Annotated in this window: 114 protein-coding genes, 2 rRNA genes, 1 other RNA gene, 3 pseudogenes and 2 other annotated features (1 of these 122 cut by a window edge); of the genes and pseudogenes, 10 read left to right on the top strand and 110 right to left on the bottom strand. The window is 45.6% G+C overall.

What is annotated here, in order from left to right; translation table 11 throughout:
* Window positions 1–4 precede the first annotated feature (4 nt).
* The 28 genes from BR63_RS03060 to BR63_RS02925 form a co-directional block, all read right to left on the bottom strand.
* A complete protein-coding gene (locus BR63_RS03060) occupies window positions 5–874 on the bottom strand; it encodes a type II secretion system F family protein (protein WP_153802204.1) in 870 nt (289 codons plus the stop codon).
* Window positions 810–1085: an aspartyl-phosphate phosphatase Spo0E family protein gene (locus tag BR63_RS03055; protein WP_034426037.1), complete on the bottom strand. Its 276-nt coding sequence runs from the start codon at window positions 1083–1085 to the stop codon at window positions 810–812. Before BR63_RS03055 ends, BR63_RS03060 begins: the two co-directional genes overlap by 65 nt.
* On the bottom strand, window positions 1043–1942 hold the full coding sequence (locus BR63_RS03050) for a type II secretion system F family protein (protein WP_034426039.1): 900 nt from the start codon (window positions 1940–1942) through the stop codon (window positions 1043–1045). Before BR63_RS03050 ends, BR63_RS03055 begins: the two co-directional genes overlap by 43 nt.
* Entirely contained in the window at window positions 1939–3261 is a 1323-nt protein-coding gene (locus tag BR63_RS03045; protein WP_051966316.1) for a TadA family conjugal transfer-associated ATPase, read from the bottom strand. The genes BR63_RS03050 and BR63_RS03045 overlap by 4 nt, the downstream gene beginning before the upstream one ends.
* Window positions 3237–4031: a hypothetical protein gene (locus BR63_RS03040; RefSeq protein ID WP_034426045.1), complete on the bottom strand. Its 795-nt coding sequence runs from the start codon at window positions 4029–4031 to the stop codon at window positions 3237–3239. Before BR63_RS03040 ends, BR63_RS03045 begins: the two co-directional genes overlap by 25 nt.
* A 25-nt stretch (window positions 4032–4056) precedes the next feature.
* The gene (locus BR63_RS03035; RefSeq protein ID WP_187142879.1) at window positions 4057–4833 is read right to left on the bottom strand and encodes a DNA adenine methylase; all 777 of its coding nucleotides are present in this window, start codon (window positions 4831–4833) and stop codon (window positions 4057–4059) included.
* A gap of 18 nt (window positions 4834–4851) precedes the next feature.
* Entirely contained in the window at window positions 4852–6201 is a 1350-nt protein-coding gene (locus BR63_RS03030; protein WP_034426101.1) for a CpaE/TadZ family protein, read from the bottom strand.
* A 17-nt stretch (window positions 6202–6218) separates the two neighbouring features.
* The gene (gene cpaB, locus BR63_RS03025; protein WP_034426098.1) at window positions 6219–6911 is read right to left on the bottom strand and encodes a Flp pilus assembly protein CpaB; all 693 of its coding nucleotides are present in this window, start codon (window positions 6909–6911) and stop codon (window positions 6219–6221) included.
* Window positions 6901–7110, bottom strand: coding sequence for a hypothetical protein (locus tag BR63_RS03020; protein ID WP_034426096.1), 210 nt, complete (start codon window positions 7108–7110; stop codon window positions 6901–6903). The genes cpaB and BR63_RS03020 overlap by 11 nt, the downstream gene beginning before the upstream one ends.
* Window positions 7111–7125: 15 nt before the next feature.
* On the bottom strand, window positions 7126–9123 hold the full coding sequence (locus BR63_RS03015; RefSeq protein ID WP_187142812.1) for a GGDEF domain-containing protein: 1998 nt from the start codon (window positions 9121–9123) through the stop codon (window positions 7126–7128).
* Window positions 9124–9138: 15 nt separating this feature from the next.
* The gene (locus tag BR63_RS03010; RefSeq protein ID WP_034425853.1) at window positions 9139–9543 is read right to left on the bottom strand and encodes a hypothetical protein; all 405 of its coding nucleotides are present in this window, start codon (window positions 9541–9543) and stop codon (window positions 9139–9141) included.
* A complete protein-coding gene (locus tag BR63_RS03005; RefSeq protein WP_051966289.1) occupies window positions 9530–10879 on the bottom strand; it encodes a M23 family metallopeptidase in 1350 nt (449 codons plus the stop codon). Before BR63_RS03005 ends, BR63_RS03010 begins: the two co-directional genes overlap by 14 nt.
* Before the next feature lie 6 nt (window positions 10880–10885).
* Window positions 10886–12709 carry a TrbL/VirB6 family protein gene (locus tag BR63_RS03000; RefSeq protein WP_034425855.1) on the bottom strand — a complete coding sequence of 608 codons (1824 nt, stop codon included), beginning with the start codon at window positions 12707–12709 and terminating at the stop codon, window positions 10886–10888.
* A complete protein-coding gene (locus BR63_RS02995; protein WP_051966290.1) occupies window positions 12699–14711 on the bottom strand; it encodes a VirB4 family type IV secretion system protein in 2013 nt (670 codons plus the stop codon). Before BR63_RS02995 ends, BR63_RS03000 begins: the two co-directional genes overlap by 11 nt.
* Before the next feature lie 3 nt (window positions 14712–14714).
* On the bottom strand, window positions 14715–15326 hold the full coding sequence (locus BR63_RS02990) for a hypothetical protein (RefSeq protein ID WP_153802194.1): 612 nt from the start codon (window positions 15324–15326) through the stop codon (window positions 14715–14717).
* Window positions 15327–15838: 512 nt separating this feature from the next.
* Window positions 15839–16165 carry a hypothetical protein gene (locus tag BR63_RS02985; RefSeq protein WP_034425859.1) on the bottom strand — a complete coding sequence of 109 codons (327 nt, stop codon included), beginning with the start codon at window positions 16163–16165 and terminating at the stop codon, window positions 15839–15841.
* A 564-nt stretch (window positions 16166–16729) separates the two neighbouring features.
* On the bottom strand, window positions 16730–17995 hold the full coding sequence (gene iscB, locus BR63_RS02980) for an RNA-guided endonuclease IscB (RefSeq protein ID WP_034425665.1): 1266 nt from the start codon (window positions 17993–17995) through the stop codon (window positions 16730–16732).
* Between the two features lie 192 nt (window positions 17996–18187).
* Window positions 18188–19207 (bottom strand): RNA-guided endonuclease IscB, encoded by a 1020-nt coding sequence (gene iscB, locus BR63_RS02975; protein ID WP_243270055.1) that lies wholly within the window; start codon window positions 19205–19207, stop codon window positions 18188–18190.
* Window positions 19208–19493: 286 nt separating this feature from the next.
* The gene (locus BR63_RS02970; RefSeq protein WP_034425662.1) at window positions 19494–19886 is read right to left on the bottom strand and encodes a TrbC/VirB2 family protein; all 393 of its coding nucleotides are present in this window, start codon (window positions 19884–19886) and stop codon (window positions 19494–19496) included.
* 37 nt (window positions 19887–19923) lie between these two features.
* Window positions 19924–20163, bottom strand: a complete 240-nt coding sequence (locus BR63_RS02965) for a hypothetical protein (protein WP_034425659.1) — start codon at window positions 20161–20163, stop codon at window positions 19924–19926.
* Window positions 20164–20189: 26 nt separating this feature from the next.
* Window positions 20190–20678: a metal-dependent hydrolase gene (locus tag BR63_RS02960; RefSeq protein WP_051966249.1), complete on the bottom strand. Its 489-nt coding sequence runs from the start codon at window positions 20676–20678 to the stop codon at window positions 20190–20192.
* The gene (locus BR63_RS02955) at window positions 20675–21277 is read right to left on the bottom strand and encodes a reverse transcriptase-like protein (protein WP_276568976.1); all 603 of its coding nucleotides are present in this window, start codon (window positions 21275–21277) and stop codon (window positions 20675–20677) included. Before BR63_RS02955 ends, BR63_RS02960 begins: the two co-directional genes overlap by 4 nt.
* A gap of 45 nt (window positions 21278–21322) precedes the next feature.
* Window positions 21323–22324 carry a hypothetical protein gene (locus BR63_RS02950; protein WP_051966247.1) on the bottom strand — a complete coding sequence of 334 codons (1002 nt, stop codon included), beginning with the start codon at window positions 22322–22324 and terminating at the stop codon, window positions 21323–21325.
* A 14-nt stretch (window positions 22325–22338) separates the two neighbouring features.
* Window positions 22339–22632, bottom strand: a complete 294-nt coding sequence (locus BR63_RS02945; protein WP_207724754.1) for a helix-turn-helix domain-containing protein — start codon at window positions 22630–22632, stop codon at window positions 22339–22341.
* A gap of 234 nt (window positions 22633–22866) precedes the next feature.
* Entirely contained in the window at window positions 22867–25131 is a 2265-nt protein-coding gene (gene recD2, locus BR63_RS02940) for an SF1B family DNA helicase RecD2 (protein WP_034425650.1), read from the bottom strand.
* Window positions 25121–25789 (bottom strand): hypothetical protein, encoded by a 669-nt coding sequence (locus BR63_RS02935; RefSeq protein ID WP_034425641.1) that lies wholly within the window; start codon window positions 25787–25789, stop codon window positions 25121–25123. The genes recD2 and BR63_RS02935 overlap by 11 nt, the downstream gene beginning before the upstream one ends.
* A gap of 47 nt (window positions 25790–25836) precedes the next feature.
* A complete protein-coding gene (locus BR63_RS02930) occupies window positions 25837–26043 on the bottom strand; it encodes a hypothetical protein (protein WP_051966245.1) in 207 nt (68 codons plus the stop codon).
* Window positions 26044–26240: 197 nt separating this feature from the next.
* The gene (locus tag BR63_RS02925) at window positions 26241–26507 is read right to left on the bottom strand and encodes a helix-turn-helix transcriptional regulator (RefSeq protein ID WP_051966243.1); all 267 of its coding nucleotides are present in this window, start codon (window positions 26505–26507) and stop codon (window positions 26241–26243) included.
* Window positions 26508–26656: 149 nt separating this feature from the next.
* On the opposite strand from BR63_RS02925, the gene BR63_RS02920 reads away from it, so the two are divergent.
* Genes BR63_RS02920 through BR63_RS02910 form a run of 3 tightly spaced genes read left to right on the top strand, consistent with a single transcriptional unit; the run spans window position 26657 to window position 28386 of the window.
* Complete coding sequence (locus BR63_RS02920) at window positions 26657–27061, top strand: helix-turn-helix domain-containing protein (protein ID WP_051966241.1); 405 nt, start codon at window positions 26657–26659, stop codon at window positions 27059–27061.
* Between the two features lie 41 nt (window positions 27062–27102).
* A complete protein-coding gene (locus BR63_RS02915; protein ID WP_034425640.1) occupies window positions 27103–27606 on the top strand; it encodes an ImmA/IrrE family metallo-endopeptidase in 504 nt (167 codons plus the stop codon).
* Between the two features lie 3 nt (window positions 27607–27609).
* Entirely contained in the window at window positions 27610–28386 is a 777-nt protein-coding gene (locus tag BR63_RS02910) for a recombinase family protein (protein WP_187142810.1), read from the top strand.
* Here BR63_RS02910 and BR63_RS02905 read toward each other — a convergent pair.
* On the bottom strand, window positions 28346–29803 hold the full coding sequence (locus tag BR63_RS02905; RefSeq protein ID WP_243269998.1) for a transposase: 1458 nt from the start codon (window positions 29801–29803) through the stop codon (window positions 28346–28348). The genes BR63_RS02910 and BR63_RS02905 overlap by 41 nt on opposite strands.
* 25 nt (window positions 29804–29828) lie before the next feature.
* Here BR63_RS02905 and BR63_RS02900 point away from each other — a divergent pair, with 25 nt between their 5' ends.
* Entirely contained in the window at window positions 29829–30830 is a 1002-nt protein-coding gene (locus tag BR63_RS02900; protein WP_081908112.1) for a recombinase family protein, read from the top strand.
* Between the two features lie 5 nt (window positions 30831–30835).
* On the opposite strand, the pseudogene BR63_RS02895 reads toward BR63_RS02900, so the two are convergent.
* Window positions 30836–31276 (bottom strand): annotated as a pseudogene (locus tag BR63_RS02895) (sigma-70 family RNA polymerase sigma factor); the annotation flags it as partial.
* A gap of 195 nt (window positions 31277–31471) precedes the next feature.
* Here BR63_RS02895 and BR63_RS02890 point away from each other — a divergent pair.
* A complete protein-coding gene (locus BR63_RS02890) occupies window positions 31472–31687 on the top strand; it encodes an alpha/beta-type small acid-soluble spore protein (RefSeq protein WP_034421673.1) in 216 nt (71 codons plus the stop codon).
* Window positions 31688–31847: 160 nt separating this feature from the next.
* Here BR63_RS02890 and BR63_RS02885 read toward each other — a convergent pair whose 3' ends face one another.
* The 5 genes from BR63_RS02885 to BR63_RS02865 all read right to left on the bottom strand — a co-directional run bounded on the left by BR63_RS02885 (window position 31848) and on the right by BR63_RS02865 (window position 36476).
* Window positions 31848–32870: a sugar kinase gene (locus tag BR63_RS02885; RefSeq protein WP_034421674.1), complete on the bottom strand. Its 1023-nt coding sequence runs from the start codon at window positions 32868–32870 to the stop codon at window positions 31848–31850.
* A 25-nt stretch (window positions 32871–32895) separates the two neighbouring features.
* Window positions 32896–33549, bottom strand: a complete 654-nt coding sequence (locus BR63_RS02880) for a bifunctional 2-keto-4-hydroxyglutarate aldolase/2-keto-3-deoxy-6-phosphogluconate aldolase (protein WP_034421675.1) — start codon at window positions 33547–33549, stop codon at window positions 32896–32898.
* 29 nt (window positions 33550–33578) lie between these two features.
* Window positions 33579–35237 (bottom strand): dihydroxy-acid dehydratase, encoded by a 1659-nt coding sequence (gene ilvD / locus BR63_RS02875; RefSeq protein ID WP_207724792.1) that lies wholly within the window; start codon window positions 35235–35237, stop codon window positions 33579–33581.
* A gap of 78 nt (window positions 35238–35315) precedes the next feature.
* Window positions 35316–36095 carry an IclR family transcriptional regulator gene (locus BR63_RS02870; RefSeq protein ID WP_051965648.1) on the bottom strand — a complete coding sequence of 260 codons (780 nt, stop codon included), beginning with the start codon at window positions 36093–36095 and terminating at the stop codon, window positions 35316–35318.
* A gap of 153 nt (window positions 36096–36248) precedes the next feature.
* Complete coding sequence (locus tag BR63_RS02865) at window positions 36249–36476, bottom strand: FmdB family zinc ribbon protein (RefSeq protein ID WP_034421678.1); 228 nt, start codon at window positions 36474–36476, stop codon at window positions 36249–36251.
* A 244-nt stretch (window positions 36477–36720) separates the two neighbouring features.
* On the opposite strand from BR63_RS02865, the gene BR63_RS19320 reads away from it, so the two are divergent.
* Window positions 36721–36831, top strand: a complete 111-nt coding sequence (locus BR63_RS19320) for an RCKP-type rubredoxin-like domain-containing protein (RefSeq protein WP_207724753.1) — start codon at window positions 36721–36723, stop codon at window positions 36829–36831.
* A gap of 45 nt (window positions 36832–36876) precedes the next feature.
* Here BR63_RS19320 and BR63_RS02860 read toward each other — a convergent pair whose 3' ends face one another.
* The 6 genes from BR63_RS02860 to BR63_RS02835 form a co-directional block, all read right to left on the bottom strand.
* Window positions 36877–37653, bottom strand: coding sequence for an enoyl-CoA hydratase-related protein (locus BR63_RS02860; protein ID WP_034421679.1), 777 nt, complete (start codon window positions 37651–37653; stop codon window positions 36877–36879).
* 64 nt (window positions 37654–37717) lie between these two features.
* Complete coding sequence (locus tag BR63_RS02855; protein WP_034421681.1) at window positions 37718–38893, bottom strand: acetyl-CoA C-acetyltransferase; 1176 nt, start codon at window positions 38891–38893, stop codon at window positions 37718–37720.
* 151 nt (window positions 38894–39044) lie between these two features.
* Window positions 39045–39455 (bottom strand): MaoC family dehydratase, encoded by a 411-nt coding sequence (locus tag BR63_RS02850; protein ID WP_034421683.1) that lies wholly within the window; start codon window positions 39453–39455, stop codon window positions 39045–39047.
* Between the two features lie 17 nt (window positions 39456–39472).
* On the bottom strand, window positions 39473–41020 hold the full coding sequence (locus BR63_RS02845) for an acyl CoA:acetate/3-ketoacid CoA transferase (RefSeq protein ID WP_034421685.1): 1548 nt from the start codon (window positions 41018–41020) through the stop codon (window positions 39473–39475).
* A 129-nt stretch (window positions 41021–41149) separates the two neighbouring features.
* On the bottom strand, window positions 41150–42526 hold the full coding sequence (locus tag BR63_RS02840; protein WP_034421687.1) for a GntP family permease: 1377 nt from the start codon (window positions 42524–42526) through the stop codon (window positions 41150–41152).
* A gap of 295 nt (window positions 42527–42821) precedes the next feature.
* Window positions 42822–44885 (bottom strand): sigma-54-dependent Fis family transcriptional regulator, encoded by a 2064-nt coding sequence (locus tag BR63_RS02835; protein ID WP_153802061.1) that lies wholly within the window; start codon window positions 44883–44885, stop codon window positions 42822–42824.
* A 175-nt stretch (window positions 44886–45060) separates the two neighbouring features.
* On the opposite strand from BR63_RS02835, the gene BR63_RS02830 reads away from it, so the two are divergent.
* Window positions 45061–45576 (top strand): DUF1850 domain-containing protein, encoded by a 516-nt coding sequence (locus tag BR63_RS02830; RefSeq protein WP_051965649.1) that lies wholly within the window; start codon window positions 45061–45063, stop codon window positions 45574–45576.
* 37 nt (window positions 45577–45613) lie between these two features.
* Here the strand turns inward: BR63_RS02830 and BR63_RS02825 are convergent, their stop codons facing one another.
* The 11 genes from BR63_RS02825 to BR63_RS02775 form a co-directional block, all read right to left on the bottom strand.
* On the bottom strand, window positions 45614–47569 hold the full coding sequence (locus BR63_RS02825; RefSeq protein WP_034421688.1) for a TRAP transporter permease: 1956 nt from the start codon (window positions 47567–47569) through the stop codon (window positions 45614–45616).
* Window positions 47570–47670: 101 nt separating this feature from the next.
* Window positions 47671–48657 carry a TAXI family TRAP transporter solute-binding subunit gene (locus tag BR63_RS02820; protein ID WP_034421690.1) on the bottom strand — a complete coding sequence of 329 codons (987 nt, stop codon included), beginning with the start codon at window positions 48655–48657 and terminating at the stop codon, window positions 47671–47673.
* A 138-nt stretch (window positions 48658–48795) separates the two neighbouring features.
* The gene (locus tag BR63_RS02815; RefSeq protein ID WP_051965650.1) at window positions 48796–49554 is read right to left on the bottom strand and encodes a LytR/AlgR family response regulator transcription factor; all 759 of its coding nucleotides are present in this window, start codon (window positions 49552–49554) and stop codon (window positions 48796–48798) included.
* Window positions 49555–49571: 17 nt separating this feature from the next.
* The gene (locus BR63_RS02810) at window positions 49572–51230 is read right to left on the bottom strand and encodes a LytS/YhcK type 5TM receptor domain-containing protein (RefSeq protein ID WP_161781867.1); all 1659 of its coding nucleotides are present in this window, start codon (window positions 51228–51230) and stop codon (window positions 49572–49574) included.
* A gap of 142 nt (window positions 51231–51372) precedes the next feature.
* A complete protein-coding gene (locus tag BR63_RS02805; RefSeq protein ID WP_034421694.1) occupies window positions 51373–52212 on the bottom strand; it encodes an FAD/NAD(P)-binding protein in 840 nt (279 codons plus the stop codon).
* Window positions 52213–53208 (bottom strand): 4Fe-4S dicluster domain-containing protein, encoded by a 996-nt coding sequence (locus BR63_RS02800; protein WP_034421695.1) that lies wholly within the window; start codon window positions 53206–53208, stop codon window positions 52213–52215. It abuts the gene before it with no gap.
* Window positions 53209–53220: 12 nt separating this feature from the next.
* Entirely contained in the window at window positions 53221–54108 is an 888-nt protein-coding gene (locus tag BR63_RS02795) for a 4Fe-4S dicluster domain-containing protein (protein WP_034421697.1), read from the bottom strand.
* Window positions 54105–54563, bottom strand: a complete 459-nt coding sequence (locus tag BR63_RS02790) for a hydrogenase iron-sulfur subunit (RefSeq protein WP_034421698.1) — start codon at window positions 54561–54563, stop codon at window positions 54105–54107. Before BR63_RS02790 ends, BR63_RS02795 begins: the two co-directional genes overlap by 4 nt.
* Window positions 54554–56533 carry a CoB--CoM heterodisulfide reductase iron-sulfur subunit A family protein gene (locus tag BR63_RS02785; protein WP_034421700.1) on the bottom strand — a complete coding sequence of 660 codons (1980 nt, stop codon included), beginning with the start codon at window positions 56531–56533 and terminating at the stop codon, window positions 54554–54556. The genes BR63_RS02790 and BR63_RS02785 overlap by 10 nt, the downstream gene beginning before the upstream one ends.
* A complete protein-coding gene (locus BR63_RS02780; protein WP_034421702.1) occupies window positions 56530–57429 on the bottom strand; it encodes a CoB--CoM heterodisulfide reductase iron-sulfur subunit B family protein in 900 nt (299 codons plus the stop codon). Before BR63_RS02780 ends, BR63_RS02785 begins: the two co-directional genes overlap by 4 nt.
* Window positions 57426–58031 carry a 4Fe-4S dicluster domain-containing protein gene (locus tag BR63_RS02775; protein ID WP_243270054.1) on the bottom strand — a complete coding sequence of 202 codons (606 nt, stop codon included), beginning with the start codon at window positions 58029–58031 and terminating at the stop codon, window positions 57426–57428. Before BR63_RS02775 ends, BR63_RS02780 begins: the two co-directional genes overlap by 4 nt.
* Window positions 58032–58247: 216 nt before the next feature.
* Here BR63_RS02775 and BR63_RS02770 point away from each other — a divergent pair, with 216 nt between their 5' ends.
* A complete protein-coding gene (locus BR63_RS02770; RefSeq protein ID WP_051965652.1) occupies window positions 58248–59168 on the top strand; it encodes a Na/Pi cotransporter family protein in 921 nt (306 codons plus the stop codon).
* Between the two features lie 71 nt (window positions 59169–59239).
* Here the strand turns inward: BR63_RS02770 and BR63_RS02765 are convergent, their stop codons facing one another.
* From BR63_RS02765 to BR63_RS02505, 53 genes and pseudogenes are all read right to left on the bottom strand, one after another.
* Window positions 59240–60178: a DMT family transporter gene (locus BR63_RS02765; RefSeq protein ID WP_051965654.1), complete on the bottom strand. Its 939-nt coding sequence runs from the start codon at window positions 60176–60178 to the stop codon at window positions 59240–59242.
* Between the two features lie 143 nt (window positions 60179–60321).
* Window positions 60322–62052: a peptidoglycan D,D-transpeptidase FtsI family protein gene (locus tag BR63_RS02760; protein ID WP_034421703.1), complete on the bottom strand. Its 1731-nt coding sequence runs from the start codon at window positions 62050–62052 to the stop codon at window positions 60322–60324.
* Between the two features lie 79 nt (window positions 62053–62131).
* On the bottom strand, window positions 62132–62338 hold the full coding sequence (locus BR63_RS02755) for a DUF4911 domain-containing protein (RefSeq protein ID WP_034421705.1): 207 nt from the start codon (window positions 62336–62338) through the stop codon (window positions 62132–62134).
* Window positions 62307–63554 (bottom strand): peptidase U32 family protein, encoded by a 1248-nt coding sequence (locus BR63_RS02750; protein WP_034421707.1) that lies wholly within the window; start codon window positions 63552–63554, stop codon window positions 62307–62309. The genes BR63_RS02755 and BR63_RS02750 overlap by 32 nt, the downstream gene beginning before the upstream one ends.
* Window positions 63541–64206, bottom strand: a complete 666-nt coding sequence (locus tag BR63_RS02745) for an O-methyltransferase (RefSeq protein ID WP_034421708.1) — start codon at window positions 64204–64206, stop codon at window positions 63541–63543. The genes BR63_RS02750 and BR63_RS02745 overlap by 14 nt, the downstream gene beginning before the upstream one ends.
* A gap of 12 nt (window positions 64207–64218) precedes the next feature.
* Window positions 64219–65250, bottom strand: a complete 1032-nt coding sequence (gene mltG / locus BR63_RS02740) for an endolytic transglycosylase MltG (RefSeq protein WP_161781868.1) — start codon at window positions 65248–65250, stop codon at window positions 64219–64221.
* Between the two features lie 33 nt (window positions 65251–65283).
* Window positions 65284–66708, bottom strand: a complete 1425-nt coding sequence (locus tag BR63_RS02735) for a VanW family protein (RefSeq protein WP_051965656.1) — start codon at window positions 66706–66708, stop codon at window positions 65284–65286.
* Window positions 66709–66840: 132 nt separating this feature from the next.
* Entirely contained in the window at window positions 66841–67113 is a 273-nt protein-coding gene (locus BR63_RS02730) for a DUF1292 domain-containing protein (protein ID WP_034421710.1), read from the bottom strand.
* Window positions 67114–67503: 390 nt separating this feature from the next.
* Window positions 67504–68238: pseudogene (locus tag BR63_RS19935) on the bottom strand (acyltransferase); the annotation flags it as partial.
* Between the two features lie 90 nt (window positions 68239–68328).
* Entirely contained in the window at window positions 68329–68751 is a 423-nt protein-coding gene (gene ruvX / locus BR63_RS02720) for a Holliday junction resolvase RuvX (protein ID WP_034421713.1), read from the bottom strand.
* A 17-nt stretch (window positions 68752–68768) separates the two neighbouring features.
* Window positions 68769–69716, bottom strand: a complete 948-nt coding sequence (locus BR63_RS02715) for an aldo/keto reductase (RefSeq protein ID WP_034421714.1) — start codon at window positions 69714–69716, stop codon at window positions 68769–68771.
* Window positions 69717–69811: 95 nt separating this feature from the next.
* Window positions 69812–70069 (bottom strand): IreB family regulatory phosphoprotein, encoded by a 258-nt coding sequence (locus BR63_RS02710; protein ID WP_034421716.1) that lies wholly within the window; start codon window positions 70067–70069, stop codon window positions 69812–69814.
* An 81-nt stretch (window positions 70070–70150) separates the two neighbouring features.
* Complete coding sequence (gene alaS / locus BR63_RS02705) at window positions 70151–72793, bottom strand: alanine--tRNA ligase (protein ID WP_034421718.1); 2643 nt, start codon at window positions 72791–72793, stop codon at window positions 70151–70153.
* A 61-nt stretch (window positions 72794–72854) separates the two neighbouring features.
* Window positions 72855–73073: a binding site (T-box leader), on the bottom strand.
* Window positions 73074–73127: 54 nt separating this feature from the next.
* A complete protein-coding gene (locus tag BR63_RS02700) occupies window positions 73128–74147 on the bottom strand; it encodes an AI-2E family transporter (RefSeq protein WP_051965659.1) in 1020 nt (339 codons plus the stop codon).
* Between the two features lie 97 nt (window positions 74148–74244).
* On the bottom strand, window positions 74245–74436 hold the full coding sequence (locus tag BR63_RS02695) for a YtxH domain-containing protein (protein WP_034421719.1): 192 nt from the start codon (window positions 74434–74436) through the stop codon (window positions 74245–74247).
* 17 nt (window positions 74437–74453) lie between these two features.
* Window positions 74454–74624: a hypothetical protein gene (locus BR63_RS02690; RefSeq protein WP_187142809.1), complete on the bottom strand. Its 171-nt coding sequence runs from the start codon at window positions 74622–74624 to the stop codon at window positions 74454–74456.
* A 25-nt stretch (window positions 74625–74649) separates the two neighbouring features.
* Window positions 74650–75099, bottom strand: coding sequence for a PRC-barrel domain-containing protein (locus tag BR63_RS02685; protein ID WP_034421720.1), 450 nt, complete (start codon window positions 75097–75099; stop codon window positions 74650–74652).
* A 120-nt stretch (window positions 75100–75219) separates the two neighbouring features.
* Complete coding sequence (gene mnmA / locus BR63_RS02680) at window positions 75220–76320, bottom strand: tRNA 2-thiouridine(34) synthase MnmA (protein WP_034421722.1); 1101 nt, start codon at window positions 76318–76320, stop codon at window positions 75220–75222.
* Between the two features lie 61 nt (window positions 76321–76381).
* Window positions 76382–76753, bottom strand: coding sequence for a Fe-S cluster assembly scaffold protein NifU (nifU, locus tag BR63_RS02675; protein WP_034421723.1), 372 nt, complete (start codon window positions 76751–76753; stop codon window positions 76382–76384).
* On the bottom strand, window positions 76735–77931 hold the full coding sequence (gene nifS, locus BR63_RS02670; RefSeq protein ID WP_034421725.1) for a cysteine desulfurase NifS: 1197 nt from the start codon (window positions 77929–77931) through the stop codon (window positions 76735–76737). Before nifS ends, nifU begins: the two co-directional genes overlap by 19 nt.
* A 20-nt stretch (window positions 77932–77951) precedes the next feature.
* Window positions 77952–78401 carry an RrF2 family transcriptional regulator gene (locus BR63_RS02665; RefSeq protein ID WP_034421726.1) on the bottom strand — a complete coding sequence of 150 codons (450 nt, stop codon included), beginning with the start codon at window positions 78399–78401 and terminating at the stop codon, window positions 77952–77954.
* Window positions 78402–78528: 127 nt separating this feature from the next.
* On the bottom strand, window positions 78529–79845 hold the full coding sequence (locus tag BR63_RS02660) for a replication-associated recombination protein A (RefSeq protein ID WP_034421728.1): 1317 nt from the start codon (window positions 79843–79845) through the stop codon (window positions 78529–78531).
* The gene (ltaE, locus tag BR63_RS02655) at window positions 79845–80888 is read right to left on the bottom strand and encodes a low-specificity L-threonine aldolase (protein WP_034421730.1); all 1044 of its coding nucleotides are present in this window, start codon (window positions 80886–80888) and stop codon (window positions 79845–79847) included. Before ltaE ends, BR63_RS02660 begins: the two co-directional genes overlap by 1 nt.
* 124 nt (window positions 80889–81012) lie before the next feature.
* On the bottom strand, window positions 81013–81342 hold the full coding sequence (gene trxA, locus BR63_RS02650; protein WP_034421732.1) for a thioredoxin: 330 nt from the start codon (window positions 81340–81342) through the stop codon (window positions 81013–81015).
* An 11-nt stretch (window positions 81343–81353) separates the two neighbouring features.
* The gene (locus tag BR63_RS02645; RefSeq protein WP_034421733.1) at window positions 81354–81626 is read right to left on the bottom strand and encodes a metal-sensitive transcriptional regulator; all 273 of its coding nucleotides are present in this window, start codon (window positions 81624–81626) and stop codon (window positions 81354–81356) included.
* Between the two features lie 111 nt (window positions 81627–81737).
* Window positions 81738–82496 carry a tRNA threonylcarbamoyladenosine dehydratase gene (locus BR63_RS02640; RefSeq protein WP_034421735.1) on the bottom strand — a complete coding sequence of 253 codons (759 nt, stop codon included), beginning with the start codon at window positions 82494–82496 and terminating at the stop codon, window positions 81738–81740.
* Window positions 82497–82563: 67 nt separating this feature from the next.
* Window positions 82564–82746, bottom strand: a non-coding RNA gene (ssrS, locus tag BR63_RS02635) — 6S RNA.
* Between the two features lie 104 nt (window positions 82747–82850).
* Window positions 82851–84656 (bottom strand): aspartate--tRNA ligase, encoded by a 1806-nt coding sequence (gene aspS, locus BR63_RS02630; RefSeq protein ID WP_034421736.1) that lies wholly within the window; start codon window positions 84654–84656, stop codon window positions 82851–82853.
* The gene (gene hisS / locus BR63_RS02625; protein ID WP_034421738.1) at window positions 84653–85930 is read right to left on the bottom strand and encodes a histidine--tRNA ligase; all 1278 of its coding nucleotides are present in this window, start codon (window positions 85928–85930) and stop codon (window positions 84653–84655) included. The genes aspS and hisS overlap by 4 nt, the downstream gene beginning before the upstream one ends.
* Window positions 85931–86116: 186 nt before the next feature.
* Window positions 86117–86326, bottom strand: a binding site (T-box leader).
* A gap of 3 nt (window positions 86327–86329) precedes the next feature.
* Entirely contained in the window at window positions 86330–87826 is a 1497-nt protein-coding gene (gene hemZ, locus BR63_RS02620; protein ID WP_081908120.1) for a coproporphyrinogen dehydrogenase HemZ, read from the bottom strand.
* Window positions 87826–88443, bottom strand: coding sequence for an MBL fold metallo-hydrolase (locus BR63_RS02615; protein WP_034421740.1), 618 nt, complete (start codon window positions 88441–88443; stop codon window positions 87826–87828). The genes hemZ and BR63_RS02615 overlap by 1 nt, the downstream gene beginning before the upstream one ends.
* Before the next feature lie 13 nt (window positions 88444–88456).
* The gene (gene dtd, locus BR63_RS02610) at window positions 88457–88906 is read right to left on the bottom strand and encodes a D-aminoacyl-tRNA deacylase (RefSeq protein WP_034421742.1); all 450 of its coding nucleotides are present in this window, start codon (window positions 88904–88906) and stop codon (window positions 88457–88459) included.
* An 11-nt stretch (window positions 88907–88917) separates the two neighbouring features.
* Window positions 88918–91096: pseudogene (locus BR63_RS02605) on the bottom strand (RelA/SpoT family protein).
* Between the two features lie 30 nt (window positions 91097–91126).
* On the bottom strand, window positions 91127–91639 hold the full coding sequence (locus tag BR63_RS02600) for an adenine phosphoribosyltransferase (protein WP_034421743.1): 513 nt from the start codon (window positions 91637–91639) through the stop codon (window positions 91127–91129).
* Between the two features lie 2 nt (window positions 91640–91641).
* Window positions 91642–95259 (bottom strand): single-stranded-DNA-specific exonuclease RecJ, encoded by a 3618-nt coding sequence (gene recJ / locus BR63_RS02595; RefSeq protein WP_034421745.1) that lies wholly within the window; start codon window positions 95257–95259, stop codon window positions 91642–91644.
* A 90-nt stretch (window positions 95260–95349) separates the two neighbouring features.
* Window positions 95350–95742 carry a LapA family protein gene (locus tag BR63_RS02590; RefSeq protein ID WP_051965663.1) on the bottom strand — a complete coding sequence of 131 codons (393 nt, stop codon included), beginning with the start codon at window positions 95740–95742 and terminating at the stop codon, window positions 95350–95352.
* A 155-nt stretch (window positions 95743–95897) separates the two neighbouring features.
* Window positions 95898–96770 (bottom strand): protein translocase subunit SecF, encoded by an 873-nt coding sequence (secF, locus tag BR63_RS02585; RefSeq protein ID WP_034421747.1) that lies wholly within the window; start codon window positions 96768–96770, stop codon window positions 95898–95900.
* Window positions 96771–96782: 12 nt separating this feature from the next.
* Window positions 96783–98015 carry a protein translocase subunit SecD gene (secD, locus tag BR63_RS02580; protein WP_034421748.1) on the bottom strand — a complete coding sequence of 411 codons (1233 nt, stop codon included), beginning with the start codon at window positions 98013–98015 and terminating at the stop codon, window positions 96783–96785.
* A gap of 114 nt (window positions 98016–98129) precedes the next feature.
* The gene (locus BR63_RS02575) at window positions 98130–98789 is read right to left on the bottom strand and encodes an HD domain-containing protein (RefSeq protein ID WP_034421750.1); all 660 of its coding nucleotides are present in this window, start codon (window positions 98787–98789) and stop codon (window positions 98130–98132) included.
* A 121-nt stretch (window positions 98790–98910) separates the two neighbouring features.
* Window positions 98911–99204 (bottom strand): preprotein translocase subunit YajC, encoded by a 294-nt coding sequence (gene yajC / locus BR63_RS02570; RefSeq protein ID WP_034421751.1) that lies wholly within the window; start codon window positions 99202–99204, stop codon window positions 98911–98913.
* A gap of 81 nt (window positions 99205–99285) precedes the next feature.
* Complete coding sequence (gene tgt, locus BR63_RS02565; RefSeq protein WP_034421753.1) at window positions 99286–100422, bottom strand: tRNA guanosine(34) transglycosylase Tgt; 1137 nt, start codon at window positions 100420–100422, stop codon at window positions 99286–99288.
* A 16-nt stretch (window positions 100423–100438) separates the two neighbouring features.
* On the bottom strand, window positions 100439–101461 hold the full coding sequence (gene queA, locus BR63_RS02560) for a tRNA preQ1(34) S-adenosylmethionine ribosyltransferase-isomerase QueA (RefSeq protein WP_034421754.1): 1023 nt from the start codon (window positions 101459–101461) through the stop codon (window positions 100439–100441).
* An 18-nt stretch (window positions 101462–101479) separates the two neighbouring features.
* On the bottom strand, window positions 101480–102958 hold the full coding sequence (locus BR63_RS02555; RefSeq protein ID WP_034421757.1) for a SpoIID/LytB domain-containing protein: 1479 nt from the start codon (window positions 102956–102958) through the stop codon (window positions 101480–101482).
* Window positions 102959–103107: 149 nt separating this feature from the next.
* Window positions 103108–104289: an anti-sigma-I factor RsgI family protein gene (locus BR63_RS02550; protein ID WP_034421758.1), complete on the bottom strand. Its 1182-nt coding sequence runs from the start codon at window positions 104287–104289 to the stop codon at window positions 103108–103110.
* Window positions 104290–104291: 2 nt separating this feature from the next.
* Entirely contained in the window at window positions 104292–105017 is a 726-nt protein-coding gene (gene sigI / locus BR63_RS02545) for an RNA polymerase sigma-I factor (RefSeq protein WP_051965664.1), read from the bottom strand.
* 52 nt (window positions 105018–105069) lie between these two features.
* Window positions 105070–105294 carry a DUF2905 domain-containing protein gene (locus BR63_RS02540; protein WP_034421760.1) on the bottom strand — a complete coding sequence of 75 codons (225 nt, stop codon included), beginning with the start codon at window positions 105292–105294 and terminating at the stop codon, window positions 105070–105072.
* Window positions 105295–105310: 16 nt separating this feature from the next.
* On the bottom strand, window positions 105311–105856 hold the full coding sequence (locus tag BR63_RS02535; protein ID WP_420825488.1) for an epoxyqueuosine reductase QueH: 546 nt from the start codon (window positions 105854–105856) through the stop codon (window positions 105311–105313).
* An 11-nt stretch (window positions 105857–105867) separates the two neighbouring features.
* The gene (gene ruvB, locus BR63_RS02530; protein ID WP_034421764.1) at window positions 105868–106893 is read right to left on the bottom strand and encodes a Holliday junction branch migration DNA helicase RuvB; all 1026 of its coding nucleotides are present in this window, start codon (window positions 106891–106893) and stop codon (window positions 105868–105870) included.
* Between the two features lie 14 nt (window positions 106894–106907).
* Window positions 106908–107507, bottom strand: a complete 600-nt coding sequence (ruvA, locus tag BR63_RS02525; RefSeq protein ID WP_034421766.1) for a Holliday junction branch migration protein RuvA — start codon at window positions 107505–107507, stop codon at window positions 106908–106910.
* Entirely contained in the window at window positions 107504–108001 is a 498-nt protein-coding gene (ruvC, locus tag BR63_RS02520; RefSeq protein ID WP_034421797.1) for a crossover junction endodeoxyribonuclease RuvC, read from the bottom strand. Before ruvC ends, ruvA begins: the two co-directional genes overlap by 4 nt.
* Before the next feature lie 124 nt (window positions 108002–108125).
* Window positions 108126–108734 (bottom strand): hypothetical protein, encoded by a 609-nt coding sequence (locus BR63_RS02515; protein ID WP_034421767.1) that lies wholly within the window; start codon window positions 108732–108734, stop codon window positions 108126–108128.
* Between the two features lie 171 nt (window positions 108735–108905).
* Window positions 108906–109661: a YebC/PmpR family DNA-binding transcriptional regulator gene (locus BR63_RS02510; RefSeq protein ID WP_034421769.1), complete on the bottom strand. Its 756-nt coding sequence runs from the start codon at window positions 109659–109661 to the stop codon at window positions 108906–108908.
* Between the two features lie 119 nt (window positions 109662–109780).
* A complete protein-coding gene (locus BR63_RS02505) occupies window positions 109781–110734 on the bottom strand; it encodes a 3D domain-containing protein (protein ID WP_051965665.1) in 954 nt (317 codons plus the stop codon).
* A gap of 221 nt (window positions 110735–110955) precedes the next feature.
* Between BR63_RS02505 and BR63_RS02500 the strand changes: the two genes are divergently transcribed.
* Window positions 110956–111273 carry a YbjQ family protein gene (locus BR63_RS02500; protein WP_034421770.1) on the top strand — a complete coding sequence of 106 codons (318 nt, stop codon included), beginning with the start codon at window positions 110956–110958 and terminating at the stop codon, window positions 111271–111273.
* A 106-nt stretch (window positions 111274–111379) separates the two neighbouring features.
* Here BR63_RS02500 and BR63_RS02495 read toward each other — a convergent pair whose 3' ends face one another.
* On the bottom strand, window positions 111380–111763 hold the full coding sequence (locus BR63_RS02495; RefSeq protein WP_034421772.1) for a hypothetical protein: 384 nt from the start codon (window positions 111761–111763) through the stop codon (window positions 111380–111382).
* 180 nt (window positions 111764–111943) lie between these two features.
* Window positions 111944–112228, bottom strand: a complete 285-nt coding sequence (locus BR63_RS02490; protein ID WP_034421774.1) for an ATP-binding protein — start codon at window positions 112226–112228, stop codon at window positions 111944–111946.
* Between the two features lie 25 nt (window positions 112229–112253).
* Here BR63_RS02490 and BR63_RS02485 point away from each other — a divergent pair, with 25 nt between their 5' ends.
* Window positions 112254–113711 (top strand): transposase, encoded by a 1458-nt coding sequence (locus BR63_RS02485; protein ID WP_243269998.1) that lies wholly within the window; start codon window positions 112254–112256, stop codon window positions 113709–113711.
* On the opposite strand, the gene BR63_RS02480 is transcribed toward BR63_RS02485, so the two are convergent.
* The 3 genes from BR63_RS02480 to BR63_RS02470 form a co-directional block, all read right to left on the bottom strand.
* Window positions 113712–114797 (bottom strand): sensor histidine kinase, encoded by a 1086-nt coding sequence (locus BR63_RS02480; RefSeq protein WP_034426160.1) that lies wholly within the window; start codon window positions 114795–114797, stop codon window positions 113712–113714.
* A gap of 246 nt (window positions 114798–115043) precedes the next feature.
* A 5S ribosomal RNA gene (gene rrf / locus BR63_RS02475) occupies window positions 115044–115158 on the bottom strand.
* A 154-nt stretch (window positions 115159–115312) separates the two neighbouring features.
* Window positions 115313–115343, bottom strand: a 23S ribosomal RNA gene (locus BR63_RS02470) (it continues 3436 nt past the right edge of the window).

The raw sequence follows: 115343 nt of genomic DNA, 5'->3' as shown, positions 1-115343 counted from the left end.
TCTATTACAATGTCTTAATCAAACTTATCCCGATAGGAACCAGCAAAAGCAAAACCAAAGGCACGAATATACACAGCATCAAGGGCAACAGCATCTTTGTCGGTATCTTTTTGGCTTCCTCCTGCATCTTTCTCCGCTGGGAGTCGGAAAGCTCCCTCCTGAAATCGTCAATGGTTGCGGATACGTTCGTACCACCCCTTTCCTCCGCTACTACTATGGACTCAAAAAACCTGGAAACAGCACTCACCCCCGTCCTTTTCCCTATATCCCTCAACGCTGCCGACCGTGCCCGGCCTGTTGCCATCTCACGCCAGGCAAGCCTCAGCTCGTCCCCCAAGGGAGGCGGGTAACGTCGGGCTATGGTTTCAAAGGCCGTGCTTATCTCCAAGCCGGCATTTACCGCCATCCCCAAAAGCCCGATCATGTTGGGCAAGGAGTTGTATATGGCCTTTTTTCTTTTCTCCATTTTGCTGTGAAGCAAAGCGTCAGGCAGAAAATAAAGCAAAACGGTCAACATAAGCCCTAGTATCAAAGGGATTCCCAGCATGGCGGCGGTTATGGCGAACAAAAGACCCGTAATACCAAGACATATTTTTATGCCCACAAAGCCCGCCTCCGTCAATCCGTAAGGATTACCGGCCCACACGAGTTTTTGTTTAATCTTTTCCAGGTTGAACACAGGAACAAGGGAGGTTACGACAGGCCCGATCCTTTCGGATACGTCCTTCCAATCGATGTCTTTAAGCCCGGTCCTCTCCTTTTCAAAGGGTTTCAAATACACTTCAAGAATCGAATCGTTTTTACGCAGTTCAAGCCCGAAGAATAAAAACAATGTCCCTAAAAAGGCCAACCATGCCGCAAAGTACGCACTCAAAAACCAATGCCCCCCTTTCGGATTTCAATTTTTTTTGCACAAGCACTACGAGCCGGTCCAGTTCCTGGCTCAGCAAAACCGTTTGCGGGGCCAAAAGCCCGTACTTTTCCCCGGATTCGAGAAGCCTGGCCCGCAACAAGGCTATTTTTTTGTGAATCGCAAAGATGTTTACAGCAGCTCCTTCTCTACGTCCGCTATATTCAACGCCCATGCCACACCTCCGATGATGGTTGTAAACATAAGAAAAGAAAAGACTATCCCCAAAGCATTTTCAAAAAGCGTTTCCCGGAAGCCGGGCATAAGGTTTCGCATTATGGCAATCAGCACAAAGGGTATAATGGATACTATCCAAACGGCCAGGCGGTTCTCGGTGGTCATTACCCGCACTTCTTCGGTGTAAGCCTGTCTTTCCCGTATGCTGTGCTGAATACTGCTCATAACGTTGGTGGTGTTTATTACCAAACCCTCTTTTTTCAACATCGTTGCAATAGATAACATCTCCAGTTCGGGAACAGGGGTTTTGGCAGCCATCTCCTGAAAAACTTCCACCTCTGGCTTGCCCAACCGCAGTTCGTCAACAGCTTTAAGCAATACGGCCCGGAACGGCTCCCCCACTTCTTTGGCTGCACGTTCCATGCCTTCGGTTATGTCGCCGCCCGATCTGATGACCATTGATATGGTCTCCATCGCCTGCTCAACCTGAGAGGAATACAGCCTCTCTTTGGACTTTATGATTCTCTTTTCCCGCAACAAGGGCATCAAAAAACCGCCCAGAGCAGAGATAGTTGTAATTACACCGCTCCCCGTGACGGCAAAAGCCACAAAGCCCAGAAAAAAACCGCCGCTCAATATCAAACCCACTCTTTGAGACAGCGACATTTTAAGCCGTTCTTTCTTCTTGGTGTGAACCTTTTTGGCTTTTTGCAGGTGCTCGTCTTTTTGAGGGTCATATCTTTGCAAACCGAACCGGGTTGCGGAATAACCTTTTTCCGTTACTATCTTGATGCCTAAAAACAACAATACCACCATAAACATTACGGCTATGGCGGATATTACGCCTCCTATCAATCCTGCCCACCTCCCAGCCAGCCCGGCCACTCCACTTTCGCCTCTTTGAATCTGTGCAGCCTTGTAAATCGGTTGCCGGTTTCTTCCCAGCGACCTACGACTTTGCCTTTTTCGTCATATCCGTCTACAACATACTTGACCAACGGGTTTATGACCACTTCTCCGTTTTCTTCGCCTACGACTTCCGCCACTTCCAGGAGCTTTCGGCTGCCGTCCGGCATCCTCGACAACTGCACGACCATATCAATCCCCGATGCCACATATGCGGGAATAAGGGCTGGAGATAACTGCCCTGCGGAGGCTACCATCGAGACCAGCCTTTTCATGGCATCCACGGTATTGTTGGCGTGGGCGGTGGTCATGCTGCCGGAGTGACCCGTATTAAGGGCCTGCAATAAAGCAAAGGCTTCAGGACCCCTTACCTCGCCTACGATGATTATGTCCGGCCTGGCCCGTAATGCGTTTATAACCAAGGCCAACTGGTTTATTTCGCCTTTCCCCTCGATATTGGGCGGCTTGGCCTCCCAGGACCGCACCCTGGGATGGTTTAGCCTGAGTTCCACGGGGTTTTCAATGGTTATAATCGAAAGATGACGAGGGATGAATTCCGCCAGGGCGTTCAGAAAAGTGGATTTTCCGCTGCCGGTGCCGCCGCTGATGACAAAAGACATTCTTGCCTGCACGCAAGCCTTGAGTGCTTCGGCCAGTTCCCGGCTTACGGCCCCGTATTCGATCAGGTTTTCCATGCTCAAGTTGGGCTTGAATTTCCTTACGGCAACCTGTAAGCCGTGTACGGCCACAGGCGGAGCCACGGCATTGATCCGGGACCCGTCCGGAAGTCTTGCGTCCACCATCGGCGACGAATAGTCCAGCCTCCGGCCTAACGGCGTTATCATCCTCTCGACAATGAGGGCCAGGTGTTCCTCAGAGTCGAATTTTATATCGGTTTCCTGCAAAATCCCGTCTTTTTCTATAACCACCTTGTCCCACCTTTCTATGAGAATTTCCGTTATTTCCTTGTCGTCCAGGAGTTTTTCCAAAGGCCCGTAGCCCGATATTTCATTGGTCAATCTTTCCGCTAGTGTTTGCCTGACGTTTATATCCAAGCCCGGCTTATATTCTTCGATAACTTCAAGTACCTGGTATTTCACCAGTTTTTTGGCTTCCGGGTCCCGGTACTTGCCCAGGTATTCCCTGGGGACTTTCTGCATGGCCCTTTCCTGGGCTTTTTTACGCAGGATGTCCCAGTCCGTTTTGGATAACTCATCCAAGGCGGACCGCATCGCCGCCAGTTCTATAAATCGTTTTGGAACGTCCAATCCAATCTCTCCCCCTTCTCCACCAATTCGCTTTTTTGGATCAGGATGAAGTTATGATAATCTCTTACGGTTTCTTTGAATTTTTCGGTTTCTACAAAATTGAACCCATTCTCCTCGAAATCTTTTACCAGTTTTTTCTTACCATTGCTGTCCAGACTGATGGAGAAAACCCCGACCTTGGGGCTTTCAAAGAAACATTCGGCCAAATCCAACAAATCCTCATCGCTCAAGGCGTCATTTTTTGCTTCTTTTTCTTCTTCCTTTTTGAGCAGTTTGAATCTGGTTTGAACATCGTTCATATCGATCCCTTCTTCTTCGGCCCACCACCACTCGTAACCAAAAAGGGTTATATGTATGCTGACGGGATTTTTTGTCTCAAGTGTGTGTTTCAAGGCAAGTGTCTTTGCTTCGGGAATATTTACGACCCAGACCTCATTATTCCCAAAAAACGTAAATATTTTTGGAAACGGTTTTCCTTCAAATTTTTTACACAACATTTTTCTTCTTTTCCTGTCTTTGTATAACGTGTATTCGGAAAACAACAAAAACAACAAGTAAATTCCCAAGATCATAAACGACGGCAAATATGACCAAATGTCAACAGGCTTTCCGAGCCAGGCCCGATATGTCAGTCCTGTTTGGAAAGTCAAACCGACAATGTGCAAGGCACCAAAGACATGAAACAAGTCAAAATGAACAATAAAGAAAAGAATAATAAAATAAACTATTGTGAGCATAAGCGAAAAGCCAAATTCAGACAAACCTAGCATCTTTTTCCCCTCCTCAAAATCACCCCTAAAAATTGAAAATAGTTTGTCGGGTGTAAGAAAAATTGGTCCAAATTACTTCCTCCTTTTTTTGCCCTTTCTCAGCAACAGTTGTTATTTTTTTTTTGAACCAACCTACCAGTTTTTGGTTGTAAAGCTCGTTTTCATAAGAACTCAACATAACCGGACCTTTATGCCGGAGCAGCACGTCAAGCAGTTTTTCGTGGCCCTTTAAGTCCATATCGTGGGCATACAGCAGCTTGTTCCTGGTGTCCAAAGTATACGGCGGATCGGCATATATCAGTACGGATTGGTGATTGTGTTTTTCGATGAGATCGACAGCGTCCATGTTCTCGATCTGGACAGTTTTTAGTCGCCTGGCAACTTGTATTATTCTTTCCGGTATCGAGGCCCACAGATCGGGCATGTATGAAGATTTTCCATAGGATGTGTGCCTCCATCCGGTTTTGTATTTTGTTCTCGTCGCATATGCCTGCCAGCACCTCACGAGGAATCTTCTGGCATCCTCCAAACTGTCCCCCGTTTTAAAATAACTGTTTTCGTACTCATCACGGGCCCATGGCGTTAATTCAACCAACATGGCAAGCTCCCGGGGCTTTTCCCGCATAACCCTGAACAAATTAACCACATCCCCGTCAATGTCGTTAATAATCTCAACCCCTTGCGGCTCCTTGTTGAAAAGAACCGCCCCGCTTCCAAAATATGGCTCAAGGTAAACTTTATGCGAGGGCATCTGTTCAATAATCCACCGGGCCAACCGCCATTTGGCTCCAGGGTATCGCATGATCGGCCGCAAATTCCATCATCTCCCCAAAAGCCTGCTGAAAAGCCCCTTAGAGGGTTTTTTCTCGTCATCCTCTCCCCTGATCCCGTCCGGATAGGCTCCGCAAATATCGTTGGACAACTTCTTTATGGCAAGAGAGAAGTCGGAACCAGGATCAAGTTCCACCGCCACTTTTTCATATGGTCCGTGCAAGGCTTTCCTCACGGTTTTGTCATACGGAATTTCGGCAATCAACGGTCTGCCCACGACGCTCGCTATATCGGCTTTCTTCAAGTCGTATTCCGTAGGAGCCTGGGCGTAGTTGACGACCAAGAACATTTTATTCAAGATGTGGCTCATGTCGGGTTTTTCGGGAAAATCAGGCTCAGGGGAAAACAGGGCCACCGTTTTGGCCAACTGCCTTACACTTTGCCCTTCCGCATTGGCCACAAGCAAAATATGGGTTGCGTGGAGCATGGCGGAATCTATGGGGGCTGAAAGGTTGGGTGCCCCGTCTATCACTATCACCGTAAAGTAGTTTTTGAGTATTTTCAGTATCTTGTCCGCCAGGTCATAGCTTATCTTCTCCGCATGGGCCAGGTTGATGGGTGCCGCCGCAATCATTATGCCCTGGGGACCTTTTATGAGCATCTCCTCCACCTCTCTTGCGGATACGTCCGGAGAAACGCTCAGCCAGTTATAGATGTTTCTGTTATATGTGGCGTTATCGTTTATGTGGCAATAGGTGGCTACATTGGCCCCGCCGCAGTCAAAGTCCACCAGACAAACTCTTTGGCCGGAGTAGTAAGGGCTCATTTTGATGGCTGCCGCCAAGTTGACGGCTATAGTGGATTTCCCTACCCCGCCCTTGATGTTGTGGGTCAGCACCACCACCTGTTTTAGGGTACGGGTTACATATTCCTTCTGGATTTTCACCCCGATAGGGCCTGTGCCTTTTTCGATCCGCCCGTGTTTTTGGGCGGCCAGACTCAGTTCCCTCCGGAAGGCGTCAACTTCGGCCACTATGCGGTTCCCGGCTTCGGCAGGTGAGAAGTTGGGCTTGAAAAAGACTTCCTTGACCCCGGCACTTTTAGCCGTCCGCAAAAGCTGTTCGGTCAAGGAGTTAGTGACGGCAAAAATTAGTGTCCCTGGAGAATCTTCCGCCAGTTTTTTTACAACCTCTACCGCCGTCATGTCCGGCATTGAATATTCCATCAGCACGGCATCGACATCCATTGAGGCAACTCTTTCCACCAGGTCCCGGCCCGTATTGGCAAACACCGTAACTTTTATCTGCTTGTGGCTGTTCAAGCCCTGAAGGGCCTGCATCATCCATTCCATGTCATGGTCGGCAATCGCCAGGTGAACTGTGCTTCCTTCTGTTTTCATTTCTTTTCCCCTCCTGCTCACTGGTTGTATGGTCTCAACGAGGCATAAATCCGGCCCTTTTCCCTATACAATGCGTAAGTTTCCACCTGCTCCTTCTTCATGGCCGCTATCAGGGCCCCGGCTTGCCCGCCGCCTGAAGCACTGCCGGAATCTTCCGATCTAAGCCCCAAGACGGGAACAGCCTCCATGATGGTTTGGGAGATCAATTTTTTTACGGGACCGGATGCTGTTTCATCAACGTAAACGGCCACTATGTCAACCCGGTCTCCGGATTTCATGCCTCCCAGCATGTTTTTCACACTCTCTACGGGTATTTCCACAGCCCGCAGTTCCGGATCGTTCAGGGCCCTCAGCCGGGCACTCAGAAGCGAGGGGCTAACCCCCTTTTCCAGGTCTATGGTCACGAGATGGCGAAGTATATCACCCGGCACCATCGTCCGGGCTGCTATCTTCCCTTTTAAATCGGTGTTCGGATGTATTATCTCGGACGGCAGCCCCGCTTCAGGCAGTTTTATCTCCCTGAACTGGCTCCTGTCCAACGGAGTCCCCGCCGCAATCTCCACCACAGCCTCCAATGCCGGTACTTTCGGCGACATTTTCACGGCCAGGCCCAAAACAAAACCTGCGGCCACAACGCCGCAAAGCAGGGCTATAAGGATAAACACAACTCCTTTTCTTTTTTCTTTGTCAATACTGAACTTAACAGGCATTGTCCCATCTCCTTCTTTTCACTACATCGTTAATCTTGTTAATGGAATCCTCCAGGTCGTGCAGTGCGGCCTGGAGCTCCCTGGTCTCCTCGTTTCTGAAAAACCCGGCTGCCGCATCCGTGGCACATGCCTTGCGGTAGGCCAGAGCAACTTTTTTGGCGTTTGCAAGAACATTCAGGACAAGATCAAATTCGCTCAAAGCCAATACCTCCCGTTAAATGTGGGCTTTTAATATTCTACTTACGCTTTTTATCTCAGGAAATGTCCCCCTTTTTTCGGCTTCCCTGATTCCTTCCTCATGCTTGATTTCCAAAAGAACCGGCAAACCCCAGGTCTGGCCGAGTTTTTTTATGTCATTTACGCACCTGTTGCCGACAAGCCAGGCCGGGCCCTTGACAAGATTTTTTATATAAACGGCCTTTTTGGACATATCCGTTACGACAAAGGTCGTTTCGACGAAAGGCTTCAGCTCGTCATGCACCCCGGTTCCTGCGTCTATTATCGTCACAACGCCGGGCGTAATGCTGTACGGCGGTGCTTTTCTCACGTTTATGTTCTTTGCCCCACGCCCTCCCAGCCAGTCATAAGCACCGCCTCCCGCATCCAGGATTTCCACGGGATATTTCAAGGCAAACTCTTTGGCCAGCATCAAGGCAAAACTGGTAGCCCCCACTCTCGGAGCAGCCCCGGCCACAGCATAAACGCTCGTTTGAAAACCGCCTCCCGGCGTGCACCGCAAATCTGCAGGCGGGCTTATGCTTTCATCTTCTTCAACGTATATCACCCTGTTTCTGCCTGCGTTCTTCGCCATATAGAGGGCTTCGTCCAGTTTCCGCAAAAACAACTCTTTCCCTTCGCCCAGGTAATCGGCCAACGCCCCGCTGAAAGTGGACCCGTACAGGTCTTTTTCCTGCCAGGCAAGACGCATGTTGTCAATCTTGCAAGCCATCTCTTTGGCTGTTGTTGCGGAAAACAGGAGCAAAAATTCTTCGCCGCCATATCTTGTTACAAAGTCTCCGCTCCTTGTGTTTTCGTTCAGGAAAGACACAAAGGCTTTAAGGACATCGTCTCCAACCTGGTGCCCATATGTGTCGTTAAGCCTCTTGAAATAGTCCAGGTCGCAAAACAAACCGCAAAAAGGCACCCCGTGCATGTTGTATTCCCGAATTGACTTATCAAGGAGTTCTTCCATGAAAAGCCGGTTATAAGCTCCTGTCAAGGGGTCTTTCAGTGCCTCGCTTTTGCTCATCTCTTTAATCAATCTCAAACTGTCCAGTTTGGGTGCCAATAACCCGAAGCTGTCATCATTCCACTCCGGCAAACATTCATCGGCCCCTGCCTTAAAAAGCTCGTGGCTGATGTTTCCAACCACCACCACGGGAAGGTCCCACAGTTTTTTATGCCTCTTTATTTCCCTGATTTTTTCGGCCACTTCTTCTTTATGGCCCGGCATCAGGATAAAGTCCGGCCTTACCATTTCGGCCAGGGCAAACAACTGTCCAATATCCTTGAAAGCCGTTACACCCTCGTATTCCATGTCCCATGAGTAAACCACAGGCTTTTTTTGCTTTTTTTTCGCTGTTGCATAGACATTTCTATCTTGAGGAGGGACAAAAAAATCAGAGGCGAAAGCCCCCGTTTTTGTCTCATGCGTATCTTCTTTCTCAGACGATTCTTTTTTAGCAAATTTCTCTTTAAGGTTTATCTTCAAGAGAGTATCAATTCCTTTTTTCAGAAGCCCGCCCCGCTCCTCCTGTTTTTTTGACGCTTGAACAGGCTCTCTTTGCGGCAATGTCCCTGCTATGTCGTCCGTCTGTATGTCATAATTTCCGTAGGTTTTGGGATTTCCAAACCAATGCTCCAAGTCGTCAATATCGTACTCGTCCCGGAAATACATGTCATACAAGGAGTACGACAACAGCTTTTCTTTGAATTTCTCGTCTTTTTCCAAAACGGTAGGAAATATGACGACCAGCCTCAATTCCGGCAGGTTTTTACGAATTCTGCCCAGGGCCTCCATGATCTCCCTTTTTTCCGTCACCCCTGCCTGCCCGTCAATCAAGGCCAGGTCAGCATCAACCGTTTTTTTCTCAGAAAAGTCGGCGAACAACGGCAGGGAATAGTCCCAGCCTGCTATTTCATGGCCCGCCTCCCCTAACATTTCTTTTAACTGTTCAAGGTAATCGACTTCATAAACCAGGTGGATTCTCAAGTTTTCGCCCCCCTACTACTTAAAAAAGCCAATGACCGTTTGTTTTATGGTCATTACCGTCTCCGGCATGTAGTTTATCAGGTAGTATACGGCAAAAGATATGACTATGCCCCATATTCCGGTCTTTATGGCTTTGCCGACGAAGATTCCAATGAATAAACTGACTACGGCAATCCCCATCCCGATTGCCAGCAAGGGAACACTTCCTTTTTGCAAGAATTCAAATATTTTATCGCCCAAGCTCATAACCTTGTCGCCCAGCTTGTCAAAATCCAAAGGCTTTATTTCTCCTATCCCGTCTTTCTTTGAAAGGATTTCCGAGAATTTCTTGTTTTGCTGTTCATTTGCCCAAACAGGAGCTGAAAGAGTAAATATCAACATAATCACAAGCAACAAGACGGCTTTTTTATTCAACCTCAACACCAACACTCCTTTCAGAGAAAATTTGCGGAAAATAAAACCTGGGGTCAAGGGGTCTTTTCCCTTGTCTTATTTCAAAATGCAAATGAACGCCCGTTGAAAAACCGGTTGAGCCCATAGTGCCAATCAGATCACCTTTTTTGATTTTTTGATATTCCTTGACTTTCCTTTGGTCCAAGTGAGCGTAGCATGTAAATACGTCTTTTGCATGTTTCACTATGACGTACCGCCCGTAGATAACCGAAAAACCTGCTTCCAACACTTCTCCGTCATCAATGCAGTAAACCGGGTCTCCGCTCACCCCTCTGTTTACGGCTCCTATGTCGATCCCGTGATGAAAGCCCGGCCTGGGGTATGCCCTGGGCCCAAAGGGACTGGTTATTCTCGTGGACGGTGTGGGCCATATCCATCCGTTAGAACCTTCTATCACCGGATAAGTGCTGTAATCCAAACCCACCGTCAACGCATGGCTGAACTGATAGTCCTCGTCATAAAGGATGGCGAGCTCCTGCAAGTGGTCTATGGTTAGCTGGTCCTCGATTCCTCTTGTTTTTGACAAGTACTGCTTCCAGGGTATGTAGTATTCTGCGGGAGGTTTTACTTCCTTAAGCACTTCTTTTTTGACCGACACATACCCGCTGCTGCTTCTTTCTACGATTTCCGTCTGCCATTCGTATACATAATCGAAATGACCTTCAAAAGTGTCTGCCTCGGTTACAAGGGTTACTTTGCGTGTGCTTGTTGAAGTTACCGTCCCTTTATCCGTATATGTAACAGTTGTTGTTATCACTTCCGATTCTTTCCACTTGAACCTGGGCCGCAGTGCCTCGAACACCTGCAAGGGCTGGAGGGTTACGTTCTCCTTGCCTTCCCAGACGGCGGCGTCGTTGACCACCCTGTCGGTCGCCAGCAAAACGGACCAGGGCAAGGCATGGGCCACGACTTGTTCCTTTTGCTCTTTGCTCAAACCCTGGCTCCATTTGGCGGCCAGCTTTTTGTATTCGTCAAACAAACGCTCGTTGGCTTCGGTGACTTCATCTTCCAAGACACCGAAAAAGGCCGCAATAACCGTCTTTTTGTCCGGCGGGCCGCCGTCTGTTGCTTCTTTGGCGAATCCGTAAAGGAGCATGTGGGTGCCAAAGGCCAGCACCAGGATCAAAACAAGGGGCACCCACACGGGAGCTGTCATCTTGAGGATCAGAAAAAGAACTTTCAGGGTCTTTAATGCAACTTTTTTGGCAACTTTTCCAAGGATTTTCTTGCCGTACCTTGCGGCTGTGCCCGTTATCCTCCGGGCTTCCTCGTCAGCCTGCCTGTAAAGTTCGTCGCTTTGCATCAGTCTTTACACCCGCCCCCTTCGCTCCGAATAAGAGGCGTTGCTGCTATTCAAAGGGGCGGCTTTTTCCTTGATGTAACCCATGGTGGTCAGCCTTGTGCGGGCCAGAAGTTCGTCCGCCTGGTTTTTTTTGTATTGGGTACGGATTTCGTCATACTTTTTGTATGCCTCGTTTATCTCCGGGGACCCCTTGCTATGGTACGCCTCGGCATGTTTCCATTGGGCATATGCCAGGTCCAACTGTGGTTTCGTCTTGTTCATGTTTTCCTGGGCCATGTCCATAATTTTCTTGTTCTCCCGGTATTCCGGCAGATTGGTTGATGGTCCTTTCATCTTGTCCAGTATTGTTGATACCTTTCCGCCCACCCAGCCCAGACCGTTCATTGCCGACTGGCTCAAGTTTTTTCCCGCTCTGGCCCCGGAAGCGAAATCGCCCGTCAACATGCCCGACAAAACGCCGCCGGCAACGGCTGCCGTTGCTCCCACGCCCATCCTGGCGGCAGTCCTTGCCGCATTGCTGGACATCACCCTGCCCGCCATGTTGTAGGCTCCTTGCAGCACTTTGCCGACAGTCGTCTGAGCCCCGGTTTTGGGTTTAAAGCCGCCTCCGGAAGATGTCTGCCCCTTTTCGTCCAACACAGGGCCAGGCATCTTGTCTTTCGGGCCGCCTGCCTTGCCTGACTTGCCGCCTATGCCGCCGAGCATCCCTCCGATACCGGCCACCCCTCCCATTATGCCGCCAAAACCCGCTTTAAGACCCAGCATGGACCTTACCAGGCCAGCTATGGCAGGCAAGCCCATGAAATACACCAGCATCAGCCAGAATATGCCGCCCTTTCCGATCCCGGGCGTGTAAAGAATGATGAAAAACCCGCCCAAAGCCACGGCATGAGCCAGTTGGATGATGGTGTTGGCGAAAAATTCCTGGAACCAGGACTCCAGCGATCCCCGGAAGGAAGGAAAGACAGAAAGTGCCGCAACCAAAGGGAAGATGGCGATTAAAAGGCCCAGGATAATGGCACGCATGACGTACTGGAAATTCAGGGCCAGGATCATCATGGCGGCCATGAACAAGAGTATGGCCACGGAAATGGTGTTCATGGAAGCCGCACCTTCAAAACCGGTTTTTCCGCCCCAGATTATGTCCATCAGGGCACCCGGCTTTACGCCGCTGTCCAGCATGTAGGCCCAGATAAGGTCAATCAGAAAGTTGTTTATTTCTATAAGCCAACTCCAGATATAGTGCCCGAAACGCAAGAGAATCAGGGCTATAAAAATGGCTGCCACGTTGTCTTTGACCCGGGTTCTGCCTTGTATGGTGCCTGCCCCCATCATTAATAGGACAGCCAGTAGAATTACGGCAATCGCCAAAGGGAAGGGCAGCAGTTTTTCAAAGATTGTGTAAAGCACTGATATGCCTTTAAAGAAAGGTTCCGGGAAAATGCCCAGTATCAGATCGTCTTTGTTCCCGCTGCCCAGAAAGCCCGACAGGGTGGCTTGCTCATCCTCCGTTCCCAGGTTTTTGCCAAAAATTAAAACCACCGGGTCTGCCACATGGAAGGTGTTCATAATCCACTTTATCACGGAGATTATGAAGGAAGCCACAGCCCTCTCCATGTAGCCGGGCTTGTTTTTTTGGTAATATTCCCTGGTCTCCGAGTTGTAGATCAGGGATTCGATGTTGTCTTTGTCTGTTTCTGTCTGTTTGTCCTTTATTTCAAATACTCCGGCTTCATAGTCGTAGTAGTCTATAGCTTTTGTCGGTATTATAACGCTCGTTAGAAGATAGCAGGCAAGGAGCAGAATAAATAAGGTTTTTTTACCGCTCATTTCCCCCTTCCTCTCCTTTCTCGCCGTATTTCTTTTTCAACAGTTCCTTGCGTTTGTAATAAGCCGGATCGTTGGGGTTGGTGGTAAACATCATGTGCTCATAGTCCGAGGCTTTTGTCAGGACTATGTCCGATTCGTCCTCCACTTTCAGGATGAGTTGGCCCGTCTTGGCCCCCAGCAAAAAGGCGGCCTCGCCTTCGGAAAGGTTGAGCTTGCCCTGGATGGCTTCAATATCGAAAGATTCCTGTTTGCCGATGATTTTTATAGGCGAGTTTTTTACTGCCGCAATCCCCGCATTGGTGCGGCTTAAAACCTCCAGGCCCTGGGTTACGGCACACACGCCGGTGTTGGTGGCCCGGTACTCCCGGTAGGCCGTTTCCGCAAAGGGACCGCCTACGTCCGGGTCGTCAAAGATGTTCTGGCACTCCTCAATCACGATTATTTTTTCCTGACTGACATCGGACTTGGCAAAGTTTTCGTTGAGCCAGATGGCTATAGCTGAAAGCCCGATGGGACGCATCACGTCCTTGTCCAGCCGGTTCAACGCAAAACCATAACCCGGATACCCCTTCAGTTCCACCGTGCTTTGGCCGTCAAAGATAGCGTAGGAAGGGCTGGAGCCGTGTCTGGTAAAAGGTTTCAGCATCTCTGCGGCTTTCCTTACTTCTTCGTGTTCGCTTGCGGCCATCTTGAGATACAAACCGCCCAGTTCGGGCATGGGCTTCTTTTTGTTTGTGGAAATTTTGCCGTCCGTGACGGTACGCAGGTAAATGCTCCGAGGGTCTTTGGTTATCCCCGCTTCCTCGTATTGCTGCCTTATGGCCTCCCCGATGAAAACCTTCACCCGTCCGGTCAGGATTTCCCTGTCATATGTGCTTATCATCTTGAACACGAGGGCCTGGACGTTGTTGGCCACGCTTTCAATGTCAATAAACCGGATTCCGTCCACATCCTGGGTAACTTCCACGTCGTAGGGGTTTATTCTGTCTTGCGAATGTTCGTGAAACTCTATGTACGGCAGGTCATTGAGCAGGAAAAAGTCCTTGTGTTCGCCCTTCCAGTCCAATACGGCCACCGTGCGGCCTATGTGCATGCTCCTGTGCATGATGATCTGGGTGGTGTAGGTTTTCCCGGCCCCGGACCGGCCCAGGATGATCATGTGCTGATTGGGCAAAGAAGGGTGCCACTGGTCGAAGTATACGGGACGGCCCAAACCGTCCAAGCCCAGGATGATGCCGGTCTTGTGGCTTATCCCGCCCTGGGCGAAAGGAAAGAGATCGGCCAGGTTGGAAGATTCCAGGGTTATGCCATGTTCGCCGGTGACCGGCTGGGGAGGAACTATGGGCAGGATGCCCCTCAACGCCTCAAGCTGTTTGCCGTCGGCAGGACGAAGATAGATGGATTTTCCCGCAAACCTTTTGACCAGGGCGTTGCAGTACATCTTGAAGCTTTTTAGCTCGGTCCCGCTGGCAATAACCTGGATAGTGGTCTTGAACGAGCGTTCAATCTCCATCCGCAGCTTTTTCTGGCGGGTCTTGATGTCCTCAATCTCGTCCCTGATGGCATCAATCTTGGAAGGGTCGCCCTCAAAGGCCAGGTCCGACATCAAGCCTCTCAGCCTCCGGCTCAGTTCTTGAAGTTCCATATCCGAAGAAGCAGGCCGGACATGGATGGCGATGTCCACGTCGCCGTCACCGAAGTTGCCCCTGCCAAGGTCGTCCAGCATCCCGCCCCAGGTGTTGCCGCTCATTATCTCAGCAAAAAAGGACCTGTAGTACCTGCATGGAACAGCCGTGCCGCCTATCTCCACCATGTAGTCGCCCACGGTGTACCCTTCCGCCCGGTCGGCGGGCAATAGTTCCTTGGCTATTGAAGGAGCGATGAAATCCACAGGCTCCGGCTTGCCCTCATACAATCCGGTTTTGTTGTTCTTGCCCGCCTTGATTGTTTTTTTGTTTGCCTGTTCCGGTTCTTTGTGTTTTTTGAAGATATTGAAAGCCATAAACTATTCCCTCCCCCCGGATGTCTCCAATTGCACCAGCTTTGCCGTTAGGCTGTCGTGAAAAGGGGTGAAACACTGGGCGTCACTGGCTTCTTCCACGCCGGAAAAGGCGGACATGTCCTTCTGGATAACCCTGTACGAAAGATCATATACACCGGCCCTGTCAAGCTGCCTGCACTGCATGCCCATCTGCTCGGCATAGCTTCTTGTGATCTGCACAGCTTCGTTCAAGACCATCCGGGCCAGATTTTTCCTTTCCTCCGCAGGCAAATGCTTTTTGCCCGTAAGCTTGGAAATCACTTCGTCCACTTTCGGGTTCCCCGTCTTGACGCCCGTTTCAGCATGGAAAAGAGGATCGTCGGGATCATAGTGGAAAACGATGTAACCGGAATAATCACGGGAGTTTTTGTTTTCGTCCAGTTCCTCAATGAATTTCACAACGTTTTGCCCGCTTTCTTTAAGTTGAGGGGTCAGCCTGCTCTTCTCCAGCCGTTCGCTGTACCACCGGGCGTATTCCCGGACATCGACGAATTGGGATAATTGCAGCAAGGTATATGACAGGCCGATTTCGTTCAAAAAGGACCGGAACGCCACCCAGACCTTCAATTTTTCCATGTCGGCGTTGGTCCTCATGTTTACCTGTGAGACTTGCAGGCATACTCTGAACACGCCCCCCGTCTCAATGATCCCGTCTGGGCTTACAAATGCATCTTTTCCAAACAAGTCCTGAGTTGTTTTGGGTTTTTCTTCTCCCTTGCCGGTTTTTTTGTTTATCAGGATTTTGTATAAAAGAAAAAGGCCACCTAAAATAGCAGCCAAAATGAGCAGTTTGTGTATACAAATCACCTCTTTTTTGTGAAAAAAGCATTGCTTATCGTTGCAATGCTCGTTTATTCTGCACATGAAATTTGGTGTTTTAGCATTATGTCATACACCTGGACCTTGATCCAGCCTTTTTTATAAACTGCACCGGCAGTAATGGAATGTTTGCCGTTTCAGAATATAACTCACATAATGCTTTTTTGGCTTGCCGGCGTTTTTCCTTGTTGTCCTTCCAACTGCCGAACTGTTTGATTGTCTTGATCTTCTCTTTGGTCCATCACAAATCAATTCATCTCCGGATTGTTTCATCCCCTGCCGTAGTAAAACACCCTCTCCCTTTTTCGTATGGCAAGCCATCTGGCTATGTATTTCCATAAAGAAATTCCCGTCCGGGGATGTTTGGCTTTGGCAAAAAAGTATGTCACCAACACCGGGATGACATAGTACAAGTGTGAAAAGGGAAAACTCAACATTTCCATAGGCGGCACATGTTTTGTCATGTTATAGCTCAGGATTATTCCGAAAAACACCCAGGCCGATTCGTCCAGTGACAAGGATACGGGGCCTAGGGTAAAGAATTTTTCTTTTATGCCCGATTGGTAAGGCAGTTCGTGAAATTCCCGGTAAGACATATTATTCCTCTTATTCCTCTTTCTTTGTAATTTTTCGTGCTTTCATGGACGAAAGTCCCAGCCAGGGATCGCCCGGTTTATCAATTCTCGGCAGAAGACCCCGACCTCTATAGGTTGGGGATGAATGACAGTTACCACCCCACACGAAGCCCTTTTCCGTAGTACAAAATACCGACTTCTGATGTTTTGACGGGTTTGCTTAGTTCTGAAAGTTTAATATAAGCCCCCAAGTTTTGTACTCCTTTAACGGTGCATTTTTGTCCTTCATAAAGTACCGTATCGCCTGGTTGATAAGGGTATCTCTGTTTGCGGATATTTACCCGCCCCGGCGATACCTTTTTTCCACGATATTTTCGGAGATTTTCGGTGTTGAGGTTTTTGTTCCGTGTCCTTCGACCACAGTTTAAGTCCTGTCCACTTGCCTTTTCGCCAGTACGCAGGTCAATATACTTTGCATCATAAAATTTCTGTAAACTGCGATTATTTCTCCTTACCTGCTGAATAGTGATAGGGATTGTCCTGTTTTGGTTAGTGCCGCCGGCTATGACGAAAGCATCATAGAAATTAGGCGACGGAAACCCCGGAATTCATTCCGGGGAGGAAGTCGCTGTTCCTCCTTTCGCATAGAAATATGCTTGCTCTTTCGAGCAGTTTTAGTTTTTTACAACTAACCGACGGACTTACTCTTGTCCCGTCCAGTTTCCTTAAATCAAAATACCCGCTGGCCCTGCGACCAAAGATGAAACACTCCTGCCCTTCGTACAGCACCTTGTCAAACAGTTGGTATCCAAACAGGTATTTCGGTGCTTTGTTTGCTTTCCAAATCCCTCTCTTGATAGGGTTTGCCTTATGAAGCTGCCTGTTCTGTTTCCGTACCTGTTTGAAGTAGTACCAGGTGTTGTCGGGTTGTGCCTGCGGATTGCCGCTGACGCAGCGAGCATCAGTGCGATGGTTTTTCTCTAAGCCATTGGCAATTCTGGTGTGTTTGGTGATATATCCATAAGTAAGTCGCACATATGGATATATTGTCTTTAGCCTGTTGTAAACCATCCAACGCATAATTCCCATAAAAGCCGCATCCTTGAAAGATTGACCTCGTTTGAGGTTGAGTTTTAGTTTCCCTGTATGGTAGTCCTTATGGCACTGATCACACAAAGTTATCAAGTTGTTCGGGGCATCTCCCCCGGTCTTGCGGCTTTCTATGTGGTGTACGTTCAAGACCTTGTTCCTGCATCCCGGTCTACCTTGACACTGATGACCGTCTCTCCACAGGACGTATTCCCTGACATTCCAGAATCCCAACTGCTCTCCCTGCTGGTACTCGACGCCAGATATTTCGGGATTCTTGAGCTTCTGGATGTCAAAACTGGCTACCTCAATAGTGATCTTGGTCACAGGTAGCATCTTGCATACCATTTGTACTGCTTTTGTGTGTGCTTCAATCTTGTTCCTGACAGAAGGAGCCAGCCAGCCTTCTGGTCGCCTGCGGTTATCAAACCTCGGCTTGCGGTATCTTGTCTTGCGATATCTTCTGCTTCTTCTTAACTCCCTTCGGTCTGCCAGCAGTTTTGTTATGTCGTTCCTTAGCTCGACTTCTGCTTCATACAATACTTTCTTTACAGTAGTGGCGGATAAACCTATAGTCCTGCTCCCGGCGTCTACCCCTAAACTTACGGCCTGTTTGTATCCACTGGAACCGTAGATAAGTTGTATGGTGAACGGCGTTCTTTTGATAACTTTGGCCTTTTTCTGTTTCAGAAGCAGCCTTGCCTTCCTCGGACTGCACGGCATCAAAGGTTTACCGTGTTTGTTTTGCACATAGACTAACAAATAGCCTACCTCCTTTCAGAGTAAATTGCCCATCGCCAATGTTAGAAAGGCTTTTTACATCGACGGCACTGCTCCTACCCCTCAGAGCTGTTTAACCGCCGACGACGGAGCCTGGAACTTGGGCACGCATCCCAGGGTGTCTTGACCCTTCTAACGTAGCTCTTTCCAAGCTGAGGCTGGTTAACCAGAGGCTTACAAGCCTCGGACTTCAGTCCGGGGTGGTTGACTGACGTGGCTTTTCTCCAACCTCAACTCTGTCCTGCGGGACTTTGTGATATAGCCATAGGTGTATTCACAACCCAGTGTATTGACCAGTTTCCACCGGACGGTTGACATGAAGGTTTCGGCCCGGAAGGACTTTACCTTCGGTTGCCAGCCCCACAGCAATTTGCTTTCCCTGTGGTTTTCCGGCCGATGACATTTGCTACATAGCGTGATTAGGTTCCCTGGCTTGTCAGTATAGTCTCCCTTCCAGTATCCGATATGGTGTACCTGTAGTTTCGGGTTCTTGGATCTGTTTTTACAGCCCGGGTTTTGACACTCATGGTTATCACGGTGCAGGATATATTCCCGCAGGTTCCAAAAGTTATACTGCTCTCCCTGCTGGTATGCCACACCCTGGATACCAGGATTTTTAATAGCTTGAATGTCAAAGTTGGCCACTTCCACTATAACCTGTGTTATGGGAAGTATTGATTTGATTTTCTCCACCAGCCTTATATGAGCATCAAGCTTGTTCTGTAGACTTGGGGCTAACCATCCTTCGGGCTTTCTGCGGTTATCAAACCGAGGCTTTCTGTACCGCAGCCTGTTTCGCCTTTGCCTGCGGTACATTAGCCGTTCTCGGTTTCTCTCTGCTTGAACTTGCAAAAGTTGGCACTCCCCGGCCAGTAGTTCTTTCTTTTCGGTGATAACTGAAAATCCTACTCTTTGGTTGCCTGCGTCTATACCTAGGGTTATTGGCTGTGTGTATTTTGTGGTTTCGTAGGTTAGTTGAATAGTAAAGGGTCTTGCCTTAACCACTCGGGCCTTGCCCTCTTTTAACAACCGACGCATCTTCCCATGCCTTTCTGTTGGCATGAGAGGTTTGCCTTCTTTGGAGAGAACGTATACCATAGTATCCCTCTTTCTGAGATAAGTCAGCCTTGCGGCTGTTGGTCCACTTCGCCCTTGTTCAAAGGGGTTTTTGCTGGCAGCACTTCGCCTGCCCATCAGCGATGTTTAACCACCAGCCGCAGTGTCCGGAGCGTGTGGAGTACCCCGGAGTGCCTATGTCATTCCCTTTGAACGGCTCCTTACTTTCGTAAGGGGGCTAATCAACCAGGCTTGCTGGATTTCTCCTACAAGCCCCCGCCTCTATAGGCGGTGGGTAGTTGACAACCCCAGTACTTGCAGGCTTTTCGTTTGGCTTGCGTAGAATCAACTGCCTCTACAATCACCGAGCGACCGCTAGGGAGGAATACCTCGTACAGAAGCTTTCGGGCCGGTTGTTTTGATCTCACTGAAACCATGCCAACAGAGTCCCGACTATTTCCTCAGCCATTACCGCTACGGCTATCGCCAATACCAGTGCACTGACCTTGCCTTTGCAGTCGGATATGGTTCTTACATCAGGGCTGAACAAAAGCGAATAGGCTACCAGTATGAACATCACCACGGCTATTATGGCCGCCGTGTTCCGCAAGAATTTGACAAAAGAGTTGGCCACGTCATTGGCTTTCTTCTCCAGCTTGCTTATGCTGTCGTTGCCTTTGGCCTGGTTGATTCTGTCTATGATGTTGTTGTTGCTGCCGGTATTGTTATCCGCCAATGCAGCCGTTGTCACCAAGGATAAAAACATGACGCTTAAAACAACCATACTCAATAATTTCAAGATTTTAACATTTTTCACAAAAATCTCTCCTTTCAACAAAAATCAACAAAAAAAATCATGGCCCGGCAACAGTGCCGGTTTGTTCGTTCAGTTCTTTAGCCGTCGAATATGCGTCGTAGATTGCCCATATCCAGACAAGGGGGCCTGTAATGAAACCAATTAAGATTACAGTTAGAATAGCATTTACAATTTGCACTCCCAGTATTATCAATCCTTTACCTATTTGCCCGTTGTATATCTGCCCCAAACCACTGATGAAAAAACTTAAAACTGCTGCAACACCTGGGTTTTTCATAAAACAACCCCTTTCTTTTTTCTCGCTTAAAACATTAACATTCGTTTAAGGTTTGCAAGTTGTGCCATATAGGGCTTGAACAACAAAGGGCCCCATACGGCTCCAGCCACAAAAAGCAGGACCAGATACAATGCCTCAGTCAGCCCGCCTGTCCGGAAAAGGCCCAGGCTGTAGTTCCTGCCTAAAGGATAAAACCACGGCACCCCGGCTGGAGTCAGGGTATCCAGAATCAAATGGGACAGGTATGCAACACCTCCTACCATCAAATATTCTTTTGCATAAACAAACAAAAAACCGGAAAATAAAACAAGCCCTATGAGACTGTGGGTTATTGTCCTGTGTCCCAAAAGGCTTATTATATAAGGGATGATCGGAATTTTCCTGGAAATCATGCTGCCAGGCTCGTCTATGTCCGGCAGCAGGGATGCCACCATGCCTATCGCCAGCCCTTTCGGATCACTGGTCAAAGATGCGGTTATAAGTATACCAGTAGCGAGATGCGTAGGTCCGGTCAAGTTGTGACCATCTCCCTTCCCGCTGATATGGCGATGAAATGCTTGCATGGTCTCTTTTTCCCCGAAATAAAAGCAGGACAAGTACAGGCTCCGTTGTTGAGATCAACAACGTAAGCCGTCTGAATATTTCGGCTGGAAGGAACAAGAAATATGCCGGGAGCAAGCTCTTTTGCCCGAAATAAACGCTCGTTGTTTGCGGGTTCAGTTTTTTCTGTGATTTTTTTGGCAATCGCCTGTGTGCTTAGTTTGTCTGCCAGCTTGTTTTCTTCCCTGGGCACCCATTCAAGTTGATGTCCTTCCTTCAGCAGGTCATGGACTTGTGCCCATAGTTTGTAAAGATGATGATAATTGATTCTCCAGTTGCCTGTAACCTGGTTGATTACAAGCTGGCTGTCGCCAAAAATGCGGCAGCTTTCGATGCCCCTTCTTTGCAACTCCTTGAGCAGCTCGATTAAGGCAATGTATTCAGCCTCATTATTTGTTTTTTCACCGATGTACCTTGATATTTCCCAGATTTTCTCGCCTTTGTCCAGAATTATGGCTCCTATGCCTGCGGGTCCGGGGTTGCCGGAACTGGCACCGTCGAAAAAACAGTTGATTATGGCAATCTCCCCCCTTTTTTGTTGTTTTCAGTTTTGTTGTTTTCAGGGCCCAGAAAACTGCAAGGCAAACCTTTTCTTTTCCAAAACTTCCTCTGCCTGGGAATTTAAAAGGCACTGTTGGAAGTACCGGATCGGGTTTGTTATTTTTTCCCTGTAGTCTATCTTTTGATAGCTAGAAAGTGCCCTTTCCACGCTGAGTGCGTCGAGTTTTTCCAAGATGCTGTAGATTACCGCCCTAGGCTTTTTGTTGTCGTAATCTCCCGAAAGCAGCCCTGTTATTGCAGTTTCGATTATTACTTGATCCTCTGGGTCGAAGTCGCACAGACATATCTGCTCTTTTATGAGTTCCCATCGTCGCTTGTCAAAAGAAAATCCGTCAGTCCGTCCGTCGGAATTTCCATTTTTTCCCCTTATATTACTTACATTACTTATTTGACTGACTGACTGATTATTATTCTCTGTAGTAGTCTCTGTAGTATTAATATTATATATATTACATAAATACTTCTTGTCTGGACAACTTGTCCTCATGGACAGGTCAACTTGTCCTGTCGAGAGGTCAACTTGTCCTGTCGAGAGGTCAACTTGTCCTGTCGAGAGGTCAACTTGTCCTGTCGAGAGGTCAACTTGTCCTGTCGAGAGGTCATTTTGTTCCGTCGAGGGTTTTTCTTGTCTATTTTCTTTCGCTTTTTGTCTTATTTCTGATTCTCCAACTAGTTCTTCCAGTTTTTTGTAGTTTATTGTATACCATTTCGTTTTGTCTATTTTTGATGTGTTATATTCTGTGGTGGTTATGATTAATCCCCGGTTTTCGAGTTGAGTTATTATCCTTTGGATTGTTTTCGCACTCCAAAAAGGAAATTGTTTCTGCCAGTCGGAGTAAGTATTAAAAACCCAGTCTTTACCATCCATGTTTTTAGCGTTTTTAGATAATAGCCAGTAGTGAAGTTGTTGCAGGAATATCGACTCGTTTAATCCAATGAGTGTTGCCAATCTTGGCAAAACCAGCAAAGGGTATTCATCGAGTAAGATTTTATTTACCATAGCAGTTATCACCTTTACAACAACTGCAATTCAAGAAACTTAGTAGTACTGTTCCCAGCTTGAGACTTCTTTTCTGACAGGAGTCCTATTTCTACTAATTCTTTTATTGCTTTTTGTATTTTGTTTTTTGACAGTGAACATTTTTGGGTAATAGTGTTGTTTGCCAGCAAAAATTCATTTGCCACACCGGCACAACTGCATAGGTATATATATACCATTTTTGCGTACACGCTTATTGGAAGATCAAAAATATTTTCGTTGCAAATAAATACATTTTCCCTTTGTTTATTTTTTAGATTTCTTTGCACCAATTCCAACACTCCTTTTTTTTTGATTTGTGCCGGACTGAAGCCCGAGCCTTCTCGGTTCGTATAAGCCATCCCCGGAATGAATTCCGAGGTTTTCCCGCACTGGATTTATAAATTATGCGGGTTGTCGGGCTTTTTGGAAAAATAAAAAAAGCCCTTGGAAAAGGCTTTGTTTTAATTACAAATATTCCCAATTTAAATGGGCAGGCTTCGCCCACCCCTTTTGTCAATAGTTTAACATGTGAAAAAATTTGCCGTCAACTGCTTTTTTTGCTTTTCCGACAAATATTTTTCGATTTTTTCCGACAAAAAAGTTTTCCGCAAGTTAGGAGTCGTATTTTTTACGGCCATAGCCAGGGCCTTCTTTTGGCCTACCATAATCATCATTTCTTCTGCTCTGGTTATTGCCGTATAAAGAATATTCCTTGTAAGCATGATATAGTGGTTTGTAATTACAGGAGCTATGACAACCTTTGCCTGCCCGCCCTGGGATTTATGGGTCGTGATGCAGTATCCGGTTGTGAAGTCGTATTCCGTTATATCTTCCCTGGTTAGAAATATTTCATTGCCCCAGATTTCGCATAAAAGCCCCTCCTCCCGGCTTTCCGGATCATCAGGATTGACGCATATGTTTTTCACCAGCCCCATATTGCCGTTATAGAGACCTTTATTTACATCGTTTCGCTGGTTTTGTATAATGATGTCGCCCACCCTGAATGACTTGCTTCCTACAACCAGCTCTTTCTTTCTTGAATTAGGCGGATTAAGCAGCGATTTTATCTTTTCGTTGAGGGATAAAACGCCTGACACGCCTTTTTTCATTGGAGACAAAACCAGTATGTCCTCTTTTTTGTAGCCTATCTCCAAAAGCCTCTTTATGCAGGCCAGTATGGTTTCTTCCACGTCTTGAGGATCAGACCGCTCCAAAAAGATAAAATCTTTTCTTCCCGGGACGGTGCATATCATTTGGCCGTTGTTTATCCTGTGGGCGTTCTCCACAATCAGGCTGTTTTTTGCCTGGCGGTAGATTTCCGTTAACCGGACGCTTGGCACGGGACTTTTCAACAAATCCCTCAGTACGGCACCAGGCCCTACGGATGGCAATTGGTCGGCGTCTCCCACCAAAAGGATTCTGCTGCCTGTTTTTAAAGCCCGAAAAAGGCAACTGGCAAGTTCTATATCGGCCATGGACAGCTCGTCGACAATCACGAAATCTTCTTCCAGGGGATTGGCTTCGTCCCTTTCGATAGATGTCGTTTCCGTTCCATCTTCCGTTTTTCTTGCTCCCCAGTTAAGCAGCCTGTGGATAGTTTTGCCCTCAATTTCGACAATCTTCGATAGATTTTGACTAGCCCTCCCGGTAGGAGCACACAAGGCTATTGTGTGATCAGGGAATACTTGCCTGTATATTTCTACTACGGCTTTGATTGTGGCTGTCTTGCCCGTTCCCGGTCCGCCTGTGAGCAAAAGGATGTTGTTCTCAAATGTTTTATATATTGTCTCTTGCTGTTTTTCGTTAAGAAAGATTTTGTTTCTGGCTTGGTATTTTATGAGTTCTCTGGCAATTTTACTTCTGGGCACAACGGGACCTTTGGCGAAAACAAGTTCCGCTACCTTTTGTGCCAGGGTTTTTTCAAGCTGGTACAACTGTTTCAGATATACCCTATCTTCTTCTACTTGCAGTTTGTTGTTCTTTGACAAGTTGTTTATTGCCTTTTCAACGAGCGTTGATTCTATTTCGATTGCTGATCTTTTGTTAAGCAAAGCCTGACATTCCCTGATCAGGTCGGGCTTGTCCACATAACAGTGGCCGGGTTGCTCACGCATAATATGTATGACGGCTGCTTCACAACGATACAATGAATCTTCTGCAATGCCCATGTTTCTTGCAATGATGTCGGCCCGGTCAAAACCAACCATGCTCAAGTTGGTCAGTTCATAAGGATTTCTCAATATAATCGGAACGGCATTGCTTCCGTATTCCTTGTGCAGTTTAATCGCCATCTTTACTGTTACGCCGTATTGTGCCAGATGTTTTATGATGTTTTGCACATTGAAGTTTTCAGAAAGGCTTGCGACTATTTTCCCGGCGTTTTTCTTGCTGATGCCTTTGATTGGCAAGAGACATGCCTCTTTTTGTTCCAAAATTGTTTCAATGGCTCCGTCTCCCAGGGAGTCCACGATTAACCTGGCCGTTTTGGGTCCGCAGCCTTTCACAAGGCTGGAGGATAGCAGTTCGTAAGCCTGCTCTTTCGTTGATGGGATGGGCTTTTCCCATGCGTTTACCTTGAACTGCAAACCGTATTTCTTGTCCTCAACCCATTCTCCTTCAACGATGATTTCTTCTTTCTCAACAGCACCGTAAATGTTGCCTTTGATAACAACGTCAAAGTCGTCGTTGCCAAAGACAGCAATTACGAAGTCGATGTCTGTGGTTTTGGCTCGTGGAAAAAGGATTTTTTTGATTGTCCCTCTCAGTTTTGTTTCGTTATTTGCCATATTGTGCAGCGATGTGGTCAAAAAAGTTGTTCAGTTTGTGGAGCAGCGTTTGAGCGAGCGTTTGCTCAAGTCCGTCCGGTGGCGATTTGTGTGGCCAGTCCTCCGGACCTGAAACAACATTTATCAAACTGAGGGGAATCATATAAAATTTTTCTTTTCCATGAGCCTTTCTTTTTTCAGTTTTGTATATTTTGGAAAGTATTTTGATAAAATTCCTTGAATTCTCTTCTTTCTTTGCCTTGAGAACTGCAAGTATTTCTCTAGCCTTTTTTACAAGCATAAAGTTTTTGGAGGAATCCAAAATTCCGATCTCGGGTTCAGTATCAATGTTTGCTTTTATGTTCTCCCATATTTCTTGGGGTATAAAACAATTCAATATTTTTTTCACAAAAGGTATGTAACGCAGGAAATGGTAGCATGAACGGTCCATCTCCAAAAGCCCGTTCTCGGTTTTTTCTACAGTCACGTATAGATAACCCTCATGCATTGCTTTGATGCTTTTTTTTCTGATTTTCTTATCGACGAACTGAACAAAGGTCTCAAGTGCTGTAATTTCAACAATGCCGGGATTGCCGAATAATTGTATTTTTGCTTTGATTTTTTCTAATACTTCAATTTCTTTCCCGACACCAACATATACTGCATATGTAAACCCCACTTATGCCCCTCCTCCCTTGTCCGTTATTTCTTCTAAAAGCCTGTATCTTACAGGCTTTTTTTGTTTTCGGAATACTCCTGGTTAATTTTGATGCGTTCTTCAACCGGCAAGGTGTTCCATGCTAACCATCCTGCTAAATCAAATTCACGCTGTCTCTTGTGGGCTTCTTCTTCCGACAGGTTTTGCGGCCCGACAATATGTATAATTGTATTGCCAATTTTATATGTGACCGAAATATCGATACTTTTAACCACCTTAGCATCACCCCGGTAAATCTTATGACCGTGATGACGATGGACAACACTAGTTTTTTGCATGACTGGTGTGCTTTACTTACGCCATTTTCGGGTGAAAATAAAGCACTCTTTCCCCCTTTCTCCGTTTCTTACATCCTCCTACAGCTAAAGAAATAAGCGTATGAATTTTACAATCTTGATATAAGGGATAAAATTTATTGGTTTGCTGCCTCGGTGGTGATTGCCTCATCGTTAACATGTGACGGATATTGCAACAGTTCGTGGCATTTTTCTTCAAAAAAAATGTCCTCAATATTTGCATTAAACATCTCGGCAATTTTCTTAGCTAAATCTAATGTTGGGTTACGATCACCGGTTTCTATCATTCCATAAAAACTTCGTGTGACTTTTAATTTATCGGCAATCTCCTGTTGTGTTAATCCATGCATTCTACGTAAATTTATAAGCTTTGTTCTTGCCATGATTTCACCTCCAATGACACGGTCCGTTGCTTTGTTTTTAGTATATAGCAACGAAAAGTTGCAGTCAATATATTTTGCAACTTCTTGTTGCAGTAATTGTTTATGCCACATTATGTGGTAAAATAATTTAAAAAAAGGTGGATAGTGTTATGACATTCGGAGAACGTTTAGTCTATCTGCGAAAAAAACATAAAATGACTCAAAATGACTTTGCAAAAATTTTATCTGTGAGCCGAGGCGCAATTTCAATGTGGGAAATAGATCAACGCACACCGGACCCATCAACTCTTAAGAAGATAGCAGATTTGTTTAACGTTTCCGTTGACTGGCTCCTGGGTCGTGTAGAATCAGATGAAAACAGCAATAAAAACAATAATAACGAAAGTGATACTACAGGTGATATTTGCTTGGTTGCTGAATCCCCTTCTAGCTATGGATACGAGACTGAAGCCGCCCACAGAACAGATGACCCAATGGCGGATTTGCCCGAAGAAGCCCGCCGAAGCCTCGAAGAGTTCAAGGAATATATTCTAAAAAAATATGGCAAAAAATAAGAACCTGCTACTGATAAGTCATGTGGCAGGTTCTGTCATATATGGATATTTTGACAAACAACGACAAAATTTGCAGGGTGATGGACATGCCTGTTAAATTATTTAAACTAGCTGAAAGACAAGGTATCGATATACAATGGTGGGATTTCAAACCGCCTTTGGAAGCAGTTTATTGGGCAAAATCTGGTTTGCCGCCTATTATTGGGTTAAGCAACTCATTAAAACAAAGCTCCAGTGCTTATCTTCGTTGTGTTCTGGCGGAAGAGATCGGGCATCATTTTACAACTACAGGCAATTCTGTTCCCCGGACTTTTTTTCATTATCAGGATAGGTTGGAAATAAGCAAGGCTGAGTATAGAGCCTTAAAATGGGCTGCACAATACCTTATGCCTCGAGGCAAACTTTTACGTGTGATAAAAAACGGAATGGCCGAAAAATGGGAGTTTGCCGAGTGGTTCAATGTAACCGAAGAGATGGTTGATTTTAGACTGAAACTGCCGGATGTTGCTATGTTGACAAAAACTAAGACAAGGATAGTGGGATAAAACATGATTAGCAAAACTTACAATATAGACCTGGAGCCAGCTTGCATTTATCTTCGCAAGTCTCGTGAGGACCGGGAAGCAGAAGCTCGTGGCGAAGGCGAAACGCTGGCAAAACATAAAAAAGCATTATTTAGACTGGCAAAAGAACTGCAAATAAATGTAACAAAAGTTTACGAAGAAATTGTCTCAGGTGAAAGCCTGATACATCGACCTGAGATGCTGGAACTTTTAAAAGATGTAGAAGAAGGCAAATGGAAATCTGTCCTGTGTATGGACATGGATCGTCTTGGCCGAGGCAATATGCAAGAGCAGGGACTTATCCTAGAAACGTTTAAAAAGGCCAATACTAAGATTATCACCCCTCGTAAGATATATGACTTGCAAAATGAATTTGATGAAGAATACAGCGAATTTGAAGCATTTATGGCCCGAAAGGAACTCAAAATCATAACCAGAAGGCTTCAAGGAGGCCGTGTCCGCTCCGTGCAGGAAGGAAACTATATTGGCACAAGACCGCCTTATGGTTATCTTATCGAAGAAAAAGACAAAAATAGATACCTGGTCCCTCACCCGGAACAGGCACCTGTCGTTAAAATGATTTTTGACTGGTACACTCACGAGGACCCCTCTCTACGAATGGGAGCTAATAAAATAGCAAACGAACTCAACCGTCTAGGGTATCGTTCATATACAGGAATTGAATGGAAATCTTCTTCTGTTTTATCTATTCTTACAGTAGTTATGCAGTTTCAGGATAATTTTTCCAATTCCATAACCTAAGTTCCAAAGAATGTGGCCAGAATTTATCAATAAGCCTTGAAAAACGCTGGGTTGCCGTGTCAAAATAGACTTGGATCAACTGCTCGCAACAGCGGATCCGACAACCGGCGTTGAAGAAGTACCTTATCACTTCGCAGAGGGAGGGGGCTTGTTCGGCGCCTTCTTTATTGCACTCCCAAGAGGCATAACAAAGAAGGGTCTTCGCTGTAAACAAGAGCTCCACATGTGCGAAATGAGCTGTTTCAGACTGAGCATAGCAAGATGTTAAACCAAGATTCTGTTTAGCGGTGCGGTAAAAAACTTCTATTCTCCATCGTTTAGCATAGGCAGTTGCAGCTTCTTCCGGCGTATCTACGCGATTGCTTATCAGGAGATACGCATCCTTGAAGGTTGCCGGGCATTCTTCCTCCGGAAGAACTATGCTGCCCTCGACAGCCTGCTTCTCATAAGTGGCTGCAATGGCAGCTATGGGTAAAAAACGTTGTCTAGTAATGGGTTTTCCCTTGCGTGTTAAGGTCTCATAGGGCATTTTGATGTAAATGTCCGGAATACTGAGAACCGATTCTTTGCCAAGGACCCGAAGCTGGGAATAAACTTCTCGCAGCAGTTGCTTCGGATTAAGTTTAATGTAGCGTTCCTTTCCTAGTACCGGGTCGTAGATTTTCCTGAATAGCGCCGTGTTACGTTTGGCTTTGGTAACCCAGTCAAAATTTTGACCCATCAGCCAGTTCAGGAACTTTTTACACAAAAACCAGCGATCCATGGCTACCCAGAGTCTGGCCTTGTTCAACTGACGCACCTCTGCGAGCATCTGTTTAGCAAGATCAAGCTTGGTTTGTTTTTCATTCTCCTGGCCATTTTTAACCCAGAAGCGCCACAGCATAGGATATTCGAGCCCATTCTTTAAGACAGCCAGGGTCGACACAAGATTAATGCACCATACATGGCACTTATCCGAACTGTCAAAGAGCCAACAGAGAAAGGGGATTTTTTTACCGTGAGGATGCTCAATTTTAGTATCGTCTAAGGCAATGATATCGCCGTCGGTCAGCCTGCTATCCGTGTTTTCTTGTAACCTGGCAAATCTGCCCAAAGAGAACCGGAGCCACTGAAAGGGCTTGGAGAGAAACCGGCTGAAGGCACTTTGAGAGATGATTTGCCCGGAAAGCAGTTGTTGTAAAAATGGAGCTTCCGTTGAAAACTTAGCATTTTGATTTGCAGAACTTGAATGATTAGCAAGGCCGCAGATGTAGGCAAAAGCCAGGAGCCACGCTGGAATTCCGGAGTGTTTGCGTATTCCGGACTGGGAAAACAGCAGAGACAGGTCAAACAAATCCCAAATTGTCTTGAGTACCGGGATTCCGGCACCTTGACCGTGATCCTTTTTTTCGAAAGTTGGTTTACACAGTTTCTTCATCAACATCACCCATATCGCTAGAGTGATGGTAAAAAATACCATCCAAAGCGATTATGGGGGCTTTTCGAAAAAGTCAAGACCTTTTTTGTCGAAAATTAGGATCTTTTTTAAAATATTTTTTGAGTTATTATTTTCTATTTATTTCCACCAACTGCATAACTCCTGTATTCTTAAAAACCCTGTTTATATAGGCATAATCACATGGAAAAAAAAAGAATATAAAAAATCAGTTGTATCTGGAAAAAGAAAAGATGTGCGAACAAGACCTAAAGAAGAATGGATATATTCTAAAGGCAAGCACCAACCCCTTGTGAGAGAAGAACAGTTTACTAAAGCTCAAGAAATATTAAAAAACAAATATCATGTTCCCTATCAACTGCAAAATGGGATCGTTAACCCGCTTGCTGGTCTTATTAAGTGTGATATTTGCGGGTCAGCTATGGTTTTAAGGGTTTACACAAATCAAAGGCCGCATTTCATCTGTTACAATACTCGTTGTCCCAATAAAAGCAGTCGGTTTGAATTTGTGGAAAACCGGGTTATTGAAGGGCTAAGAAATTGGCTTCGGGAATATCAGGCAAAATGGAATCTATCCAAACCACAATTAAAAACTGATAACGTTATAGATATTCGTAGAAAAGCCCTGCAAAATTTAGAAAAGGAACTCTCCGAATTGGAAAAGCAAAAAGGACGACTACACGATCTTCTTGAGCGGGGCATCTATGATGAAGAAACTTTTTTAGAAAGATCACGTACTATTACCGAACGAATTGATGCAACCAAAACAGCCATTAATAATGCGGAAAAAGCACTGAATGATGAAATGCAAAGAGTAAAAGCACAGGTAGAAATAATACCTATGGTGCAAAACGCCTTGGATATTTATTCAGAACTTAAAAGTCCTGCGGAAAAAAACAACCTCTTGAAATCAATATTGGAATACGGCACTTATCGCAAAGAAAAACATCAAAAAGGAGATGAGTTTACTCTAGTGCTTTATCCTAAGTTATCTAGTCAATACAGATAAACCGTTAGTGTTATCTCATTGCCCTCCTTATCAATACCGATGGGATCATATAATGATACTTCACCTTTATTTTTTTTCGTGGCCCTGAGATGCATCAAGATCTCGTTTTCAATGCAGCGAGCGGCATATGTGGCTAACTTGGTGCCTTTGTCACTGTCAAATGTATTGATAGCCTTAATCAGACCGATAGTACCGATAGAAATGATATCATCCTTATCCTCGCCTGTGCTGTCAAATTTTTTCCCTATATGTGCTACCAGTCGTAGGTTATGTTCAATAAGGATATTCCTGGCATTCATGTTTCCTTTTTTAAATTCTTCAAGATAATAGGTCTCTTCTTCATCGGAAAGAGGTCGGGGAAAAGCATTGTTATTCAAATAATAAAAAAGCAATAAGATACTTTTTGCCAGAGTGACAGTAGCAACCACTACTGTTCCGAATCCCATCTAAACTCCCCCTCCATTTAAATTCGCTGTAAATTGTATGGAGGTTATTGGGATAATGTGTCTGTCCTTTTTTTAAAAAACCACTTAACAATGTTGGTAGAATTGCCAAAAGATTTGCATCATATCTTTTTCCCCACTGCACATCCTATAAACGAAACCACAATAAATACTAATTTGCTAAAGGAGGAAACAAAAATGCCAAGAAACACAAATAAACCTGCTGTACAAGGAGCCAAGTCTTTCTTAAACAGTTTGAAATTTGAAATGGCTGGAGAACTGGGGTTAGGCAACTATGAAGCCGTCGATAAAGGCAGTTTGACCTCCCGTCAAAACGGTTATATCGGTGGTTATATGACCAGAAAAATGGTGCAATTTGCCGAAGAACACTTAAAGAACGGCGGCCAAATCTAGTCAATCTTTTCGACTTCCGATATCTGCCTACCGATTACCGGATAATTTTTAAAAAACAAAAACCAGTCAGGTTATCCTGCTGGTTTTTGTTTTTTAACATATTCAAGGTTGAATTTTGTTATACGGTCTTCACCGTTCACGGTTAACGATTCACGTTATCTTACCGCTGTACCCTTCCCGAAGCATCGCCTTCCATCAGGCTTTTCACCTCGGAAACTGTAACGTGGTTAAAGTCTCCGTGAATGGTATGTTTCAAACAGGAAGCAGCTACGCCAAACTCTAAGGCCTCCTGATTACTCATGCCGGATAACAAACCGTAAAGCAGGCCTCCCACAAAGGAGTCGCCGCCGCCCACTCTGTCCACGATATGAATGTTATATTTTTTGGAATGATAGAATTCTTTACCATCATAAAGCAGCGCAGACCAGCCGTTGTCAAAAGCGGAATAACTCTCCCGTAAGGTAATGGCGGTTTTCTTAAACCCGAACCTTTCGACTAACTGTCTTGCTACGGACTTATAGCCCTCCAGGCTTAATTGACCGGAGGTCACATCGGTACCTGTGGCATGAATACCGAAAACTTTTTCGGCATCTTCTTCATTGCCGATACCGATATCTACATACTCCATTAAACGACTCATGATCTCATTGGCTTTTTGAGGACTCCAGAGATTTTTCCGGTAGTTATAGTCACAGCTAACCGTAACACCCATTTTCTTGGCAGCCTGGCAGGCTTCCAGGGTTGCAGCTGCCGCAGCATCACCCAGGGCAGGTGTAATCCCGGTGAAATGGAAGAGGTCTGCGCCCTGGAAGATTTTTTCCCAGTCAAATTCGCCCGCTTTTACCTGGGAAATGGAGGAATTGGCTCTGTCATAGACAACCTTGGAGGGACGCTGGGATGCACCATATTCCAGGAAGTAAATACCCAGGCGGGGGCCGCCTTTTAAAATATGGTCGGTATGTACACCATACCTTCTCAAATGATTAATGGCAGCTTGACCCATAGGGTTATCAGGAACCTTCGTGACAAAATAAGCATCAAGCCCGTAGTTGGCTAAAGAAGCCGCCACATTGGCCTCTCCCCCGCCATAAGTTACATCAAAGCTTTCGGCCTGGACAAAGCGCTGATAATTAGGCGTCGAGAGCCTCAGCATGATTTCTCCGAAAGTCACTACCTTTTTCATGTTAAAGACCTACCTTACTTCTTACTTATTTCTTGCTTCTGGCCAGTTTCACTTTTTCCACAAAAGCCCTGGCTGTTTCTGTTACTTCTGCGTAATCTCCTTTGGCTGCCCCTTTGGTTAAAGCACTGCCTACCCCAACAGCTACACAGCCAGCTTGGATCCACTGGTCCACGTTATCCAGGGATACACCGCCCGTAGGCATGAGAGGGGCTTGGGGCAGGGGACCTTTGATAGCCTTGATCACGCCTACGCCTAAAACTTCCCCCGGAAAGATTTTTACCACATCTGCTCCTGCTTCCATGGCTTCCACAACCTCTTTAATCGTCATGGCGCCTGGCATGACCGGCACCTGGTAGCGGTTACAAAGTTTAACTACTTCCAAGTTCAGATGAGGTGAAACCACGTACTGGGCCCCGGCCAAAATAGCCATACGGGCAGTTTCTGCATCTAACACTGTTCCGGCCCCCAATAACATTTCTTCAGGAGAGTAATAAGCAGCCAGTTCCTTCATGACATCCAGAGCTCCGGGAACTGTCATGGTAATTTCTACAGCTGTTACACCCCCGGCTTTCACTGCATCGGCAATAACCTTGGCCTGTTGTGCCGATTCTGCCCGTACAACGGCAACTACACCACACTCGATGAGTTTTTGTAAGATTTTAATTCTGTTGGGTAACACAATAATTCCTCCTTTAATCACTTAAATTGTTATTCCATAAAGCCCCCGGACATGGCAGAACTTGCCAGGCGACCGAAGACCTTAAGAATTCCTTTTTGTAATCGACTTGCCGGAGCCTGCCACTTCGCCTTCCTCCTGGACAGTTCCTCCGCCACTTCCGCAGGTGTTTTTTGACTGCCGTCCCAGCCGATCATGTTCAGACCTCTCCCTGCTATATCAATGTGGATTAAATCACCGTCCTGCACCAGGGCGATAGGACCACCTTCAATGGCTTCGGGAGAAACATGGCCGATAGCCGGACCGCGGGTAGCCCCCGAAAACCGGCCATCTGTAATTAGAGCCGTAGTACTGCTTAAAAGGGGGTTGGCGGCAATAGCCTCCGTAGTATAGAACATTTCAGGCATGCCCGAACCTTTCGGTCCTGCATAGCGGACCACAATGACATCCCCCGGCTGTATCCTGTTATGCAAAACTGCTTCCCGGGCTGCTTCCTCATGATCAAAGACCCGGGCAGGACCAATGTGATCCTGCATTTCTCGGGGCACGGCAGCATGTTTCACCACAGCGCCTTCAGGGGCAATGTTTCCTTTGAGAACAGCCAGTGAACCTTGAGCCTGGATGGGGTTATGTTTGGGCCTGATCACAGCTTCTTTTTGCATACGGTAGTTTTCCAGGTAACGGTTTACTCTCTGGAACCAGCCTGATTTCTCAAGTTCTTCCAAGTTTTCTCCTAAAGTCTTTCCGGTCACTGTCAGCTGATCCAGGTGTAAATGTTCTTTGATTTCCCACATGACGGCAGGTACTCCACCGGCATACCAGAAGAACTCTGTAGCATAATAACCCGTTGGTCTGACGTCCACCAGGTAAGGTATCCTGCGGTGTATCTCATCGATCTCAGACGGTTCCAGTTTAATACCAACTTCCCTGGCAATTGCAGGTAAATGTAAGATGGCATTGGTAGAACCGGAGATTGCTGCATGAACCATCAGGGCGTTGTTAAAGGCTTCCTTTGTTAGGATATCAGAGGGTTTGATATCTTTTCCCACTAGATATAAGATTTGTTCTCCCGCCTGTCTTGCCATATCCCTTATTTTCTTTAAGGGAAAAGGAATGAGGGCAGTACCCGGTAAAGCCAGACCCAAGGCTTCTGCCATGACCTGCATCGTACTGGCTGTCCCCATCATCTGACAGGCGCCGCAGCTTGGGCAAGCCTCCCGCTGGAGATGGGTAAATTCTTCTTTTGTAATCTTACCAAGATGGTATTGCACACTATATGTCCCTATCTGTTCCAAACTAAGATTGCCCGGCCCGGTTAGGGCAGTTCCGCCTGGAATAAAAATAGCAGGAATATTTAAACGGGCGGCAGCTATTAGGTGGGCGGGAATGGATTTATCACAGGAAGCGCAGAGGATGATCCCGTCAAAAGGACTGGCCTGCCCCTGGATTTCAATCATAGCAGCGATGATTTCCCGTGAGGCTAAAGAGTAATTCATACCTTCATGTCCCTGGGCGATGCCATCACAGATATCCGTAACGGTATAGCGGGAAGGTTTGCCCCCTTTACTCCAGACGCCTATTACGGCTTCTTCTACCAGCTGGTTTAGCCCATAACTGCCGGGGTGACTTTCTCCCTGGGTGCTATTCACCATGATTTGTGGTTTTTCTAAATCATTTTCGGTATAATTCATACCCAAGCGCAGTGATTCGATTTCCGGGGCAGCTCCTTTTAATCTCTGTGACTTTAACAACTGAATCCCTCTCTCCTTTTAGAATTTGTCGGCAGTGTACCCCATTCTCCTAGAAATTAATAAGGCTGTTTTTACCACCTGAGCGCCAATCTCCTCTACTTTTTCCAAGGTCATCCGCATAGTTGGCCCAGAGACAGAAAGGGCTGCTACAGGCCTCTGCCGGTAATCTAATATGGGGCCCGCCACACAACGGATGCCATACTCATTTTCTTCATTGTCAAGAGCATAGCCAAGTTTTCTTACCTTAGCCAAATCGGCCATCAACGCTTCATAGGTGATTATGGTATTATCGGTGATTTTGGTTAAACCGTGTTTTCTGATGATTTCCTGTACTTCCTGGGGCGGTAAATGGGCCAGGATACTTTTGCCAACGCCCGAACAATGGAGTTTCACACGGGCGCCGATGGTGGAATGCATACGGATAACATTTTCCGCTTCAACTTTGTCGACATAGATGCCCTCCCCTTCGTGGAGTACAACCAAATGCACGGTTTCCCCCACATATTTTGATAGTTCCAGGAGAAAAGGCATGGCTACCTTTCTTATTTCAATATTATTGAGCATGCGACCACCTATTTCTAAGATTTTAGTTCCCAACTGGTATTTGCCCGTGTCACTCTGCTCAACAAAACCTTCCTCACTCATAGTGGAAAGGAGCCGGTAAATGGTACTTTTGTGTAAGCCTAATTCCCGGCCAATGTCGGTAACTCCCCATTCCTCACGGCTTCGGCCCAATAACTCAATTATTTTCAAAGCCCTTTTCACAGCCTGAACACTATTGTCTTTTTCGATTTTCAATGCCGTCTCTCCCCTATTTTGTCGCGCATTATGAAACAACGTTTCGTATTTTGTTAATAATTATTCTCTATGAAAAGAAAAATTCCTCTTTGGTAAATTAGATCAGGAAATATTTTTTGCAATGAAAAAATAAACGCAAGGTTAAGCTTGCGTTTATTCATTAACAGCCTTGGTTTCATTGTTAGAACCCTGGGAACTTGGAGAACTTTTTGAGTCGGTAGTATAGAAACCTGAGCATTTATATATGATATTTACATTCTTGCCGATAAGGCGATTCACGGGAGATTGGCATGTAGGACATTTTTGTAAAGGAGCTTCCTTTATTCCCTGGGTAATAGTAAATTTGCCGCACCGGGGGCAGCGATAATCATAACTGGGCATATTGTTCACCTCCTGCTTGTAAGTCCTATCTCCACAAAAAATTTTAGTAGCCCTGGGGCCAACTGTCAAGGTCCGTAACCCTTAGACCCTGCTTCCCATCTGCAATAAAATGCTATTATTTTGCACATCATGTATTATAGCATAAAAAAGGCAATAAAATTTTCGGTTTGTGAAAGGATTTCGCCTACGGATATCGAATATTGTTAATAATCATTACTATTAATAAAATTAAGGAGGATTAAATATGGCTGTTTGGAAATGTAGTGTTTGCGGTTATGAAAAAGAATCCCGCTGCCGCCCGGGCAAATGTCCGGAGTGCGGTGCTCCCAAAGACTCTATAGTCAAAAAAGAATAGGATTACTCATGAAAAGAGGCGGCAGTTGCCGCCTCTTTGTTTTACTTATTTAAAATTAGGCTTCCGCTTGTTGAGGAATGCGTCCATACCCTCTTTTTGGTCTTCCGTGGAGAAGCACATACCGAAGCACTCGCCTTCCAGGACCTCACCGGCTTTTTGCCCTACCTCGTCACAGGCATTGATCAGCTCTTTTGCCAAGACGATAGGTGCAACAGGTTTGCCGGCAATTTTGTTCGCCAACTCTATGGCCGCAGCCATCAATTCTTCTTTGGATACTACCTTTTCCACCAAACCGATAGCCAAAGCTTGATTAGCATCAATCATATCACCGGTGTAGATGAGAAGTTTAGCCATCCCTTTACCTACCAGGCGGGTTAGCCGCTGGGTACCTGCAAATCCGGGAATAATACCCAGATTTATTTCGGGCTGACCGAACTTAGCATTATCTGCAGCTATGCGAATATCACAAGCCATAGCAATTTCACAGCCGCCCCCCAGAGCAAAACCGTTAACGGCAGCAATTACAGGTTTGGGGAGATTAGCTATCAGGTTAAATACTTCATGCCCGTATTTAGCCCATTGTCTCGCTTCAATGGGATTCATTTTGGCCATGTAGGAAATGTCGGCGCCAGCTACAAAAGCCTTTTCTCCCGCACCTGTAAGGACAATAGCGCGAACCGTCTCTTTCTGTCCAAGCTTGGTGAAACAGTCTTTTAGTTCCGTCATCGTCTCTTCGTTTAAAGCATTTAAAGCCTGTGGACGATTCACAGTTACCACTGCCACCCGTCCTTCCTCAGTTAAGAGAATGTTTTTGTACTCCATAGTGAAGCCTCCTCCATTCTATTTTTAGCAGCTTATCCTTGATCTTTGAGCCGCTAAATTCCCCTTATCTCTCCACCAGGGCAGAAACACCTTGGCCACCGCCAATGCAGAGGGTGGCTAAGCCTTTTTTGGCATCACGTTTGATCATTTCATGGAGAAGGGTTACAAGAATTCTGGCCCCGCTGGCACCAATGGGATGACCCAGGGCAATGGCCCCGCCGTTAACATTGACAAATTCAGGATTCAGTCCCAAGTCTTTAACGACAGCCAGGGATTGAGCGGCAAAAGCTTCGTTAGCTTCTATCAAATCCAGGTCGGCGATTTGCCAGTTTGCTTTAGCCAGGGCTTTCTTAGTAGCATTAACAGGACCGATACCCATGATGCTGGGATCAACGCCGGCTGAAGCACCAGCCACGAAACGGGCCAATGGCTTAATGCCCAGCTCCTTGGCTTTTTCTGCCGTCATTAAGACCAGTGCGGCTGCCCCATCATTGATTCCTGAAGCATTTCCTGCGGTGACTGTTCCATCTTTTTTAAAAGCAGGTTTTAATTTAGCCAGTTGTTCCTCGGTAACTCCGGTCCGGGGAAATTCATCCACCGCAAATTCTTTAAAGCCGCCTTTGACAGGAACTTGCACAGGAACAATTTCTGCAGCAAACCTATTCTCTTTGATGGCTTTTTCTGCCCGGTTTTGGCTGATGGTTGCAAACTTATCCTGTTCTTCCCTGGTAATTCCCCACTGCTCGGCAATGTTTTCTGCGGTAATGCCCATATGATAATCAGACATGGCGCACCAGAGGCCATCTTTAATCATAGAGTCTTCCAATTTCCCCGGACCCATGCGGTAGCCAAAACGGGCTTTAGGTAAGAGATAAGGAGACTGGGACATATTCTCCGTTCCTCCGGCCACTATAATATCTGCATCTCCCACCATAATAGCCTGGGCTGCCATAATTACCGCTTTGAGACCCGAACCACAAACCTTATTGATGGTTAATGCCGGTGTGGATATAGGCAAACCGGCTTTCAGCGCTGCCTGGCGGGTGACATTTTGTCCCAGGCCAGCCTGTAAAACACACCCCATAATTACTTCATCCACATTCTCCGGAGCAACACTGGCTCTTTTTAATGCTTCTTTGATTACAAGGGCACCTAAATCAACAGCGCTTACTTCCGCAAGAGAGCCCCCAAAACTGCCGATGGGTGTACGAACAGCACTTGCTATCACAACTTCCCTCATACTCTCAATTACCTCCTCCATAAATTTTAAATAAAGTGACCAAGGGGGATTACCAAAGTAACCTCCCCTGATTAATATTCTGCTAGATAACTTATAATCCTGCTATTTTTTAGCAATGATTTATTTAAGGCAAAACTCTTTGTTCATTTGACTAAACATTAAACATGACCATGGCTTCGCCTTCAGTAACGACGTTACCTTTCTGGTTTTCTACCCAGGTACGCATTCTCAGGCGTTTCTTGGCATCAATTTTCTCTACCACTTCTACATAGGCGGTCAATTCATCACCCAGGTAAACGGGAGCCCGGAACTTTAAATCCTGGGAAAGATAAATGGTTCCGTAACCCGGCAGTTTAGTCCCCAGGACAGCCGAGATAAGCCCGGCACTAAACATACCATGGGCTATCCGTGATTTGAAAGGCGTCGTTTTGGCATACTCCTCGTCCAGGTGTACAGGATTATTGTCTGTACTAATGCGGGCAAAGTCCGCTACATCAGCCTCTGTTACCACTTTTTTTACAAAATCTTTGTCTCCTACCTTAATGTCATCATAGGTTCTCATGAAGAGACCCTCCTCCCTTATTTTATACCCATTGGTTCCGGTTTGAAGATTCTTTCATCCATAAGTTTAGGTGTACCTTCCATTTTGGGCACAAAATCCATATGGGCTAAGATGTCCTTTTCAATATCAATGCCGGGAGCCACTTCAGTAAGATATAACCCGTCTTTTTTCAGTTCAAACACAGCCCTTTCTGTAATGTACATGACGGGCTGCCGGATTTCCTGGGCATAAGCACCGCTGAAAGTAATCTGGCCAACTTTTTTGATGAATTTATTAACCTTACCCTCTTGCTTGATGACCAGTTTCCCGTCATCCACGGCAATTTCCAGGCCGCCGGCGGTGAATGTACCGCAGAAAAAGACCTTCTTGGCATTCTGGGTAATGTTGATAAATCCTCCACAGCCTACTACCCTTGAACCGAGTTTGCTGACATTGACGTTACCGGCCTCATCAGTCTCAGCCATCCCCAAAAAGGCCAAATCTATGCCGCCTCCGTCATAAAAATCGAACTGGTAAGGCTGATCCAGGATGGCTTCCGGGTTAATGGCGGCGCCAAAACTCAAGCCTCCTGCAGGAATACCTCCCACCGGACCGGCCTCTACGGTTAAGGTCATGTATTCGCCAGTACCCTCTTCATTAGCTACCATAGCTACGGCTTCGGGGATACCGATACCCAGGTTGACAATGGTGTCGGGTTTGAGTTCCATAGCTGCCCTGCGTCCAATAATTTTTCTTTCATCAAGGGGGATACTCTTCACCTGGGTTACAGGTACCCTGATCTCCCCTGTATAAGATGGATTGTATTGTTCGCCAAAGGTCTGCATGTGGTTCTTCGGCTCGGCCACGACGACGGCATCTACATAGATACCTGGAATCTTTACTAGTTTTGGATCAATGGTCCCTGCTTTAACTACCCTTTCTACTTGCACGATCACTGTACCGCCGGAATTTTTTACAGCCTGAGCCATGGCTGTGGCCTCTAAAGATACAGCTTCTTTTTCCATGGAGACATTCCCTTTTTCATCTGCGGTGGTGCCACGGATCAAGGCTACGTCAATGGGGAAAGCCTTATAGAACAATCTCTCCTTGCCGGCGATGGTAATAACTTCTACAATATCTTCTTTAGTAACACTGTTGATCTTACCGCCTTCTACCCGGGGATCGACAAAGGTCTTTAAACCCACATGGGTGATGGTACCAAGCTTACCAGCGGCTATATCCCGGAAAAGGTGAGAGATAACCCCCTGGGGCAGGTTGTAGGCCTCTATCTTATTTTCCGCAGCCAGTTTGCCAAGTTTGGGGGCTAAGTTCCAGTGGCCCCCGATAACCCTTTTAATCAGGCCCTCATGACCCAGGTGGTTTAAGCCACGGTCTTTACCGTCACCTTGACCGGCAGCATAAATAAGACTAATGCCTTTAGGGGTTCCCGTTTCCAAGAATCTGGCTTCCAGGGCTATAGTAAGCTCTTCGGGATGACAGTTGCCCACAAAACCTCCGGTTGCCACCATATCATTGTCTTTAATCAGTTCAACCGCTTCACGGGCAGTGAGAAATTTAGGTGACATAATCTAGCCCTCCCTGTTTTAGTTTATAATATATTTCGTGAACACAAGAAAAACTGCTTTTCGACTAAACAGCTTCCGGAGTTGGCCCGGAAGCTGTTTATTTTACTTTTCACTTAGGTCAGGCCAGGATTACACAATTCCGAAAAGTGTGGCCAGGATAATGACAAAGAAGGTTGATACGAAGGGGATTACAACGGATACCATACCGATATCGGGATAAGAGGCCCTGTGGTTCATCCCACAAATGGCCAGCAAGGTAATAACGGCACCGTTGTGGGGCAAAGAGTCAAAACCGCCGGAGGAAAGGGAAGCAATCTTATGGAGCAACTGGGGATTCAATCCGACTGCATTGGCCCAATCCAAATATTGTTTACCCATGGCTTCCAGAGCAATACTCATACCGCCGGAAGCAGAACCTGTAATACCTGCCAGGACGTTTACGGTAATTGCCTCAGAAACAAGGGGAGTTCCGGGGTCAATACTCATCATAAAATCGGCAACTTGTTTAAATCCGGGCAGGCTGGATACAACGTTACCGTAACCCACCTCGGAAGCCGTATTCATAATAGCAAGAAGGGAACCGATAGCTCCTGTGTTCAGGGCTTTATGCAGCCTGGCTTCACCCTTAACATTGTTCCATCCGATAATTAGGGCCAAAACTATACCAACAACTAAGGCAATGATAAGGGCCCAGGTCGCCGTCACACTGGCTAGGGTAACACCATAAGGCTTAAGGAACGCAGGATCCCAGCCTTTGATCACCGTGGTTAGAACATAGTTCAACACTAAAACGGTAAAGAGAGGCAACATGGCCACAATAGGATTCATAAGATTTTCATGATTCTTTTCCTCGGGCTCGTTGATGTGCCCCGTTCCGTAACCTTCACCGGCAGCCATAAGTTTTCGCTTGCGCCATTCCAGCCAGGCAATGCCACCAATGGCCATCATTAAACCGGCAATAATACCAACAGTGGGCGCTGCGTACGCATCCGTGCCAAAATATTTACCTGGTATCAGGTTTTGGATCTGCGGGGTACCTGGGAAGGCAGTCATGGTAAAGGTGAAAGAACCAAGGGCAATACAGGCGGGGATTAATCTCTTGGGGATATTACCCTCTTTAAAGAGAGCAGCAGCAAAAGGATAAACAGCAAAAGCTACCACGAAAAGGCTTACTCCACCGTAGGTCAGCACGGCACAGGCCAGGACAACGGCAGTCACCGCCTTAGCTGGTCCCAGTTTTAAAGTAATCCAGTGGGCTATAGCTTTGGCTGCGCCTGTTTCCTCCATAACCTTTCCAAAAACAGCACCTAACAGGAATATGGGAAAGAAGTTTTTAACATATCCCACTGCTTTAACCATAAAAACTTCAGTATAAGTAGGTAGCAGTGGGAGTCCTGCCGTAGCTGCAGCCACGAGAGCACAAACGGGAGCAAACAAAATAACTGAAAAGCCACGATAAGCAATAATTGTTAAGAGAATAAGTGATAAAATAATGCCAAGTACCATAGTTTACACCAACCTCCTTATATTATCTCTCAGGGTAATGTAAGGGTGCCTTTGTCGCTATCCTCCTTTCTCCACGATGATTTTTCTAAAACAAGTACACTTAATACTAATGCAAGTATCATGCCAATATCTCTAGAAACGGGCAAGCCGCATCATGGCTTGTTCTGATAGGAGGAAGGCTTGTTGGTGTCTATTTTTTTAGATTGTTCAGGATTCTTTCAACGGAACCCTTGATGAAAAAGGATTCAGTGAATGAGTCCATAATTGTAGACATTCATCTATAATATTGTACTTTTTATATAATTCCATACTTTTCAATTTTTTGATAAATATTCGCACGGCAGATACCCAACATTTTTGCGGCCTTAATTTTATTGCCCTTGCAAACTTCTAAAGCTTTGATAATGGCCATGCGCTCTGTTTCTTCCAAAAGATTTTTTAATAAGAGGGAAGAATCGTCTCCCTCAATTTCCGGACGCCTGATATGGAAAGGCAGGTGAACAACGTTAATGGCACCGCCTTCTACCAGGTTCAGGCAGCGTTCTAAGACGTTCTCCAGTTCCCGGATGTTGCCCGGCCAGTGATAATTCACCAGACACTGCACAGCTTCTTCATCAATTGGTAAAACCAGGTGCCCCATACTGGTACAAAGTTTCTCCAACAGGTAATGTATAAGATCAGGTATATCTTCCTTCCTGTGACGTAAAGGAGGTATTTTTAATTCTACGACATTTAACCGGTAGTAAAGATCACTACGGAAGAGATTTTTCTCCATCAATTCTTCCAGGTTACGGTTTGTGGCCGCTAGGATCCGTACATCTACAGGTATGGGTTTAATTCCCCCTACCCTTTCTATTTCTTTTTCTTGCAGGACACGCAGCAGTTTAACCTGCATGGAAAGAGACATATCGCCGATTTCATCCAGAAAAATCGTCCCTTTATTGGCTAGTTCAAATTTGCCAATCTTACCGCCTTTTTTGGCGCCGGTAAAAGCGCCTTCCTCGTAGCCAAATAATTCAGACTCCAAAAGGTTTTCCGGTATGGCGGCACAGTTCACTTTGACAAAAGGTCCGTTTTTGCGGCTGCTTTCATAGTGAATGGCATGGGCAAAAAGTTCCTTGCCCGTTCCGCTTTCCCCCCGGATTAAGACAGTAGAATTGTTCCGGGCCACCCGCATGGCCATGGTTTTAATTTCCTGCATCTGGGGACTGTTACCCACAATATTCTGAAAAGTAAAGCGGGCACCTTGGTATTGTTTCACAACATCCTTATAGTATTCTAATTCTGTCTGCAGTTTGCTGACTTTATGGGCCAGGGCTATTAGTTCTTTAATATCTTTAAACATTACCTTTCCCACCGCCCCGATAATCTTGCCATCTTTTTCAATAGGCAGGCGCATAGCCACCATGTCGTGACCGTGGATTCTCTGGACATCCCCGATTTCGGCCTTACCGGTCTGGGCCACAATGTGCATCCGTGTATTCTCTATCACCTGGGTTACGTGCTTTCCTAAGGCTTTTTCCCGGGGAATTTTCAGGAACTCAGCGTAAGCCTTATTAAACATGGTAATAATACCGTTGGCATCCACCACCACGATGCCGTCGTAAGCATTATCCAGAATGGTCTCCAGTATTTTTTGGTATTCTTTGACCTGAGTCAATTCCTCCATGATATTCTGCAGTTCCGTAATATCCTGGAAGATGGCTACAGCGCCTATGACCTCTCCGTTTCTGACAATGGGCGTACGATTGGTGATAAAGGTGGAGTTACCAAATACGAAGCGCTGGCCGATCTGGGGTTTCCCTGTTACCACAATCTCCGGTAAACGGGTGTACGGTATCAGTTCTTCAATAGGCCTACCGATGGCTTCACCGGTGGGTACTTTTAAAACCTTCTCTGCCGACTTATTATAAACAATAACCCGGCCTTCTTTATTGATGGCAATAATACTGTTGTTGCTGCCGTCCAGAATGGCGTTTAATTCACTGATGATACGGTCCCGCTGGCGTAAAAGGTTGGAAAAGAGCTGTTCTTCTGAGATTACCCCCAGAAATCGCTGGTCCTGGTCAACTACCACCAAACGGTCCAAAGGATAATCCAAGACACTGCCCAGCATGGTTTCACCAGAAAACTGTATCACTTCTTCAATGAAACCTACCGCAGGCGTATACAGGGGGACTTCTTTTAAAAGAGCCTGGGCAATGCTCTTTCCCGTTACCATGCCCAGGACTTTACCATCTTCCTTGACAATGGGTATGGTCTTTACTTTACCGTTGTTCAACAGTTGGGCCACGTCTCCTAATGTCACATCTTCTCTACAGGTCACAGGTTCCGCTATTAACAAATCATGCAGTTTCACTGGACACACTTCCTTAACAGGGTTTTTAGAACTGTCTACAATATTAGACAGTTCTTTTAAAACTCCTGCTTTTATTTCTTTCCAACATTATGTTCTTTGTTTATGGGATAGATCAGCAGGAAAATCCCCCGCGAAGTATAAATTTAGTAATATTAAAGGATAAAGGGAGGGTACTATGAAGAATAAGTTCTATTTTTTTCTCACCTGTGCCTTAATCATATGGTCATTGTCTGTACCCCAAACTTGCCTTGTCCTGAGTGATCAGCTTACATCAGAAGGCTATTTTCTTGCACTGGTGAAAGACAAAGAAGAATTTAGCCTGGCCTGGCGTCACTCCGTAGAACTGCAGCCCTGGGAGGAAACATTCCGGGTCAACCTGAAGAACCAGGAATTTGTTTTAGTAGAGACACGATTTCGTGCATACGGGGCAGGTGTTCCCAATGTTTCACCAGGCAGGTATGCCCTGGAGAACGGCTTTATCGTCTATAAAAACCTCAACCAACCCTATACCTCACTCCCTTTCTACCTTTCTCATTATGCCCTTTATCATTTAAAAATCGGGAACCAAGATTATAACCTTTCCCTTCTCGTTCCCGATAACACCAAAGTGAGCCTTTCTTTGCAGAAGCTATCCCGGGGAGCATATTTTTGGTCAGCTCTAAAATTGTATTGGAAAAAAATGTTGGCATAAAAAGAACCCGGTTGTGTATAACCGGGTTCTTTCTTTTCTAGGCTGTTATCTCTCGTTTCTTTTTTATTTCCATCCTTTGGAGGAGAACTGCCGCAGCAATAACCACTATCCCTACGACATCTGTGATCACACCAGGTTTTATCATACAAAGGGCACCCACAAGTAAAAGTACCCGGGTTAAGGCATTGGCATGAGTCAATAAATAGCCTTCCACCGCTCCAGCCAGGGCAATGACCCCGATGGTAGCAGTAATCGTCACCATCACAGCATCAAGCCAGGTAGTATTGATCAGCATCAGCGAAGGCGAATATACAAAGACAAAAGGAACAATGAATCCGGCCAGGGCCAGCTTCATAGATTGGATACCTGTACTGGTGGGATTGGCGCCGGCAATGCCTGCCCCAGCGAAGGCTGCCAGAGCTACAGGCGGCGTTAAATTGGCCAGCATACCAAAATAGAAGACAAACATATGGGACACTAGAGGTGGTACACCCATCTTGGCCAGGGCCGGAGCGGCCATAGTAGCCGTAATAATATAAGCCGGTATGGATGGTAACCCCATTCCCAGAATCAGACAAGCGATCATGGTTAAAACCAGGGTGATAAAGAGATTCCCCTGCCCCACAAGGAGAATGGCCGAAGCCAATTTCAGTCCGAAACCGGTAAGAGTAGCCACACCCACAATGATACCCACAATGGCACAGGACATGGCTACACCCAGTGCAGTACGGGTACCATCTTCCAAGGCTTTTAATATATCCCGGAAGGACATCCGTGTTTCCTTTTTCAGGGCACTCACCAATACGGTGAGGACGATGGAGTAAAAGGCGGCATAAATAGGCGTATAACCCTTAACTAAAAGATAAACCAGGCCCACCAGAGGAAGAAGCAAATGGCCGCGGGATTTTAGAACATCCCAGACCCGGGGAACCTCCTCTTTGGGGATACCTTGCAGGCCCCTTTTGCAAGCCTGTAAATGCACCATCATAATAATACCAAGATAATAAAGAACGGCCGGTACTGCAGCGGCAATGGCTATCTTTAGATATGGCACGCCCAGGGTTTCGGCCATAATAAAGGCGGCAGCCCCCATGACGGGCGGCAAAATCTGCCCGCCCACGGAAGCGGCGGCTTCTACTGCCCCCGCAAACTCCGGCCTGTAGCCTACCTTTTTCATTAAAGGAATGGTAAAACACCCGGTAGTGACCACGTTAGCCACAGCGCTGCCGTTGATAGAACCCATAAAACCGCTGGATACTACCGCTACTTTAGCCGGGCCGCCGCGGCTGGTACCGGCCAGGGCCATGGCCAAATCATTGAAGAATTGTCCCATACCGGACTTATCCAGGAACGAGCCGAAGAGTATAAATAAAATAATATAGGTGGAGGATACACCAATGGGTATACCAAAGATACCTTCCGTGGTCAGATACATATAGTCCAAAATATCTTTAATTCCATAACCGCGATGGGACAGGAGATTTCCCGGAAGGGAACGTCCAAAATAAGCATAAGCTAAAAAGATCACAGCTAGAATAGCCAATTCTTTTCCCGTGATGCGCCGTCCAGCCTCCAAAACCAGGAGCAGCGTAATAAAGGCAAAGATGAGATCCGTGTTATTGGGCATTCCTGCCCTTAAAACAATTCCATTATAGTCTATTAAAATATATGCTCCTGTAGCCAGGGAAAGAATAGCCAGCAGAATATCCACTACTGTCAGCTTATCCCCGGCACTCTTCTTAGAAAAGGGGTATAAAAGGAAAACCAGGGCCATCACTACCGAAGTATGGAGAGCTCGATGCTTCAGAGTAACTAAGGGTCCTGTCCATGCTGTGTACAGATGGAATAAGGATAAAGCAATAGCCATAAAAGCTACTGTCCGGGTAACATGATGACTGGTAAATTTACGAAAACGTGATTCAGTATCATAGTTTTTTAAGACTTGTTCTACCTGGGCTTCGGTCTGCGTCCTTTCGCCAGTGACGTTACTCATCAACCGAACCTCCTCATCTTATAGTTTATGCTGGGAATATGAGGAGAGGGGGTATCATGGATACCCCTCCTCGTAATGGCATAGCGATGTACAGCCTCTAATTAGTTGATGCCCTTTTCTTTAAAGTATTTTTCCGCGCCTGGGTGGAAAGGAATGGGCATCCCTTTCTTAATTTTTTCCAGTTTGATATCCTTAGCGGCTGAATGGGTACTTACTAAAACATCAAGGTTTTCAAAGATGACTTTGGTCATATTGTACACCAGGTCTTCTTTCATATCTTCCCGGACTACCAAAATAGTAGTTACCGCAGCGGTAGGCACGTCTTCTTTATCGTCATAAGTACCGCCAGGGATAAGTACAGAGGTATAGAAAGGATATTTTTCTGCCAGCTTTTCTACTGCCTTGGGATCAATAGGTACGATCTTCACATCCTGGGTAGTACACAGGTCCAAAATGTTGGAGTTTGGCAAGCCTGAGGTTAAGAAGGCTGCATCTACCGCTCCGTTTTTCATCTGTTCAATGGCCTCAGCATAGGAGAGATAATCAGGTTTGATATCCTTATAGGTGATACCGTGAGCTTCCAGGATCTGGCGGGCATTGACTTCCGTACCGCTGCCCGGAGCCCCCACGCCAACTCTTTTTCCTTTCAAGTCATAAATGGACTTGATACCCGTTTTTGCTAAAGTAACCACCTGAACATAGTTAGGATAAAGTGCGGCCAAACCCCGTAAATTTTTCACAGCACCTTTATCTTTGAATACTTCGGTTCCGGTATAAGCATAGGACACCACATCGTTCATGGCAAAAGCCAGTTCAGCCTTTTTCTCACCCAGGAGAGTAGCATTAACGGCTGAAGCACCTGTAGACTGTACCGAAGCATTGGCGCCAGGGATTTTCTCATTAAACAGTTTTGCAACCGCGCCACCCAGGGCAAAGTAAGGTCCGGAACTGCCACCTGTGGCAATGGTAATGTAGACAGGTTCTTTCTTAGGCTCTGCCGGCTTACCCCCATTACTGCTGCTACCGCAGCCTACCGCTAATGTAAGGATCAGGCTTAGAACCAAAATCAGGGCAATTATTTTTTTCATGAATTATCCTCCCCACTAAAAAATAGTTTTCTAAATATTATTAAAAGATATATTTTAGAAAACATGAAGGATTTTGCCCTGATTGGTCATTTTTCACGGCTGATTAGTCCTTATTTTAGTCTAAGTAGCAGGACATTTTTATAAATCCACTAGTTCTTTGAAATCTTTTACCCTGTACCTGCTGACCGGTATCTCCATTTTATCTTTGGCATAAACAACTAAAAGATAGGTACCATGAAACCAGGGAATAATTTCTTTAACCTTTTTTAGATTCACCAGGAAGTTTCTATGACAGCGAAAAAAGTGACTCCCGATAAGTTTTTCCTCCAGATGCAACAGGGGTTGATTTGATATATATTCATGATGCTGTGTTTGGATATAGGTTATTTTATTTTTAACTAATATTACGTGAATTTCTTCTGGATCAATGAGAAAAATCTTTCCGTCCTTCTCAGCAGGTATCCTTTTTAATTTATTATTTTGCAGAATGTCTAGAGTTTTCTGTAATCTGTCCGTATACTGAACCTGACGCCCCAGGAGGATTCTTACCTGTCTTAATACCTTTTGAATATCTTCTCCTGTAAAGGGTTTAAGAACATAACCAATAGCATTTACTTTAAAAGCAGCAATGGCATATTCTTCATAAGCGGTTACAAATATGACCAGAGGCGGAAATGGTTCTTGTACCAGCTGGCTGGCTATTTCTATCCCGGAACTGCCAGGCATATTGATATCTAAAAAAACTACATGGGGTTTATACTTTTTGATTTCTCCAACAACCTTACTTCCTGCATAACATTCTCCCACAATTTCTATATCAGGTTCCTGTTCCAGGATGTACCTAAGTTCATTACAAATAAGTGGTTCATCATCAGCAAAGAAGACACGATAGACCAACTGTACCACTCCTTACTTCATATTCTGGGAAGCACAAGGATCGCTCTGGTACCCTCACCTACAGCGGTTTTGAGGGTACAACTTCCCCGTTCTCCGTAAAGCAGTTTCAGTCGCTGCATAATGTTGGTGAGTCCTACCCCGCCGTTGGAAGACTTAATTCCCAGCTTAATTCGCTCCAGCACTTCCGGTGTAATACCGACCCCATTGTCATAAACTTCTACCTGGAGCGTATGATCTGTTTTCAGAAAGGCCTTTAATTCCAGATAACAGTTGTCTTCTTTCGCTAAAAGCCCATGTCTGATAGCATTTTCTACTAAGGGTTGCACCGAAAAGACGGGAATAAGAAAATCCATGGTTTCTTCCTGGATAGCTATTTTTATCCGGAGTCTATCCCCAAAACGCACTTTGATAATGGCCAGGTATTCATTGATTGCCTCCAGCTCCTCCCGCAGGGGAACAAAATCATCATTTTCTCTCAACCTGCGCCGTAAAAGGTGAGATAAATGCACTAACAGTTCTCGCGCTTCTTCTGGGTTAGAACGGCAGCAAGACATGATTACACTCAATGTGTTAAAAAGAAAATGGGGATTGACCTGGGCTTTTAGAGCGGCAAACTCGGCACGGGCCAGCAATTTGCTTTGTTCATTGAGCTGGGCCACTTCCAATTGTAAACTCAAAAGATTACTGATTCCTTCGGCTAGTTTACGCTCGGCAGGGGATATCTCTTCCCCGTTGGCTTTAAACATACAGAAAGACCCTATGATCTCATCCCGGATATAAAGGGGCACAATAACAGCACTGTGTAAGGAACACCCGGGATGGGGGCAAGCCAGTGTTTCTTTATCCAAAACCACCTGGGTCAAGCCAGTTCCTATCACCTGATGAGTTACAGGGGTAAGAATAGGAGAACCTGTCTTATGGTGCTCCGAACCACTGCCCACAAAAGCCAGGATATGCTCCCGGTCTGTAATGGCGACTGCTGCTACTTTTGTTTCTTGTAAAATCAGACTTGCTACCTTAAAAGCAGCTTGGGAAGTCAGCCCCTGACGCAGAATGGGTAAGGTTTGGCTGGCTATATTAAGGGCTTGTTCAGCATATGATGCCCCAACCTTCAAATGTTCGAAACGTACACTCTGGACCATGGTCACAAAAATGGCAATTCCCAGGGTATTGGCCAAAATGGTGGGTACGGCGATCATCTTTTCCAGAGCCAGTGCACTGGAAAAAGGCTTAACCATTATGAGCACTATTGCTTTTACAATCAATTCTGCAATAAAGCCGGTAACCAGGGCCACTTTGCCATTAATCTTCGTAGGCCCCCGTTTCAGATAAATCAAACTCCCAAGTATACCCACAGCAATGTTACCCACTGCACAGGCTTCAGCGGTAAAGCCTCCTAAAAACAGGCGGTGTATCCCGCCGATCAAACCGGCCACAATACCTACTTCCGGTCCTACCAATAATCCTCCAACCACGGGAGCTACAATGCGGTTATTGGCCAGGGCCCCTCCCATTACGGGAATACCAAGATAATTCCCCGCCACTGATAACAGGCTAAAGACCATGGCCAAAAGCAGCTTATCTTTTCCTTTGGCCGTTCCTTCCAAAGCGCGGCGTAAGGATCTGGTATGAATCAGCAAATAAGCGACGATAGCAATAAGGGCCGAATTTTTCATAACTTCTATCAGAAGATTGAAAATAGTAACCCCCCCTGTTATTAACATAGTTTAATTAAATAAGTTCGGCAGTACATTATCCTTCTCCTTTTACCTGAATAATTAAACCTGCTGATTTTCTCAGCAGGTTTTTACATTTACATCAATATTCCGGCGGCAAGAGCTTTAATTGTTCCAGGGTAAAGACCGGCCCATCCAGGCAGACATAGCAGCTGCCAATATTGCAGCGGCCGCATTTACCAATGCCGCATTTCATGCGCATCTCTAAGGTGGTGATCACATCCTTGTCGTTGAAGCCCATTTTCGCCAGGGACTGAAGTACAAACTTGATCATGATGGGTGGACCACAGGTGATGGTCACCATGGGGCTGATGTTCAATTCTTCCACATAGGCAGGGACAAAGCCTACATGACCGTTCCATCCTTCTTCTGCCCTGTCAATGGTAACGAACACTTCCATGTTTTCCACTTTGGGCCAGTTTTCAAAGAGGTCTTCTTTGAAAACCAAATCGGCATAAGAACGGGCCCCATACACGACAATAAGTTTTCCAAAATCCTTCCTGTTTTCCACACAATAATTAATTAAGCTTCTGACAGGCGCCAGACCGATGCCGCCGCCAATAAAGAGCAGGTCTTTTCCTCTGCAGTAGTCTATGGGAAAACCGTTGCCATAAGGACCCCTGATACCGCATTCCTGCCCCTCCTCCACTTCATGGAGGAACCTGGTGAGCTGGCCCACCTCTTTTATAGACATTTCCAGATGATTAGGCCCTTGGGAAGTGATGGAGAACATGGCTTCACCCACCTGGGGTATAGAAAACATGGCCAGTTGCCCGGGCAGCGGAGTAAAGGGTTTTTGTCCGTCCAGGGTAGTTATATGAAAGGTTTTAACATCAGGCGTTTCCTGGACAATTTTCGTTATCTTGCCCCGTATGGGAATCAGGGGGTTGATTCTTTTGATATCAGCAGTACTAACAGACATTTAGACCTCCGCCTCCTTTATTTTTTCAATAATGGCGGTGATATCCATACCTACAGGGCACTTGGCAATGCAGCGACCACAGCCCGTACATAAAAGCTGCCCATAGCGGTCCTTAAAGTAGTAAAGTTTGTGCAAGAACCTGTTCCGTACCCGTTCTTTTTTGCTGGGCCGGGGATTATGTCCCCCTGCCATCCGGGTATATTCGGAAAACATACAGCAGTCCCAGCAGCGGAACTTATAGCCCTGGTCTCCTTTAACAGTTCCGGAAATATCAAAGCAATGACAGGTTGGGCACAGATAAGCGCATGCCCCGCAGCCCAAACACTTTTGGCTTACCTCACCCCATATGGGATGGTCGAACATTTTAGCCAGTTTCTCAGGTATTCCTGCCACATCAGCTTTGAGATTAAAGCCCTCTACCTTTTGGGGAACGGCATTAACCTCTGTAAAGAGGCTGCCGTACTTAGCCAGCAATTCCTCACCCTCCGGTGTTTTGGCCACAAACCCTAAAGCATCCCCCAGATCATAGCCCTGGACATCTGCTCCCGGAGCTTCCTGGGGATTTAAACCCATAGATTCGCAAAAACAGGTATCCTGAGGCTTAGTACAGGATAAGGCAACAAGCAGGGTCTTCTCCCGCTTGGTTTTGTAAAACTGGTCTTCATAACCTTTGGTTAAAAATACCTTATCAAGGCAATCGATGCTCTGCATATCACAGGAACGTATACCGAAGATAACCTGTTTCTGTACATCTTCTGCAAATTCCTCTATATCTACGGAACTCCCCTTAACTTTGAATTTGTACATTTTCTCCGTTTGGGGGAAGAAAATGTCTTTGGGCGGCAAAACCGTATTCCCTTCCAGGTTCACCGTCAAACCTTCCTGCCATGGTACAAATTGGCTGATAGCCTCTGATTTAACGGGCACCAAAACCCTGAAGTCCTGGGCCATTGTTTGTAACAACTCAGCAAGTCGTGATTTTACAATGGTTTTCATTCGCTCCACCTCCTACATAAACTTTTCAGGGTCATTTAAGTCGAAATGTCCCAGAGGTGGTCTTTTCTCCAAGTCTAAGCCGGCGGCACACTCACCAAATAGCTCGGCGATATCCCGGGCCACTTTCTTGTTAATGGCCATAAGGGGTATATTCATGGGACAGACCCGCTCACACTCGCCGCATTCGATACAGCGCCCTGCCACGTGCATAGCCCGTGTCATCTGCATGAACTGGTTTTCCGACAGGTTATTGGCCTTGCCCAGCCAGTCGGGTTCGGCCTGGTCGAAGCAGCACTCCCGGCAGTTGCAGGCAGGACAGACGTTACGGCAGGCAAAACAGCGAATACAGCGGCTGAATTGTTCTGTCCAGTAAGCATATCTTTCATCGGGAGTCATACTATCCAGTTTGGCGATTAACTCCTCCACGGGAGCTTTAGTTGTATTTACAGGTACCGTTTCCCATAGGAGAGCATCATACACTACGGGATTGGGATAACTACAAGTCGCACATTTAGCCGAGTTTTTAACTTCGGCCCCCTGTTTTTTGCCTACGGCGTCATCGGGGTCTTTTAAGCCGGGGCAGGGAACGCCAACGATATAAAGCTTCTCCCGTTTGATCTGGTTGTCTTGGAGCAGCCGGTTGATGGCCCTGCTGTCACAGCCTTTGACAAAGACAGCAATTTTACCGGAATGATGCACCAGGTCCATAAGGTATTTGGCCAAGTTGTTATGACAGAATTCATCAAAGATAAGCTTTTCCACATCCTCCACCCGCGAGATGAAAACAGGGGGTGATTTGTACCACAGGTTTCCTTTTTCCCAGCCTAGCACCAGGGACACCTGACCGCTGGACAGAAGTTCACGGGCGAGTTCACGCATCTTTACAGTGTGCTGGTTCATTCCATATCCCTCAACTTCCTGTTCGGCCCCAGGGCCTTAATATCTTGGGTTAGCTGTGTCACAACCTGCTGGAATTTGGGTCCCTCCGAACCTGAAATCCAGCGGGCCTGAAAACGCGCCGGGTCCATGCCCATAAATTCCAATAGGCGCTGCATGACTAGATAACGGCGGCGGGTGAAGTAATTGCCTGTGGCATAATGACAGTCACCGGGATGGCATCCTGCCACCAGAACCCCGTCAATACCTTTTTGGAAAGCACGGATGACGAACTGGGGGTTAACCCGCCCGGAACAGGGAACCCGTAAAATACGCACATTGGGTGGATACTGGAGCCTGCTTAAGCCGGCTAAGTCAGCTCCAGCATAGGTACACCAGTTACAGGCAAAAACCAGGATCTTTGGTTCCCAGTTTTCCTGGGAAGCTGCTTTATCGGCTTTGACAGCTTCTATAGACATAAAGCATCCACCTCCGCAAGGATTTGTTCATTGGTAAAGCCTCTGAGATTTAAGGCGCTTGAACGACAGGCTACGGTGCAGGCTCCACAGCCCTGGCAGAGACCGTTATTCACAGTTGCTACCTGACGTTCATGGATTTTACCATGTACCCTCTCTGTGATGGTTTTCAGGTCAATGGCTTTATAGGGACAGATGGAAATACAGAGACCACAGCCGGAACAAATGCTTTCATTAACGGCAGAAATAATAGGTTCTGTGGCCATCTCATTCTTGCTCAACAAGCCGCAGACTTTGGCAGCGGCAGCGCTGGCCTGGGATACGGAATCGGGAATATCCTTGGGACCCTGGCAGGCGCCAGCCAGGTATACCCCGGCCGTATGAGTTTCCACAGGCCTCAATTTGGGATGGGCTTCGGTAAAGAAATCATGCTGGTCATAAGAGAAACCGACCTTGCGGGCCAGGTCCCCGGCATCACTGCGGGCTACCATGGCTGTAGCCAGGACTACCATATCTGCTTCCACTTCCACTTGTTTACCCAGAAGGGTGTCCTCACCTTTCACGATGAGCTTATCACCTTTCTGGTATATTTTAGAAACGCGTCCCCGGACATACTGGACACCATATTCGTCTACTGCTCTCTGGTAGAATTCCTCATAATTTTTACCGGGGGTCCGCACATCCATATAGAAAACGATGGCCTGAGAGTCTTTAATCTTTTCTTTAACCAGCGTAGCGTGCTTGGCCGTATACATGCAGCAAGTCTTGGAACAGTAAGGTTTACCTTTGGCTTCATCCCGGGAACCTACACATTTGATGAAAACAATGGTTTTAGGTTCCTTATGGTCAGATGGTCTTTTGATTTTGCCGGCGGTGGGACCCGAGGCATTGATTAAGCGTTCAAACTGTAATCCGGTAATGACATCGGGATATTTACCATACCCGTACTCACCATAGACGCTGTGGTCAAAAAGGTCAAAACCGGTGGCCACGACGATAGCGCCATAGCGGATGGTTTCCAGTTGATCCTCCTGGGTATAATCTACAGCTCCCGTGGGACACAGCTTCTGGCAGACCATACACTTGCCGGTCTTAAAATAGCGGCAGTTGTCCCGGTCGATAACGGGTTTATTAGGGACTGCCTGGGGGAAGGGGGTATAGATGGCTTTTCTCGTTCCCAGGCCCAGTTCAAACTCGCTTGCCACCTTGGTGGGGCATTTTTCCCAGCAGGTGCCGCAGCCGGTACACTTGCTCACATCAACAGAACGTGCTTTATGGCGAATCGTCACCTCAAAATTACCCACATAGCCTTCCACTTTTTCAATCTCACTGTAGGTAACCAGGTTGATATTGGGATGCTGGGCGGCATCCACCATTTTCGGGGTGAGAATACAGGCAGAACAGTCCAAAGTGGGGAAAGTTTTATCCACCTGGGCCATACGCCCGCCGATACTGGGTTCTTTCTCTACAATATCGACGACATAACCGGCATCGGCGATATCCAGGGCCGCCTGAATACCGGCAATACCTCCTCCGATCACCAGTGCTCTTTTATGAATAGGAATACTGGACCGGGTCAGGGGGGTGTTTTTTACTACCTTAGCCACGGCCATCTTAACCAGGTCAATGGCTTTCTCCGTTCCCTTCTCCTTGTCCGGGTGAACCCAGGAACAGTGTTCCCTGATGTTGGCCATTTCCAGGAGATAGGGATTGAGCCCCGCACTTTCCATACACTTTCTGAAGGTTGGTTCATGCATGCGGGGAGAACAGGAAGCTACCACGATCCTGTCCAGTTTATGTTCCTTGATGGCATTTTTAATCACCATCTGGCCCGGTTCGGAACACATATACTTGTAGTCAGTGCTAAAAACGACATGGGGAAACTCGGCAGCTGTTTTGGCTACCTTTTCACAGTCCACTGTATGGGCAATATTGGTACCACAGTGACAAATAAATACGCCAACGCGCTTCATTCACTATCCCTCCTGTTTTGAACAGGATTCAAAAACCCCTTATTCTTTAAGAAAGCCAAGGCATCCACAAAATGTTTATCAATACCCAGGGTATGGGGATCATGGCCTAAGGCCAGGCCTACCAGTTCGGTAAAGTAAAAGACAGGCAGATTGTACTGGGTATTGTTCTGCTCCCCTACTTCTTTCTGTCTCATGTCCAAGTTGGTGAGACAGAGGGGACAAGCAGTAACAATACAGTCGGCGCCGGCATCCCTGGCCCCCTGGTAGATACTCTTCAGCATTTTCAAGCCCACTTCCGGTACAACTGTAGGATGGGCAGCGCCGCAGCACTCTGTCTTAAAGCCCCAGTAGACCGGCTCTGCGCCAATAGCCGACATTATTTGGTCAATGGTGACAGGATCTTCCGGGTCATCAAACTGGGTGATCTTATGGGGACGGACCAGTAAACAGCCGTAATAGGGAGCCACTTTCAAACCTTCCAAAGGTCTATTGACCAGGGTTTTAATTTGGGAAAGACCTACGGTATTAACAAAGACATCAAGGAGAGATTTTACAGTGTATTTGGCTTCATACTTTCTCCCGATCACTTCCTCAATGGTAGCACGGGTCTCCGCGGAATCCTTTACCGCAGCCTCCGTTGCTTTAAAACGAGCAAAACAGGCTGCACAGGGAACAGCCACATCGAGTCCTGCCTCCTCCGCAATGGCCAGATTCCTGGCAGGCAGGGCCAGGGCCAAAAGATGATTGGTCAAATGGGCAGAAGAGGCTCCACAACAGTTCCACTCGGGTATTTCCCATAAATCCAGCCCCAGGGTCCTGGCTACTGCAAGGGTGGACATATTATATTCAATTCCTGTGGTACTTAAGGAACAGCCGGGATAATAGGCTAATTTCACTTACCCTCACCTCCTAGGTCACGCACCCTGGCAAAGATTTGTTTGACCTCGCCGTTATCTTTAATGGTGTGCGGCAATGGATTGATTTTCCCTTTAAGGAACATACCGGGTCCGTGTCCGGCATCTTTCAGGGGTTGGGCCGAAAGGAGATTAAACTTCAAAATCAACCCCATTTCATGGACACGCCCGTATTTTTCTACAAGTTGCAGGAAAAGGTCATTAAAAAGGTCAAGCCTTTTGTCAGCCACAAGACCTTTGGCTTTGGCCTCCTGGCGCAATCCTTCCATAAGCTTGGCAGGTTCCACTTCTCTGGGGCACCTGGTAGAACATGTGTCACAAGTGGCGCACAGCCAGATGGTTTTGGACTTAAGGGCCTCCTCCTTCAAACCTAATTGTAACAGCCGTACAATTTCCCGGGGCGTATAATCCATGGCAAAAGCCACTGGGCATCCAGCGGTACATTTGCCACATTGATAACAGCGGCCCACATCAGTACCATAGTGTTCTTTCAGAGAATCTCTGATTGGTTTTGCCTGGGCCAAACCCGGTGTCAGATTAATCCGCTCCATAAACACCCTCACTTCCTCCAGGTTTTTTAACATTGAGTCAACTCATAAATGTAACAATTTTCACTTATTATACCTTATATTTTCTCCTCGAACAAACAATTTCCTTCCCAAATTTTTTGTTCATTTTTCATATAAATATTTTATATGTTTTGGATTTCTGCTTACTCTCGAAAGAAAAGAATAATACGTTCCCATTGGTAATAAAAACTACTAATACTTTCTTTTTAGTTAAACAGAATTGAGGTTAACATGCTGATAGCTTTTTACTTTGTAAGTGGTTTAACGCTTTTTGCCTGTGGTATCCTCCTTTTAAACACTTCCCTAAGCAAAATGGCCAATGGTCCAATGGCTAGTGCCTTGCGCCGCTATACCTCTTCCCCCCTGCAAGGCTTATTTTGGGGAACCGTGGTGACCGCTGTTTTACAATCCAGCAGTGCGGTGTCTGTTGTCACAGTAGGTTTGGTGCACAGCGGTATCCTGGAATTGTCCCAGGCTTTGGGTATCGTCCTGGGCGCCAATATTGGCACCACAATTACCGCCCAAATACTGGCTTTCCCTGTGGAAAACCTGGCCCTGCCCCTCGGGGTGTTAGGTTGTTGTCTTATACCGTTTTACCGCTGGAGAAACCTTGGGAAACTTATCTTAGGCCTAGCTTTAATTTTTGGTGGAATGAAAACAATTAGTACATCTTTTCTGTCCCCGGAGGCCTTTTCCGTTATCCAGGATATCCTGCGTACCGCGTCTCATCCTTTAACAGCTATTATTTATGGGATGGTTGTCACAGGGATAATCCAGTCAAGCAGTGTATTTTCCGGTTTAATCATGGTCCTGGCCAAAAATGGCCAGATTTCTCTTCTTACGGCAACAGGATTAATCCTTGGTTCTAATGTAGGTACCTGCGTCACCACCTTATTGGCCAGCTTATCTGCCAATACCACGGCCAAAAGAGTAGCCTGGGCCCACGTTTTTATCAATCTTTTCGGTGTTATCCTTTTTTACCCCTTTATTTCCCCTTTTGCCCAAGCCATGGTGGCCATCAGTTCAACCTTGACCCACCAAATCGCCAATACCCATACCTTTTTTAATGTCATTTCCTCCCTGCTCATGCTGCCCTTTCTTCGCCCCTTTACTAAATTTCTCACCCTTATCATTCCGGAAAAACGAAAATAACTTTTAAGTTTATTCCCTTTCACCTGCAGCATAATAAACCGGGAAAACTACCAAGGAGGTTTATAATGGTGTCAAAGGTGATCGGGATTTTTAACAACAGAACTGAGGCGGGAGAAGCAGTTTCTCTTTTGATTACTGATGAGCACACCCAGAATTACCAGTACAGCACCCGAAAAGTGATAGATTTTGAACTTTTCCCCCAGAATCAGCACAGAAAAGAGGGCAGAAAAAACCGGGATAAAGTTTTGAAAGATGGCAGCTTTACTGGCACCGATTTTTTTGATGCCGTCATACCACCAGACGAAACTCAGGGCGGAAGCAACCACACCCATAAAAATGAGGGCTGTCATACTTTTATAAGTCAACTGCTGCAGGGAAAAACTCTGTAACTGAGGGAACGCCGCTATCAATAAGAAAAAGGTCCCCAGCGTACAGGCATAGGTTGTACTAAGCAGAGGACTGTATTTTCTGGTAGCAATCTTACCGCCCATGGAGTATACAGACCAGCAGAATGCTCCGGCACTGATATAAATATCTCCCTTATTCACCTGCAAAGATGCCAACAGGGACAGTGAACCTTTGGAAATAATAAATATTACCCCGCTTAAGGAGATGACAAAACCCAGGACCTGACGAAGCCTTAAGTTTTCTCCCAGGATAAAGGGTGATAATACAGTGGTTAAAACAGGGGAAAAAGCGATGATTAACCCACCATTAATAGAACTTGTCATAGCCAACCCGTTGAAGAAAAAGAAGTTATAAAAAGTAATGCCCGATAAGCCCAGGAGGATGAGCAGTGGTATATCTCTTTTGGAAACAAGGGCAGTGCTTTTTTCCTTATAGATTAATACCGGAATTAAGCACAAAGATGCTAGCAAAAAACGAAGAAAAGCGCCAACCAGAGGAGCTACATCGGCAACAATAATTTTTACGGCCACAAAGGTACCACCCCAGATGGCTACCGTTAGCATTAAAAACATATACGTGGCTAAATGGGTATTCTTAAACACGTCTCAACTTCATCTCCTGTTATAAATAAAACAACAATAAAACTGTACACTATTTTTTAATTTTATGTCAACTCATGCTTATCCTCCCCAGCTTCGATTTAATGAATTATTGGCAGAAAAGCCAGGCCGCAGCCTGGCTGAAATTAATTATCAATTTTAAAAATCTCTTCCGCTATTTTCTTAAACACGGGTGCAGCATTATCGCCCCCCCTTAAACCTGAATTGTGTCCTCCCTCGTTTTCTTCAATCATGACGGCAATAGCCAGGCGAGGATTTTCCACGGGCGTAAAACCGGCAAACCAGGCGATTACCTTATCCTTATCATTGGCTTGGGCCGTACCGGTTTTTCCCCCCGTTCCCTTTTCTTCTACCCAGGCCTGTTTGCCTGAACCTGATTGCGCCGTCAAAACAAGGGCCTTTTTCAGGATATTGCAAGTATCGTTACTTATAACCTGAACAGGTGGTTTATTAGGAAATTCCTGGATCAAATCACCCTGATGATTTCTAATCTCGGCTACAATGCGGGGTGTTATGTAAGCACCGTTACGGGCAAGTGTAGCATAGAGATTGGCGATTTGCAGCGGGCTTACCAAAACCCCCTGCTGCCCAATGGATGTATTGCCCAGTTTGGCCGGTGGAGATTTACTGTTGATATTTACCGTAAAACCCAGTTTTACAGCATATTCGGTTAATTTACTGTTGCCCAGTCTAAGGCCCAGTTGCACAAAAGTCGTATTACAAGATTTGCTGACGGCATCGTAAAAAGTAACCTGGCCATGTTCCCGCAAACATTTAATTTCCGTACCATCAGGAAAAGTATACGTACCGGTACAGGTAAAGGTTTCTTCCGGTTGAAGTAAATGTTCTTCCAGAACTCCGGCAGCGACTACCATCTTAAAGACTGACCCGGGGAAAAAAGCAACCCTTTGGGTACGGTCAATCAATTCATCAAATCCCGTGAGGTATTTACCTACCTCGTTTTGATTAAAGTTAGGACGACTGGCTACGGCCAACACGTCTCCCGTGGGTATATCCAGAACAACTACGGCACCTCTCCCAATGTGCTCGTCCATAACCTTTTCCACTATTTCCTGATACCTGCGGTCCAGGGTTAAGACCAGATGATTGCGCCAGGCGTCGGCCCGGTCATGTTGTATTTTATAACCCAAGCCCTGCAAAAGCTGGCCATTGGCGTCGGCAATACCGATAATCCTGCTTTCCGGACGGGAACCCTTTAAGACATCTTCAAACTTGGCTTCCAGTCCGGCCACGCCCATCTTGTCCGTAATCTTGTAAGCAGTGGGGACCCGGGGATTGGTTTCCGCCGTCCTTTTTTGCTCCGAAAATTTTTTCCACTGTTTTTCACTGATACTGTTCAGGTGACCTATCAGGTGGTTGGCCACAGCCTTAGGCCCATACCTTGTTTTGATGGGAAGAACGGCAATCCCCGGAAGTTTCCTGGTTGTCAAAATTTCAACCTGGACCGTATCCAAATTAGCCTTTAGGATCAGGGGCGTCCGGTTTCCCTGGGATTCTTGTCCTTTTTTTAGGGTTGTTTCCGTATATTCAGCCTCCAGGCCAATGAGCCTTTCCAGTTCCGCGGCAGTTTCTTTTACATTTTTAATACTGGCGGGAAAGGCGACTAATGTGGGTCTGATACCACTGTCCGTTAAAGACTGCAGGTTTCGGTCCAGAATTTCTCCCCGGTAATATTCCTCACCGGGAATGGCTTGAGAGCGGTATTTAACGGCTTTCTGGGCCAGAGTTTGCCCGCTGTTGGGCCCGTCCCAGAGCTGTAAATATGCAGTGCGCGCTGCCAGTAAAAAAAGTAAGACAGTAAATAAACCTAAGATGCTGATAATCCTTTTTCGCATATACATCCTCCCAGCACTTAGCCTTGCCAGGGCGTGATGTTTTTAGACAAGAAAAAAATAAAAGATTAGCTTAAGCAAGCTAATCTTCATTGATATCCGTGACAAAGGGGAGATGGTGCAGGATTTCCCTGACCGTATCCCTGGTATCCGGTGTAATATGGATCATGACCAACCCCTCTTTGGGGTCAATGGTAGACACTACCCCCAGGTTATCATATCCTTCCATGATTTTCGTTAAGTAGGTTATCTCTTTTTTAGGAATCTTTAAGCAAATTCTGTTCCTCATGCTTTGCCCGCCTTATTAAATCCCAGGGTTTAACCCTTTGGGAAACAGGGATTTTCACGATTTGCTGGGGATGAGGCGCCACCTCAATGGGTGTTCCTGTCTCATCGGTCATGGCAGTCAGTACTTCCTGGAACAAATCCGTTTTGGGGCCGATAAACTCCAGTTTGTCTCCTACCCGGAAATTATTGCGCTGCTCTACCGTAGCCCAACGGCTCACGGGATCGTAATCTAAGACCAGTCCTACAAAATCATAATAACGAAGATAGGAAGAGGTCCCGTAATTATGAGCCTGGGCCGTGGGTTTACCAAACAAAAACCCTGTCGTATAATCCCTGTGGCTTACCTTTAAGATTTCCTCATACCATTTAGGGTTAAAAGTGTGATTCACCGGGTCTTGATAATAGTTGTCAAGGGCCTTACGGTAGGCATAAACCACTGTTGCCACATAATGACTGCTTTTCATCCGGCCTTCGATTTTAAGGCTGTCCACCCCGGCTTCAATTAATTCGGGCAGGTACTGGATAAGGCAAAGGTCCTGGGAATTAAAAATATAAGAACCCCGCTCATCCTCTTCAATAGGGTAGTAAATGCCGGGGCGTTTTTCTTCTACCAGAGCATAGTTCCAACGGCAGGGCTGGGCACACTCTCCCCGGTTGGCATCCCGGTCGGCCATGTAATTACTGAGAAGACAGCGGCCCGAATAAGACATGCACATAGCCCCGTGGACAAAAACTTCTAATTCGGCATCTGTCCTCTCCCTGATTTCTTTTATTTCCTTCAAGGAAAGTTCCCGGGCCAAAACAATGCGTTTAATACCTTGTTTCTCCCAGAACTTGCAACTTGCCCAGTTGGTAGTATTGGCCTGGGTGCTAAGATGAATCTCCATTTTGGTAATTATTTCCTGGGTAATAGAAAAGATTCCGGGATCAGAGAGGATAATGCCGTCTGCCCCCAAACTCTCCAGTTCTTGCAAATACTCCTTTAGCCCGTGCAAATCATCATTATGGGCAAAGATATTCACTGTAACGTAAACTTTTGCATGTCGCTCGTGGGCAAACTTTACCCCCTCTATCATTTCTTCTGTTGTAAAATTTCCCGCCGCCGCCCGGAGGCCAAATTTTTTGCCACCCAAATATACAGCATCTGCGCCGTAATGGACGGCCATCTTTAATTTTTCCAAATTACCGGCAGGAGCGAGAAGCTCAACTTTTTTCATGTGCATTTCTCCTTATGGATACAGAAAGCCCATCCCCCAAGGGGATCAGGGAGGTTAACAAATCCGGATGGGAGGTAATGTTCTCTAAAAGGTCCCTGACTCTTACCACCATGGTTTTTTTCCGGCGATGGGGCCAGGTCATGTCGATAACCCAGCCATTTAAAAAGATATTGTCCATGACAATTACTCCAGCGGGTGCGAGAAGAGCCCAGGCTTTGGCGAAAAACTCCCCATACTGCCCCTTGGCCGCATCGATGAAGATAAAATCATAGGGCCCCTTTAAAGTTGGTAATAGTTCATTGGCATCTCCCAAGAGCGGAGTAATTCTGCCGGCGACTCCCGCCCTCAGGAAATTGGCACAGGCTCGCTCATACCTATCCTTATCCAATTCAATGGTGGTGATGTGACCCCTTGTATCTTGCAGGGCCTGGGTAAACCATAGTGTAGAATAGCCGATAGCTGTGCCAATCTCTAAAATGCGCACCGGCTTGTGGATAGATAATAGGAGCAAAAGAAACTGCCCAACCTGAGGCTGAATCATGGGGATATGCTCCGCCTGGCATTCCATTTCCAGCTCTTTCAGTAAGCCTGACCTTTCCGGAACCATATCCTGAATAAATTTAACCAGATTGGGCCACACAATCTCAGACACTTTGACACCTCGCTAATAACCCAGACGCTGTTTATTACGGATATGCTCATCATGAGTGGCAGCAAAAACATGCTGCCCACTGCCGTCTTTCTTGGCCACAAAATACAGGTAATTGGATTGAGCCGGGACCAGTACGGCACGTAAAGAAGCCTCGCCCGGGCTGCCTATGGGCCCGGGGGGCAGCCCCCGGTTACGGTAGGTATTGTAGGGTGAATCGATTTCCAAATCCTTGTATAAAACCCGCTCTTTTCTTTTATCAAAGAGATACTGGACGGTAGCATCTGAATCAAGTTTCATATTGATCTTAAGGCGGTTAAGAAAAACAGAAGCAATCAGCGGCCTTTCCGCATCGAGCCTGGACTCCCCTTCCACAATGGAAGCCAGGGTAACTACCTCATGCATGGTAAGATTAGACTTGTTGGAGGGTAGTTTTTTGTAAACCTGGTCAAACTGCCTGAGCATCAAATCAATAACCTGTTCAGTTTTCATACCTTTAGGGATAATATAGGTTTCTGGAAACAGGTAGCCTTCCAGCCTCCGCTCATTGCGAGGTAAGTCTTTGAGAAACGGGTAGTTAAAGTTTCCATCCTTAACAACCCGCCAAAACTCTTCCTCCGTAGATATACCTGCCTTCACAAAAACATCGGCTATCTGCCTCAGATGATAACCCTCGGGAATGGTAAAAGTGATGGTGGCAACTTTCCCTTTTACGAGAAGATCAACAATCTGGGGAACATTAAAGGAGGGGCTGATTAAATACTGACCTGATTTGAATTTGTCGATCTTGCCCGTCAAACGGCTGTACAATAAAAAGGTCTGGGCATTTTTGATAAGACCCTCTTTCTGCAGGTCTGCAGCAATTTTGCCCGGAGCAGCACCGTGTTCAATAATAAAGAGTTTTTCCTCACTGCTGCCGGGAACTGCCGGCCCCAATTGGCCGTAAAAAATTGCGCCCATAGTCATAACCACAGCTAGGAGCAAGGCCACAAAGCCGATGACCGGTCCCGCTGTTCTTTTCTTAGTAGGCATCAAGGGGGGATTCATCACCTTATCTCCTTTTTTGTCCATGATTGTCTATTATACTACAGGGGCGACTTGTGGACAATAAAGGGAAGCTGGCACTCCTGACGAAGGTGTTTCAGTTGGTTGGGATATTTCCAGATCCTCCGCGGAAAAGGTCTTAATGATACGATGAACGGGAGGGTAAAGGTCCCGAGAAATTACCTCCGAGTATACCAGCTGACCATTCCGGTAAATATGTCTTTCCACCCGAATGACCCAACCCCGGCTGCCTTTTTTTTCTACAATATACTGCCCTTTAGGCACCGTAGGGTCTTCCCGGTATATCGTCTTAGGCTCAATGACTTTTTCTTGAAAACTTTTGATTACCACTTTCTGTTCCGGCCTTTCCAGCCCGTAAATCTTACATGTTATGGTGTTTTGGTAAACGACCGTTTTGATAATGAGACATCCTTCCGTATTATTCAGGAACTTAAAATCTCTGTAGCCGTAAACCACAGTAGCATCGAGGCCAGGTTCCACATAGGGAATAATCAGGGAATGGGGTGAACGCTCAATGATCTTTAAATTAGCCCGCAGCACCGTATTGTATAAGGTAGTAGATACCTGGCAAACACCCCCGCCCACACCTGAGACAAACTCATTATTTTGAATGATGGTGGCTTCATTGTAGCCCGCTTCCTTGGTCCGGGGACCCACAATTTCATTAAAGGAAAACTGCTGGCCGGGTTTGAGAAAAAAATTGTCTAAGGCTAAAGCCGCTAAACGTATATTGTCGCTGCGGTTGATGTTGGCAGGGTTAAATTGGGTCGAGAATTTGGCAATCAACCCCGTTATTTTATAATCCTGCAGGTCCTTGGCCGTGCGGGACGGTTTTTCCCGTTGGAAAGTAAGGGTTAAAGCGATTGGTTCGGAGCCCGATATTTTTACTTTGTTCTCTAACTCTTCCAAGACTACCGGTACAGGAATGCTTCTACCCTCTATCTCCGGGAGGATAACCACCTTATCATTACGGGTAACCATTAACCTCGCATCCTGGGGCTCCTTTCGCCAGGGCTTGGCCAGTGTGTGCAGGGTGTGAAAAGCTTTACCCTTATCTAATTTAAGATATAAAGGTATATCATAACCCCTTCTTTGTACCTGCCACCTTAACCAGGCTCTGCTCCACCAGTTTCCTCCTTTACCGATGGAACTGGCGGCAGACCAGATTCTCTCCTTATCAATTTCAATGCCCGCTTTTTCATAACTTATAAATTCCGTCTTTGTAACCTCCGGAATATGCACCGTGATTTTTTTGTTTATGATTTTTTTCTCCTGATGGTCCAGGATTTTTAACAACTCGGCATATGATTTGCCTCCTACAGGTATACCATTCACTTTGACTCCCTCAATGATTAATTCCTGCTTAGTTGGTAAGGCGAATAGCGGGCATGTTCCCATAGTGATCAATAAAACAAAGCTAATTAAAAATTGTTTTGCCACACTATTCCTCCTTTACACCCTTGTTTTACTCATTTACACCATGTCCTTAACCACCGGGATTTATTCACTTTACCCAAATACACAAAGAAAAAAGCCCTATGTCCATTAGACAAAGGGCCTATCGATTACAAGCTATTCTTCTTCATCCTCTTCAATCATTTCCTGCCATCTATCGGCAACTTTTTCCCATTCTTCATCATCTTCAATATCATATAGGATATCTTCGCCGTTTTCATCTTTACCGATTTTTAAGATAATGGCTTCACTTATATCCTCGTCACCATCTAAAGGCTCCAAGATAGCATACTCTTCCCCGTCGACCTCGATCACATCAATTAAAGCGAATTCGTGTTCTTCACCGTCCTCGTCCACTAGCACAATGTTTTCCTCGTTGATGTTTGTCATTGTTTCCACCTCTTTCCTTTTCTCGTTACAGAAATTGTACCTTTCTCTTATATAGGTTGTCAACTTTCGCCAAAAAAATAATCAGCATTTCTATGTTTTTAACGGCTTAATAACACTTTGCTTAATACACGTTGTTGAGAGACAATTTTTCCGAAAAAATAAGATAGACAACAAATAATTGTGAAGCCTAACCAGATATGCAGATCTTGCGGCAGTAATCCGAATTTTTTTCCATATGAATCCCATAAATCAAGAAAAAATGGATGAATCAGGTAAATGGCAAAAGATTGGTTGCCCAGATCATTAAGAAATGAGAAGTATCTTTTTGTCATGATGAGCCAAATAGCTATAGAAGCCATGAGAACAAAGCTGTGATATCCCATAATAAACTATCCAATTAATAGGTTTTTCCATTCGCATTGTGATATTAACGAAAATAAATACCATCACAGATACAGCACTCAAGGTGTAAATACCTTTTTTGTAGGATTTCAATAGATTGAACACCTGGCGGTAACGGGAACCAATCCATGTACCAACAAAACATACGGAAATATAACTGCCCAGGAGACATGCGGGATAAGGATAATATTGATATATAAAAGTTTTATTAATAAAATAAAAGACACTTTGTACAACTATAACGGTAACTACAATGACACTTAATGATATTCTCCGAAAAAGAAAATATAACAGTGGTATTACAAGGTACAATTGCACGATAATAAGCAAAAAATAAAGATGGTAGAAGGATGTCCCATAGAAAAGCCATTTGATCCAATTTCGCCAGGATAGTATATCCCCATATCCGTAAAGCATTTTAACGTAAAATATGTAAAAAACCGACCAAAGTATGTAAGGAATTATCGCACTTTTTATTCTCTTCACATAGAATTGCGTCAAATAAATTCTCTCTTGAGAAAATTTATAACTTAACACAATTGAACTAATAAAAATAAAAAGGGGTACCGCAAACTGAGCTAAACTATTGATGACATTATAAACGATAAATCGTAGACTGCCGGAGGAGTAACTAATAGTGGCATTAGCGGTGACGTGTATGGTTATGACCGCCAAAATGGCTATTCCACGTATTCTATCAAATTCTGTAAGGCGTTGTACCATATTCTCCTCCACAACCATAGGCTTACCGCCATATTATACCATAATTAAACAAAGGGGGCTCGCATTTCCCCCATTTCGGTTTGTAAAATACTATTTCACATGACCACAACTGTCCAGATAACTTTGCAAAATCATGTTGGCAGCAACTTTATCAATAACGCCTTTCCTCTTTTTCCGGGACACATTACCTTCCAGCAAAGTTCGCTCCGCGGCCACCGTGGTCAGTCGTTCATCCCAGAACACGACCTCGATGGCGACTTTCTGCTGCAGGCGCTCTATAAATTCTTTGACCTTTTCAGCCTGTGGACCTAATGTACCGTTCATATTTTTCGGCAAACCCACCACTATTTTGCCAATTTCCCATTTCTTAATAATGTCCACGATGCTTTGAATATCCTTTTCCGGCTCACTTCTTTCTATCGTATCCAGGCCCTGGGCAGTAATACCCAAAGCATCGCTGATGGAGACACCAATACGTCTATCCCCAATGTCTAAACCTAAAACGCGCTGCATAATCTCTTCCTTTCCCTTCAAAGCACCTTAATGGCAAACTGGGGACAGGCCGCCCCGCAGTACCCGCAAAACAAGCAGTCTTTGCCCGCTAAGATAGCCTTACCTTCACGAATCTCCAGAAGTGCCGAAGGACATTTTTTTACACATTCCCCGCAGCCTAAACACCATTCCTCAATATGTAATTTACGGGGTATCTTCCGGATTTTGTCTTTAAGGTCTGCAGGGGGATCTTTTCCTTCCATAACGGAGATATTATACACCAGTTCCTCGGGGGTTTTGCAACCAACAGCCACACTATGCAAATAGGGAAGATTGAAAGCATAGCGTAAAGCCATATCTACATCCAGGATCAAATTACCTCCCCCCAGGGGTTTCATCCCGTAAATACCCTTGCCCGCATCATAGGCTGACTTAAGGGCTTCAATTAGTTCCGGGAGAGTACCATCAAGAATCCCAAGCCCTTTATAATTGACAAGAGGGTGAATAACCTCAATATCCGAAAGCGCCGCAGCAACCTTTACCACTTCCACGGTATGGGTAGAAACGCCCACAGCCTTAATTAACCCCTTGGCTTTGGCTTCCCATAAATACTCTAAAGCAGGACGATGTCCCTCTAAAGTTAATTCTGATTCCTGTTCATGGAGGAGAAAAATATCAAGATAATCACGGTCAATGGCTAACCGGGCTTCTTCTACACTCCGCTGCATGCCTTCCCAGGTATAATCATATGATTTACTGGCAATGATGACAGGGGCATCCCAACCTCGCAAGGCCTCTTTGATATAGGGATAGGTACGGTAAAGCTTGGCAGTATCAATAAAATTGACTCCCAGTTCAAAAGCATAACGAAGAAGAGCGGCCCCCTGCTTAATGCTTAAATTGGCCTGTAAGGGTCCCATGGTTAAAGATCCAAAACAGAGCCGGGAAACTTTTAAACCTGTATGCCCTAAAAGTTGATACTCCATAAAAAATAGTTTACCCTTTCTTTTCCCACAAACTCTTAAAAGACTTTCCTATACAATGAATGATAAGCCTCACACCAAGTGTGAGGCTTATCATTTTATTTCCCTAAATATTTGCGTAGAAGTTCTTCCAATAACTCATCTCGTTCAAGTTTTCTAATCAAGGAGCGAGCATTTTTATGGCTGGTGATGTAAGCTGGATCACCTGACAACAGGTATCCTACCATCTGATTTATGGGATTGTAACCTTTTTCCTTCAGTGCCTCGTAGACATGTACTAGCACATCTTGAGCCCGGACGTCATCTTCAGTTTTTACCCGGAACATCATGGTTTCTTCCAATCTGTCATTCGGCATAACATCACCCCACCAAATTAAATCCATTCTTTATGGTAAATATTCTGTGCGAGTCACCCATAATCCTCTTTATTTAAGAAATTACTTCAAGAGATTTTCTATAATTCGAGGAGCCTGGGCTAAAGCCTCGTCCAATTTATCCACGTCTTTACCTCCGGCCTGAGCCATATCCGGCCTTCCGCCGCCGCCACCCCCGGTAATTTTGGCCACTTCCTTAATGATGTTACCGGAATGGGCGCCCCTGGGAATCACATCTTTGGTCGCAGTAGCCACCAAATTCACTTTACCGTCGGTAACTGCACCCAGTACTACTATTCCCGAAGAGAGTTTGTCTCTAAACATATCGGCCATATTACGCAAACTATCCATATCTCCGGCCTGAACACGGCTCACCAGAACCTGGACGTCTTTCACGGTGATAACCCTATCCATGAGCTCATTGACTTGCTGCCTGGCCAGTTGAATTTCCAACTGTTCTATGGTTTTTTCTTTCTGTTTTAGGTCTTCCTGTAAAATCTGAATACGGCGCTGTATTTCGTGGGCAGGCGTCTTTAAGCTCGCTGATATTTCCTTAATGTGATTCTCACACCCCCGCAGATAATTAAGGACTTCAGCGCCTGTGACCGCCTCAATCCGACGTAAACCAGCACCTATGGCAGCTTCACTGATAATCTTGAACAACCCGATTTGACTGGTATTTTTTACATGGGTGCCGCCGCACAGTTCCTTGCTGAATTCTCCAATGGTAATGACACGCACTGTGTCACCGTATTTTTCTCCGAAAAGGGCCATAGCTCCCATTTCCCTAGCCTCACTTAAAGAGGTTTCCAAAGCCTCTACATCCAGGGCTCGTAAAATCTGTTCATTCACAATGTCCTCGATACGTTCCAACTCTTCGGAGGTTACGGACGCAAAGTGAGTAAAATCAAAGCGCAGCCGTTGGGGTTCTACAGCCGAACCGGCCTGGTGAACGTGTTCGCCCAAAACCTGCTGCAGGGCTTTATGGAGCAGGTGGGTAGCCGTATGGTTACGGGCGGTAGCATGTCGGAGGCTGGCCTCTACGACCATGGTGACTGTATCTGTACTTTTTACTTCCCCGGAAACGAAGCCGGTATGGACAATTTTACCGTCAGGCATTTTTTTCGTTGTAGTAATTCTTATTTTCCCATGGGGCGCCAGGATTTCTCCCTGGTCACCAACCTGTCCGCCACCTTCGGGATAGAAAGGTGTGTCAGGAACTACAACGTACACTTCATCACCTTCATGGGCTGCACTTACCAGTTCACCATCTTTAATCAGGGCCAAAATATTGACCTTACCGGTTAAACTGCCGTAACCGCTAAAATTTGTAGCCGGTGCATCACCTATAAGGTTTGTTACCGTTAAGGCCAAATCCCAGGCCCTTGCTTCCTGGCGGGCCGCTCTGGCTCTTTTCCTTTGTTCTTCCATGGCCTGGTTAAAACCTGCCAAATCTACCCTTAGACCCGTTTCTTCGGCAATATCCTGGGTTAAATCCAGCGGGAAGCCAAAGGTATCGTACAAACGGAATATTTCCTCTCCCGGTATGGTATCCCGGCCTTCTTCCTTTAATCTCTTCACAATGTCCTGTACCAGGCGCAGCCCGTCATTAAGGGTCTCATGGAATCTTTCTTCTTCAATACGGATAATTTTCGCCACATAATCCATATTATCCTGTATTTCCGGGTAAGCCCCTTTCATCAGGTCGACTACCACAGGAACGAGCTTATACATAAAGGGTTCATCTATACCCAGGACTTTACCGAAACGAACAGCTCTCCTTAAGATACGCCGCAGCACATAACCCCTGCCCTCGTTTCCGGGCAGTACACCATCACTTACCAGGAAAGTACAGGAACGGATATGGTCGGCAATAACCCTGAAGGGGAAGCCCCTGTGGTCACCATGATAAGATTTGCCGCAGAGTTCCTCCACACTCTGGATAATACGTTTCAGCAAGTCTGTATCGTAGTTACTGTCTACCCCCTGCACCACAGAGGTGATTCTCTCTAAACCCATACCTGTATCGATACTTGGGCGTGGCAGGGGTGTCATGGTTCCGTCTGCATCACGGTTGTACTGCATAAATACCAGATTCCAGATTTCCAGGTAACGGTCACAATCACACTTACCGATTCCGCAGTTGGGACCACAGGTATATTTTTCTCCCCGGTCAATCAAGATTTCGCTGCAGGGCCCGCAGGGTCCGGTATCGCCCATAGCCCAGAAATTGTCTTTTTCACCGAGTCTAATAATCCTTTCGGCGGGTATAGGCGTTAACTCTTGCCACAGTTGGAAAGCTTCGTCATCATCCTGATAAATGGTGGCATATAATTTATCTTCCGGGAGTCCCACCACCTTGGTGAGGAATTCCCAGGCATAGATAATAGCATCCCTTTTGAAATAATCACCGAAGGAGAAATTCCCCAGCATTTCAAAAAAAGTATGATGGCGGGCTGTTCTTCCCACAGTGTCCAAATCATTATGTTTTCCGCCGGCTCTTACACATTTTTGCGACGTGGTGGCCCGGGAGTAGGGGCGCTTTTCCAAACCTAAGAACACATCCTTGAACTGGTTCATCCCTGCATTCGTAAATAAAAGGGTGGGGTCATTATGGGGTACAAGGGAAGAACTAGCTATACGCGTATGTCCTTTGCTCTCAAAATATTTAAGAAACATTTCCCGGATTTCATTACCACTAAGCATATGTAAAACCTCCCTTTAGTATCTTTTAATAATAAAAAAACCCCATCACTAACACTTTCGTGTCAGGGACGAGAGTTCGTCTCGCGGTACCACCCTGCTTACCGCCGAAGCGGTCTCTTTATTGGTACATGACCATGGCATGTAAGGGTATGCCCCCGCTGAAGTCATCCTTCAGCAACTCCGGGATGGCTTTCAACCAGACCTCCTGAGAAACCTTACAGCCCCAGGGTTTCCTCTCTGGACAGGCGGTGTAGTTTACTGATCCCTTCACGGTTTTTCCAATATTACTCAACATGTTAATTATACGAAAAGGGCATATCCTTGTCAACGAAACTCAAAAAAGACGAACAAAGATATGTTTAAGAAGAATCTTGCTTATGGCGGCCAGGGGTATGGCCACCACTAAACCAGCCAATCCCCATAATTGTCCGCCTGCCAGCAAGGCAAAAATAATGACAAGGGGGTGCAGTCCTACGCAATCACCCAGTACTTTCGGCGAGATAATATTCCCCTCAATCTGCTGAACTAAAAACATCACACCCAGGACATAAAGAGCCAGCCATTTGGATTTGATGAGGGCCAGTAAGAAGGCAGGTATGGTGCCGATAATAGCCCCGAAATAAGGGATGAAATTCGTTACTCCCACCACAATACCCAAAAGTACGGGAAAATCCATACCGATCAAATACATGCCCAGAGTGGTGAGGATGGCCACCAGGAAGGCCACCAGAAGGTTCCCTCGGATAAATTTACGTAAGACCAGGTTAATTTCGCTGGCAATCTGGGCTGCTTCCGCCCGGAAACGCACGGGAATGAACATCAAAGCATATTTACCTAAATTGTTAAATTCTTTGAGAATGTAAAAACTAAGAATGGGTGCAAGGATAAAATTAAAACTCTGGGAAAAAAAATGGATAATCCCCTGGACCAGCCCCTGTATCAGGGAGATAACCAGGCTTTCCCCACGGACAATGGTTTCATCGGTCACCTGTCTGATGCTGTCCGGGATAGGAACACGACTGTACTCTTTTTGTATTTCCCTTATTGTATCCTGTATAAACCGGGTATACTCGGGGACAACCTCGATGAGTTTATTAAGGTCAACCAGGATAATGGGCAAGGCATAAAAAATTATCAGGAGGAAAGCGCCCATAAAGAAAAAATAAATGAAAATGATGGCCCAAGCACGGGGTATTCTGCTTTGTTCTAAAATATCCACAAAGGGGTCCAAAATATAAGCAATGATAAATCCGATAAAAAAAGGCGTTAAAATGGCCCTTACAGACCAAAGAAACCAAAAGAGCAGTAATAAGACCAGTAATGTACCAGGAATACGTAAAATTTTATAATTCATTGCTTCCCGCCACTTTAGTTATAATGCCTCACCTGTGTTGTTTAGTTAATAAATTGACAAAGAAAGCAAGCTTAAGCTTGCTTTTTACTTTTCCACACTATTTTTTCATGATACGTCTGAAATCATGCGTCATCTCAGAGATAATTTTCCCAGCCCGGCGGCCTATTTTCTTAGTTCTCCCCATGAGATATTTTTCCGGGGTTGGTTTCATTTGGGGGCTAGTAAAGAGTCCGACTAAGGTTCCAAGTATTCCTCCGACTAGAAGACCATTGATAAAGCCCCGCCGCACACCATCACCTCCTGACTTTACAGAATGCTTGCGGGTTCATGAAAATCAATCAAACTGCCGTCTTCGGCCACTGAGTAGATTTTAATGTTATCACCCTGTTTTTGATATTCCACAAAACAATCCCAGCAGTAAAACTGGTCTACACCCACCTTACCCACAGACTTACCGTTACAAACCGGACATCTCAATGTCTTCCCTCTCCCTTACGTTCTCTTAATCTGCCACAATAAAAACATCGTCGCCATAGGTTACTACATCGGCCTGGGCTATGACAGACCTTCCCATTAAGAAATCTTTCAGGTAACCGTCAGATATTTCATAACCGACCACACTACCGTTACATTCTTCGATGACAATGTCTTCTATAGTTCCCAGGTTCTTTCCGCTGATGGTCATGACCCAGGAACCGCAGTAAGCAGTTTTTTCCACGGGGACGCTTTCTACCTTCTGGTTGTCTTCTTTACTTTTGATAAAAATAGCATCTCTCCCTATGCTGACAATGTTTTCCCACGGGACGTAACATATCTCATTACTTAATGATGTAACATAAAGCCCGGAGAGCCTGCTGTTTTCCTTAACCTCTATTTCCCTTACATAACCCAGTAACTGTCCCGAACTGATCTCGATCACGGGAAGATTTTTCAGTTCACGTCCCTTTTTCATCTCCTGCTACCTTACACATATAAACAATGGCATTATCTCTATTATTACCACTAAACCCTATAAGGATTCACTGTGTTAAAAAAACCAAAAGAACAAAGAAAAAAGCCGTTGGCACGGCTTTTAGCTTGCAGCGAAGACCACCTCATCGATTGTTCCCCCGCCCACAACCAGATCACCCTGGTAATAAACAACGGCCTGACCCGGGGTAATGGCCCTCTGTGCTTCCTTAAACTCTACCAGCACTCTTCCGTCAGGCTGTAGAGAGATGACAGCGGGGGCCGGCTCCGCCCCATACCGGATCTTAGCCTCAACTTCCAGGGGATTCTTTAGTTCACCTATGGCAATAAAGTTGTTATCCCTGGCTAAAAGGGCCTTCTGATAAACATCTTCGTCAGTCCCGATAATTACTGCATTTCTTTTGGTGTCCAGGGCCAGAACATAAGCAGGATAGCCCAGGGCCAGTCCCAGGCCCTTGCGCTGTCCTACGGTATAAAAAGGTAAACCCTGGTGCGTTCCTATCCTCTCACCTTTAGTATTGAGAAAAGGCCCGGGTTTAATCTCCTCCGGTGCAACCCTTTCCATGAGAAAGTTTTTATAATTATTATCACTGACAAAGCATATTTCCTGGCTGTCAGGCTTATTGGCCACCAGCAAGCCTATTTCTGCTGCTTTTTGCCTGATTTGGGGTTTGGTGTATTCACCCAGGGGGAATAGTGTTTGGGCCAGCTGGTCCTGGGTCATGCTGTACAAGGCATAAGTCTGATCTTTATGGTCATCTACGGCTTTTCTTAAAAGATAACGCCTCCGCTCTTCATCATAATTTATCCTGGCATAATGACCGGTAGCGATAAAGTCAGCTTCCAGTCCTTTGGCCTTGTGCAGGAAAGCCTCAAACTTTACATAACGGTTGCAGGCGATACAGGGATTGGGGGTACGACCCTTCATGTATTCATCGGTAAAATAATTGATCACTTTTTCTTCAAAGAGACTACGAAAATTCATGACATAGTATGGAATCCCCAGTTTATCGGCCACCCGCCTGGCGTCGTTGACAGCCGAAAGGGAACAACACCCTCCTGCCTTCTCATCTTCTTTACCTGCCTGCCAGATCTGCATGGTCACACCGATAACCTCATAGCCCTGCTCTTTTAACAAAGCAGCCGCCACGGAGCTGTCAACACCACCGCTCATAGCTACAATTACCCGTTTCTTCCCTGGCATCGGAATCACCCATTTCTTAATTTGTAGAATAAAACGCAGGTAAGCTGCGTTTTACTCATTATCATCCTGCGTGTTTAGCCCTGTAATCTTCGATGGCTCTATGAAGGGCATCGGCGGCCAGGTTTGAACAGTGCATTTTGGCTGGGGGCAGTCCTCCCAGGGCCTCTGCCACAGCTTTGTTGGTGATGGACAGGGCCTCGTCGATGGTTTTACCCTTTACCATTTCCGTAACCATGCTGCTGGTGGCAATGGCAGCACCACAGCCAAAGGTTTTAAATTTTACGTCTTTAATAATATCATCTTCTACTAAGATGGAAATTCTCATAATATCGCCACAGGCGGCATTACCCAGTTCACCGACACCGCTGGCGTTTTCGATTTCCCCAACGTTGCGGGGATTAGTGAAATGTTCCATTACTTTTTCAGAGTACATGCTTGACACTCCTTTCGCTGCTGCTGGTAAAGAGGAGACATTAAACGCAAACGCTCTACAATGGGCGGCAGTACCTCCAGGACATAATCAATGTCCTCCTCGGTATTGGCCTTACCCAAAGTCATGCGGACAGACCCGTGGGCAATTTCATGGCAGATGCCCATGGCCATCAAGACGTGAGAGGGGTCTAAGGACCCGGAGGTACAGGCAGAACCACTGGATGCCGCAATACCCTTCATGTCCAGGGACAAAAGCAGTGACTCACCCTCTACGAATTCAAAACTCACATTCACATTGTTGGGAACCCTCTCCTGGGGGTGACCATTCAGACGGACATGGGGGATTCTTTCCATAATTCCTGCAATCAAACGGTCACGTAACTTGGCGATCCTGGGCATTTCCGTTTCCATTTCTTTACCGGCAAGTTCGGCCGCCAGGCCCAGACCCACAATACCTGGCAAATTCTCCGTACCGGGGCGCCGTCTTCTCTCCTGTCCACCACCAAAGGTCAATGGTTTAAGCCCAACCCCCCGGCGAATGTAGAGGAAACCAATACCTTTGGGCGCATAGATTTTATGCCCGGATCCCGAAAGGAGGTCAATATTCATCTTATCCACATCCACCGGAATCTTGCCCAGAGACTGTACGGCATCGGTATGGAAGATAACTCCATTTTCTTTGGCTATTTTTCCGATTTCTGCAACGGGTTGGATGGAACCTACTTCATTGTTGGCATGCATAATGGTAATGAGAATAGTTTCTTTGGTTATGGCCTTTTTTAAATCTTCCAGTTTAATAATCCCATACTCATCAACAGGAAGTACGGTAACGGTATAGCCCAGTTTCTCTAAATTCTTACATGTATCCAGTACGGCATGATGTTCCACCGCCGAGGTGATAATATGCTTTCCTTTGTTGGCATAGGTTTGGGCAATACCGGTAATGGCTAAATTATCGGCTTCCGTACCACCACTGGTAAAAATAATTTCCTCCGGCTTGGCATTAATCAGTTTCGCTACCTGCTCTCTGGCTTTTTCCAAACCTTGTTTGGCCTCACGGCCATAAACATGGACGCTGGAAGGATTGCCAAACTTATTGGTCATATATTCCAGTACAATTTGCGCAACTTCCGGTCTTACAGGAGTAGTTGCACTGTGGTCCAGGTAAACTCTACGCAAGCGACCCATCTCCTTTTAATTTAGATATAATACATTAAATTTTCCTGCCCTTTCAGCTTTTCGGCGTCTCGCACCATGTCAGCCAGGGTAATAGAATCCACTACCTCCGCCAGGCTTTCGCGCATCTTCTGCCAAATCGTACGGGTGATACAGGTGGGAGCATTCTTACACATCTCCGGGTCTTCTTCGCTGACACATTCGGTGGGAGCCAGAGGCCCTTCCAGAACCCGGATAATTTCACCAACCGTAATATTCTCGGGTTCGCGGGCCAGTATGTATCCCCCCTGTGCGCCGCGTACACTTTTAACCAGACCCGCTTTTCTTAAGACTGCCATCAGCTGTTCCAGGTAATGTTCGGAAATCCCCTGTCTCTCCGCTATCCCTTTTAAGGCAATAGGACCGTCTCCAAAATGTTCAGCAAGGTCAAACATAGCTTTGACACCGTAACGTCCTTTGGTGGATAGCTTCACTATCGTCACCTCAATTATACCCGAGTATTTTTATCGGTTTTGTTGTTAGTGTAGCATGACAACATCCCCTGTGTCAAGTCTTGGTAGAAAGAAAACGCAGCTTTGCTGCGTTTTCTATTTTTACTCATTATTTTCCCTCCGCTTCCTCTTTATGTATTACGCCCCTGTCCTGCCCAGTCATAGCTGGCCGGTAGTAGCGAACTGTCTTCATTTCCTCCGGCAAATGCTGCTGTTTTACATAATGCCCCGGATAATCATGGGGATATTTGTAGCCTTTCCCATGTCCCAGGCTTTCCGCCCCAGGATAGTGAGCATCCCTTAAATGTAAAGGAACCTGCCCGTATTGTCCTTTTTTCACATCCTCCATAGCCTTATCAATACCAATGAGCACGGAATTGCTTTTAGGGGCACAGGCAATATAGAGGGCGGCCTCAGCCAGGATAAGTCTCCCTTCCGGTAAACCCACATATTCTAAACCCTGGGCAGCGGCCTGGGCTACAACCAGGGCTTGCGGGTCAGCCAGGCCCACATCTTCGGCGGCATGAATTAAGATCCTGCGCGCGATAAAACGGGGATCCTCGCCGGCATGGAGCATACGAGCCAAATAATGGAGGGTGGCATCGGGGTCGGACCCGCGCATGCTCTTAATAAAGGCAGAAATCACATCATAATGCTGGTCACCAAATTTATCATACACCACTGCCTTTTCCTGAATAGATTCTTCGGTCACCGCCAAGTCGATGACCCTTATACCTTTTTCGTTGGGAGGGGTTGAGAGTACGGCCAGTTCCAGTCCATTCAGGGCTAATCTGGCGTCCCCCCGGGCCGATTCTGCCAGGTGATTTAAAGCTTCAGGCGTGATTTCCACCCGGTAAGTGCCGAGTCCTCTCTCCTCATCCCGTAATGCCCTTCGTAAAAGGGTGATGATATTTTCTTTGGTTAAAGGCTGTAAACGGAAAATCCGGGAACGGGAAAGCAGCGCCGAGTTCAGACTAAAGTAAGGATTCTCCGTAGTCGCCCCAATTAAGACAATTTTTCCTTCCTCAACAGCCGGAAGGAGGGCATCCTGCTGGGCTTTGTTAAAACGGTGGATTTCATCTATAAAAAGAATGGTTCCCTGGCCATAAAAGCCCAAACGTTCTTCCCCTTCTTTTACCACCTGCCTGAGGTCATTGACACCGGAGGTTACTGCATTTAATTTAACAAAATGGGACCTGGTACTTTGCGCAATGACATAGGCCAGGCTGGTCTTACCCGTACCGGGGGGGCCATAAAAAATGAGGGAACCCAACTGGTCCGCCTCAATGGCTCTACGTAAGAGCTTTCCTTTACCCAAGATCTCTTCCTGCCCCACCACTTCATCCAAAGAAACGGGCCGCAAGCGGGCAGCTAAGGGGGCCTTCCCTTTCAGCGTTTTTTCCTGGACTTGTGAAAAGAGATCCATCAAAACATCACCCTTTGGGCTAGTTTAGACATCACACGCAAGGCGTAGTCTATATCATCATTATTGACATCTTTATGGGTAACAAAACGAATTCTCTCAGCCCCATAGCCGTTGGCTTTCACACCATTTTCATTTAATCTGCCGATAAATTCGCTTACCGTCATTACACCCGGCTTAAGATGAGCTACTACAATATTGGTTTCCACGTCCTCTGCATTGATGTTGAGGTAGGGTATCTCCGCTATCCCTGCTGCTAATTTTTGGGCCTTTTCGTGATCTTCTGCCAGGCGGTCCACCATTTTTTCCAGGGCAACAATGCCGGCGGCGGCCATAAGCCCGATTTGCCGGAAACCGCCCCCTACCATTTTCCGCCATTTACGGGCTTTAGCAATAAATTCCCGGGAACCCACCAGGACGGAACCCATGGGAGCGCCCAGCCCTTTAGACAGGCAAAACTGGACAGAGTCTACCCCTTTTACCAGTTCTTTGACATCACATCCGCAGGCCACGGCTGCGTTGAAAATTCTGGCCCCGTCCACATGGATATGAAGGCCACTTTCGCGAGCAAATTGTACAATTTTCTCCATTTCCTGGGGTGTCGTGACACTGCCGCCGCCCCGGTTGTGGGTATTTTCCAGGCACAGCAGGCTGGGATTGGGGAAATGAATATTGGCAGGGCGCAGGTGATTCTTAATCAGCTCCGCTGTTAATTTACCCCTCACACCGCGGATGGTACAGGGCTGGACACCGGCTAAAGCCGCCATACCCCCCACTTCATAGTAGTATATATGGCTCTCAGCTTCCAGCAGGACCTCATCCCCTTTCTGGGTATGGGTCAAAAGAGCAACCAGGTTACCCATGGTACCGCTGGCTACAAAAAGCCCCGCTGCAAAGCCCAGTTTGGCCGCCGCCAGTTCCTCTAACCTGTTTACAGTAGGGTCCTCACCGTAGACATCGTCGCCTACTTCGGCCTGGTACATGGCCTCTCTCATTTCCGGAGTAGGAACAGTTACTGTATCACTTCTTAAATCAACTGTTCTCATATCCTTTACCTCCATACTGCTGCAAACTTTTATTTAAAATTCTCGTTATAAGAATAAACTCCTGCTTGTCTAAATCAAAAAAAAAGAGGGATATAGTCCCTCATAAGAATACTAAGCCTAAAGCTTATAAAGCCTGGTCCAATACCTTGGCCAACTGGGCTTTAGGCATAAACCCAACTAAGCGATTGACTTCTTTACCGTTTTTAAAGATGACCATGGTGGGAATACTCATAATCCCGTATTCCGAAGCAGTCTTGCTGTTTTCATCTACATTAAGCTTCCCTATTTTAACTTTTCCCTGATAATCGGCGGCTACCTCATCGATTATAGGGGCAATCATCTTACAGGGTCCACACCAGGCTGCCCAGAAATCCACTAACACAGGTTGTGTGGAATCCAGGACCTCATTCTTAAAATTGCTATCAGTCAGTTGAATAACTTTATCACTGGCCATTTTTCTTCCTCCTATTTAATAAAATTGCTCATTATGGTCATCAATTCATCCAGGGTTTCTTCGCTGTTTTCTTCCTGAATGGCTTGATGTAAACATTTTTTCACGTGACTTTCCATGATTAAAACACCAACTTTGGATATAGCTGCTCTCACAGCAGAGATTTGTACGAGAATGTCGACACAGCAGGCATCATTGTCAATCATGCGCTGGATTCCCTTAAGCTGTCCTTCAATGCGGTTAAGCCTTCTTTTTATATTTTCTATTTGAGCCTTATGGTCCTCCACAGCACCGCCCCCAATATACCCCCGATGGGTATCATCTGTGTACATTATATGATTATTGTTTTAAAAAAGTCAAGACTTTATCCGAAAATTTTCTTTGAAAAATGTCTATCCCTATATAAAATCCTTGATGAGATCATTGACAACCTGGGCAGCAAGGAACAATCCCGCTACCGAAGGAACAAAGGAAATGCTCCCGGGAATTTGCCTTTTTGCGGCACAGTGAGCCTCTCCCCCCGGACAGATACAGTACTGGCTGCAGCCGGCTTTTTCCTGGTTAGGTTTACGGGGAGCTTCCGGAGAATAGACGACCTTAAGTCCCGTGGTGATACCCCTCTTTTTTAACTCCTTGCGCATCACCCGGGCCAGGGGGCAAGTGTGGGTTTCACTGATATCCGCTACCTTTAGTTTCGTAGGGTCAAGCTTATTGCCGGCGCCCATGGCCGAGACAACGGGAATGCCTAAACTAAAGGCTTTCTCAAGGATCACAATTTTCCCTGTTACTGTATCGATAGCGTCAACCAGATAATCACAATCCTTTTCCACAAGCCTGTCTACACTTCCCGGAGACACAAATTCCCGATGCACAGTGACTTTTGCTTCTGGATTAATATCCAAAATACGTTCCCGCAACACTTCAACCTTGGCCCTCCCCACCGTAGAGTGAAGGGCTGGCAGCTGCCTGTTCACATTGGTCAGGCAGATATCATCAAAATCCACCAGCACTAAATGCCCAATACCCGCACGGGCCAGGGCCTCAACGGTGTAAGAACCGACCCCGCCCACGCCAAAAACTTCTACTTTGCTTTGATTTAATTTCTGTAGGGCCTCTTTGCCAATCAAAATTTCTGTACGGGAAAATTTATGCAGCAAGCTTACTACCTCCACGCAACAAGCCTTAATATTTATTGTTACCATTTATTAATCTGGCACGAAAAAATAAAACCCCACACATGCCGTGGGGCCGTTGTTTTGAACCTGCTCTAAAGCAGGTGGGTACCCTCCTGATGGCTTTTTGCGTCCCGTCATGGCGGGCTTGCAAGCCACCACCAGAGTCCAGGTTCCCTATGTGATGGTGTTGGCTCAAAACTATACGGCACATTCACGGGCACCGCAGGGTATTATTATTTCTTTAGTTTAATGGTAACATAAGAATTCTTACATTTCAAGTTTTGGGTCCTTATCAGGACCTGCAGCAATATTATTATAATCCCTTACCCACTTGTCTTATCCCTGGTTAAGACTGTTTTTTTCCGGGATATTCACTTTAATATGCAGCTCTTTTAACTGTTTGGGTGACACCGGTGACGGAGCCTGTGTCATTAAATCCATGGCACTCTGGGTTTTTGGGAAAGCAATCACATCACGAATAGTATTCTTTTTGGCCATCAACATGATCAGGCGGTCAATGCCAAAAGCTATACCGCCATGAGGAGGTACACCGTATTCAAAAGCGTCTAAAAGGAAACCGAATTTATCCTGGGCTTCCTCCTTGGAAAAACCTAGTGTTTTAAACATCAGTTCCTGGATTGCCCTGCGGTGGATCCGGATACTGCCGCCGCCTATTTCAATACCGTTTAAGACCATATCATAGGCTTGGGCCCTGACTTTCCCCGGGTCTGTTTCCATGAGGGGAATATCCTCCTCTACCGGAGAAGTAAAGGGATGGTGCATGGCCACATAACGGCCTTCCTCTTTGTCGTACTCTAAGAGGGGGAAATCTACCACCCACAGGAAATTATACTCGTCTGGATTGATGAGATTTAATCTTCTAGCCAGTTCTAATCTGAGATGCCCCAGGGAAGCAGCAACAACTGCCGGTTCATCGGCAACAAAGAGCAGCAAATCCCCTGGTTCACCCTGCATTTTATTAATAATGGCAGCCAATTCCTCCTCCTTAAAGAACTTGGCAATAGGAGATTTAACCCCTTCCTCAGTTAATAAGATATAGGCAAGTCCTTTGGCTCCGTAGATGCCGACAAATTTCGTCAAGTCGTCAAGATCTTTGCGGGAATAATGGGCACACCCTTTGGCATTAATGCCTTTCACCTGACCACCGTTTTGTAAAACCTGGGAGAATACTTTAAATTCCACATTCTTCACTTCTTCTCCCACATTGACCAGTTCCAGGCCAAACCGCATATCGGGCTTGTCTACGCCGAAACGGTCCATGGCTTCCGCGTAAGTAAGCCGCGGTAAAGGTGTTTTTATTTCCATTCCCAGGGTTTTTTGGAATATGAAGGCAATCATTTCCTCCATGATGGTCAGCACATCATCCCGCTGGACAAAGGACATTTCCACGTCAAGCTGGGTAAATTCAGGCTGCCTGTCTGCCCGCAAATCTTCGTCACGGAAACAACGGACAACCTGGAAATATTTATCCAAACCGGAGACCATCAAAAGCTGCTTAAAAATTTGGGGAGACTGGGGTAAAGCATAAAATTCACCCTTATGGATACGGCTGGGCACTAAATAGTCCCGGGCACCCTCCGGGGTGCTTTTGGTTAACATGGGTGTTTCTACCTCAATGAAACCGTGGTCGGAAAAATAATCACGGATGGCTTTTACTGTCTTATGCCGTAAAATTAAGGCTTGCTGCATTTCTGGACGGCGCAGGTCCAAATAGCGGTACTTGAGGCGGATAGTCTCATCAACAAGAACCTCATCGGCAATATAGAAAGGTGGCGTTTTGGCAGGGTTCAGGATGCGGAAATCCTTGACCAGCACATCAATTTCACCTGTGGCAAGACTGGGGTTGACAGTTCCTTCCGGGCGGGGAACGACGTTTCCTACCACGGCCAGAACATATTCGTTACGGACACTCTCCGCCTTACCAAATAATTCCACGCCTATTTCAGGGTTAAAAACTACCTGAACGATACCTTCCCTGTCCCTTAAATCAATAAAAATAACTCCCCCATGATCCCGCCGTTTGTTAACCCAGCCCATGAGGGTCACTTTCTGGCCGATATGGGTTTTATTGAGATGACCGCAGTAATGACTGCGTTTTAAACTTTGAATCGATTCGCTCATCGTACACCCTCCTTCTGCAATTCCTCTATGAGATATGCCGTAATATCATCCAGTGGTATTTCGACCTGTTCGCTGTTAGCCATCTTCCTTACAATACCTGTATTCTTTTTGATTTCCTCGTCACCCAGTATGACCGTTAGGACGGCCTCCAGGCGGTCGGCAGCTTTCAACTGGGCCTTTAAGCTGCGTCCCAGGTAATCCCGCTCCACGATCACACCTTTCTGCCGTAGGGACTGCGCTAAGGTAAAGGCTTTTGTCTGGGCTTCTTTACCCAAGGCGGCAATAAAGACATGGATCATCTCTTTTGTTGGGAGAATAAGACCTTGCTGCTCTAATGTCAGAAGAATGCGCTCCATTCCCAGGGCAAAACCGATACCGGGTGTATCAGGTCCTCCGCACTGGCTAATGAGACCATTGTATCTGCCCCCTCCCCCGATGGAACTTTGGGCGCCAATACCCTGGGCAGTGATTTCAAAGGCCGTCCCCGTATAGTAGTCTAAACCCCTTACCAGTCTGGGATTTAAAACATAGGGTACACCTAAAGCCTGTAAGTAACTTTGGACCTTTTCCAGGTGAGTACTGCAGTCTTTACACAAAGTCTCACTGGTGGTAGGTGCTCCCTGGGTTAACTCCTGGCAGCCGGGATTCTTGCAATCCAGTATGCGCATGGGGTTCTTTTCATACCTGCCCTGGCAGGTGGGACATAATTTTGCTTTATTTTTTTCCAAAAACTTTTGCAGCTCTTCCCTGTGCCGGGGGCGGCAAACAGGACAACCCACACTGTTTAGTTCTACCGTTAAGCCCGTTAGCCCCAGGCGTTCATAAATATCCATAGCCATGGCGATAACTTCTGCATCGACACTGGGGTCATTGGAACCAAAGACCTCTACCCCGTACTGGTGAAACTGCCGGTAACGCCCCGCCTGAGGCCTGTCGTAACGGAACATAGGTCCTATATAATATAGCTTGGTCGGTTGAGGATTGGCATACATTTTATGTTCCAGAAAAGCGCGGACTGTAGGCGCTGTGCCCTCAGGCCGCAGGGTAAGGCTGCGCTCACCCCTGTCGGTGAAGGTATACATTTCTTTCTCCACAATATCCGTGGTTTCACCCACACCCCTCTGGAACAACTCGGTATGCTCAAAAACAGGCGTACGGATTTCCTGATAGCCATATTGTTTACTGACAAGACGCAGCAGTTCTTCAAGATAATGCCACTTGCCTGCTTCTGAAGGTAAGATATCGTTTGTGCCTCGCGGCCGTGTAGTCAGCATTAGTTTTTAACCCTCCTTACTCCAAGACTTTTATTCCAAGGACATTCCTGTCCGTTTTCCGATTTCCGAAGTCCAACAAAAATCACTAGTAACTAGTATTATTGGGGACATTCCTGTCTCCAGAGAATGACCCAAACTTCAGCAGGCATGTCCCCTTTCCTTAAATACAAAAAAACCCGCCCCTATATTTGGGACGAGTTCAACCCGCGGTACCACCCACATTGAACAATAAATGTTCCTCTCTTCCCACGGTAACGGTGTGCCCGGACTTGCCTACTGCTTTCAGCAAGTCAACTCAGGAGTGTTTTTCACTAGCGCTTCATAGTGAGGATTCCAGTCATGTCCTCACCTCCCTGGATGAAGGAGGCTAATTACTCTCTCCGTCATAGTAATTGAACCTTATACATGACAATTATTGTATACAAAAGACGTTAGCTTGTCAACTTTCTGTGCAATAATGGCCTCCAATCGGTTTAGATATACTTCTATATCCTTGGGATTATAGATATTTTCTAAGGTCCAGTCTTGTACCTTAACCAGCTTGCTGCCCGAACCCACACCGAAACCCAGGATAGTTTGCCTTTCCTCCATCATTTGGATGTTATAGAGACACACCTGGCCGGGAAGGGCATAACCAACATTTTCCCCCTGAGCAAAGATTTCTTTTTGCCTGTAGAGATAATAAGGGATATAACCGGCCTCACTTAGGGTCTTTTGGGCTAACTCCATCATTTCCCTATCCTCATGATGATGAGGCAATTCAATGCCTTCCTGGCTGTAATAAGCAGCTCTCTTTACCGCCAGGGCATGGAGGGTAATATTTTCAGGCTTTAGGGCCATCACTTGTGCCAGTGTTTCTCGAAGAATGTCCAGGTTCTCCCCCGGTAGACCAATAATCAAATCCATATTGATTACGGGAATACCTGACTCTTTCGCCAGGTAGAAAGCATCGGCTATTTGCCGGGTCGTATGCTTTCGTCCAATGAGTTCCAGGGTTTCCGGGTGCATGGTCTGGGGATTGATACTTAATCGCGTTATCCGGTGTTTTTTTAGAATACCTAGCTTTTCATCGTCAATTGTGTCAGGCCTGCCGCCCTCAACCGTAAATTCCCTGGCCGGAATCAGGTTAAAATTCTCAGTAATACATGTTAGCAGCTGGTCCAACTGCTCCGCCGTAAGGAGCGTGGGCGTACCCCCGCCGATGTATACCGTCTGTACCAAAAAACCATGTTCCTTAAGAAATGCGCCCATTCCCGCTATTTCCCTCTCAAGCCCTGCCAAATAAGGATCTAAAAGATGACCCCAGCGTTTCAGGGAAAAGGCGGGGAATGAACAATAATGACAGCGGGTGGGGCAAAAGGGTATCCCCACATAGATGCTAATGAACCTTTTCGCTTCTTCCTTAGTCAGCAAAAAATCCCGCTGCAGTCTGGCAATGCCTGTCACCAGTTGCGCTTTATTACTGCTCAACCCATATTCGGTTATAAGGATTTCCCTAATCGTTCCCGCGGCAAAATCCTGGTCCATTAGGCGATGGACAATTTTCGTGGGACGGACTCCCGTCAAAATCCCCCACGGGCTTGGCGTCAAATCCAGGTTCCGGGTTAATAATTTATGTACAGCCAGGCGTAAAGTACGTTTCCTATGATTAAGGGGGTCTTCTCCCGTTAAGCTGGGGGAGCTTATTTTTTCTGTGTGGGAACAAACGTTGCCCTCATATGAAAGGGTAACCAAAAAAAATTTTTCATCCTTATCCCTTTCTATATAAAGGAAAGCATCGGGTTCCTCTAAACCCCCACCTCCCACCATAACACGGGGAAAATAGATCCTTAAAAGGTCCGTTAAAACCCGGTGATCCTCCGGGTCTTGTGAGATAACAGTTATTCTTTTCATCATCAACGGAAAAAGGGATTGTAGGCCTTCTCCCGGCCTATGGTGGTATCAGGGCCATGGCCCGGATAAACCACGATTTTATCGTCTAAGGTGAAAAGTTTGGTTTTTACGGAGTTGATTAGTTCAGGGTAAGACCCGCCCGGCAAGTCTGTGCGGCCGATGGACCCGTCGAAAAGGGTATCGCCCGTAAAGCAAACATCGCCCGCCAGTAAACAAATACCGCCTCTGGTGTGACCGGGAGTATGCAGCACAGTGAAACGTATCTTGCCCACTTCTAAAACATCCCCGTCCTTCAACAATTGATCGGCGGCAGGTTGACTGATATTCTTTCCCATGTATACGGACAAATTTTTGGCGCCATCGGTAAGCATGGGACCATCCAGTTCGTGAATGAGAATACTTGCCCCCGTTAATTCTTTTAACTTTTGATTGGCCCCGATGTGGTCACCATGACCGTGGGTATTCACAATGTATTTTACTTTAAGGCCGTGTTTTTCAATTTCCTGAAAGATTCTCTGACCTTCAGCGCCGGGGTCAATGACCATAGCTTCCTTGCTTTCGTCAAAAACAATATAACAATTAGCCTCAATAGGACCTACCGGCAAAATTAAAATCTCCATACTTTTTCCTCCTTTAAAATAATTTGCGGCTATCTAAGAGCATGGTCACAGGCCCGTCATTGATGATTTCCACCTGCATATGAGCCTGAAAAACACCTGTGGCCACAGGGATTCCCTGCTGATTTACTAATTCTACGAAATAATTATACAGTCTTTCCGCATCGACCGGAGGCGCCGCCTCCGTAAAACTGGGCCTGCGCCCCTGGCGGCAGTCGCCCAAAAGGGTAAACTGGGAAACTACCAGGATCTCCCCTTGTATATCCTTGAGGGATAAATTCATTTTCCCCTCTTTATCCTCAAAAATGCGCAGATTGACTATTTTTTCCGCCAGATAACGGGCATCAGCTTCCTGGTCTCCCTGAGCAACACCTAATAATACAACCAAACCACGTCCTGTGCTGCCGGTAATCCTGTTTTCTACCGTGACTGAGCTTTTGGCTACTCTCTGGACAACAGCCCGCACTATGTTCCCTCCTACTTATTAGGTATGACCCTGTGAACTTCTATGACATCCTTAATCTTTTTAATCTTTTCCATAATATTATTGAGATGGCTTAAATTACGAATTTCGATTTTAAGGTTGACAGTAGCCAGGTTCTGCCGGACGGCCCTGGCATGAATGGCATTAATCTGCACCTTCATATCTGTGATGGTCATCATGATATCTGTGGCCAGGCGGGGCCGGTCTAAGGCAATGACTTCAATTTCCACTTGATAAGCTGCTCCAGAGTCCTGGTCCCAGGTGACATCAACAATCCGCCCTTTTTCCTCATTAATAGTGGTAAGTCACATTGGGACAATCGGCCCGGTGTACAGAAACACCACGTCCCCGCGTCACATACCCTACAATGGGGTCTCCCGGCAGGGGATTGCAGCAGCGTGATAAACGAATCAAGACATCATCGACGCCGCGTACTCGAATACCCTGGGAGGCTTTGCCGTACCCGGTGCTTTTCTTTTCGGCAGGCAGCTCTGTTAAGATGCTTTCATCGGGCAATTTTTTGCCTTTATAAATATCATCTTTTACTCTGGCAATGACCTGGATAGGACTTAAGGCCCCGTCACCCAACGTAGCAAAGAATTCATCGGGGTTATTAAAATTAAACCTTTTGCTAACTTCAAGAATCCGGTCGCTCTTGAATAGTTCTCCCGGCTCTAGCCCTTGCTTTTTCAATTCTTTTTCTAGAATTTCTTTACCACGGGCAATATTTTCTTCCCGTTTTTCTTTTCTAAACCATTGGCGAATGCGGTTCTTAGCCTGGGAGGTTTTTACCAGTTTTAACCAGTCGCGACTGGGACCATTGGCCTGTTTTGAGGTAAGGATTTCTACGATATCCCCGTTTTTCAGGGTATAATCCAGGGGTACTATCCTGCCGTTCACTTTACTGCCAATACAGCGATGACCCACATCGGAGTGAATCCGGTAAGCAAAATCTATGGGCACCGAACCCGCCGGGAGTTCAAAGACATCGCCTTTGGGCGTAAAGACGAAAACCACATCAGAAAAGACATCTATTTTCAGGGTTTCCATAAACTCCCTGGCGTCCCGCAGCTCAGTCTGCCATTCCAGGATCTGCCGTAGCCAGGCCAGTCTCTGGTCAAAATCTTTACTGCCCCCTTTTCCTCCTTCTTTATACTTCCAGTGGGCAGCAATACCAAACTCCGCCGTACGATGCATCTCAAAAGTCCTAATCTGTATTTCAAAGGGTTCCCCCTGGGGACCCATGACCGTAGTATGCAGGGATTGATACATATTGGGTTTGGGCATGGCAATATAGTCTTTGAAACGCCCTGGAATAGGTTTCCATAACGTATGCACTATACCCAGAGCACCATAACAGTCTTTGATTGACTCCACTATAACCCGCACAGCGATGAGGTCATAGATTTCACTGAGTTCTTTACCCTGTTCTTTCATTTTTTTATAGATACTGTAGAAATGTTTGGGGCGCCCTTGAATGTCGGCTTTAATACCTACCTCCACCAGCCGTTCCTTTAAGATATTCATCACCTGATCAATGTAGGCCTCCCGTTCACGCCGTTTCATGGAAATGCCTTCCACCAGGTGATAGTATTGCTCCGGTTCCAGGTAACGAAAGGCTAGATCTTCCAGCTCCCACTTTATAGCAAAAATTCCTAAACGATGGGCTAAAGGCGCGAAAATTTCCAGAGTCTCTTCGGCAATCTCTCTTTGCTTCCAGGCAGATTGGTGTTTGAGGGTCCGCATGTTATGGAGCCTGTCAGCCAGTTTAATTAACACTACGCGAATATCCTTGGCCATAGCCAGAAACATCTTGCGCAGGTTTTCTACCTGTTGTTCTTCCTTGGAACGAAACTCAATCCTGCTTAACTTGGTAACTCCGTCCACCAGTTGCGCAATTTCCACACCAAATTCCTTTTCCAGTTCAACCAGCGTTATCTTTGTATCTTCCACCACATCATGGAGTAAACCGCCGGCAATAGTAGGGATATCCAGTTCCAGACGGGCCAGGATACTGGCCACAGCAACAGGATGAATAAAATAAGGCTCCCCCGAAATGCGGCTTTGTCCTTCATGGGCTTTTTCGGCAAAGTTGTATGCTTTTTCGATAATACTGAGGTCACCTTGAGGCTGGTATCTCTGCACCTGTTCTAATAAGTCTTCTAAAGACACTTACTTCACCACCATCAATTTTGTCGCCCTCTAAAATTCCAGCAAAGACCGCACATCATACCGGGCTAGGACCTTCCTGCCTTCTAAAAAGCCAAGCTCAATGAGGAAGGCTAATCCAACAATATTACCTTCCAGTTTTTCCACTAAATCTACTACCGTTTTAATGGTACCCCCCGTTGCTAAAAGGTCATCTACTATTAAGACCTTTTGTCCCTTTTTAATGCTGTCAGTATGAATTTCCAGTTTATCCTCACCGTATTCCAGGGTATACTCACCTTTTAACGTATGATAGGGTAATTTCCCTTCCTTACGTACCGGAACAAAACCAGCTCCCAATTCATAGGCCAGGGGAGCACCGATTAAAAAACCTCGCGCTTCCGGCCCCACCACCAGCTCAATATCTTTATCACGAAATTCGTCGGCCAGAGACTTGATCACGAAGCGCAGAGCCTGCCCGTTGGCCAAAAGGGGAGTAATATCTTTAAATTGGATTCCTTTTCTGGGAAAATCCGGAACATTTCTGATGAATTCTTTAATATCCATAATTAATCCTCCTTCAAGTTCAGGGGCATCTGTGGAAAGATGGGTTTATTTACTGTGCCTAAAATACAGGCTGCATCTTCTTTTAAAACATATTCGGCAAATTCCTTAAATTCTTCCCACTCTTCCAATCCTTCCAGGTAACGCACGGAGTCGTTCAAGTCCAGTTTACCCGGCGGTGGCGGGACCAGGTGAAGATAACGCTGGTTCCCTTCGATTTCCCGCAATAAAAGGCCTAATTCCTCCAGGATGGCCAAAGAGGCAGAAGCCGTTTGTTCACGGAAATTTTTATGACCAGCTTGCTGCATATACTCAGCCAGTTCACTGTTTGTGATCTGCAGGGGATTTAGGGTACGGGATTTGTCACGGAGATACAAATATAATTTCCCCAGCACCTCACGGGAGGGGGTACTGCCTTCTAAGATAAGTTCATTGAGTTTCCTGTCTCCTTCACCAAACAAGAGGTGAATCTGGGCTTTTCCGTTATCGCGTCCTGCTCTCCCGGACAGTTGATTGAATTCGGTACGGGAGAAGCTCAAATGATATAATACCACATGTCGAATGTCAGGGAAATCCACACCTTCCCCAAAAGCACTGGTCGTAACCATTACCCGCAAGGCGCCCTCTCGAAACATATTTTCCAGGGTCAGGCGGTATTCGCTGTTCAGCCCGCCGTGATAAAATCCTATCTCATCCCTGAGGGAAGGATAGTACTGGCGCAATTCTTTTGCCAGCTGGTAAGCCTGTTTACGGCTGTTTACATAGATCACTACCCGTTCTCCGCAGGCGATGAGGTTAAGCAGGTATCTGAGTTTGTCTTTTTCTCCCCGCCTGTCTAAAACCTGAAGATTGGCACGCTCGTGAGTATCAATAATCAAGGACCGGCAGGCCAGGGTGTCTACAATATGCTGGGCCGTTTCATCATTGGCCGTTGCTGTCACAGCTAAAGCTAACGGAGCCCCTAACTCACGCCACACTTTACCTAACTGGCGGTAACCATAACGTTTTCCCTGGAGGTGATGGGCTTCATCGACCACAAAAAGACCTATTCTGTCTACCATTATGTGGAATTTTTCCAAATGATATGCCAAAAATTCAGGAGTGGTAAGAATAACGTCAATGTTTCCCTGGTGAACACCTTTAAAAAATTCTTTTCTCTCTTCTAAATTTAGGGACCCGTTGATGGCAGCCACTGTGATTCCTAAAGGCTCCAGTTTATCTTTTAAACGATGATACTGGTCATTTACTAAAGAACGTAAAGGATAGACAATCACGGTTGCCTTCCCCTTGGCCAGGGCCAGGTAAGCAGCCATGGTCTGAAAAACCGCTGACTTACCCCTTCCCGTTCCAAAAATCACAAGGGAATTCCTGCCATCACGCAGGGCCTGCAATGCTTCCTTCTGTTTGGGATGATAGTCAAACTCACCGAGGATGGCCTTTCTTATCTCCTGCCACATCTCTTCCGCGGGCAAAGCCCTAAATTTTTCTTTGATTTTCCCTAGGTCTTTAGTCGTTTCTTCTTCGTAAACTCTGCGGATACAGAGATTAACCCCCAAAATTTCCTTCAGGCGTCCTGTCACCTGGGTCACATAAGCCTGGTAACGGGCTCCCTTATCGAGAGCCTGAGCCAGGTTCCTGGACAGGCGCGCATTGAGATAACCAATTTGCGCATCGTTATAATACACGGCAATAGCCCAGGGATCGAAGATATTGTGGGGTTCCCGCTGTAAAATTACCGTTTCCCCTTCATTGATTTGCCTGATTATTTCCTGCCTGCCGTTAAAGGTAACGCCCACAACTTTTGTATAAAATTCTTCCCGGTTCGTGATATCCCGGTAATAATCATCTTCCAGCCACACTTCACCTTCCAGGTAAAGCTGGTCTAAAAAGGATATGGGCTGGAAAGGGTCATCAGGCTCGTGGGAAGGCTTAATATCTTTAATGTTCAACTGCACCTGGGAACGACCGTTCCAAACATTGATTTCGGGAACAAAAGCTAAATCACATCTATCCCAGGCAGCAGCCTGGGGAGCTAACGCTCCCAATTGAAAGCCAATGCCGTCTAATCTTCTATTTTCACCTAAAACCCTTACCTTTAAATGAGCCCCTTCTGTGCCCACTTCTTTACATTCGCACATCTGTCCTCTGCGTAAAGCCAATACGGGAGAAGGGTTATGTAAACCAAAGGGGGCAAGCCAGGTTATCTCCTGGATAAGGTCTTCGTTAATCTCTTCCCAGGCTATTTCCGCATCGACCTGGATGAAGGGAATCATATCTTTCTCAGTAAGGGTTTGGACTGCATATTCGTTGATCGCCCTGCGAAAGGAAGGAAGGGCTTCCTCCGCGATCGTTAAGCCTGCGGCCATTTCATGACCACCGTATTTAAGAAGATGTTCTTTCACAAAAACCAAAGCCTGGTAAAGATTAAACCCGGGAATACTGCGGGCTGACCCTTTTCCTAAGCCTTTATCCAGGGAAATTAAAACGGTTGGACGATAATACTTTTCCGTTAACCGCGAAGCCACAATGCCAATGACCCCGGGATGCCACTCTGCCGAGGCCAGAACTATAATTTTTTCTTGGGCCAGGTCCAGTTCTTTTTCAATCCGCATCACTGCATCTTGCAAGATCTCCGCTTCAATGGCCTGGCGCATCTGATTCTCTTTATCCAGGAATAATGCTACTTCCCTGGCCCGCTCATAACTATCTGTTAAGAGGAGTTCCACACCCAAATTGGCGTCACTTAAACGACCGCAGGCATTAAGACGGGGGGCCAGACTAAAACCCACCTGGCCGGTAGAAATCTCTTTACCGTATAAACCGGTAACCTCTAAAAGGGCTTTAATACCCGGACGTTCGGCTTTAGCCAGCAATTTAAGCCCTTCCTTTACTAAAATCCTGTTTTCTCCAGTCAGCGGTACAATATCGGCAATAGTCCCCAAAGCCACTAAATCCAAATAATGATAGGCATATTCTCCCTTTCCTTGCATCTGGGCTACCGACTGTCCCAGTTTATAAGCCACACCCACACCGGCCAAATCCAGCCAGGAAACTTGACACTCCGTAAGTTTGGGGTTAATCACGGCGCAGGCTTGCGGCAGCCGGGCCGGAGGCTGATGATGATCGGTAATAATAATGTCTAATCCCAGACTGGCAGCATATTCGGCCTCCTGTACCGAGGAAATACCGCAATCAACAGAAATAAGTAAATCAATACCCTCTTCTTTAGCCTGGAGAATGGCCTGGTTGTTTAAGCCATATCCTTCTTCCATTCTTGCCGGTATATAATAATCAACCTGGGCCCCCAAACGACGGAGTAAACCGGTTAATAAAGCGGTGCTGGTAATACCGTCCACATCGTAATCACCATAAACCAGGATTTTTTCTCCGCTTGTAATGGCTTTATGTACACGTTCGGCTCCTTCTTTGATTCCTTTCATTTCAAAAGGGCTTTTAAGTTTTCTCACATCATCTCGTAGAAACCCTTCCGCCTCTGCTAAAGAAGTAATTCCCCTGTTGACCAAAATTTTGGCCAGAGTTGGGGAAACGCCTAACCCCTTCGTTAAGGTTTGTACGGCATCACTATTATGTTTTTTTAGACGCCAAATTCGTCTTCCTCTCATGCTGTTCCTCCCATAATGCCGCTAACTACTAATACCTGCTATAGTCCACAAGAAAAAAGAGACATTTAGTCTCCTTTTCCGAAACTAGTCTTAAGCTTCCGTCCTGACGGTGCTCTCTCCTGCACTTTTAGGTTCCTCTTTGTGCTCACCAGTGCTCTCCTGGGGTTGGTTTAATTTTTCTTCACAGAGATTTTTGGCTGCTTCTAGAGACGCTAATTTTTCCTGGAGTTTCTTTACCTGATTTTCTAAATCTTCTTTCTGGTGCTGGAGTTGCCTGAGTTTAATCCATGAACCCACCTGCTTAAACAAGCCTAAAAAATATAAAGCCAAGGCTCCCACAACAGCAGAACCTAAAATGACCAAAACCAAGGAGATGGGGAACTGGAAAGTTAAAAACTTTATTATAACCTGTTCCGTATTCTGAATAGCAAAAACAGCTACCAGGAGGGAAAATAGCAAAGCGCTGATAAGATAAACTTGCATTTCTCTCACCTCACCTGTTTTTATCCTTTATATTCGCCTTTTTTCAGCTTACTCCTTCCTCTTTCCTGGTAAAGTATAAACTATCTCTCCAAATTTATACTTTCCGACTGGTACAAAAAGGCCCCGTGTTTCCACGAGGCTAATGTCTAGACTAATCAGGCTTTCACTTGACCGGCACTTTTCCTGCCTTTAGTCCTGAACTCGAACCACAAGGGACTTGCCACAAAGATGGAGGAATAGGCACCGCTGATAATGCCCACCAGCATGGCCAGAGAGAAGACCTTTGTGGTCTCACCGCCCAGGACTAAGAGGGCTACCAGCACAAAAATAACTGTGAGTACAGTATTGATGGAACGAGTCAGGGTTTGGGTTATACTGTTGTTGATAATCTCTTCCAGGGTTTCCTTACGCCTGTTCTTCAAGTTTTCCCTGATCCGGTCAAAGATAACAATGGTGTCATTAATAGAATAACCGATGATGGTGAGGATAGCGGCAATAAAGGCACTGTCCACTTCGATTTGAAAGATGGAGAAAATACCCACTGTAACGGCTACGTCATGGAGCAGCGCCAGAATAGCGGCAATGGCAAACTTGAATTCAAAACGCACAGTGATGTAGACAACCATTAACACTGAAGCAATACCAAGGGCCAATAGACCGTTTATTCTTAGCTCCCGGCCCACCACAGGGCCAACCTTTTCACTGCGCAGCAGTTCGTATTTGCCCAGCTTGCTTTCTATCCCCTTCAATACCTCGTCCTGTTTGGCCTGGTCCAGTTCCACCGTTTTGATAATGAAACCACCGTCACTGCTCTCCTGAATATAGCTTTGCTCTAATTTAAAATCAGCCAAAGTAGAACGTAATTGTTCGGTCTCCACCTTTTTTTCTACGAACTTCAGGTGGATTAAAGATCCTCCCGTAAAGTCAATACCAAAGTTGAAACCCTGGACAAGTAGGGAAATAAGGCCGGCAATAATCACTATAAGAGAGAGGGCATACCACAGCTTTCTTTTTTCTATAAAGTTCATTTTTGCTCCCTCCTATGCCCCATAAAATTTACTATTGGTCACTAAGCGAGAATCGGCCAGGTGTTTAAGCATAAACCGGGTAAAGGTAATTGCGGTAAACATACTGCAGAGGATACCAATACTGAGGGTTACGGCAAAGCCTTTAATGGTACCGGTTCCCAGGTAGAAAAGCACACCTGCCGCAATTAAAGTTGTTACGTTGGCATCGAAGATGGTCCAAAAAGCCCTGGAAAAGCCTGCATCAATGGCCGCCCTGAGGCTTTTACCATTACGCAGTTCCTCTTTTAATCTTTCATAAATGATGATGTTGGCATCAACACACATACCGATAGAGAGAAGGAAGCCTGCAATCCCCGGCAAAGTCAAAGTGGCATTGATACCTGCCAGGATACCCAAAACCAGTAAAGAATAGAGCACCAGGGAGATATTGGCAATAAGGCCCGGCACACGATAATAGAACAGCATAAAAAGCATGATGGCTATAATACCGTAAATCCCGGCGTTTTTACTTTTTATAATGGAATCGGCACCCAGGGTGGGACCTACAGTCCTTTTTTCTACCATTTCCACGGGCACGGGAAGAGCACCGGAACGTAAGAGCAGGGCTATTTCATGGGCCTCTTTCAAATCTGCATAACCGGTGATTCTGGCTTCACCATTGGGAATAGGTTCGGTAACGTAAGGGATCTGCAACATCTCGTTATCTAAAAAGATCCCAATAACGCGACGTGGATCCTTATTACCGTCTTTCTCAGGATACTGCTCCACTAACTGCTTTGTAATCTCGGCAAATTTCCTAGTACCTTCAGGTTTGAACTTTAGAGCCACATAAGCCTTACCATCCTGAGGATCTTTGGCTTCTACGGCCTCTTGCAGGTCCTTGCCCTCCAGCACAGTTGTCCCATCATAAGTTCTAAATTCCAGGTGAGCAGTTTTACCGATAATTCTTACCGCTTCTTCGGGGTCTTTGACACCCGGCAGTTCAATGATAATCCGGTTCTTCCCTTCTTTTTGGATAATAGGTTCTGTTACCCCAAGGGCATTGACCCTTTTATCCATAACAGCAATAATCTGATCCATATCTCTATCTGTGGCGGGTCCTTTGGCCTCTAACCTTACCTGAACTCCGCCCTTCAAATCCAAACCCAGCTTAAGATTGTTCTTTAGAGGTTCTACAGCGTAGAACGCTGCTCCTGCGATGAGGGCAACGATTAAGAAAATAGCAACTACTTTCCCCCACTTCATACAAACTTCTCCTCCCTGCTGACTATTCTGGCTATTAGCGCATATCATACTAAATAATTATAGTCCTCATCCTGATAGCTTGTCAAACAAGACAAGCTGTAAAATAATGTTTGCCTAAAGAAGTTTGGCCTCATTAATCACAATGGAAAACTGGCAGTTTAAGTACGCCGCAGCCCGGCGGCACATCATCATCCTCACCATAAAAATTTCAAAGTACTCTATTACAGGGACAATTTTAGTATCGATGCCCAATTTCAATAAAATGGTTCGGGATTCTGGATCAATAATGAGGTCAGAACTTTCTACGGCATAATTAACCCTGTCATGAATATCAAACTTGGCAAAATCTTTATTCCGAACCCGGGAACGGTGGACATCAGTCTTATCCGCCAAAACCAGGGCTGCCGTAAGAATATTGACAATCTGTCCTTCCCCTTCATCATGGTTGCCTATGGCTCCCATAATCATGGCGATCTCCCGGCAGTCCATACCCATTCTCCTTAAAATATGAAAAGCAATCAAGGCCCCCGACTGGCTGTGGTCATAACGGCTTACCACGTTCCCGATATCATGGAGATACCCGGCTATGGCTGCCAATTCCCCCAGGCGCGGCGGATAATGAAGTCCGTCCAGAATCTCCCGGGCTTTACAGGAGACTATTTCCACGTGACGAAAACTATGGTCGGTATAACCCATTTCCCCCAGATGACAGTTGGCCATTTCTATATAACAAATCACTTCCGGGTCGTTTTTTACCTGAGCCAGTGAAACCACGCTGAACCCTCCACAGCAAATTCTACTATGTCCCAACAAATAGAATTAACTAAACCTGGCTATTTCATTACATCAAGAAAATTTCCTTAAAATAAAAAGCGCCACCGGCGCTTTAAAATAATCAACTTTTTTTCTCTTCTTTCGAAGCAGGCTCGTCATCCACTTTGACAAAGCCTACCGCAGTACGCTGGATAGTAATTCTCACATTAGGGGCTATTTCAAGAACTAAATCTTTATCATTGAGAGAAATAATTGTACCATGGATACCTCCGATGGTAACAACCTTGTCCCCTTTTTCCAGACTGTTAAGGATCTCCTGACGCTTTTTCTGCTGCTTTTGCTGGGGTCGGATCATCAAGAAATACATGATCCCGAAGAAGACAATCAACCAGATTAAACTACTGCCACCTTGCATTCATTTTCCTCCTTTGTTTTATTTCACCATTTAGTATTTCGACAACAACCGGGTATCTCCTTTTAAATAAAGAAAAAACATTTAATTTTTGTTCTGGCCAAACTGCTCAGGCTCATAATAACGGTAAAATTCTTCTCTAAATTCAGACAAGCTGTCAGCAGCAATAGCCTTCCGGATATTCCGCATCAGTTCAAGTAAGAAATGTAAATTATGAATGGTTGTGAGACGAAGCCCCAGAATTTCATTGACGTTGAAGAGGTGTCTGATGTAGGCCCGGGTAAAAGTCCGGCAGGTATAGCAGTCACAATGATGGTCCAAAGGTGTAAAATCGTTTTTGTATTTGGCATTTCTGATCACCAGCTTACCCAACTTGGTGAATACAGTACCATTCCTGGCAATCCTCGTAGGCAAGACACAATCGAACATATCAATACCCCGTAAAACACCCTCAATGACACAATCAGGCGAGCCCACCCCCATTAAGTAGCGTGGTTTATGAAGAGGCAGCAGGGGCACTGTATAATCTAACACTTCATACATCAGGGGTTTGGGTTCCCCCACGCTCAGCCCCCCCACGGCATAACCCGGGAAATCAAGACTTACCAGGTCCCGCGCACTTTTTTCGCGCAATTCCCGGAAGGAACTCCCCTGCACAATAGCAAACAAGGCCTGGTCTTCTTTGTGGTGGGCCTTTAAACAACGTTCTGCCCACCTGGTGGTCCTTTCCATAGCTTCTTTGGCGTATTCATAGGTGGTGGGGTAAGAGACACATTCATCAAATACCATGGCAATATCCGGCCCTAAAGCCATCTCAATTTCCATCACTTTTTCCGGGGTAAACAGGTGTTTAGACCCATCAATGTGGGAACGGAATTCTACGCCCTCTTCCGTAATCTTACGTAAATCTCCTAAACTAAATACCTGAAATCCTCCACTGTCCGTAAGAATAGGTCCTGACCAGGCCATAAATTTATGGAGACCTCCCGCTTCCTGAATTAAGGTGTGTCCGGGGCGTAAATAGAGATGATAAGTATTACTCAGGATAATTCTCGCGCCTATCTCTTCCAGTTCCCGGGGAGACATGGCCTTTACGGTAGCCTGGGTACCTACCGGCATAAAAACAGGAGTATCCACAGTTCCGTGGGGTGTATGAAGCTTTCCCAAACGGGCTTTTGATTCTGTACTTTCTTTTAACAACTCAAAGGTAACAGCAGGCAACAGTTTCCCTCCTAAGTTAGATGATGAGCATGGCATCGCCAAAACTGAAAAAACGGTATCTTTCTTTTACAGCTTCCTGATAAGCCTTGAGAATATTCTCCCTGCCTGCCAAAGCACTCACTAACATAAGCAAGGTAGACTTGGGCAGGTGAAAGTTGGTGATCAGTCCGGAAATAACTTTAAACTCATAGCCGGGATAGATAAAAATTCCCGTGGTTCCTGCCCCCGCTTTTATTTTTCCTGCTTGAAAAGCGCTTTCCAGGGCCCTTGTTGAGGTTGTTCCCACCGAAATGATTCTTTGCCCCGCTTCTAAAGCCTTGTTCAGCTCCTCTGCAGACTTTTCCGGGATTTCAAAGTATTCCTCGTGCATTTTATGCCGGGTAATATCCTCACTTTTCACAGGCCGGAAAGTGCCCAACCCCACATGCAAGAGAATTTCTATCCACTGGATTCCCTTATCCTCCAGCTGTTTTAAAAGCCTGTCCGTAAAGTGCAGACCGGCAGTCGGGGCGGCAGCGGAACCGGGATTCCGTGCGTACACTGTCTGGTAGCGGCCCGGTTCCGCCAGTTCCCTGGTGATATAGGGAGGTAAGGGAATCTTCCCTAGCCGCTCTAATACTTCCTCGAATACTCCTTCATAGGAAAACTCCAGAATTCTTTCTCCGGTGCTGGTAACATCGATGGCTTCAGCCACCAGTTCACCCTGGCCGAAAATAATCTTTGTTCCTACTTTGATTCGCTTGCCCGGTTTGACCAGGCACTCCCAGCGCCTGTTACCTAAACGTTTTAAAAGGACAACCTCGATGTTGGCCCCTGTGTTCTCTTTAAGGCCGAATAAGCGTGCGGGAATCACTTTCGTATTGTTAGAGACCAGCACATCGCCCGGTTTTAAAAACTTCACCAGATCAATAAATTTGTGGTGCTCAAGGCAACCTGTGTCCCGGTGAAGAACCAGGAGCCTTGACTGGTCCCGGGGCTCCACAGGCTCCTGGGCAATAAGTTCCGGTGGCAAATAATAATCAAAATCAGATAACCGCATCATCGTTCTCCCTTTAAACTACTTTAAAACCGGCTGGTAGATTTTTAGGGTCAACCGCCCGTCATTTCTATCCTGGTTGTAATAATGCTCAAGAATTTTTTTATGGTTATCGCCGGCAGCGGCCATCCCCCTGGCCCCCCACTGGCTCATGCCTAAACCATGGCCGTGGCCTTTGCCGCTGATCTTTACATTGGTAAAGACTTTAGGAACAGTTTTTACACCCTCGGCACTTATTACATAGTAATTCCCATTATTGCCATTAAATTTACTCACCATGCCATCAACATTGGTGGCCAATAAATCCTTGGTCATGTTAAAAGTATCCAGAGTGCCAAAGGCTGTCCAGATATTGACCGTTGAATCAAGAGATATGGTAAACAGCGTACTCTTTAAACCAAGGACGGAACGAATTTGATCCCTGAAGAAACTCTTTACCCCCTTTTGTCCAATAATATCAAACTGGGTGACACGTTTGGAGGCGGTTTCATAGGGTAAATACTCCCGGGTTACCGGATTAATGGCCTGGCGGGAAGCCGAAAAATCCAGAATCTCCCCCACATTTACCTGGTTATCGGGGTGTTCACTATTCCATTTTTTTATCTGGTCTAAAAGTTCCTGCCGGGTAAACGTTTTTTCCCATTGATAGGTGACAGCAGGCCAACCGGCTTGCTGCGGAACCTGAAGGGCATGGGCATCCTCAGGCGCAGCTACGGGTTTAATATAGGGAATATTTGCGTACCAGACATTTTCAGCACTTTCTGTGTAACCACCCGAATTGGCATGAAAAAAGGCTTGAATTAGACTGTTATCATAATAGATTACGATACCCCTGGTCTCATCGACCGCTTTCTTCACCCGCTCTCCGCTCAGCACTTCCATATCATAACCGCCATAGACCTGCCAGAGCGTAGTGGTCCCAAGATCATAATGTAACTGGGGACGTTCCTTATAGTACAGAGCATAGGTGCGGGAAACGATGGCCTGCGCTTTGAGGGCCTCATCCGGAGCGGTCATGCCAATTTCTGCGCCTACCACCCCGTAAAGATATTGTTCAACATCAATAAGATTAATCATCTGTAATTTTCCATTCAAGTTTTCAATGAGCAAATCCCCACGATACCGCTTATTTTTGAAACGGAAAATATTCTGCTCTGCAGGATTCTTCTGCCGTAAAACAACTAAAGAACTGGCCAAGCCCCCAACCGGCTGTCCGTTGTTAGAGATCTGAATACCAGCGTTTCCCGCCGGGGCTACCACCCAGCTTCCAGAGCCGGGTACTGGGCTGATCACACGCTGCGTCATGTAATCAACTAACTCATAATTACCTTCCGAAACGGCAAATTCTGCAGAAGCCATATCCAAAGCCAGCGCCACTCTTAAGGAGGTGGGAGGTGCTATAATATAAGCACCCTGAACTCCAGAAGGAGGCATTAAAATTGTTATACCGAGAATAAAAATTATGTACATTGGCCGTTTCAGTAATTTCCACAACCCCATTGTTCAACCTCCAATTCTACAATCCTATTCTTTCTTCGACAAAACAGAAACTCTTTCCTCCTTAATTGTAAAAATTCCGTCCCCAATAACCCCGTCAAAGAAATTTAATAATTTCTTTGACAATAAAGAAATCCTGCCGGCGCAGGATTTTACTTTTTTTTACCTCCGGAGTTGTTGGAACCTCCTTTGACTGAATTACTATTGTTATTCCTGTTCTCATTCACGTCGTTTTTTTTTGTTTCATCAGTTCCAGTATTTATCTCATTTTTAACATCTTGTAGAGGGCCAGTATCTTGTGAGGGCACGCTCTCACTATCTTTTTTTTCCATGTGCTTACTTTCCACTTCTTTTTCTTCTTTGGGGTTTATTTTCTTGATTTCCTCAACAGTTTTCCTTTTGTCCTTTTTTTCCTCATCTTTCTTTTTGTCTTTTTGTTCTTTTTTATCTTTGTTGTGATCAGGTTTTTCCTGCTCCTTTACGTCAGGAGCTTTAGGCTTATTCATCACCGTTTGGTTATGGCGTAAATCCAGTTCTTTAAAAACATGTTTATCTTTCTGAGCTTTAGCAATTAATTCACCGGGGACACCACCCGCTTTTTTAATAGCCTTAACTATACTGTTACCCTTAATGTCATCCAGGGATACGTCCAATCCTTGTTCTAGAGCTTCCAAAAGAATTACATATTTACCCGGCGACACTCCCAATTCTTTGGCCTTATCATGGATTTCCATAGGTATTTCCACTATATCTGCTTTACCGGATAACTTGTGTTCCTCTAGAACTCTGGAAGCCAGGGCATTGAGGTCTTTTGTTTTTGTCAACTCCTTATCCTTACCACTAATAGTAATAACAATATTATTTTCATTAGAAGGTGAAAGGTATTGTTTCTTGACAGCTTCTTCCGTGATAACAGTAACAGCTTGGGATACATCAAGTTCCACTACATTAATTTTCTCTAGAATTTTGGCTCCGTCATCATTTAACCCTTTTACTTCGATAACTTTACCTTGATGGTTTATCCCCAATTCAATACTGGGATTGATATCAATGGTAACGTAGGCTACTACCTGGTTAGCTCCCGGCAAGACTCCTCCTAAGAACTGTATAGAAACGAAGACCAGGAGAAGAATACTTGCCGCCATATAAATAAGGTAATTTGCTTTGGGCAGATAAGTCTTTTTCAAGGGAACCGTAAACTCAATTTCACTGCTGAGGAGAGGAAGTTCTCTTTGGGACCACGGTACTTGTAAAAATTCTCCCTGGGGTGTTAAGACAATGACACTTTCTGCAGAAGTTTCCATCACTATTCCTTTTTTCTTCTCCGCCATCATCCTCACCCCTTTAACCCCTCAATATAATCGCCCAAATAAGTGAAGTCCCCCATCAAGACGATAGACAAAGCTATAATGTATTTACGCTGGCGCTCCAGGGTTTTTCTGCTGATACTCACTTCAGATTCCAATTCCTTTAATGGTAAGGCTTTTTTCTCTTCCAGGTATTTTCGGTATTTTCGGTTTTCACAAATAATTCTTGCCACCTGAAAGGCCGTTGCCCTGGCATCCTGGTGTTTGGGAGACGCTGCTACCAAGTCCTGGAGGGTAATGCCAAAATCTCGCAATTTTTTCTGATATTCCATGATTTCTTCCCGGCGGTGGCGGGCGATTTCCTCTTCCTTGTGACGGTCCTGGGACTCCTGCCACGTTAATTTATCTAATTTGTGGATGACTTCTTTATCCCCATCCTGGACAAGGGATGACCAGGGTAAAGATTTACCATCCTTGTTATTTTTACGGAAATTGTCTATAATCCGTCGTTTGATGACGGTTTCCGCAAAAGTAAAGAACGAGGTGTCTTTTTCTGTATCATATTTATCGAGAGCTTCATTAAAAGCAATCAAGGCAACACTTACTTCATCATCCTGTCCTAAATGTACATACCGATTACAAGACTGAGATGTTACTTTCAGAATAAAGGGCAGGTACTGCTGAATGAGCATTTCCCTTACCTCATTCCGGCCTTGTTGGACTTGGATGATAGCTTGGCGAATATCTAAGTCCAACACTATCACCTCTCAGTTAAATTTTTCGTAATTCATCATGAGTTTACGGGGGTTAACGCCGAAAAAAGAGATTCAATAACACCGTTAAAATTAAGCTTAAAAGAAGGGAAGTGGCCAGGGGGAAATAAAAGGTAAAGTTACCTTTATTGTAATAAATATCACCCGGTAAGCGGCCTAATCCGGTAAATTTACCCAATAAAAGAAAAAGTAAACCCATGAAAAAAAGAAAAGCACCGATACCAAGCAAAATTTTGCCGAATGATGAAAAGTCTCCCATCAATGGTCCTCCTTTCCTAACTCTTTGGTTTTCTTTTTGGCATATAACGATCTTTTTCACTGTAGATACAGCCACAGTACTGCTGGCGGTACATATTTTGTTCCTTGGAGACGGTTACAATCTCCTTAAAGCCCGGGCGGAAATCACAATAATAGAAAGGTATCCCCAATTCCTCCCCGATGGCAGTGCCTATCTCTTTGATCAGTTCATGTTTTTGAAAAGGGCTTACCAATAAAGTGGTAGTAAAGGCATCAAATTGCCCCTTCCTGGCAACCTGGGCGGCTTTTTTCAGGCGCAGGCTATAACAGATACGGCAGCGTTCCCCTTCCCGAAAGGCTACCTGCCGTAAAAATTCGTCAATTTCATAATTATCATCGATAATGACCGGTAATCCTGTTTTTTCCGCAAACTCCTGATATGTCTCCAGCCTCTTTTGAAATTCGGTGTATGGGTGGATATTGGGATTATAAAAATATCCCCTTACCTCATGCCCTTCTTCTAAAAGTTTCCGGGTCGGAAAAATACTACAGGGGCCACAGCAAGAATGTAACAAAATTTTCAATTTCATTCCTCCTACCAAAGGGTGGGTTCAACATCCTCTTTCTTGTTATAGCCAATACCAAGATGCTGGTACGCAAAGATTGTTGCAACTCTCCCCCTGGGGGTGCGTTGCAGAAATCCCAATTGTAAAAGATACGGCTCATAAACATCATCAATGGTGGTAGTCTCTTCGCTGATAGAAGCAGCCAGGGTATCCAGCCCTACAGGCCCTCCGCCAAATTTTTCAATAATGGAAAGGAGGAGACGCCGGTCGGTAGCATCCAAACCTAAGTGATCCACTTCCAAAAGATTGAGGGCATGGTCGGCTAAATCTTTCGTAATAATGCGCTGCCCCTGTACCTGGGCATAATCCCTTACTCTTTTGAGAAGACGATTGGCAATACGCGGCGTTCCTCTGGCTCTTCGGCCAATTTCTCTGGCTCCGTCTTTATCAATATCGATATTCAGAATTTTAGCCGCCCTCTCCACGATGGCTACCAGGCTTTCTTCGCCATAATATTCCAAACGGCTGATTACCCCAAAGCGATCCCTCAGAGGAGCCGTAAGATTGCCAATGCGTGTTGTAGCTCCCACCAGGGTAAAGGGTGGTAAATCCAGGCGGATGGAACGGGCACTGGGCCCCTTCCCTATTATAATATCGAGGCAAAAATCTTCCATGGCCGGATAAAGTACTTCCTCCACGGCCCTGTTTAAACGATGAATTTCATCGATAAACAGGACGTCCTTAGGCTGCAGATTGGTAAGAATAGCAGCCAGGTCCCCAGGCCTTTCAATGGCAGGCCCTGAGGTAGCCCTGATTTGGGCTCCCATCTCCACAGCTATAATATTAGCCAGGGTGGTCTTTCCTAAACCCGGGGGCCCATATAACAATACATGGTCCAAGGCTTCGTTTCTTTGCCTGGCAGCTTTGATAAAAACTGCCAGGTTTTCTTTTACTTTATCCTGTCCTATATAATCCTGCAAGCGGTTGGGTCTTAAGGTTATTTCCTCATTTTCCTCCTGGATTAAGTCCGGAGACACTATTCTCTCAACTGACATGGTTTCCTCCACTTCTAATATTTAGCCAGGGTCTTTAACGCAATGCGCAACAAGTCTTCCACAGAAGGGTTTTTCTGGGAAAGTGAATCCAAACTGGGCACTGCGCTTTGTGCTTCCGCCAGACTGTAGCCTAAGGCCACAAGGGCGGACACAGTTTGACTGCGTACATTATCGTTGACACTTGGGGAGAAGGCTTGCTCTACAATTTGCTCCTTACCCAACTTATCTTTTAGTTCTAAGATTATTCTTTGTGCAGTTTTCTTTCCTACACCGGAAATCCCGGTGAGCGGCCCTGCATCGCCCATCACGATGGTTCTTCTCAGTTCATTGACATTTAATTTGGATAGAATATTTAAAGCTAATTTGGGTCCAATGCCGGAAACCTGCAGTAAAGTGATAAAAAATTCTCTCTCCGTTATATCTAAAAACCCGTAAAGACTGAGTTCGTCCTCCCGGATATGGAGATAAGTATACATGATCACTTCTTGCTGTAAGTCTGGCAGTTTATGTAAACAACTGGCGGGTACGTGTAAACGATAACCAATCCCTCCTACTTTAAGCACAACATAGTTTACACCAGTTGTGATTAACTCTCCTTGTAGAAATTCAATCATAAAAAATCCCTCCTGGCCAACTGAGAGTAAAAAGAATGTCCGTGACAGATAGCCAAAGCCAGGGCATCAGCTGCATCATCGGGACGTGGTATTTCCGGTATATTTAATATGGCCTTTACCATAAACTGCACCTGCTTTTTTTCCGCCCGCCCATAACCTACCACGGCCTGTTTTACTTGCAGCGGTGTATATTCATGGATCTGTACTCCCTTTTGATAAGCGGCCAGCATCAATACCCCCCTGGCCTGTCCTACTTCCAGGGCTGTCTTCACATTTTTATTGAAAAACAATTCCTCAATGGCTATATGATCCGGTTTGAATTTTTCAATAAGATTGATCATACCGGTATAAATTTGATTGAGCCGTACGGCGCCTTCATCTGTTTTCATACTACAAATTGTACCATATTCCAGGAGTTTAAATTTATTTCCCGAATGTTCTAAAAGCCCGTAACCCGTTATGACCGTTCCGGGATCAACACCTAAAATAATAATTTTACTCACCTCATATCTAAACACCTTATTATTTATAGTATTCGACGGTAGGTGTCTATCTCCTTTTAAAAACTGTCCTAACAAGATTAAACCCCTGTCCTATTAAAGAACAAGGGGTTTATGATCACTCATTATATTCATCTAAACTGTCTAAAGTGGCAATAAGCTCTTCCCAATCGATAAATCCCAGCCTGCCTGATCTAATTTTCTCCTGAATCTCGACAGGTAAACTGCTGAGCATGATATCGGTATTATGAACAAGGCCTCCTTCTTTGCCAACTTCCACGGGGCCTACATAGGCTGCTACTTTTTCTCCTGTCTCATCAGGTTCTAAATGCCATCTCTCTTTATGCTCGGGACATAGCCCTGGCTGGATCTTTTCAATAACTACCTTATTTTGTTCCCACTTAATTTTCCAGTTGGCAGATTCAGGATACTTAGCCTCCAACTCCGTATATGTCATATTATTAAATTCATTCCTGGCGGTCCCGTCTATAAGTTTTTCCGTATCACACCCTAAATTATATTTTGAACAAAGAGCATATTGTTCTCGTAAATATACGGATGTACCAGCATGAATTACCTGCTGTTTAACGGGGGGAATCACCACAGCTTCTTCGGGCTTCTCCCCGGACCCGGGCAATAAGGTTGTATAATAGTAAGCAACCAGGGCACTTACTAAGGACACCAGGAATAATGATAAATAAAGGTACCTATATTTACTGATTCGCATATTTCCCCTTCTTTACCAGATTGGGGACATTCCTGCCCCCAGAGACAGCCCCGAACTTCAGCAGGTGTGTCCCCTTTCCTTATTATTATGGTTTCCCAAATGCCAAAAAATTATACATATTCTGGTAAGAAAGGTTCTCTGTTCGCAAAATAAAAACCGCTTTCGCGGTTTTTATTGTAGTTGTTCCATAATATCGTCAGGAATATCAAAATTGGCGTATACGTCCTGGACATCATCATGCTCTTCTAGGTAATCCATCATGCGCAGCAGTAATTTTGCCTGGTCCAGGTCTTTTATTTCCACGGTATTCTGCGGGATCATAGCCAGTTCCGCCCGGGTAAAGGACAAACCTTCTTTCTCCAGAGCCTCTTTGACAGCCTGGAATTCCTCCGGCGCGGTGATGATTTGTACTTCTTCCTCTTCAAACTTAATATCTTCTGCGCCTTTATCCACAACAAGCAATATTAAATCATCTTCACTGAGATTTGTTTTAGCGGGCTCTAACACCAATACCCCTTTTTTTTCGAACATCCAGCCAACGCAGCCGGTCTCACCCATATTTCCGCCGTTTTTCGAAAAAATGTGCCTGATTTCCCCGGCTGTCCTGTTTCTGTTATCCGTGAGGACATTGATCATAACGGCTACACCGCCAGGTCCGTATCCCTCATAAACCAGCTCTTCGTAGTTATTGCTATCCTGGCCGCCTGCTCCTCTCTGGATAGCCCTGTTGATATTATCATTGGGCATGTTAGCGGCTTTGGCCTTTTGAATGGCAATCTTCAAGCGGAAATTTGCTTCGGGATTAGCTCCTCCCATTTTAGCCGCAACTATCAGTTCACGTCCTAGCTTAGTAAAAAGTTTACCCTTGAGAGCATCTTGTTTTCCTTTTCTGTGTTTTATATTAGCCCATTTAGAATGGCCTGACATTTGAATTACTCCCCCCATCCATTATTGCTAGATAGTCATATGAAAGGCACAGGAAACACCTGTGCCTTTTTGCTCGCTATTATATTTTAGCATAAACTCGGTTTGAAAACAATTTCGTATTATCCTTTGTGAAGTACAAACACTTGAACAGTGCGTCTTCCCCACTTCAAGGCTTGTGCTTTTGTTTCAAAAAATAGGTCAATCCTGTTACCTTTAATAGCGTTGCCGATATCTAAGGCTGTGGCATAGCCATATCCCTCTATGTATAACCTGGTACCCAAAGGAATAACGTCGGGATCAACAGCCACAACACCCACAGAGGGCCAAATGTCTGTATATGTTCTATTTCCAGTATGGGTATAACCTGTGGCCACCATGTTTAAGACACGCTCAAATTCCAGGGTTTTACCACCCCTGGAAACTGTCTGGCGGTTTCCCATGGCTACAACCTCTTTCACCGGCTCCCTTACCACTATTTTTTGTATCAGTTTCCTGGCTACCTCTTTACCATCTTCCAGCACCACTTCGTAAACGTATTTTTCTAAGCCGGGTTTTCCTTTCTGTAAAACACGCTGTTCCCCTTTATAAAGACTCTCTTCAGGTTTGCGCTCAACTTCATAGGGAATATCCTTCTGTTCGGTCAGATTCTTATTGGTCACGCGAATAACTTTAATCTGGCTGTCCGCCGCTTCCTGTAATCCTGGGATTACCTTATCATGTGGGCCTAAGGCTACTCCTGCTTCATCCAATACTTCTTTTACCAGTTGGGCAGTGGTGTTAAGGGATATATTTTTTCCATCTGCTATAATTCCCACGGATTTAGCCCGCTTGATTTCAATAGACATACCGTCTGTCAGGGCCGCTTCTATACCTGGTATAACCTGATCATTTTCATTGATAATAATTTTTCTTTCCTCGATTAATTCTTTTACAGTTTTGGCTCCGGTTTTAATGGCAACACTTTTACCCTGTTCAATAAGGTTTATTTCATGCTTGCCCAGGGTAATCTTGCTTCCCATAAACAACAGCAGTAGAAGCAAGATCATAATCACAATGTTGCGTGTAAGCTTCATAGGTCACCTCCAACTTATTATATTCGACATGTAGACACAAATCCCTTCTTCAATAAAATACCCGTCACCCGTCTAGAGCAAACCAGATCTTAGAATGGTATGTCATCATGAAGCAAAAGACATTAATTTTATTTAAACAAAAAGGATTATGAGGATAATAGAGAGAACCATATATCATAATTTCAATAGGATTTCTAAAAATATTAAGGAGGTAAGCCACAATGATTGTTACCACAACCCCTAATATAGAGGGGTACAGAATCAAAGAATACTACGGGATTGTCGCCGGTGAGGCTATTATGGGGGCCAACGTGGTGAGAGATATTTTTGCCAGTATTACGGATATTGTAGGCGGTCGTTCCGGTGCTTATGAGGAAAAACTTATTGAAGCCCGGACAATTGCTATGGAGGAAATGAAACAAAGAGCCAGAAAATTAGGAGCAAATGCCATAGTGGGCGTGGATATAGACTATGAGGTTGTACGGGAAGGAATGTTAATGGTGACAGTTTCCGGAACGGCGGTAAGAGCTGAAAACTAATAATAATCATAAAGGGCAGAAATCTCTGCCCTTTACTTATTTGGGGACATTCCTGCCTTTTAAGAAATACCTAAGCTTCAGCAGGTGTGTGCCCTTTCCTTATTTCTTACACTTTCTTATTTTCTATTGTTATGGATTTTAGATTTTGGATAGCGGTTTCGAAATCAGTCCTAAATTGATTTAATTGGGCAGCATCGCCGGTTTCCAGGTATTTCACCAAATAAAGATAAGTAGAAGCCAGTTTGCCTAAAGACTCGGATAATTCCTTTTTACCTGTCTCATTGGCCTTAAGGCCATAATCTGATACCTGACCCCAAATTTCCCTCGCAAGTTTAATGTCTTTATCTTTAATTGCTTTTTCTGTGGTCTCTACAGTTTTGTTAATAAGCTTTTCCATGAGATCCGGCTTTTCAAGGACTTGACTGTCACAACCTACAAAAGCAAAGGAGAACAGGAATAAGAGTAAAAATACCTTTGTGATTTTACGCATGGCGACATCTCCTTTAATCCCTGTTTTATAGAGCATTCTCTTTGTCCGCAATTATTTATAGCACTACTCTTTACGATAAGAAAGGCGTAATTTATGTAATTCTACATAAAAGCATATTTTCCTGCTTAAGAATATGTCCCGGGGAAATTTTTGCCTACATTTTATTATATGATGAGCTGCTTAATTAAGACATAAATTTTTGGGTAAAACAATGGAAACCCTGGTTCCTTGATTAACTTCGGATTCAACACTAATTTTCCCCGAATGGTTTTCTACTATTTTATAGCATACGCTAAGGCCCAGGCCAGTTCCGTGTTCTTTAGTACAGGAGTTATGCAGTTGGTGGAAATAAATAGAAAATAATAACTCAAAAAATATTTTAAAAAAGATCCTAATTTTCGACAAAAAAGGTCTTGACTTTTTCGAAAAGCCCCCATAATCGCTTTGGATGGTATTTTTTACCATCACTCTAGCGATATGGGTGATGTTGATGAAGAAACTGTGTAAACCAACTTTCGAAAAAAAGGATCACGGTCAAGGTGCCGGAATCCCGGTACTCAAGACAATTTGGGATTTGTTTGACCTGTCTCTGCTGTTTTCCCAGTCCGGAATACGCAAACACTCCGGAATTCCAGCGTGGCTCCTGGCTTTTGCCTACATCTGCGGCCTTGCTAATCATTCAAGTTCTGCAAATCAAAATGCTAAGTTTTCAACGGAAGCTCCATTTTTACAACAACTGCTTTCCGGGCAAATCATCTCTCAAAGTGCCTTCAGCCGGTTTCTCTCCAAGCCCTTTCAGTGGCTCCGGTTCTCTTTGGGCAGATTTGCCAGGTTACAAGAAAACACGGATAGCAGGCTGACCGACGGCGATATCATTGCCTTAGACGATACTAAAATTGAGCATCCTCACGGTAAAAAAATCCCCTTTCTCTGTTGGCTCTTTGACAGTTCGGATAAGTGCCATGTATGGTGCATTAATCTTGTGTCGACCCTGGCTGTCTTAAAGAATGGGCTCGAATATCCTATGCTGTGGCGCTTCTGGGTTAAAAATGGCCAGGAGAATGAAAAACAAACCAAGCTTGATCTTGCTAAACAGATGCTCGCAGAGGTGCGTCAGTTGAACAAGGCCAGACTCTGGGTAGCCATGGATCGCTGGTTTTTGTGTAAAAAGTTCCTGAACTGGCTGATGGGTCAAAATTTTGACTGGGTTACCAAAGCCAAACGTAACACGGCGCTATTCAGGAAAATCTACGACCCGGTACTAGGAAAGGAACGCTACATTAAACTTAATCCGAAGCAACTGCTGCGAGAAGTTTATTCCCAGCTTCGGGTCCTTGGCAAAGAATCGGTTCTCAGTATTCCGGACATTTACATCAAAATGCCCTATGAGACCTTAACACGCAAGGGAAAACCCATTACTAGACAACGTTTTTTACCCATAGCTGCCATTGCAGCCACTTATGAGAAGCAGGCTGTCGAGGGCAGCATAGTTCTTCCGGAGGAAGAATGCCCGGCAACCTTCAAGGATGCGTATCTCCTGATAAGCAATCGCGTAGATACGCCGGAAGAAGCTGCAACTGCCTATGCTAAACGATGGAGAATAGAAGTTTTTTACCGCACCGCTAAACAGAATCTTGGTTTAACATCTTGCTATGCTCAGTCTGAAACAGCTCATTTCGCACATGTGGAGCTCTTGTTTACAGCGAAGACCCTTCTTTGTTATGCCTCTTGGGAGTGCAATAAAGAAGGCGCCGAACAAGCCCCCTCCCTCTGCGAAGTGATAAGGTACTTCTTCAACGCCGGTTGTCGGATCCGCTGTTGCGAGCAGTTGATCCAAGTCTATTTTGACACGGCAACCCAGCGTTTTTCAAGGCTTATTGATAAATTCTGGCCACATTCTTTGGAACTTAGGTTATGGAATTGGAAAAATTATCCTGAAACTGCATAACTACTGTTTAGTAGTATAGAAAGGATTAAAAATTTTCTCCATTTGCTCTTTTGTCATACCACAGCCCGTATCTTTGATGACTACATAAATATATTCGGCATCTGCGAACGTGTTAATAGTTAAGATTTTTTGGGGGCTATGAACCATGGAATCAATAGCATTTAAACAAATATTTAAAATAACCTGTGTAATTTGGTTAGAATCACAGTATCCTTCGGGAGGATCAGCTTCTAAATCAGTCTCTAATTGTATACCCTTGGCCGTACACTGTGATTCCAGTAATATACTCATATCTAATATAATTTGATTAAAATTGCAAATGGTAAACTTTGGTGTGCTTGGTTTAGCATATTGCAAAAAACCTTTCAATAAATTATTGACCCGGTCAATTTCTTTATTAATTACTTTAAGATAATACTTTACCTCTTCAGGGTCTTTCTTCGTTATATTTCTCTCCAGCAACTGAATAAAGCCTTTAATGGTTGTCAGGGGATTTTTTACCTCATGCACAATACCGGCTGCCATCTGTCCCATAGCTGCATATTTCTCATTCTCCAGTAATTTCTGTTTTTCCCTGTATAATTGTCGTTCGTTTTCCATAGTCTTGCTGATGAGAATCCCCAAAAACCAGATGAAACAGATAAAGATAAACTCATAATCAATATTATTTCTTTGATTTATTGTGTCAGAAACAATCACTACAAGAGATGTAACTCCCGCAATTAATATAGTATATTTAATTGCATAACGTAAAGCCACTAGAACTGTAGGTAAAACAATAATTACCCGTACCGAGGAATCGTTGGTTTGGGCTAGCAGCCATCCGGAAATTAAAAGAAATACGACCCTTAAAAATAATTCCAATTTACTGGGTACATTGCTGTATTTAAACTTATACAGAGTACCCATATAAATAATAACGGCAATAATAATGATGACTATAGAGGCAAAAAATTGCCATTCTAAGATGGTAGGAGGGTCTAACCTGCGAATTAAAATGATACTTAAAAAGGCTAGAAATATACATTCAACAATAAAACTATATTGTTCTATCTTATAAATGTTATTGTTTTTTTGAGCACTCAAATTACCCCTTCTTTCCTCAATAAATTTACGGGAACGAGGAGGATTTATTACGCTACTATATTCCATTTTTAAATTATATCTTAATTATTTCTTTTTATAAAGGTTGCTCTCTATATATAATGAAACAAACATATACCGAATTGGGGATATTTCTATCACCAAAGAACCTCCCAATCTTCAGCAAGTGTGTCCCCTTTCATTAAAAGAAAGAAGAGACTCGGTTGAGTCTCTCTTTTAAATAAATAATCCTGGCAACGACATACTCTCCCAGGCCTCGTGGCCAAGTACCATCTGCGCTGAAGGGCTTAACTGCCGTGTTCGGGATGGGAACGGGTGTGACCCCTTCGCTATTGTCACCAGGAAAACTTCGTTTTCAGTTATTAGTTACTAGTTATTAGTTATTAGTTATTTTATCTTTAATACATTAATTCTCTCAAAACTGCACAGAGGTTTTGCACACCGATTTCACCAGCAACTATTAACCAGTAACCAGCAACTCACCGCCTACGGCGGTGTAGGTCAAGCCCTCGGCCTATTAGTACCAGT

This window comes from Thermanaerosceptrum fracticalcis (genome assembly GCF_000746025.2).
Taxonomy (GTDB): domain Bacteria; phylum Bacillota; class Peptococcia; order DRI-13; family DRI-13; genus Thermanaerosceptrum; species Thermanaerosceptrum fracticalcis.
Note: the sequence above shows the minus strand (reverse complement) of the source record. Positions and strands in the feature narration are given on the sequence as shown.

Excerpts from the sequence above, each read along its gene's own strand:
- BR63_RS03055 (WP_034426037.1), bottom strand. The coding sequence starts at position 1,085 with ATGGGCGTTGAATATAGCGGACGTAGAGAAGGAGCTGCTGTAAACATC.
- BR63_RS03040 (WP_034426045.1), bottom strand. The coding sequence starts at position 4,031 with ATGCTAGGTTTGTCTGAATTTGGCTTTTCGCTTATGCTCACAATAGTT.
- BR63_RS03035 (WP_187142879.1), bottom strand. The coding sequence starts at position 4,833 with ATGCGATACCCTGGAGCCAAATGGCGGTTGGCCCGGTGGATTATTGAA.
- BR63_RS03030 (WP_034426101.1), bottom strand. The coding sequence starts at position 6,201 with ATGAAAACAGAAGGAAGCACAGTTCACCTGGCGATTGCCGACCATGAC.
- cpaB (WP_034426098.1), bottom strand. The coding sequence starts at position 6,911 with ATGCCTGTTAAGTTCAGTATTGACAAAGAAAAAAGAAAAGGAGTTGTG.
- BR63_RS03005 (WP_051966289.1), bottom strand. The coding sequence starts at position 10,879 with ATGCAAAGCGACGAACTTTACAGGCAGGCTGACGAGGAAGCCCGGAGG.
- BR63_RS03000 (WP_034425855.1), bottom strand. The coding sequence starts at position 12,709 with ATGAGCGGTAAAAAAACCTTATTTATTCTGCTCCTTGCCTGCTATCTT.
- BR63_RS02995 (WP_051966290.1), bottom strand. The coding sequence starts at position 14,711 with ATGGCTTTCAATATCTTCAAAAAACACAAAGAACCGGAACAGGCAAAC.
- BR63_RS02990 (WP_153802194.1), bottom strand. The coding sequence starts at position 15,326 with ATGGAAAAATTGAAGGTCTGGGTGGCGTTCCGGTCCTTTTTGAACGAA.
- BR63_RS02985 (WP_034425859.1), bottom strand. The coding sequence starts at position 16,165 with ATGTCTTACCGGGAATTTCACGAACTGCCTTACCAATCGGGCATAAAA.
- iscB (WP_243270055.1), bottom strand. The coding sequence starts at position 19,207 with ATGGGCAGGCGAAGTGCTGCCAGCAAAAACCCCTTTGAACAAGGGCGA.
- BR63_RS02965 (WP_034425659.1), bottom strand. The coding sequence starts at position 20,163 with ATGAAAAACCCAGGTGTTGCAGCAGTTTTAAGTTTTTTCATCAGTGGT.
- BR63_RS02950 (WP_051966247.1), bottom strand. The coding sequence starts at position 22,324 with ATGGTAAATAAAATCTTACTCGATGAATACCCTTTGCTGGTTTTGCCA.
- recD2 (WP_034425650.1), bottom strand. The coding sequence starts at position 25,131 with ATGGCAAATAACGAAACAAAACTGAGAGGGACAATCAAAAAAATCCTT.
- BR63_RS02925 (WP_051966243.1), bottom strand. The coding sequence starts at position 26,507 with ATGGCAAGAACAAAGCTTATAAATTTACGTAGAATGCATGGATTAACA.
- BR63_RS02920 (WP_051966241.1), top strand. The coding sequence starts at position 26,657 with ATGACATTCGGAGAACGTTTAGTCTATCTGCGAAAAAAACATAAAATG.
- BR63_RS02915 (WP_034425640.1), top strand. The coding sequence starts at position 27,103 with ATGGATATTTTGACAAACAACGACAAAATTTGCAGGGTGATGGACATG.
- BR63_RS02910 (WP_187142810.1), top strand. The coding sequence starts at position 27,610 with ATGATTAGCAAAACTTACAATATAGACCTGGAGCCAGCTTGCATTTAT.
- BR63_RS02905 (WP_243269998.1), bottom strand. The coding sequence starts at position 29,803 with ATGAAGAAACTGTGTAAACCAACTTTCGAAAAAAAGGATCACGGTCAA.
- BR63_RS02900 (WP_081908112.1), top strand. The coding sequence starts at position 29,829 with ATGGTAAAAAATACCATCCAAAGCGATTATGGGGGCTTTTCGAAAAAG.
- BR63_RS02890 (WP_034421673.1), top strand. The coding sequence starts at position 31,472 with ATGCCAAGAAACACAAATAAACCTGCTGTACAAGGAGCCAAGTCTTTC.
- BR63_RS02885 (WP_034421674.1), bottom strand. The coding sequence starts at position 32,870 with ATGAAAAAGGTAGTGACTTTCGGAGAAATCATGCTGAGGCTCTCGACG.
- ilvD (WP_207724792.1), bottom strand. The coding sequence starts at position 35,237 with ATGAATTATACCGAAAATGATTTAGAAAAACCACAAATCATGGTGAAT.
- BR63_RS02865 (WP_034421678.1), bottom strand. The coding sequence starts at position 36,476 with ATGCCCAGTTATGATTATCGCTGCCCCCGGTGCGGCAAATTTACTATT.
- BR63_RS19320 (WP_207724753.1), top strand. The coding sequence starts at position 36,721 with ATGGCTGTTTGGAAATGTAGTGTTTGCGGTTATGAAAAAGAATCCCGC.
- BR63_RS02860 (WP_034421679.1), bottom strand. The coding sequence starts at position 37,653 with ATGGAGTACAAAAACATTCTCTTAACTGAGGAAGGACGGGTGGCAGTG.
- BR63_RS02855 (WP_034421681.1), bottom strand. The coding sequence starts at position 38,893 with ATGAGGGAAGTTGTGATAGCAAGTGCTGTTCGTACACCCATCGGCAGT.
- BR63_RS02850 (WP_034421683.1), bottom strand. The coding sequence starts at position 39,455 with ATGAGAACCTATGATGACATTAAGGTAGGAGACAAAGATTTTGTAAAA.
- BR63_RS02845 (WP_034421685.1), bottom strand. The coding sequence starts at position 41,020 with ATGTCACCTAAATTTCTCACTGCCCGTGAAGCGGTTGAACTGATTAAA.
- BR63_RS02840 (WP_034421687.1), bottom strand. The coding sequence starts at position 42,526 with ATGGTACTTGGCATTATTTTATCACTTATTCTCTTAACAATTATTGCT.
- BR63_RS02830 (WP_051965649.1), top strand. The coding sequence starts at position 45,061 with ATGAAGAATAAGTTCTATTTTTTTCTCACCTGTGCCTTAATCATATGG.
- BR63_RS02825 (WP_034421688.1), bottom strand. The coding sequence starts at position 47,569 with ATGAGTAACGTCACTGGCGAAAGGACGCAGACCGAAGCCCAGGTAGAA.
- BR63_RS02820 (WP_034421690.1), bottom strand. The coding sequence starts at position 48,657 with ATGAAAAAAATAATTGCCCTGATTTTGGTTCTAAGCCTGATCCTTACA.
- BR63_RS02810 (WP_161781867.1), bottom strand. The coding sequence starts at position 51,230 with ATGAAAAATTCGGCCCTTATTGCTATCGTCGCTTATTTGCTGATTCAT.
- BR63_RS02805 (WP_034421694.1), bottom strand. The coding sequence starts at position 52,212 with ATGTCTGTTAGTACTGCTGATATCAAAAGAATCAACCCCCTGATTCCC.
- BR63_RS02800 (WP_034421695.1), bottom strand. The coding sequence starts at position 53,208 with ATGAAAACCATTGTAAAATCACGACTTGCTGAGTTGTTACAAACAATG.
- BR63_RS02795 (WP_034421697.1), bottom strand. The coding sequence starts at position 54,108 with ATGAACCAGCACACTGTAAAGATGCGTGAACTCGCCCGTGAACTTCTG.
- BR63_RS02790 (WP_034421698.1), bottom strand. The coding sequence starts at position 54,563 with ATGTCTATAGAAGCTGTCAAAGCCGATAAAGCAGCTTCCCAGGAAAAC.
- BR63_RS02785 (WP_034421700.1), bottom strand. The coding sequence starts at position 56,533 with ATGAAGCGCGTTGGCGTATTTATTTGTCACTGTGGTACCAATATTGCC.
- BR63_RS02775 (WP_243270054.1), bottom strand. The coding sequence starts at position 58,031 with ATGTTAAAAAACCTGGAGGAAGTGAGGGTGTTTATGGAGCGGATTAAT.
- BR63_RS02770 (WP_051965652.1), top strand. The coding sequence starts at position 58,248 with ATGCTGATAGCTTTTTACTTTGTAAGTGGTTTAACGCTTTTTGCCTGT.
- BR63_RS02760 (WP_034421703.1), bottom strand. The coding sequence starts at position 62,052 with ATGCGAAAAAGGATTATCAGCATCTTAGGTTTATTTACTGTCTTACTT.
- BR63_RS02755 (WP_034421705.1), bottom strand. The coding sequence starts at position 62,338 with ATGAGGAACAGAATTTGCTTAAAGATTCCTAAAAAAGAGATAACCTAC.
- BR63_RS02750 (WP_034421707.1), bottom strand. The coding sequence starts at position 63,554 with ATGAAAAAAGTTGAGCTTCTCGCTCCTGCCGGTAATTTGGAAAAATTA.
- mltG (WP_161781868.1), bottom strand. The coding sequence starts at position 65,250 with ATGAATCCCCCCTTGATGCCTACTAAGAAAAGAACAGCGGGACCGGTC.
- BR63_RS02730 (WP_034421710.1), bottom strand. The coding sequence starts at position 67,113 with ATGACAAACATCAACGAGGAAAACATTGTGCTAGTGGACGAGGACGGT.
- ruvX (WP_034421713.1), bottom strand. The coding sequence starts at position 68,751 with ATGCAGCGCGTTTTAGGTTTAGACATTGGGGATAGACGTATTGGTGTC.
- BR63_RS02715 (WP_034421714.1), bottom strand. The coding sequence starts at position 69,716 with ATGGAGTATCAACTTTTAGGGCATACAGGTTTAAAAGTTTCCCGGCTC.
- BR63_RS02710 (WP_034421716.1), bottom strand. The coding sequence starts at position 70,069 with ATGCCGAATGACAGATTGGAAGAAACCATGATGTTCCGGGTAAAAACT.
- alaS (WP_034421718.1), bottom strand. The coding sequence starts at position 72,793 with ATGCTTAGTGGTAATGAAATCCGGGAAATGTTTCTTAAATATTTTGAG.
- BR63_RS02700 (WP_051965659.1), bottom strand. The coding sequence starts at position 74,147 with ATGAATTATAAAATTTTACGTATTCCTGGTACATTACTGGTCTTATTA.
- BR63_RS02685 (WP_034421720.1), bottom strand. The coding sequence starts at position 75,099 with ATGAAAAAGGGACGTGAACTGAAAAATCTTCCCGTGATCGAGATCAGT.
- mnmA (WP_034421722.1), bottom strand. The coding sequence starts at position 76,320 with ATGCCAGGGAAGAAACGGGTAATTGTAGCTATGAGCGGTGGTGTTGAC.
- nifU (WP_034421723.1), bottom strand. The coding sequence starts at position 76,753 with ATGTACTCTGAAAAAGTAATGGAACATTTCACTAATCCCCGCAACGTT.
- BR63_RS02660 (WP_034421728.1), bottom strand. The coding sequence starts at position 79,845 with ATGGATCTCTTTTCACAAGTCCAGGAAAAAACGCTGAAAGGGAAGGCC.
- ltaE (WP_034421730.1), bottom strand. The coding sequence starts at position 80,888 with ATGAGAACAGTTGATTTAAGAAGTGATACAGTAACTGTTCCTACTCCG.
- trxA (WP_034421732.1), bottom strand. The coding sequence starts at position 81,342 with ATGGCCAGTGATAAAGTTATTCAACTGACTGATAGCAATTTTAAGAAT.
- aspS (WP_034421736.1), bottom strand. The coding sequence starts at position 84,656 with ATGAGCGAATCGATTCAAAGTTTAAAACGCAGTCATTACTGCGGTCAT.
- hisS (WP_034421738.1), bottom strand. The coding sequence starts at position 85,930 with ATGCTGACTACACGGCCGCGAGGCACAAACGATATCTTACCTTCAGAA.
- hemZ (WP_081908120.1), bottom strand. The coding sequence starts at position 87,826 with ATGATGAAAAGAATAACTGTTATCTCACAAGACCCGGAGGATCACCGG.
- BR63_RS02615 (WP_034421740.1), bottom strand. The coding sequence starts at position 88,443 with ATGGAGATTTTAATTTTGCCGGTAGGTCCTATTGAGGCTAATTGTTAT.
- BR63_RS02600 (WP_034421743.1), bottom strand. The coding sequence starts at position 91,639 with ATGGATATTAAAGAATTCATCAGAAATGTTCCGGATTTTCCCAGAAAA.
- recJ (WP_034421745.1), bottom strand. The coding sequence starts at position 95,259 with ATGAGAGGAAGACGAATTTGGCGTCTAAAAAAACATAATAGTGATGCC.
- BR63_RS02590 (WP_051965663.1), bottom strand. The coding sequence starts at position 95,742 with ATGCAAGTTTATCTTATCAGCGCTTTGCTATTTTCCCTCCTGGTAGCT.
- secF (WP_034421747.1), bottom strand. The coding sequence starts at position 96,770 with ATGAACTTTATAGAAAAAAGAAAGCTGTGGTATGCCCTCTCTCTTATA.
- secD (WP_034421748.1), bottom strand. The coding sequence starts at position 98,015 with ATGAAGTGGGGGAAAGTAGTTGCTATTTTCTTAATCGTTGCCCTCATC.
- yajC (WP_034421751.1), bottom strand. The coding sequence starts at position 99,204 with ATGCAAGGTGGCAGTAGTTTAATCTGGTTGATTGTCTTCTTCGGGATC.
- queA (WP_034421754.1), bottom strand. The coding sequence starts at position 101,461 with ATGCGGTTATCTGATTTTGATTATTATTTGCCACCGGAACTTATTGCC.
- BR63_RS02555 (WP_034421757.1), bottom strand. The coding sequence starts at position 102,958 with ATGGGGTTGTGGAAATTACTGAAACGGCCAATGTACATAATTTTTATT.
- BR63_RS02550 (WP_034421758.1), bottom strand. The coding sequence starts at position 104,289 with ATGATGGCGGAGAAGAAAAAAGGAATAGTGATGGAAACTTCTGCAGAA.
- BR63_RS02540 (WP_034421760.1), bottom strand. The coding sequence starts at position 105,294 with ATGGGAGACTTTTCATCATTCGGCAAAATTTTGCTTGGTATCGGTGCT.
- ruvB (WP_034421764.1), bottom strand. The coding sequence starts at position 106,893 with ATGTCAGTTGAGAGAATAGTGTCTCCGGACTTAATCCAGGAGGAAAAT.
- ruvA (WP_034421766.1), bottom strand. The coding sequence starts at position 107,507 with ATGATTGAATTTCTACAAGGAGAGTTAATCACAACTGGTGTAAACTAT.
- BR63_RS02515 (WP_034421767.1), bottom strand. The coding sequence starts at position 108,734 with ATGCGAATCAGTAAATATAGGTACCTTTATTTATCATTATTCCTGGTG.
- BR63_RS02510 (WP_034421769.1), bottom strand. The coding sequence starts at position 109,661 with ATGTCAGGCCATTCTAAATGGGCTAATATAAAACACAGAAAAGGAAAA.
- BR63_RS02505 (WP_051965665.1), bottom strand. The coding sequence starts at position 110,734 with ATGAAGCTTACACGCAACATTGTGATTATGATCTTGCTTCTACTGCTG.
- BR63_RS02500 (WP_034421770.1), top strand. The coding sequence starts at position 110,956 with ATGATTGTTACCACAACCCCTAATATAGAGGGGTACAGAATCAAAGAA.
- BR63_RS02495 (WP_034421772.1), bottom strand. The coding sequence starts at position 111,763 with ATGCGTAAAATCACAAAGGTATTTTTACTCTTATTCCTGTTCTCCTTT.
- BR63_RS02490 (WP_034421774.1), bottom strand. The coding sequence starts at position 112,228 with ATGGTAAAAAATACCATCCAAAGCGATTATGGGGGCTTTTCGAAAAAG.
- BR63_RS02485 (WP_243269998.1), top strand. The coding sequence starts at position 112,254 with ATGAAGAAACTGTGTAAACCAACTTTCGAAAAAAAGGATCACGGTCAA.